Below are 87,011 nucleotides of genomic sequence, written 5' to 3' on the forward strand. Positions count from 1 at the left end.
CTTCTGGAGTGAAAAATATGCCAAACGAGCAAAAGCAGAGCGTGAAGCTGCACTGGCAAAAAATCCAGGAAATTATACAAGAGCCATATCTTATGGTGCTGCAAAATACGTCAAAAAAGTTGACTATGATAAAGAAACCGGAAAAATCCTTACCGCCTCTTCTGTTCTGGACATTGATGAAGAAAAAATCCGAGGGGAGGAAGCACTGGATGGTTACTATATGCTCTTAACCAGCGAAATGGAGACATCTGACGACGAGATTATCGATATGTACCGAGGTTTATGGAAAATTGAAGAATCTTTTAAAGTAACCAAAAGTGAACTGGAAGCCAGACCCGTGTATGTCTGGCAAAAAGAACATATCGAAGCACATTTCCTTACCTGTTTTGTAGCTTTGACAATCGCAAGAATACTGGAAAATAAACTGGAGAGAAAATACAGCATCGGAACCATTTTGGAATCTCTGTCAAAAGCCGAATGTAGTTTAATCCAGCAAAACTACTATCTATTTGATTATTACGATGAAGTTCTAAAAGATATCGGAAGAGTTACAGATATTGATTTTGGGAAACGTATCCGTACTCTGGGAGAAATAAAAAAAGTTTTAGCAAAGACCAAAAAGTAGAAAAAACGCCATGAAAATCTGACAAAGCCGAAAAACCGCCAAGCCCTGTATTTACTGGGTTTGACGGGTGTTTTATATCCATTTAGCTGCAAAAGTCAGGATATATGCCTGGTTGTCAAGGGGAAATATCTGTAGTTAGTCCCTACTATACCAAAAACAAGACTGTTCAAAGTTATTCAACAAAATGAATCCTTGTTTCATCAAAACGATTCTGCTGTTCTCGTATTTCTGCCGGATACCCCAGTGCAAACAGAGAAAATACTTCCAGATTTTTCGGAAGATTCAGTATTTCATGAACCAGGTTCATTCTGTCCTGCATCGGTGCAATCCCAATCCACACACCGCCAAGTCCCAGTGCATCCGTTTCCAGCCAGATATTTTCCTGGGCAATAGCCATATCAATCTGAGCCATATCCTGTACAACCAGACCTTTCGTGCGATACACCGGTACAATGACAACCGGGGCTTCTGCTGCACATCCGGAATATGGGGTTGCCTTTGACAATTCCTGTATTTTCTCTTTGTCTGTCACTACATAAAATTCCCATGGCTGCTGATTACATGCACTCAGTGCCTGCATTCCCGCCTTCAATATCTGTATGATTTTTTCTTTCTCTACTGCCTTATCCTCATATTTTCTGATACGCACCCTGTGAAAAACATTCTCCATATTATTTTGCTCCTTCTGTATACATTTTTGAACTTCTAGTTGTATCATACGATATATTTTTTATAAAAACAATCCAGAAATTTGTGCAGTTAATAGACGCTTTATGTTTCCGCGCAATTTTGCGTTGATACTTTCCTTCCAATAACGTATAATTCGGAGACAGCTGGAAAAGCAACCGGCTATTATATTATAAAAACATACGATTGGAGGGCATTGATATATGGAAGAAAACCAAACTCTAAACAGACCATAATAGAACTGCATTGTATAAAGATTTCCTTCGTAAAACGAAACTTCTTTATACAACGCAGCCTTTCCTTTAACTTTGAATCGTATGTAATTTTTCAAACAGGCTCCAACACTTTTATTTAACCGGAACCAGGAATTCCTTCAACAAAGCATAATCCTCTGCATCATAGCATACGATCTCATAGGATTCTATGTCCGGGTTGCTGAATACTCTGGTAAGCCCAATATACTGTGTCAGCTTGGAGGCAAGATTTAACACGTCTTTCACGTCTGTAATCAGTTCCACTCTTCCATGGCATTTCTCAAGTGCTCTGAAAAAGCCGTCAATGTTCTGTATTGATTTTACACGCATGGTTTTCACTCTTTTGAATTTCTTTTTTTCTTCGACATTAGAGCATGTTTACAAAGTACTTCACTGCTTCTTTTCATGCATCTTGTCAATGATATTATTTTAACACTATTTAAAATATTTTTTGCAATTCTATTTTTGTCATCATAGTTTCTATTTGGGAAACTATAATGATCTCACCCCTTCACAGCACCAACCGTAATTCCTTTTACCAGGAATTTCTGGAAAAACGGATATGCAATCAGAATTGGCAAAACTCCCAGAAATGCAATTGCCATACGCACTGATGTAGAAGGAATCTGTGCCATTACGCTGACACCAGACGCGGAAGTCTGTTTGATCATATCAATATTTCTCATAATCTTTGTTAACAATACCTGAATGCTGTAAAGGCTGTCGTCTGACAGATAATACAGACCATTCATCCAGTCATTCCAATATCCGAGACCAACCAGAAGTGCAACAGTTGCAATAATTGGTTTCGCCATAGGAAGTACACATTTCACAAGAATTGTCCCTTCACGCGCCCCATCGATTTTTGCAGCTTCGATAATTTCCATAGGGATACTGGATGTAAAATATGTTCTCATCATAATTACATTGTAAGCATTCAGTAAAAGATTGGGAATCAGCAATGCCCATATTGTGTTCTGAATATGGAAATTTCTTGTCCACATAATATAGGAGGGAATCAGACCACCATTAAACAGCATTGTGAAAAAGAGATAAAAAGCAAATATATTTCTGCCCGGAAGATCTTTTCTGGATAACGGATATGACATCAAAATTGTCATGATCAGATTAAGAACCGTTCCCACAACCGTAACACCAATAGAAACGCTGTATGCTTTTAACAGTGCACCAGTGCTGGAAAATAAATATTTGTATGCAGAAAGATCAAACTCTTTCGGCCAAAAAGTATAACCATATACTGACAGTGCCGATTCAGAACTGAATGACGCGGAAATCATCAAAAGAAACGGAGCCACACAGCATATTGTCAGCAATGCAAGAATTAAATTGGCAAAAAACTGGAATATTTTTTCGTTTTTATACATAGGTGCCTCCTTTTAAAACAACGCGCTTTCCGGATCGACTTTCTTTACGATCAGATTCGCTGTAATAACAAGTATAAATCCGACTACAGATTGATATACTCCTGCTGCTGCAGACATTCCAATGTTATTTGTCTGCATCAAACCACGATATACATAAGTATCAATTGTATTTGTCACATCAAGAAGTGTTCCGGAATTCATCGGAATCTGGTAAAACAGACCAAAGTCAGAATACATGATTCTTCCCACACTCATCAGTGTCAGAATTACAATCGTCGGTTTAATCGCAGGCAAAGTGATATGTAGGATCTGCTGCCATCTTCCTGCCCCGTCAACTCTTGCTGCTTCATAGTAAGTCTTATCAATTGCAATAATCATTGCATAGTACATAATACTGTTGTACCCGATATTTTTCCATAAATTAACGATTACCAGTATCACAGGCCAGTATTTCGGCTCATTGTACCAGGAAATTTTGTTCATTCCCAATTTTGCAAGAATCTGTGTATTAATATAGCCGTTTCCTTCACTGAGGAATGCAAATACCAGATAACTGACAATTACCATCGAAACCAGATACGGAATCAGAATACAGGTCTGATATATTTTTTTCGAAATCTTTGATCTTATTTCGCAAAGAAGGATTGCTACCGCAATTGCACACACAGTTCCTAAGACAATAAAAATAAGATTATAGCCAATTGTATTTCTCATAATGATCCATGCGTCTTTGCTGGCAAAAAGAAATTTGAAGTTTTTCAGTCCGATAAATGGGCTTCCATAAATTCCTTTCTGGAAATTATACTGACGAAATGCCAGTGACACGCCAGGCAGCGGCACATAATTATTAATAAAAATATATATGCAAGCCGGAAGCATCATCAGATACAAAGGCCAATAGCGTCTGATTTTTCTCATTTTACTTTTCATGAACAAACCTCCTCGTTTTTCTATTCAAACACATGCACTGCTAAGTGCATTTAAAAAGGACAGGACGAAACCGGCCTGTCCTTTTTATTCCCTTTACTTATTTCTGTTTTGCCAGATATTCATCCAGCTGTCTCTGTGCCTCTTCATGAATGGTTCTAAGACCAGCAGCTTCCAGTTCTTCAATGAATTCCGGAATTGCTTCTTCAGGATCTAATGCGCCCCACTGTAAAGGAGTTTCATACTTCTGCTTTACGTTATTACATGCAGTAATTTCGTTCATAATTGTAGAAGTATCCAGAACAAAACCAAGAGAAGTTGCACGTGCTGCACTATCATTGAACTCTTCAAGTTCCTGACGGACAGCTGGATCTTTTCCTTCGAATACTGGAAGAATATTTAAGTTCGGCCATGCCCACTCATATGTAGTATAAGTGTCTTTCACACCATCCGGAATCTTTACAACAGATCCTTCTTCTACCCATTCATAATTAACGCCTTCAATACCATATGCAGCCATTGTAGCTACTTCCTTATCGGAATAAAGCAGGTTCCACAATTCCATTGCTTTTTCCGGATATTCACAGCCTGCAGGAATACACCAGATACCTTTATTACGCTCTGTATCTTTAAGAGGCTCTACAAACTGGGCTGAAACAAATTCATGTCCATTGCCTTTTGAGAAATCTGCTTCTTTACCAGGAATCAGGTTTTCATAATCAGCAAATCCAACTGTGCTCATCGGACTGTTATCTGTGGAAGTAGCAGCATCTGGCATCAGAAGTCCTTCCTGGTTCCACTGGTACATATAATTACAGAAATCCTTCCATTCCTGTGTCTCATACTGGCTTGTGATAGTGGTATCACTTGGATCAAATCCATTTTCAAGTACAACTAGTCCATTATAAATATCATCAATGTGGAAGGTTTTCTGCATTCCGCCACCAACCCATGATGGAACAAGCGGATATAAATCCGGATAATTCTCTTTTACTTTTACAAGTACATCATGAAAATCGTCCATTCCTTTGATATCATCTGCATTGATTCCCAACTCATCCAGAATATCTTTTCTCATCATGACACCTGAAGCTCTTGCTTTGTCTCCATTGCTTGGAAGGAAATACATCTGGTCATCGAAATACAATGCTTTGGTATCTTCTTCTTTTACCATGGCAGCTGCGTCTGGTGCATATTCTGTATACAGATCATCCAGCGGAAGAAGCATTCCAGAGGATACCAGTCCGCTACGGTCAAGATTATGTGCACACACCAGGTCAAGTTTTTCGCCACTTGTCATTGCAAGATTCAGTTTTTCCGTATCAATTGTCTGATAGATTTCTACTTCTGCTCCAATTTTCTCTCTGGTGATTTCGCTAAGAGCCTCAGATACTTTTTCGCACTCTTCTGTTGAGCCTTCGCCAAACACCCAGATTTTAAGTTTTACAACATCATCATCTGCTTTTACTGCTACTGCCGGTGTAAATGCAGAGCATGTCATTAGTGCTGCAAGAACTGCTGCCATCATCTTTTTTCTTTTCATTTTTTCCTCTCTTCTGCACAGAAATAGATTTTATGTTCGCAGGCTTCCATGCATTGTCTGTGCTCATATGCTTTTGCCTCTTTCTGTTCTTTATTTTATCGCCCTGCCATATTTAAATCTATCAAAGAAGCATCCAGTATTGTTCTGTTTACGTTTACTTATTTTTTATTGATTATTTTTTGTTCTTTTTCCGCACATTTTTGTTCTTTTTCCGTTCTACGCGTTCCGTTCCGAGGATGGTGTCGTACCCATAACCTTTTTATAAACTTTACTGAAATGAGAAAAATTGTCATAACCAACTTTAGCTGCGATCAGACTGACAGGCAAAGATGTGGTAATCAACAGATTTTTTGCAGCCTTCATTTTGGTTAATGTAATATACTCCTTCAAAGGCATTCCTTTTTCTTTGTGAAACAGTCTCGAAATATAGTCCGGGCTTAGATAGACAGCTTTTGCAATCTGTGCACACTGTAAAGGAGAGTCCAGATTTTCACGGATATATTTTTCGATTATAGCCAGGCTGTTATCGGATGTTTCAGTTTCTGAACATGCCGAAACAAAAAAAGAAGTAATTTTTTTCAAATAAGCCGCAGCTGATTCCAGTGTAACAGCACTGCTGATTCCAGCCACATCTTCAAAAGCCGGTAAGGAATGTGCCGGAAGTTCCAGTTTCCGCGCGGCACTGTAAGCGCAGTGATAATAATTTTTGCAAAATTCAACCAGAGTATCGTGATTCAGTTTATTATTTATGTTTAAGGATTGAAGATACAACAATGCTTCCTGCTCTGCTTTGCCCGCCTGATTGCCAGAAAGATACATTTCGAATTGCGACAATAACTCCGGTTCACAGTATGTAATAGTTTGTGGAACACTTGCCGAATCAGAAAAAAAGATACCAGAACTTTGACAGATATTATTTTTCCTTTCTTCCTGCAAAGCGGCAGCTGTCCTGGACAACTCGCTTACCTGGAAAGAGGGACGTGTATAAAACGCGCAGGAACAGGAAAATTGCCTGGTAATTCTGGAATAGATCATATTTAACCGAGCATAATACACGTCTGCATCCATTAACTTATTTTCCAGGCTGTAAATAAGTATTCCAATAGACGTTTTATCTGGAAAATAAGACAATATCTGATGTTGAAACGGAGAGAAAAAATCTCTGAATATTTCTTCTGTACTTTGGCGCCATTCTTCAAAAGCTACTGGAAAGGAATGCCATTGTTGTATCTGAACCCACAAGAGATAAACGTCTGAACCAGCTGAAACCGGAATCTTCATTTCCTGAAGAAAGTGAAGCACCTGGTCAAGATCCGTTTCCTTTCCCATAAACCAGTCATTTAAAAGACCTTTCAACAAAGCATTTTTCTGGGGTAAAGCTGCTTTTCCAAAATTCAGCCAGGTCTGCTGCTGTTCTTTTTCCTGAATTCTTTTTATGCTCCGTTTAATAGCAGATTCAATGTCTTCATATCTTGCCGGCTGAAGAATATAATCAAAGCTTTCTAATTGAATTGCTTCCTGCGCATAGAAAAAATCAGCATGGGAAGTCAGAAAAATACATTCAAACTGGTAATGATTCTCCCTGCACCAGCGAAGAAGGGATAATCCACTTTCCTTTGGCATCTCAATATCTGTTAACAGAATATCAATAGGGTGGGAAAGAATAATTTCCCTGGCTTCGGATGCATTTAACGCCGTATAAACATTATGTACCAAAAGAGCACTCCAATTCAGACCTGATTTTAATGAAGAGAGTACACTTGGCTGATCATCTACTAATAAAATATTCATGATTCTATCTTCCTTTCCCGAAAAGGTATCAGAAGTTCCACACATCCCTGGTTTTCTATGTTATAAAATGCCAGAGTGCTTTGATTTTCGTAAATCATCTTCATGCGATAATATATGTTATAAATTCCTACATTGTAGTCTTTATACAAAAAATCATGTTCTTCCAGATGGTTCAGTGTATTCAGAGCCTCTAAAGGAAAACCTCCGCAATTGTCTGAAATTGTAATATTCAGATAATCCTGCTGCTCTATAGATACATGAGCAGTCTTCAATTGTATCTTAATATGAGATCGATCCTGACAATGCTTGATACTATTTTCTACAAAAGTAAGAATTGACAGAGGAGGAACCAAAACATCTGTTGTATCTGCCGAGATATCAATTCCAAGCTCCGGCCAACAAGAAAAATATAGCTGTTGCAATTTAATATAGCTGGATACAGAGTGAATTTCTTCTTCCAGACTGACCAGTTCAATGTTATTTCGAAAGATATAACGGAAATATTCTGAAAGAGCCAGAATGCTTTCCTGGATCTCGCCGTATTGTTTCTTTTCTGCCATGCCATACAGGCTTTTCAGACAGTTGAGATAAAAATGAGGACGGATCTGCAACTGAAGATACTGCAGCTGTGCCTGCTTTAAATCCAGTTTCTTTTCATATGCTTCCAGTTTTAAATCATTGATTTTAGTCAACATTTCATTAAAGGCCTGACCAAAGCGCTGCAGTTCCAGCAGATCATAATTGTCATTTACACGCAGCGATAAGTTTCCGTTTCCAACTTTTTGCATAGTTTCCATAAGCGTATTAATTGGATAAATCAATTTTCTGTACAGATACATTCCGATCAGGGATATTGAAAAAAGCAATGCGATCATACAAGAAATCAATACTTTCTGGAATAAATTCATATGTGACCAGATTCCCTTGTATGGAAAAATGCAGCAAAGCTGTAGATTATATTCTCCCACTGGTGAACTGATAAACTGATATGTTTTTTTATCAAGGGTTATTTTTCTGACAGGATTATCTTCATATGGAAATAGCAGTTTCCTGGTGACAAATTCTGAGGTATAAGGTGTTCCTTCCAAAGATGCATAAAAAAGATGCATATCCGAATCAGACATACCCGCGAACAATGAGAAATTATCCAGAGACGGATCCACCATAACAGCACAAATAGTAGTGTCATACCCGATCATCCGGATCAGTACCACCCGGTCTGAAAGCATAAATGGAATCCAGCGATTGCGTTCTTCTGACAGATGAATCGGCTGCATAAAGTAATCCTTGAGCAGTTTCTGGTCTTCATAGGAATAATGTTGCTGGAAGGAAGGATAATAACAATTATCACTTTTTTCTTTGCTGTACAGAAAAAATCCTCCAAGGCAGGAATCCTGCGTCAGAATCGGACGCAGGATCTGTAAGATTGTATAGGCATTCTGGTACTTTTCCAGTTGCGTGTTACTATAATGGAACGAATGAAAAGGAGAGCCGGGTACAACAAGATTATTAAGCTGAGTTTCCGATCGTTTCAAAACTTCTTCCATATGAGTTGTAACCTGCGACAGCTGGATTTCCGTATCTGACTGATCCGCATGAATCTGCCTGCTGATAGTATAGCAGGTCAGCACAAGAAGCAGGATAAGAGCCGGGATAGATACAGAAAGAAAAGAAATATTGAGAATCTGTTTAATTGTCTTCGGATTTTGTTTCATAATAATCTCCTCCTTTCCGGTTCCCACTTTTTCTTTCGTGAGGATTCCAAATTATGGGGTTACCTTGCTGGTCATATCCAGAAGATGGCTGACTGCATTCTCAAGCTCTCTGCGAGTCACACGCTTTTCCTGTACCCCCTTTAATATCTGGGCAATTACAGGAGGGCCTCCTGGCATGACAATATCGTTTCCAGCAGCAACAGCATCTGCTCCGTCTGTTACAATATCCATATCCCCCCAGTCGGTTACCACAGCTCCCTCAAATCCCCATTCTTCACGAAGAATATGGGTGCACAGATCTTTATTTGCTCCTGCAAAAATACCATTTATCTTATTAAAAGATGTCATAATACACGCAACCTTAGCATCACGAACCAGCATCTCAAAGGGCTTTAAATAAATTTCCCGGGCTGTGCGCTCTGTCAGGATCGAATCTACTGCATCATAATTTTTTCTGCTGCTTCCCCTGCGGAATGTTTCCTGCTCATTTACTGCAAAATGCTTCGGACATACCAGCACCGGATGATTCTCCTGTACACCCTTGGTTATCTCACAGGCACATATTCCAGTTAAATAAGGATCTTCTGAAAAATATTCAAAATTTCTTCCGCAAAGAGGATTCCTGTGTAAGTTTACAGCTGGTGCAAGCCATATATCCACTTGCTTTCTCTCGCATTCTTCCCCTATAGCATTTCCAAATTCATACCAGAGTTTTTTGTCAAATGCGCAGGCGATCAGCATTTCCGTTGGCCATGCTGTCTCTCCGATTCCAGCTGGTCCGTCTTTATAAAAAACAGACTTGATACCCTTTTCCTCAATCGCAGGAGAAACATATCCGGCATATCCAACCGGATGGCTGTTCGTGGTCAGAGGTGTCCCGTTTTCATCTAAAATTGTAGAAGGTTTACTCAGATCTCCTGCTGCTGCAAAAGGAATTCCAGGTCCGTATCCCACACAAAGGGCAGCCAGTTCTTCTATGGAAAATCCAGAAAAATTTCTTGTTTGCACTTTACAGTTATGTACTTCTGCTGCTTTTTTCTGTTGATTTCCTTTTTTAACTGTATCTACTCTCTCTGTTCTCTCTATTACGTCCGCTATTTTCGTCGTTCCATCAGGTTTTTTATCCTTTGTTAAAAATTTAAGCTTTCCACAGTTACAGGATGCTAACATCAGGCAATTCTCACATTGCTCCAGAACATAATCCTGTTCTGTTTGCATAAATTTTCCACAGACCGTATTTCTGGAAGAGTTTCCCACACGCAGTGCATACTCCCCTTTTTCCAGCACCCATGCGGCTCGCTCTTCTTCATATACCGCCAGTTCTTTCCATGGAATTGTAATGCTAAGCACTTCCTCTTCACCAGGAGCCAGCTGAGAGGTTTTTTCAAAACCTCCCAGAGCCTGCATCGGATGCTCACATCCTTCCTGATCCATTTTTGACCAATAGACCTGGGCTACTTCTTTTCCCGGCACAGCTCCTGTATTTTTCACACGGACAACAACTTTTATACCGTCTTTTTTCTTTTGGGTACCTGTTTCTGTAATTTCAAATGTCGTGTATGATAATCCGTATCCAAACGGGAATAACACATTTTTCTGAAAAGTATCAAAATACCGGTAACCTGCATAAATGTTCTCCCAGTAAACCGTTACAGGACTTTTCTCAAATCCCCTGCTGCCATTTTCCTCTGCGGATAATCCATAATCCTCATACGTCATGATCTGATCCGGATGTTCCTTATCCCATGAAAAATGTGCAGATGAAGGATAGTCGTTATAATCTTCTGCAATAGTCACTGTCATTTTTCCAGATGGGTTCACTTTTCCAGAAAGAATTCTGCCCAGGGCAACCGCACCTCTTTCCCCGGGAATTCCAAGAAACAATACACTTTTGATGCTGTCATACTTTTTCAGCCATGCCAGATCGATCAGACCATTTACATTTAATATAACCACAACTTTGGTAAACTGACTGCATACTATGTCTACCAGTTTTTCTTCTTCCCTTGTCAGGTAATAGTCTTCTGTCAAATGCCGGTCACATTCCTCACCACCGGAATTTCTTCCCAGAACGATCACTGCGGTATCTGTTTTTTCCGCTGCCTGTTGAAGCAGATACTCTGGCACTTCATATTCTTTAAGCGGAGCACGGTACTTTCCAAATATTTCATACATGATTCCACAGTTCATAGCCTCATTTACTTTCGTCCAGTCAAAAGTATCCTCTTCAGAAACCTTTTCCTCTTTCAGCTTATATGTGTAGAATCCCTTTAATAAAGCTTCCGGAATAATACTGTTTTTTTCACACTCGTCAAGAATCGTAGGACAGCCGGCAATATGAGCCCCACCTGAACCGTTTCCGGAATACAGCATTCCAATCTGTGCTCTTCCGAAGAATGCCACATCTTTCTGTCCGACAAATGGAAGAAGATTATCTTCGTTTTTTAGCAGTACCACAGATTCTTCTACTATTTTTTCTGCAACTTTTTTTTGATTCATTCTCTCTATTGCTCCTTACTGGTTACTGCTGTGAAATTTTCACTTCGACCTCATGCATCTTTCCATCTCTGAAATCTGGCAATACAGATTCCAGGCACGGCTTTCCATCTACAAAAAGACTTCCTTTTCCGTTCTCCACATGCTGTGGATTTTGAATCACAATGTGATAATCGGCTCCTCTGAAATGTCTTGTCATCTCTGCATTTTCCCATTCTGCCGGAAAACAAGGAACAATTTTTAAGCCTTCATAATCCCTCTTCACACCCATGATTCCTTCGTATATTCCCATCAGGCACCAGACAGATGTTCCTGTAGTCCAGGACTGATAAGACTTTCCGTAATATCCTGGATGTGTAGAGTAGCAATTGGTAAAGACATAAGGTTCAGCACCGGAACGTGAAGAAGGATTTTTCTCACTGTCAGGCATTATTTTCTTTAATGTCTGCAATGCTTTTGATGCTCTTCCCACCTTACAATCCATCAGAATCTTAAATCCTGTTGCGTGACAATAAACACCGCCATTTTCAAACAATCCGGGAAGCATTCCTGACATTCTTCCTACATGGGCATCGTAAATCTGGTAAGGCGGATCGTTCAATGGAAATCCAAAATCCCGCTCCATTTCATCAACGGACCGAAGCAGTTCTGGCAGCTTTTCATCATCTGCTACATCTGCCAACACAGCCCAGGTCTGGGCATTCAAATAGATTTTACTGCCTTTACTGTCCTTGGTACCTATATCTCCTTTTCTACTCAAAGCTCTAGCATACCAGTTTCCATTCCATGCCGCCTGATTGATACTGCATTTCATTTTTTTGTACTCTTCTTCCAGGAACTGTGCATATGTATGATCACCTGCATATTCCATCAGATTTTTCAGTTCCCGAAGTGCCAGACAGAACTGATGGGAAAGCATCACAGATTCTGCCTCTTCATCATCTGTAACATTCAGTGCGTCGTTCCAGTCTGCGAAAAATATTTTAACCAGACCGTTTTCACCTTTATCTGCAATCAGTCGGTCAACGGCTGCTTTCACATGCTCCAGCACTGTGGCTTCCCCACCATCCTGCCAGGCTGTCTTTTTTTCCAGCAATGCCAGATTACCAGTTTCTTTGATCAGTTCACATACTGCCCAGATGATCCAGAATGGCTGATCTGAGTAACGGGTATCATCATAAGGATACCAGGTCAGTACCGCATGCCCATCACGGAACTGATGTCTCAGACACTCTATAATCTCTTCTTCTGCTTTTTCCTGTCTGTAGTTCAAAAGTCCGACTGCGATCTGCAGATTATCCCGGACTCCTTTTTTCCCGACAATACAAAAATCAGCCTGCTTTTTCACCCAGTTATTCATAATATGGTTTATTTTTTCATCCGGTGTCTTAATTGACAGAGAACTGATTTTTTCATAATTGTATGCTGCTGCTTTTTCAAATTCCTGCTGTACTTTTTCCGGGTTTGATCCGTACTGTTCTACTACTTCAATCGCCTTTTCACATGACTGGCTGATTCCGAACAGCACATGAATTTCTTTTTTCTCACCTGGCTGTAACTGAATTTTATGCTGAAGCACTCCTCCAAGGATAAAAAGTGCAGCTTCTGAATTCGTGCAGTCTCTTCCCTGTACCACTACATCTGGCCGCTGAAATAACGCACATGCAGATGCATCCGGCATTGTTAAGGTCGATAACGAGCCACAAAATTTCGTCAAATCTCCATCATAAGCATATACTGGTTCCGTAGAAGCCAGAAATCCGTGATAATACTCATGTGGGGCAAACGGATGTGCGGAATCACAGTAAATTCCATTTAATTCTGACTGAAAACCAGTATTCATACAACGGTACATTTCGTAGTATCTTGGATAAGAAAATCCTTCCAGCGAAAAGCTGACAGCCGAAAACATACTGAGATTGCGTTCCTGTTCTCCCTTATTACAAAGCGTCACTGTCCACATTTCATAAAGTCCCTTTTGGGGAACAAAAATTCTCCAGGAACCTTCTATTCCATCTTTTTCTGATCGTATTTCTGAATAACTGATGTTGTGTGTACAGCTGTAATTTTCAACTTCCGCATTTAATGGTCCTTTTCCAATGTTCCAGCAGCTTCCACTTTCATCATCTCTTAAATATATATATCTGGCATCATTTTGATTAATCATGCACATATCTGCTTTTTCGCTGAGGAAATAGCTCCGGCCATGACCGGTCTGGGAAATCTGGGCGCAATAACGGTCTTCATTCCACAAATAATTATACCAGTGTCTTGGCGTTGCCGGATCTAGTATCTGACAGCTGTTTCCTTCATCCGTAAACTGATACAGATCAGTGTTTTCCAGCATTTCTACTGATGTCTTCATAGCAATTTCTCCTCGTATTTCTTATCTTTTTACAGTGAGATGATACTGAATTCCTGGAATCGTGCCATTTACCGCAAACTGTATCTCCCCATTTTCCTCTATTCCTTCAAGCTGTGCGATTACTTCTCCAACCGGACTTAGTACCTCAAGCTTGGCTTCTTTTGCCTGTACATAAATACAGCCTTCCAGTGTTTCTGCAAACAGCTTTCCTTTAAATTCTACAGCTGTAAATTCATATGGTATTCCGGGTATTTTCTGTCCAGGATAATATCCGGTTTCATCCATCCCGGTTTCTCCCATTGCAGTAAGAATATATTCCTGCGCCTGATCAAGATTGTTTTCTTCTTTTGCGATCAAAGCCAACGTGATCCGTTTGTTTTCTGCTTTTACCTTTACCATATCAGATAACGAAATCAATTCTTTCGGTGCTCCGCTGTAATATCCACAATAAGGAGTCTGAACCGCATAGCAGGCATTTTCCGGATCAAATATAATTTCCCCGGTCTCAGATATTAATTTTCCATCAACATAACCAGTTTCCTTTGGAATTACATTCCACTCCTTCATCGCCTGATCCATGATGCGTGCAAAATTTCTGTAATCTCCCTCTCCTGCAATCTTTGCAATATCATCAAACACAAGCGCCTGCTCCCCAAGATGAACGCCCTGCTCAATCAGCTTCGTTCCCTTAGCTGCTCTTTCCAGCCGGTTTTTATCTTCATATCTTCTTCCAATATCCCGGTATTTTGACCACGCATAATAAACACTGTGTTTTGCCTCAGATAATCTGGCTCCGTTTAAAAATCCTGCATTTACTGCAATATCTCCATTTCCCTGGTAGGTGTCACCAGAATCCAGAAATACGTTGCGCATTGCTGTTACATATGGAAAAAACATAGTCGGCATAGCATGAAACTCAGGCAGTGTTTTCAGATCGTTCTGGGTATACACTACATCGATGCAATGCTTTGCTTCAGCTACCAGACCTTTCAGAAACATCGACGCCATAAATCCCCACTGGCAGATCACAGCCGGATCATTATACACATCAAAGATATTCCGGATTTCATCTGCCGGCTGGTCATCCCAGTTCTCTGAGGTATGATGATTGTAAAGAATCAATCCATCCCAGTCATTTAGGCATGCATAGGCAACTGTCTGAACAAGTGCAGTGGAATGGAACATATGCTCACCATATTCGTTCCATTCGCTTAACATAAAAGGCTTTCCTTTTACGATTGCTACAGATGCCAGACTCAACAGGGTAGTTGCCATGGAACCAACGCCCCTCTGCCAGGTCAGAGGATTGGTGGATACATATTCTACCGGTCCATTTACCATATAAGTATTGTTCATATCAGGCAATAAAAGCGGATGATTGAAATAGCTGTTGTTTTCCATCAGATCTCCATCTGTATGTCCATACACATCAGCCGCCCCTGCGATCAGATTACTTGTAACGATCGGAACCTTAACTCCCAAAGAAATAAGATAATCCTTCATATCCCGGTAAAATTTCCGGTTCATATAAATACCAAACTCCATAAAATCTGCATATCTGGCCGGACTTTCTTCTGTATCCCAAGAACCATTAGGATCGTTAACCGGCTGATAAAAACCGCCTGCAATACCACGTACCGTTCCTGCTGCCGGATCTTCCTCTTCTCCTAGCGCACAGCAGCCTTCACAAGTCCATGCTTCTGCAAGTCTTTTTCTTGTATGATATTTCATTAACAGAAAATGGTTGAAACGAGACTGCACTTCATCCCTGTATGGCTTCATCTGCTCATCGGCATCAGCTCCCATGGCCCATTTGATTGCAGAATCCTCGTTGTTGATCTGAACTGTCACAACAGCCGGATCATCTGCAAGTGAGAGTCCTGTATAGGGATTTACATGACAAAGCAGCTCTTTTGCATATTCCTTCTGCAGCTCTATCATGCGCGCATTATAAATGGCATAACGTTTAATACAGGACGGTGCTCCCCCTGGATAATCCATTTCGTCACCTGGCTGAAATTCTCTTGCAACAATCAGGTCAACATGCAGATAAATTCCTTTTTCTTTTAATTTCGCAATAAAGTAATCAAAACGGTCCAGCCCTTCTGGATTGAATTTCCTGCTGTTTCCGTCTGCATAATCCAGAAGTGGGTTATTTACACAGCTGCTCCAGCTTCCAGGTTGCTCACCTACAGGCGCATCTGCTGCATGAAGACGAATCAGGTTTACTCCCATGCTTGCAAAACGCTCTGCCATTTTTTTCGCAGTTTCATGATCAGGCGTATTGGAACGTGCTGCCACATTAAAGCCAAGAAAACGGGCTCTTTTTCCATCTTCGAAATACAGATGTCCGTTTCTTGTCTCCACAAATCCGTGTTTTCCGGCAGGTGCGTCTAAAAGGTGAGAGTAATCCAGAATTCCCTTATTAGGTTCTGCTTTATGTATTCTTAAGTGTTGTCTCATGTTCTGTCTGCCTCCCTGTAAGCTTTTGCATAGAATCCCCTGTCTGTTCCTTCCAACCAGCCGTCTTCTGTAACCTTATACTCATCTTTCAAGCGAATATCCTGGGATGAACTTCCCACTTCCACAAGAAATGTTCCTTTTTCCACTTTCCACTGCATATTCATGTCCAAAAATGCCATCTGACTAGCCTTTACTTCGAATATAACTGTCTGCTTTTCTCCTGGCTCTAAAGTGATTCGCTTAAATCCTGCCAATTCTTTTACCGGTCTTGCCATACTTGCATAAAGATCTCTCAAATACAGCTGTACCACTTCATCGCCGACCCTGCTGCCCACGTTCTCTACATCCACTCTGATCTCAATTGTTTCAAAAGGGCCAATTTCCTTTTTGGAAAGTTTCAGGTCGGAATAGGAAAACTGTGTATAGGAAAGTCCGTGGCCGAAACAATATCTTGGTGTGTGTGGCAAATCCACATAATTGGCAAATCCGATGCTTCCAACCTGATCCCAGCAGGAATTGTACTGATGATTGTAATAAACAGGAATCTGTCCTGCATGATAAGCAGTTGTAACAGGCATTTTACCTCCTGGGTTATATTCTCCAAGCAATACGCTTACAACAGCCTCTGCTCCGGTTTCTGCCGGGCTCCATGCCTCCAGGATTCCATCCAGATACTTATCCGCAATATCACTTGAGATCGGTCTTCCGTCAAAATGTACTCCGACCATTGGCTTGCCAAATGCAGCTGCACGTTTTATAAATTCGTCCTGTCCTTTTGGCAGATTAATATTGCTTCCATCTACACCTTCTCCCATAGAAGACATGGAGCAGGTTCCGTGTTTGCCTCCTAATGTAAGGATTACCAGATCTGCCTCTTTTATCTTTTCCAAGGCTTCCTCAAAATGGGATTCATCTTCTCCTGCAATATAATAACCATAAGAATAGCTTACCTCTACATCTGGCAGCTTTTCCCGCAGTTCTTCTAAAAGGCTTCTGCAATCCGGCTTCTGCCTTCTCAGGATCTGATCAAACTCCTCTGTTTCATCTGACTGGATATTCGTTCCTGGAACTGTTTTGATTTCCTCTGGTTTTGCAACTTTTACCCCACTGACTCCTGCAATGGAATTCGCTATGGCATAAGTGGATTCCATCATGCACATATGGGTATATCCACCAAAAAACTTTCTTGCACAGTCTGCATGAGGACCGATTACTGCTATTTTTTTTACGTCGGAGCCAATTGGCAATACTCCGTTATTCTTCAGAAGGACCAGCGATTCTTTCGCGGACTGCAGGGATACTTCTCTGTCTGTCTTCTGGGAAAATACACCTTTTAACTCCTCTCCCTGCAAAGAAAACGGATGTTCAAATAAGCCCATACGGAACTTTGCAGTCAGCACACGCAATACAGCCCGGTTAAGTGCACTGATATCGGCTTTTCCAGTCCGGAACTTTTCCAGAAACTTCTCTCCAAATCCACTTGGATTCGGAAGTTCCATATCCATTCCGGCTTTCAGGCAAAGCAGTCCGGCATCTTCCAGCGTCTCTCCAACATGCTGGGAGCCATGGGTATTACCAACTGCACCATAGTCACTGATGCAAAGTCCCTGAAATCCCATTTCATCTCTAAGAAGCTTTGTCAGAAGTCCATAAGATGCAGATACCGGTTCCCCATTCACAGTGCAGTAACAAGGCATGATTCCCAGAAGGTCAGACTCCTGGATTGCAGCCTGAAATGGTTTTCCATAAATTTCTTCCAGAAGTCTTGGCGGTGTATCACTGACAGCTCCGTGGATTCCTCCATTGGAATTATGGAAAGCCAGAAAATGTTTGGCAACACTTTCTGTTTTTCTTCCTGCTGTTTCCTTTTTCTGTATTCCTTTTGTATATGCAGCTCCCATTGCAGAAGCAAGGGCCGGATCTTCCCCATAGGTTTCTCCCTGGCGTCCCATACGGGAATCTCTGGAGATATCCAGAACAGGCGCTAATATGTGGGTAATTCCGCAGGCAGCTTCCTGCCGGCTTACAATTTCTGCGATCTTTTCTTCCACTTCCGGATCAAATCCGGCACCACGTCCGATACCTGCCGGAAAGCTGGTGGAATCCTGAATAAATGGGCCGCATAAGCCTTCCATGTGAAAAATTGCAGGAATGTGATGTTCACTGTTTTCCATTACAATTTCCTGGACTTTTTTCTGCCACGCCGCAACTTCTTCCAATGTCTCCATCCGCCGCATTTCCAATGTGCTTACTTCTCCAATACCATGCGGTACTCTTTTTGAAATTCCGTCAAAATCTTTATATTCTTCGTCAAAAGGAAAAACACCGGTCAGCTGTGCTGCTTTTTCTTCCAGACTCATTTCTTCCAGCAGTGCCTTAGCTCTTTTCTCAGGTGCCAGTGATGCGTTTAAGTATTCTTTACTCATGCTTGTTCTCCATTATCACATATTCATATTTACCGTAGTCTGCTTCATGACAGCTGCCATCTGGCAGTAAAATTTCTGCATGGGCATTCGCCGGGATTTCTACTTTTATTCTGCAGTTTTCTCCCTCATACTCCCAGGAAGATTTAATTTTTCCAAAAGGTGAATCGTAAGATGCTTTCACATATCCAATCTGCCTGTCAGGATAGGGCTGAATCCTGATTTTTCCTTTTTCCACCCGTATTCCGGCAACACGATCCATCAGCCAGCCGGCAAAAGTTCCGAAAGAATAGTGATTCATGGAATCTTTCGGTTCTCTTCCTGCTTCCATACCTTTCCAGTTTTCCCAGACTGTAGTTGCATCATACTTCAGCTGATACAGCCACCCCGGATATGTGTCCTGAAGCATAAGCTTCCATGCCGTATCTCCATGACCATAATCAGTCAGCACATGAAGCAGTTCATATGTGCTTAAAAATCCGGTATTCAGATGAAATCCGTTTTTCACGATCATTTCATTCAGCTCATCACAGGCAATCTTTTTTTCTTCCTCTGAAAGCATGTCAAACATGATCGCGTGAACATAATCGCACTGTCTTTTCTGCTTCATATGTCCATTTTCCATACAAACTTCCCGGTAGGCCAGTTTGGTAAACTTTCTCATTTCACTATAGAATTCTGCTTCTTTCTGGTATCCAAGAGCTTTTGCCATTTCTGAGGCGATATAGCAGCCGTAAGATAAATGTGAAGTGCAGACTTCCGGTGCACCATGTTCATAAATATCTCTCAGGTAAGTTCCACCTGGATCTTCTGTGTTTATAAATCCGTTCCAGTCCGGTTCGATCCATTCTCCCCAATGCCAGCCTGTATCCAGCAGATAAGAACTATACTTTTCGTTTTTCCCTTTTTTTCTTCCAGGATTGTCCTTTTTTGCACGTTCCAGACAATAAGCCAACCATTCCTTTACTTTTTCATAATTTTCTGCAAGTATTTCTGGATTATTGTAACGAAGATACATTCTCCATGGAATCAGATCTATGGCATCACTCCATCCAGCCGCACCGTCAAACAAATGTCCCTGTGATGCCGGAGCTGTCTGGCTGATACAACCACCTTCCAGTTGTACTTCCCTTAATTCACTTAAAAATTTCCGATATACCGGATAGCATTCCATCAGGTACATTCCTGTGTTTACAAATACCTGGGCATCGCCTGTGAAGCCGGTTCTCTCCCTTGTAGGACAATCAGTAGGAATTTCAAGGAAATTCCCTTTCATGCTCCACACTGCATTTGAAAACAGCTGATTGATTCCCGGATGTCCACATTCAAATTTTCCTGTCTGTGGCATATCTGAATAAACAGCAATTGCGGTAAAATTCTTTTCTGTCACTTTTACATCTGTTATAGCCTTAATATAGCGGAAACCAAATATGGATTTTTCCGGCTTATACTCATTCCAGCCTTCTTTACAAATGTATTTTACACATTGCTCTACCCGGTGCTCTGGTGCCTGGAAATTTTCCTGCGTAAAATTGCCATTCTGATCCAGACACTCTCCATGATAAAGCGTAATGCACTGTCCTGCCTGTGCATAAAATCCAAACTTCACGTAACCAGCTATGTTCTGACCAAAATCAATAACAACCTCTCCATTAGGTGTATGAATCTGCTTGCCTGTATAGTTTTCTTTTTCAACTACATCAAAGCTATTGGAACAAACCAGGTTTTCATAGCCGAATTGTTTTTCTGTTACCGGATGCCATTCACAGATGTTTTCTTTTCTTGCATCATAACACTCGCCCTGCATCAGATCATTTAACCCAAGCGGTCCCTCCTGGGATGCACTCCAGCTTTTATCACTTATCAGAACTGTTTTTCTATCAATTTCCAGCTGACACAGAATTGCCAGATCTATCCCAAAGCTATTTCGTACTCCACCGTATCCAGTATCGCCTCGCCACCAGCCATCTCCAACTGTAACAAGAATTTCATTTTTTCCGACGTTTAAAAGCCCACTCACATCGTATGTCTGATATTGAAGTCTGGCATTATACTGACTTGTACCAGGGGCAAGAATAAAATCACTGGCTTTTTTCCCATTTATATACGCATTATAAATACCATGGGCAGTTATATAGAGTCTGGCATTTCCGGAATTCTCTACCAGAAATTCTTTTTTCAGATAACTGGCAGGCTGTCTTTCCTCTGGTTCATGAAAAAGTTCCGGATCAATCCATTCTGCCACCCAGTCTTTTTCATCCAGAAGTCCTATTTCAAAGCTGCTTTTTTCGCTCCATTCTCCACAGATATCCTTTTCATCCCATAAACGGACTTTCCAGGTCACCTGACTGCGGCTTTTTAATTTTCCTTGATATTTATGATCCATTACAGAAGATCTGACTTTTCCAGTGTCATATATCTCCTGACCATCCACACTGGCTTTTACCTGATAGGCCGTCTGTGTCTTTGCTTCTTGTACTTTCCATAACAATTTTGGTGAAACAATATCTATAGTTGGATTACCTGTTAAGTATTCAATTTTCAAATCCGTTGCTTTTATCATTATGACTCCTCAGTGTAGGTATTGCTTTTTGCTATGATCCGTAAAATTCTTTCTGCACATCCACGTAATTCTTCCAGTGTAATCGGATATTTTACAGTTCCCTCTTCTGCATCAACAGATGCAAGTATTTCCTCTACGTCCTCTTTGCTTCCCGGCATAAGCAGGTCATTTCCTGCCTTGATGCAGGCTGCCGCGTTGGAAGGTCCATATAAAGGCATTCTGCCTTCCAGATCCGGTTTGGGCTCTGCGGTAGTACCCCAGTCAGTCATAATCAGCCCTTCAAAGCCCCACTCCTGACGTGCAGCTTTTGTTAAAAGATCTACCGAATTCGCAGTATGAATTCCATTCAACATATTGTAAGATGACATCAAGGCCAACGGCTGTGCTTTTCTGATTGCGATTTCAAATCCTTTCAAGTAAATTTCACGCAGAGTGCGTTCTGTCACGTGACTATTATTGTATGCCCTGTTATCTTCCAGATTGTTACATGCGAAATGTTTAATTGTAGTACCAGCTCCAGGGTGAGACTGAACGCCTTGGGTCTCAGCAGCTGCACAAATACCGGAAATAAGCGGATCTTCAGAATAATATTCGAAGTTTCTTCCACACAAAGGATTTCTCTGGATATTCATTCCCGGTGCCAGCCAAAGCATGATTCCAAATTCTTTCATTTCGGAACCGACAATATCTCCTGCTTCGTAAAGAGCCTCTTTATCCTAGGTCTGTGCCAGCAAAGTTGCTGTAGGAATTCCAGTGCAATACTGATAATAAGTAACTTCCTTCTCTTTCAAAGGCCGATTATCCTGTTTCATAAAAATATCCATAAAATCATTTCCAAGGGCTGGTTTCTGCCAAGTCACATTCTGACCGTCATCCACTGTAAAGATTGGTGACAACCGCAAACCAGCAGGTCCGTCAGCCAGAATAATATTATGTATATTTCTGCTTTTAATAAGACTTGAAGTCGTTTCTCCTGCAGCTCCAGGGCAGGCTCTGCTTGCCGCCCCTATTGTCGAAGTTTCTTCTTCACCGCCTCTTGCTGTTCCAACACATAATGCAGTCAGTTCTTCTTTTGTTAACTGCTGTACCAGATCGTACAGACTGCATTTTCCAGAGAGCACATCTTCCATTCTGTAGATTTGAGATGCTTGAATTTCCGTTTTCTTGTCAGGAACCTGTTCTGATTTTTTTATTTGTTTTTCCAGACAATTGTCATTTTTCTTTTTTGTCAGAAAACTTTCTACAAACAAATCTGGAGCATTCTTGATTTCTTTTTCTTCTTCCGGATATGAATAAAACAGCGTTTTATCCCCATGGATGCATTCCATTTCACAATCCAGCGGCAATAATTTTTCCAGTTTCTGATAGATACATTCTTTTTCCAGGTGAATAACTCCGGTCACCTTTGTTGCTCTGGAATGTTCTCCTACACGGATAATATAGCTGCCTTTCTCCCAGATCCACGCTTCCTGTTTCTCATCATAAGAAGCCATCCGGCTTACCGGAAAGGAAATCGTCATATTCTCACTCTCACCAGGCTGTAGGCATTTTGTTTTTGCATAAGCTGCCAGTTCCTGATAAGGCTTTTCCAGCCGTCCATCCGGTTCTGATATATAAATCTGCACTACTTCCCTTCCAGAATATTCTTTTCCTGCATTCGTAACCTGTACATTTAATACGATTTCAGAATTTTTAAGTAAAATATCCTTTGTTTCAACCCAAAATGTAGTATAAGATTTTCCATATCCAAATGGATATGCCGGAACTTTTCCAAAAGAATCAAACCAACGGTACCCCACATAAATTCCTTCTGTATAATATTCATCATCCCGGTTTCCGTTCCTATATCCAAATGTATCTGCATTGGGATAATCTTCATATTCTTTTGCCCAGGTCGCTGCCAGATGTCCACAGGGATTTACTTTTCCACTCAAAACATCTGCAAGTGCATCTCCCCCTGAGCTGCCAGCCTGTCCCATCAGAACAACAGCTGAAATATTGGACAGCTCATGGAAAAAGGAAGTATCAATCACGCCGCCAATGTTCAGTACAACAATAACGTGACTGTAATGGCTGCACAGAGTAGTCAAAAACTCTTTCTCTTCCTGATGCAGCTGATAGTCACCAGGCTCATTTCTTCTGTCTGCACCTTCACCGGAATTTCTTGCAAGTACATAAATTGCAATATCCTGGTCTGCCTTGGAAAAATCATTTTCTTCTGTAGGAATCGTCAAAGGGTTCCGATGGGCAAACATCGCCCAGAATGCCAGTTCCGGAGAATCGGCATATTTTTGCTGCATTTTTTCCTTATAAGCTTCTTTCTTCTGCACTGCCGCAGCATCGTATCTGTCCAGCCACGCTTTCGTGGTAATGACAGCACCTGCGTGCTCCAGCCCTTGTTCTACAGAACTGACTTCTCTTGCATTCACTTCTCCTGAGCCAGTTCCACCTGAGACGGTATGTCTGGCACCATTTCCAAACAAAGCGATTTTTGCTTCTTTTAACTTGAGCGGCAGAATACCGTTATTCTCCAGCAAAACCATTCCTTCTGCTGCAATCAGGCGACTTCTGTTTCTGTTTTCGATTTCGCGTCGGCTTACATCCGGCGAAACTGCTGCGTAAATTTTTTTCATGCCCAACACTCCAGATTCTAATTGTAAATTATGGATTTATACTTTACGACTGATGCTATGCTAATTGGTGTTTGTTACCAGTGAACAGTAACTGCTGTTTTACTGCTCAGTGCTTTTCTGGCTGCGTCTTCTCGCCAGTTCTTCATGAATCGCCGGAAGCTTTTCTTCCAGATCAAAGAACCGGAACAATACAAATAATCCAAGATTGATAATCAGTGGAAGATAGTTTGAAAATGCATAAATTGCATATCTCATAGAAGTAGTTGCCACTTCCAGATCCGGATTGTAAGCGCCCAATGCCAGACAAGCTGTAAGGATTACAGAACCTACACCGGAACCGATCTTGGTTCCAATTCCAATTGCACCTGATGAAACACCTACCATTTTGTTGTAGTATGTATATTCGTTGTAATCGATAACCATAGCCAGAAGAACTCCGTACAGACACATCAGCGGAATCTGAACAAAGCTTCCGATTACACTGACTGCAATATATACCTTAAAATTAGTCGGGATAATACAACGAATTAAAGCAGTAAATGCAGCTCCCAGTACACCGAAATCAATTGTTTTACGAACTCCCAGTTTTGCAATAATCGGTTTCGACACGACAAAACCAACAAGAGTGGCAAAAAATCCCAGGGCTCCAGCAAGTGCTACCAGATTATCATTTCCGAAAATCCATTTACAGTAATAAGTACCAGATGTAGCAGCAATTGAATTTGTGATCTGTGTGATCAGATTAAAAAGTATTAAAATAACCCAATATTTATTTTTAAACAACATTGGAATAGATTTCTTTAACGGAATTGCTTCTTCCTCATCCTGACTATCATTTTCACTAACTTCATCTACAAGTTTCGCTTTGCGACCGTTCATATAACAGATAGAAAGCATTAACAGAACCAGAAGCGCCATAATAAAACCATATTTTATCCATGCATTCTGATTGCCGCCCAGGGCATTTGTAATCGGAATTGTAAGAATCGCGATTACCATTCCAGAGCCATATGCACCAACAGCCCTGCATACACCCATACTTTCACGTTCGCTCTGGCTGTTTGTTCTGACAACCATAACAGCAGACATTGGAGTTCCCATCAGGGTTCCGCATACTGCTGACAAAAGAATGTTTGTCACACATGCATATATCAGTGCAGGAATCTGTCCTGCCTTAATTGGTACGCAGAACAGTAATGCTGCCAGAATGGAATATGGAACCATCATTCTTAAAATCCAACGATAGTATTTTCTATTTCCACCTTTGGAGTGATCGATTATATTTCCAAACCACAGATCCGTCACTGCATCTACAATCTTTGCGATCAGCATTACAATACCAATGCCGCCAACAGCCAAACCCACCTTATCCGTATAGAAATAAGTAAGCTGGCCAATCAGATTGGCTACCAGATTCATGCCAAACTGCCCTGACATATCTGCAAGATAATCACGTTTGCGCATCATTTTCTGCACACCATTTCGGTCAACTCCCAGACCGCGTTTTTCTTTTCTCATGTTTTCTTCTCCTTTTTGTATCTAATACTTTTATAGCTACCAGGGATCAGTAACTTTTTATACCTCAACTTTATCATTCTTAGTTTTTTCTGTATTGTAATTTAAGGTTTTATATTGTAAAATTCAACATATAATTTCAGATTTTTAACATTAACAAGCCCCCAAAAATACTGTCAAATATAGATTTAGAAAAACTTGAGGAGATGCTTTCATATGAATTATGTATCTTTTTGCAAAATGTATTTTTCTGTTACCCATATTCCAGTCAGTCTTATGAAAAAGAACGAAGCCATTTATTCTTCTATTGGTGAAGTATGTTCCGTAAAGGCTGCGCGTTATTGGGAAATGGCACCGATTGATGACACCCCTAATTTTTACCGATATTCACCAGATATTGAATATGGAGTTGTCCATATCCTTGGAACCGATTACGCAATTGTTCTCGGACCAGCTTTTAGTGTTCCGGTTACTTCTGAAATTATCAGAACTTATATGCATGAAAATGCCATTGCATTGGAATACCAAGAGGCAGTCGCAGAATTTCTCTGTACTATCCCGCGAATTACTTACCAGCAATTTTCCAGACATCTCGCATTAATTCACCTATGTCTGAATCAAAAAGAAATAAGTGTCCAGGATCTTTTTCAACAGGACAATGAGCACGTGAGAAAACGTGAAGAACAGAACGTCAACGAAATTGCCAATAATATCGAGAATAATAATTTACACGACTCCTACTATTTTGAGCAGGAATTATATCAAGCAGTAAAAGAAGGAAACCCTGTCAAACTAGATCATTTTTTGAACACAAACAAGTTTCAATCCATAGAGGGAAAAATGGCCAACACGCCTTTGCGCCATGCCAAAAATCTATTTATCGCGACAACAACAAAAGTGGGAATGCTTGGTGCCATTCCAGGCGGTCTGGATATCGAAAAGACCTATCAGCTTATGGATCTATATATTCAGGAATGCGAACGACTGCAGACGATCAGTGATGTAAAATCCCTCCAGTATTCCATGATACAGGATTTCTGCCACCATACAGCTAATACTCATATTCCAGAAGGAATTTCCTCTGAAATATACAACTGTATGAGCTACATCCGCTGCCACACCAACGAAAATCTAAGTATTGAAGATATCGCAAAACAGATTCATCGCAGCAGTTCCTACACCATGAAGCATTTTAAAGAAGAACTTGGAATTAATATAGGGGCATACATTGTCCGCTGTAAGCTGGAAGATGCCAAGGGACTGTTGACTTATAGTGATAAAAGCCTGACTGAGATTTCGAACTATCTTTGTTTTTCCAGCCAGTCTTATTTTCAGAATGTTTTTAAGAAAAAATATGGGCTGACACCTTTACAGTATAGAAAAAAGACACAACATATATAAAAAATTTTTCACCATCTTAGAAATTAATGATAATTTTTTTCAGCTAGTTTATCATTTTCGTAACGTCACGAAAATGTCTCAAACTACATAATAACCTATAAAATATAAAAAGGCTGCTTCTTATAAAGATATCCCTTAGTCAAATTGGATTTCTTTATTTTCAAACAGCCTTTTAATAAATTGTGAACTTCCAGAAATTTTACAACTAAATCCAGCCTATATCCATTCATCGGCATTCCGAATCAAGTCAATGATTTCATCCAATGAACGCTCACTTTCCACGTATACATCATACAACGCCTGTTTTGCCCTCTCGATTTTCCGTTCCGGGTGTCGTTCATCCAGCAGTGTGGAAAGCTCCTCAGCAAGAACACTATATTCCTTATGTTTTTTAATTACTTTTTCCTGAAGTCTTTCTATTTTTCTGTCCAGAGCTTCTATGTGTTTCCTTTCTTCCTGCTCCTGTTTTTCCATGTCATTCTTCCTCTCTACTGTCGGTATCCGTTTTTCCTTGTATAAAACTGAGGATCTCCTCATAGCTTTTTTCGCTTCCTGTAATAGCTTTTAAAATTTCTTCATTCAAAATCGCTTTTTTCTTTTTATGCAGGTCTTCCAGTTCCGCTGTCAGGCGGTCATTCTGTTCACGGTTCCGGCTGATTGCCCTCTCTGTTTTTGCTATTTTCTGTTCAAGTGTTTCCCTGTTCATGTTTCTTGCCATCACTGTACTCCCTTCAAGATTCTGCTGATATTTTCTGCACGGTATTTCACATAATTCCAATCCATGTCAAAAGCACTTAAGATCACTTTCTGGGTTTTGGTTACTGCATGATCAAGCCGGTACACCTTATCCAGCTGGCGTGTCATCTCGATCTTTTCCAGTTCCACGATTTCATAGGCACCTGTTGCTGCCAGGTAAAAGACATATCCGGCATATCCAAATCCACATAGCACCAGATAAATGGTCCATAGTACAAACCCGGTGGATTTTTCCGCCATTCCAAATGTACATCCGCAATATAAAATAACCAGGCAGATCAAAACAGTGTTCACAATCCGTTTCTGAAAAAGCCAGGAATCCTTTCATACCCGATCTGGATTTTTTCCAGGTTCTCATACAACTGCTGCCATCCTTTCTTTTGCTTCAAGTCCGCCTTCCTCTCTGATACAGCTAATCACAAGCTGTTTCTTTTTGTACAGGGAAACTAAAATGCGTAAATACTCCTGGCTGACCTGTTCTAAAATCTCCTCTTTTTGTTTTTCTGCTACCGGAACCTTTTGAGTTTCTTTTTGTAGGCTGCATAAATGATCGGAAATGGTTCCATTTTTCACGATCTGGGTAAAGACCTTGTGTTCTTCATAAGAAAATGTAGGCTTTTGAAATGCACGAAGGGCAAACTTTATTCCTTTTCCCATGGCCAGGCTGTCGGTAAAGTTTCGCATCCGGTCAGAAAAAGAATAACAGATTGGCTTCAGTACTGCCCTTTGAAAAAGGAAAAACAGTGCTTCTTCTTTTGTCTCTCCCTCGCATCTGGCTACCAAGCCGCGCCGTACCAGACGGTTTAAGCAAAAACGAAAATCCTCTTCATCCGCCCATTCCATCGCCTTTTCTTTTCCAAGGGCAATACATAAAAGCCGGTACATCTGGGAGTGTACATTTGCCTCTTCGCATACCGACCAGGTAAGGGCGGCCCAAATCATGGTCTCCATCTCAGAGAGTACCTTTTCCTGCTCCCCAACCCGTACCACAAACCTTCCGGAGTCTTCTTCCACCCGGTTTCCCACTGCTGTATAAAAAATCATTTAAAGTTCCTCCTTAAAACAGCTTCATCACTTCCAGAAGTTTTGGAACCACATAGCCAAGAAAAAGGGCTGCCAGCAGACACATTCCCGTATTTGGCTTTCGAAGGTTCCTGACCTCCTGGTTTTTGGTTCCGATAATCCGCACCCTGCCAGGAACATTCCACCGGAGCTTTCGGTAAAAATGGATAAAATCCTCATGGTCAAACCCAAAAGATCGGACACAGAAGATATTTCGCTTTTGCTCTTCATCATCCAATAGAAAAAAGCTCTCCCGTTCCTGATCCGTTTCTCTTAACACAACATAAAACTCCGGGATTCCACGACGGCTCCCTTCCACGATCTTGTCTATTTCCGGATAAAAAATACGGCAGGACTCATATCTTCCATTTTTCTCCGGCTGGCAGACGGCAAGGCTATCTGGTTCCAGTTCCATATAACAGTATTCCGATTCCATGATTCGTCTGCTGATGCCGGCAGTCTGCCGCAAAAGAAATATGATACTAAGAGCCAGTGCCACACACAAATAGGCAAGATCCCAGGCCCTTATTCGAAAGATGAAAAAATAAAGCGCGATTCCCTCCAAAAAGCTGCCAAGTCCAATCAGAACTGAAAACCACTCTTTTAGATCCATTAAATGGTAAACTTCATCTTCTTTTGCCTGCAAACGCACCTGATACCTCCTTTCTTTCATGCAGCAAACTTATTTTCCTCATAGGAAACCGTTTCGATTTTTATTTTGTTTTGTTCCATAAGTTTTTTGCATTCCCGAATGGTTTCTTCACATCGAAAATAAGAAAATTTTCCGATATGCATTTCTGTTTCTGAAAGGCAGAGCCGGTTCTGCAGCCAGATATAAAGCCCATGTTTGGTCATAACCCCTGCGTTTATCACTTCGTTTAACGCCCGGTGTGCTTCGATCCGCTTGTGGCGAAGATTCCCATCTGCCAAGGTTCCCATAGGACTCAGGCTCTTTTTGTGAACTCCTATGTAGGAATCACATGCTGGATACCCGCCACAGACATACAGATAATTTTCCGGATCCAGGTTCCTCTCCCCATACACGTACATTGCAGGGCGGAGTACTGCCTGCCGTCCACAATAAGGACAATACAGTCTGTTGTCCTGTTTTTTCTTTTTTCTCATGTTGCACCAGCTCCTTTCCTGTTTGAGCCGATTGTAGAAAAATCGCTTTTTCTGTGTCAATAGGATTTCATTACTTTTTTAAACTTTTTCAGACACAGCGTTTGATTAGTCGTGTAATAATTCCCTCTGCCACCTCATAATTGTCATTGATACGCGTCACCACCAGCCCGATCTTGTCTCCTTTGGATGGAAGGGTGGTCATGTTGCAACTATGTGCCACTGCATTAACTCCGATATCCAGGCGCATAAAAAAAATAGGTTCCTTTATAAACTTCTGTAATGATACCTGTATACTTGCCCTGACGGTGGCATTTCCGCAAATTGTCCTTGTTGGTATTGGCCGTCGGGCTTTTGGCATCCACTTCCACGCGAATCTGGTCTACCGAATCCGCTTCCACCTTGTTTACCATAACAAGGACCAGATCTCCCACCTGGAATTTTTCTCCGGCATCCCCCATCCATTCCCAGGCCATATCCCTTGCGCGGACGGAAACTTCCACGCCAAACACTTCCAGGCGGACTGCCTTTGGTGCAACCGCAATGACTCTTGCCTCCACGATCCTGCCCGGATACAAAAGAGGCTTTTCCCCTGTTTCCCCAAAGTAGAATGTTTGTCTTTTCCGGAGCATGGCATCTTTTCTGGAAGCCACCACGCTGCGGCTTTTGGCATCCAGATCCTTGATGATAAAATCAATGTCACAGCCAAGCATGTTGTTGGCAATCCGGACCTGGCGGTTTAAGGTATCTGCGTTTTCCCGACCATCCCCGCTTAAGTTAATCATCATTTCATTCATGGGGATGATGATACGGAAACCGTTGTAATAGGTAACCGCAACCATCCAACCGCTTTCCAGCTTTTCAATGCCGCCAAGCTGCCCGGTCAGAACCTTTCTGGTACGATGTGCATTTAACAGTTGGTGCCATCTGGCATCTTCCTGCTCTTCCATGCTTTCCACCTGTGCATCCACATCAATGGTAAGCACCCCTTCGTAAGCGGCCCGGGGTATTTCTTTTTCTGTGGCTTCCTCTGCAAGTGCTCTTTTTGTGTTATCCATGTAAACCCTCCTATTAGTAATACGATTAAAAAGGCACAAAAATAGCAGCCTGTGCGTAACAAGCTGCTAATTGTGCCTTCTTTTTACAAATACCATTCTATAATGGATGGAATCGGAAGTCAATGTTATAGAGGTTGCAATAAAGTCGCATTTTGGTCGTAAATTGCATTCTCCTTCATTATTTAACACGCGTCGGTTTCATTTCCAGATTTCTTCACTTCTGTAGAATTGTATCCTGTCTGTTTTTTGATGTCCGAATCTTTTATTCCTCTTCTTCCATCACAAATTTAAACACCAGCTGCTCCTTATTTTTATTTTCTTTCAGAAGTGATTTCCGAATTCCGGTTGTATCTGCGAAGGTTCCCCCATAAGCATCCACCTTAATCCATTTTCCATTTGCCTTTATTTCATTCCACTGATGCGTCCAGCTTCCTGCATTCACATGTCTTACCGGAATACCTGCTGCCTCACAGAGTAATTTGTATGCCCTTGCATAGCCGGAACAGGCCGCCTTTTTCAAAATTAATGCCGCATAAGCTTCATTTCCGTAATTCTTTTTATAAGCTTCTGTAGACTGATTAAGTTGCCAGCAACAATGCTCAGTCAGATACTGAAATAGAACAAAGGCACGTTCTTTCGTATTCAGATTGGAAATTACATATTTCTTTACAATTTTCCTTGCTTCCTTTTTCGCTAGATTTAATCTCTGAGCATTACTTGGTTCCTTCACTGTAACTTTGCATTTCAAAGTTTGTTTTCCAACCTTTGCATAAATCACTGTCGTTCCTTTCTTTTTCCCTTTTATCTTCCCAGAAGAAGAAACAGACGCGACCGCCTTTTTGGAACTACTCCATTTTACTTTCTTTTTGCTGCCAGTTACTTTTAATGTTTCCGTACAACCTTTATATACGGTAACTTTTGTTTTGTTAAGTTTTAGCTTTGCCGCCTGAACATTGACGGTTCCCATACTGATGCTAAGTAACAATACTGCCAGGATCCATCCCCATAAGATTCTTCTTTTCTTTTGCTGTAACTGTTTTTCTTTCATTGGTAACCCTCCATTTTTTGATTATCCTCTGGTTTCTACTGCGAGTGTAGCAAGTTGGTTCTTTTAGTTTCAATAGGATTTTGGAAAAAAATAAACTTTTTAATAGAAAAAGAGTACGAAAAGGAATTTCCAAAAGGGAACTCACTTTTTGTACTCTTTCTGCAAATTTTATTTTATAATATTTCAAATTTTGAAGCAATTTCTTTTTTGTAGAAATAAGAATGCAATTTTAACACATATCACTTCCAGAATAATCTCTATTTATTCCAGAAATTTTATGATTCCTTGGATACAGTTTGTATTCCAAATAGCTTCCATACAAGCTTTACTCGTTTCTTAACAAGCTTTCGAAATATATGCCACGCTCATGATGGCAAGCAGTATCGATAAAAGAAAATTTCGCAAAATATCTCCAGCGTGGTACTGATACGGCAATACAATCTGGAAGCAAATACAATCCCTTGCATTAGATAATTCTGTTTCTTTGACACCCAGCACCCTTTTTTCTTTATAAAATTCATCTTCAACTCCTCTTTAAATGAATTTAACATTAAATATTCGTGCAAAGTATTGTTTTCTTCGTGCAAATGACATATACTATAATTGCCAGCAGAAAGGAGCTGATCGTATGGCTGGAAATACTACAAACATCAGTATCCGCATGGACGCAGATTTGAAAGCGCAGGCGGACGCACTGTTTACTGAACTTGGCATGAACCTGACTACGGCATTTAACATCTTTGTGCGCCAGTCGCTTCGTGAAGGCGGCATTCCCTTTGAGGTAAGGCTAGAACAGCCGAACAAAGAAACGGTTGCTGCCATGCTGGAAGCGGAAAGGATTGCAAAAGACCCGTCTGTAAAGGGCTACAATGACCTTGACGAGTTGTTTGCTGATCTAAAAAGATGAAAGAAACAAAATATACCGTCAAGTACACCACATGTTTCAAAAAAGACTATAAACGAGCCATAAAGCGTGGCTTGAAGATCGAGCTGCTGGAGCAGGTCGTGACATTGCTGGCGATGGGCGAACAGTTGCCGGATAAGAACCGTGACCATGACCTGTCAGGCGATTGGGCAGGTCATCGGGAATGTCATATTCTTCCGGACTGGTTGCTTGTCTACCGCATTGAGGATGATGTTCTGGTGCTGACGCTGGCTCGCACCGGCACACACAGCGACTTGTTCGGGAAATAAACAGTCTGCCGCTGTATGGGGAGACCTGTACAGCGGTTTTTATGTATGCAAAGGAAGTCATCTTTGAGGTTGATACCATCACTTGCATTGTTATCACAGTTGATGTTGGGGTCTGCATCATAGAGAATATGAATAATTTTCCCATCATATATCCAGTTATCAGAGATTTTGTCATAGGAAATTCCAAATGTTGTATAGGAATCAAGGCTATTATCACAATAACTTGGATCACCCAATTCAAAGCTTCGTGATCAGCACCCACGTTGACAAAAATCATATTCACAATCATATCATCTTTAACGCCGCAAGCTTTGTTGATCATCACAAGTATGTTTCCAATAAGCGGAGTTACCATAAACTCTGCAGAATCAGTAATCGTATCTGCCATGAAAATGGACTTGCCACCAGTATGCCAACCGGAGAAAAAAGTAAAAGCTATAAACTCTTGTTGATGTTCCTTTAGATATGGAAGAGCCTCCTCAATGGTCATGCCATCAATTCCTGGCGCTCCCTTGTTTGCCTTGACTCTCTTATACGCTCTGTTAAAGTTGTCTTTATACAGTATCGCTTCCAAAAGTCTCGGCTGTGCACTGTCTCTTTCTTTCCATATCCGATTGAATGACCTAGACGCTTTTGCATACCCTTCGTGTTCCGCACTATCTCTCTGCGAACAGTCATTGTTTTCAATGTTTTCTGCCATAGACGGTCATTCCTCCTTTCTCGGTCATACTTAAGATTCCTACTGATTCGGTCCTTCACCTCTCGGCTACTATGACCTCTGCTGACTTCTGTGCGTTCAGCATTGCTTTATGCAATGGTTACCTCTTTCAAGGCGTACCGCACAGACCTCCCTAGGTACCACACGTTTCTTCCTCTCCATCCGTCTGCCTCATTTATCATGCATGATTCCGTGTAGTTATTGGGCTTCGATTTGATATGCAACCTTACCCTCATGCATAACCTCATATAAGGTTTCTGTCCGTCAGACCAGAGATTTGCCCATGAGTTAGTATGTTCCTCACATCCAGCTTCCTTCAGATTCCATCTCACGATGGACACCCTTGCTTTCGGCTATATCCTTCCCACTACCGGGAGGATTCGGGACTTTAACCCGTTAGAAACGTGCGCCGCTAGGCGCACATATGAAAAGAAGCTCGTATCAGCTATTGACCGATACGAGCTTCTCCGTTTATTCTCTGTTTCCGGTAATAAAGTAGTCGCAATACTCTCCGCCATTCGCCAGCGTCTGTTTTCTGTGCAGCACGCCGTGCTGAAGCGTGATCATCACTTCATCAAGTTCGCAGAACAACGGCATGAGTTCGGAAACACTGAGTTTCTCCGTGTAAATGCAAATCGGGCAGCGGGTAATGCGGTAGTAACAGGCACCCTCATACGGCTGCCCGACAAAATCCACCTTGAAGGAGGTCGGGTATTTCGCTTCCTTTTCGGGCGTGTACCATTTGGCGTATTTGACAACGCTCTTTTTGTTCTCCGCCTTGCCCTTGTCGGTATTCAAGTCGGTCTTTGCAAAATACCACTTGATATGATAGAGTGAGCGGCGCATCATTTCCTGCACGACCGTTGGCGGAATTTTCTTTTCGCTTGCCACATAGGGCGCAACGAAGGCAAGGGCGAACAACTCGTTGTATGCCATAGGGTTATCGTCACCGATGTCGTCTGCTTTCTCGACAAGCTCACGATAGACCTTTTTGCTCTTTTTCATAATGTCGGCGGCATATTCCCTGCCGTACTTCTCTGCCAGAACCTTTTTCATCGGGCTTTTGAACATCCAGAAATAAAAGCCGTTGTATTTCATATCACTTTTCCTCCCGTGATTTATTTACAGGCTTAAGAAACGTAGCCTAGCCGCCGAAGTGATAGACCATCGTCGCGTCCATATATAGCCCGGCAGTCTTGCGGTCGGTACATTCCGCCATGCTCCGGCGGTAGCTGTCAAACTGTGCGGAGATCAGCTTTCCATGATGCCGCGCCGATTACTTTCTTCCCACCAGCAATGTTGAGCCGCAAAGCATCAGGCGTCCGGCTTCCTTCGGCGTCATAAAGCTGCCGTCGGTCGTGTCGATCAGCTCTACGCGCTCATAGCCCATATCCCTGAGCTTTTGGACAAACTCCTGCATATCGCCGTATCTGCGAGGCGACATCAGGTCATGGATGGCAAACGTTCCGCCCTTTTTCAGCACGCGCAGCGTTTCCAGCAGAAGCGCCTGCTTGTCCTTCCCCGTGATATTGTGATAGACATAGTTGCTGGTCACTGCGTCGAAGCTCTCGTCGGGGAAATCCAGCTTCACGGCGTTTCCACGCCGGAACGAAACGTTTTTCACGCCCTCCGCAGCGGCGTTTTTTTCGCACAGCGGCAGGCTGAAGGAGGCATATTCCTTGCCCCAGCGGTCAATGCCGACCATTTTCCCCTGGGGATTGCGCTTTGCGCAGGCAATGGTCAGCGCACCGCTGGGTGTACTTTGCACAAACGACAAAGGCAATGCCGAACACCACTCCCAGCGCGACGCGCAGCTTTCCGCTCACACCGATGCCGAATACGCCGAAAACGAGCAGCAGCGCAAGGGACAGCACCGTTCCCGCGATAAGCGAAACCAGCATTCCCTTGGGAATTCAGTTTTTGTAGTCAGGCTTCATATTCAAGACTCCTTTTTAATTGAGTGTGACTTCTCTCATAAACCGCAGCCGCGATGCACCAGATCATGATAGCACTGTTCGTGCTGCTCTGGCTCATCACGGACATCCATGTAGCCACCGGCATCTGCATTGCCTGCGCAATATCCGGTACTGCAGCCAGCAGAAGGTTCCATGTGACCGGATGGAAAGCAAGCATCCACCTTGGATAGCGCGTTTTTCCGGCAAGCAGCATCACAAAATGGATACCAAAAACCAATAGCATCGGAACATACATGGGGAGGATCGCGGGGAGCATATCGTCCTGATAGGCCGTAACCGCCGCAAGCGCGGCCTCCGCTCTGATACGCGGCCCCAGATAGGTGGTAAACCATGCCATGGTGGCCACCCATGTATGGATGGTCAGAGCGATCGCAACGGTGAATATCCCGCACAGAAACTGGATGGTTCTGGTCTTTCTATATTTTTCGTCGATGTCCGCATTCAGTGCTTTTACCACAAAGTAATAGAGAAAGCCCCCAATCGCTCCCAGTCCAACGGTAAGCACGGGCCTCCACAGCCCATAAGAGCCAGACAGATAACAGGCTCTGTTGAAAAGGCCGGTGTCGGTTTTCTGAAGCGGAACGCACCCCAGCAGCCAGTCCCCGGCAGCCATCAATCCACATCCGATCGCGCCAAGAATGCACCAGCGGATGAACTGTTTTGTTTCTTTCGTCTTCATTTTCTTCATTCCTGCGCCCCTATTTTATGATCTTCATGCAAAAGTCGCAGCGGTCGTCCCCGCGCCCCAACGTCATGCTTCTCTCCCAAATCAGCTTCGGATGCAGCCCGGCGTAGCTGATGTCGTCACTGTCGCAAAAGCAGCGGCACAGCTCCAGGTAGCCGTATTCTGCGCAGGTGTCGTGATAGGGACATTTCACCATATCCACACGCCATATACCGTTGCCGACCTGCAACTCCTTTGGGTCAAAGCCCGCCGCCGGGCCGAAGACGCTCCGCGTGGATTTGACGAAAACGCTGGGAACAAGGCGGTAAAGCCCCGGTATGAGCAGCAGGGTGGCAAGCTGTTTGTGACTCGTTCTCGCCAACCGCTCCACATAGCCGTGAACGATTTGCAGCGCCTCTTCTTTCGGCATGACCCGCTGCAAGGTTTCGTAGGCCGCAATACCCGGTAAGATCTGCCGCTTGAGGTGGTATTGCTTCTCCTTGCTTGCATCTGCATTTTCAGCCAGCAGCGCATTCAACCGTGTATCAAAAAAGGCCTTCAGCTCCTTGGCGTGCGAGGAAAAGCGCTGTGCCGCAGTCTCCCGAAAATCACGGGAGAGATAGGTTTCCTTCATCGTCCGGCCTCCGTCTCAGGCTTCACGAAGCCCTTCTTTTTATACCCGCAGTCGCAGTATGGGCCGCCGGAGGCGAGAGTGTACTGCCGCACGAAGTCGGTCACGCCGCCCGCTTCGCTCATGGTGTAGTCCAGGCGGCACAGCGCCGGAGTGAGGTCATATAGCCCCAGCTTTTTCATCAGCACACAGATGCCGCATTTGGTGAAGCGTCCCTCGTATCCGCTGCCGTCGGGGTATTCGTAAAACTCCATATTCCATGAATACGGGTTGCGGTCGGCGGCTTTCAAGGCTGCGGTCGCCTTCATGCCGGAAATGTCCTTTTCGGCAAATTTGCTCTTTCCGCTCTTGCGGCAGAACCATTTCATCGGCTTTGTCATCATGGATTTTGCGTAATACTCCGTCAGCCACTCCACATCCGGACGCTCCGGCATGGAGAGAACGAACGCGCCGATCATTGCGCAGTTGACGATGTTCATCTTGAAGCGATCCGCTTTTTCAAACTCCGGCAGGTCTGCGATGATTGCTTTGTATTTCGGCTTTGCATTTTTCGTGATCGCTTTTGCCGTATCGGTATCGTAGCCGAGCACCTCTGTCAGCTGCTTTTGGAATGAGCCTGCAAACAGCGCCCACATTCCCATGGGCATACCTATGTATTTCATTGCACTGTCTCCTTACATTCTCCGCATTTTGCCTTCTCCCGCAGCAAAACCAGCCCCAATACCAAAACCAGCAGGTGTCCGGCGGATTCCGTGCCGTGATCGATCTGATCCAGCGGCCACGGCAGAAGCGTGAAGAGATTTCCCACAATCCCCGTAAAAACGATGGGGTTGCAGAAGGATGCCAATATCCGCTGTGCTGTGTTTTTCAGCGGGAGCATCCTTTTCCAGATCATAACGAGCATCACGACGGAAAGAAGTACATCACACAGGATATATGCTGCCAGCAGCGGCGCGGTGTTGCAGTAAAAAACCTTATTGGCGATCTCTGCTGCCGCCTGCATATCGCCGTATTTCTCAAAGGTAAACTTGAAGATCAGCGCCATGTTCGTAAACATAGCATGGACATAGCCCCAGCAGACCGTGCCGGTGAGATAGGCGATATGAAACAGCTTGACCCACTTCTGCTGCTTTGGTTGGGTGAGGTGCCGCTTCAGGAGCTTCCACATCTGGTGAAAACCGATGTAATAGAGTGCCGTTCCGAGAACACCGCAGATAATGCTGACCACCATGCGCCATGTGGCCATATTGAGATAGGCGACTTTGACCATCAGTCCGATGGATTCCGTGCTTTGGGTTTTCCCGGTCGCCGCAAACAAAAAGTCGCCGATCACATAGAGCAAGCACCCGATCATGCCCGCAATAAGCGCTCGTTTTTCTTTACTCGATTTCATTTCCTGCCTCCAAATCCGATCTTCACGATCTGCATTTTCATCATGCCGTCGCCGACCTTTGCGAGAAAACGGAAAAAGCCGCTGACGGATGGGTCGCGGAGATCGTTGTAGCCCAGCATATAGCCCCGACTCGTGACCTGCAAACGGCTGTCCCACAGGGAAAGCTCGCTTTTTGCGTTCGAAACCGCAAAATACGCGCCCACATCCTGGATCTTCGCGCTCTTGAGCCATGTCTTGGCGATCATCTTCACCGCCGTCCGATTTGCAGCGTCAAACACCAGCACGCTGTCCGGAAAAGCGTCTGCCATTTGCTGTACCAGCGTCTTGACCTGCTCGGTCAAAAAATAGTAGAACACGCCGGAGGCAAAGAATACCGCACCGTTTGAAGAGTCAATTTTTCTAAGCCATTCGGTATTGTTCAAATCGCAGGGGATATTTTCTTCACGCTCCCCGGCGGGCAGCAGCTCATTGCGCACGGCGATCACATCCGGGAAGTCCAGATTATAAATCTTGCAACTGCCGTTGTCGCAGCTTCTCCCTGTGCTGTCCAGTCCGCAGCCCAGATTGACCACCGCCGCATTGGGGTGAGATTTCAGATAATCCCGCACCTCAAAAGCAAGGTCATTCTGCCGCATGGCCACCTCCAGTGAACCGAAACGCTGCATCAGGCTGCGGGATTTTTTCTCCGCCTCTGAAAAGTCGTAGTCGATCTCGTCAATCAGGCGAACCGCTGTTTCGTCCCGGTAAAGATTCGGGTATAGTTCTGAGCAGACCTTCCGCGCATACAGCGGAATGATCAGCGTCTCCTGTACGGTGTTTTTCTCGATTTTATATTTCATATAGGTATCTCCTTCAGTGAATAAATACCGACATAATCGCCGCCAGTGCTGCCGAAATGACCGCCATACCAACTGTGCCGAACAGCCACTTTTTGCCCTTATCCTTGGCTGTAATGTAGGGTTTCAGGTCTTCCGTTCCCGGAATTTCCCATGCGTTCGTATGTCCTACCCAATAGCCGTCAACCCAAAATCGGTCTATGAGATTCATAACGGACAGTATGACCAGCAGCTGCCAAAAGCCCTGAACGAAGCCCTTTGCGCCGTTGAGCGCATAGACACACACCAGCACATAGGCGATGTAACCGGGAACGCAGACAGCTTTGAAAATCAAAGCATTTCGCTTAATTTTCGCGTGTGTTGTAAGTCCCAGCGTTACGCACCGCTCCTGCACCTCCGGGCTGTAAAGATGCACCATGCCCACCGCGCCCTTGCGGATACCCACGGCACAGATGATAATCAGCAGAACCCCCAGCCCCAGACCTTCCAAAACCGTTTGTAAAAGCATTACTTGTTCCTCCTGTATCCTTTTTCGTCCCGGTATTCGGGATGCTCCTTTAAATATGGATCCTTGTTGCCGCAGATGGTATAATCACATCGGCAGCCGTCCACGCAGGTAGTCGTCCGCACCAGTCTTGCATGGAGCAGCTCCATAGACGCAAAGTCCACATTACACAGGGCGGGCATAATATCCGTAAGACCGTGCTTGATAGCAAACTCCGCTGCCGGGCACGCCGTAAATTCATAATAAATAGGCTTGTCGGTTTCATAAGGCGCAACCGCCATCTCGTAATCGTGCCATTTGTCGCAGCCGCTTTTCGAACGAACAAACGCCTTGTACATCAGCTTCCTCCAGAACGGCTTGTTGCAGTCCACAAATTTCAGCCTGCGGAAGATCGGCAGGATCAGATTTTCCTCCATCTCTTCGATTTCACGGAACGAAGTAACTGCTTTGCAGACCACATAATAGCTCATGATGGCGATGCAGTCGTAGGTGCCGCCTACGCCGTTGTGGAAGTTCTTTTTGCCGCCCAAGTCGGTGCGCCAGTCGGAGAGAAAGACCGCGTACTGCCGCTGTACCTGTTCCCATATCGCCTCCCGCTCTGCTTCCGGGTAGTGCAGGGCGATCTTCGCCCGTATCTCTTTCTTGCAAGGCTTTGAATACAGCACATGGCTTTTGCGGTCGAATAGAAGCTCGTTGTCCTTCATCTGATTGCCTCCCTCCTTGTTCTTTCTTGCGTGCATGAGACCATCTCAGATTTAACCCGCTTTTCGGCAGACAAACCATGCCATGCTTTTCAGGTTTCCCATGTCCACATCCGTATACATTCCATCCAGCCGTGCTTTCAGACTGGAAACCGTCTCATAGGGCGGTGTGAAAAACCCTGCCTTTTCATAAGCATGCCGGACAAACCAATCCGTCCGCTTGTGCTCGCCCATCACATAAAAGCAGCCGCAGAATGTCCCGCCGGGTCTCAAAACCCGGAATACCTCCCGATAGGCGGCCCCTTTGTCCGGGAAAGCGTGAAAGCCGTTCAACGACAAAACGATGTCAAAGGTGTCGTCTGCATAGGGGAGTGCTCCCACATCTCCCTGCCGGAAGGTTACATTTTTCAGGTGCAGGCAGTCAGCCTTTTCCCGTGCCTGCCTCATCATATCGGGCGAATAATCGAGACAGGTAATGTCCGCTTCCGGCATAGTCCGATAAACCGGCATGGTCAGAATCCCTGTTCCCACCGGCACTTCCAGCAGCTTGCCGGAGAAATGCTCCGGAATACCGGACATTGCCTTTTCCAGATGGGCGTCGTTTTTCGCCTTGTTCATTGCCCACACCAAGCGGCACACCGCTTTCCCGCTCAGAGTAGAGCAGGTGATCATGCCGTCATAAAAACTGTTTCCGCCCGTCATTCGGTACGCACCGCGAATAGCTTCTTTTCGTTCCATGGTTCTTCCTCCGTGTTTCAATCATCACACGACCGTTTCCGATCTCATTTTTTCAAAATGTCCACGATTTTCGCGAAGTCCTCCTTTGCCTCCTTGAAGATCGGCAGCATACAGTAGCAATGCACCATCTTCGGGCGGGCGGACACCGTATAGGGGACATTTGCCCGTTTGCAGGCTTCCTCAAAGTCCGGCAAAGCACCGTAGAGCACCTCGTCGGCAGAATAGAAGAAGTGAATATCGCCTACGCCGGTAAAATCTCCCCGAGAGCCAGAGAGCATATAGTCCGGCACATTCTCACAGCCGTGCCGCATGAACTTCTCCACCGTCACCATGAAGGCATAGTCGATGGAAACATCTCTTTCGTTCAATGCCTTCATCCGCGATTTTTCGCCATCGTTCCACGGCACTTCGCCGGGGGATACGGCGACGATGTGCCTCGGCTGCGGCAGCGGTTCGGGCTGCGCGTTGTTGTGCGCCGCAATGCCCAGTGCCAGCGCACCGCCGGAGGAAAAGCCGCAGGTACTGACGTTCCCGCCGCCGTACAGTGTAATCATTTTTCGATAACATTCGTACACCATCGCGTATGTTTCAGTAATGCAGTGTTCCATGCAGAGCGGGTAAAACGGAAACCACACATCACAGCCGGTCTCGCGGCAGAGCTTGCGCATCACAGGCAGGTCGCCCTTATCGGGGCCGATCACCATGCCGCCGCCAAAGAAATAGAGAATCGCGCGCTCGGACGGCTTCGGATGCTCTCGCACGATCAGGCAGGGAAAGCCGTTTACCGCAATCGTTTCATAATATACCTTGCGGTCGGTGGGCGTAAAAACGCCACGATGCCGGTTCTGCTTTTCAATTTCCTTTCGCAGTGCATCCTCCGGCAAGGCGAACGCCTTTTTCGCGCCGGAGAGCTTGTATACGCTGCGTAAGATAGATGCAAAGATACTCATGATTTAGCCCCCTCATTTCCGTGCCGTGATGCACAGCCAGCTTTTCTTTTTGTGTATCTGCACATCGTGAAAGCCCGCCTGCTCCAGATACGCCTTCAGCTCGGCGTCCTTGTAGATGGTCATGCCGCCGATGATCTCCGTCCACTTCTTGTCCTTGTCCGTATCGCCGTTGCTTTCGTTGCAAATGAGTAATTTCCCGCCGGGCTTCAGCACCCGGTAAACCTCCCGGAAGCACTGCGGCAGATCGGGCCAGAAATAGACGGTTTCAAAGGCTGTGACCGCATCGAACCAGTCCTTTGCGAAAATGATACGCTCCACGCTGCCCTGCCACACCACGCAGCGCCCCTCCTGAATTGCGGCTCGGTTGAGGCTTCGAGCCTTCTCCACACTGACGGGAGAATAGTCAATGCCCTTGACAATACCCTGTGGGTATTTTTTCAGCAGCCTTTTCATGTTCGCCCCGCCGCCGCAGCCGCAGTCCAGCACCTTGGCGTCCGGCGCAACATTCAGAAATTGAAGTCCCCACTGGGCCACAGGACTGTGACCCAGGTTCATCATGGCAACCATGATTTTCCCGCCAAGCCCCACAGGCTTTCTGGTGTTCTCAAAAAATGACATCTTATCACACCTCCGATTTCACACATTCCGCATAGGTCAGCGGGAAGGACGCCTTTAGAACAGCGCTTTTCCGCACCGCCCAGCCGTTTTGCCGTAGGAAACGCAGGTATTCCTTGCTCGTCCACTTGCTGTGGAGAGGGAAGCCTGCCATCCTCATAAAAAATGCCCTGACCATGCCGGAAAAAGAGTTTCCGGCATGGGTGAAGGTCGGCGCAATCAACACGCCGTCATCCTTCAGAACCCGCTTGATTTCTTGCAGGGCTTTCTCCGGCTGCGGCACGATGTGCAGTGCGTTTGACACGATCACCACATCAAAAGATTCATCCGCATAGGGCAGGCGGAACATATCCTGCACGGAAAAGTGCAGCTTCGCCGAGTGATTGTCCCGCTTGGCTTCCGCAATCATTTCCGCAGAAGCGTCCGTCGCCTCGATGTGTGCCGCCGCGTTTACGATATGTTTTGCGATTAGCCCCGTGCCGGTCGCCAGATCCAACACCGTTTTTGCTTTCACCACCGGCCGGATGTGCGCATACATCTCCTCATACGCTGCCAGATCCTTTCGCATAAAGCGGTCGTACCGACCGGCATTTTTGTCCCAGAAGTTCTTGTGTTCCAGCATCGCTATCATTCCTTTCGATGTTAGATTTGCCTAACCGATACGCACAGTCGCGTAGTTAGAGAGTACTAACCGTCGTATTTCGGAAAAGCCGCATCTCTGCGGCCTTCCGCTTATTTAAATAACTCCCTGCAAGCGCCGTACACCAGCGTTTCCAGCACCTGCGGGTACAGTTCTCCAATCTGCTCCTTGTGGGAAACAGTCAAGATCAGTCCCCGTACCGTGGCGGCAGCCAAAGAGATGCCGCGATTCGGCGCAAGGTCATATTTCTCCAAAAGTAGACGAATGTGCGTCTCGTCATCGTGGTAATGGACATTTTTGATGTCCTCCGGCAGTCTCTGCAAAAGCAGCTTCGCATCGTTTTCAATGAAAACCATGTCGCCGGTATCGGACAGCCGCCGGCAGACGGCAAGAACCGCCTTTGCCGCACGCTCCGACGGCGGCAAGCCGTTTGTTTCGCTCAGTGCATGGTCAGCCACTCCGTAAAGATCGGAGTGAACGTTCTCCAAAACCGCGAAGAAAAGCATTTCCTTGGATTCGTAGAATTTATAGAACGAGCCCTTTGAAATGCCGACCGCCTTCGTCAGCTGCTCTACGGAGGTTTTCTTCATCCCCAGCGTGACAGCACAATGTCTCGTTTCCTTCAGCAACGCCTTGCGGAGCTGCTCAGTTTCGTAATCGGTAAAAGCCAAGGTCGCACCCTCCCTGAAATATGACCATTTCGGTTCTTCTGGTCATATTATACCGCGCTTCTTTCTGGTTTGCAAGAGGTGCGGAGAAAAAAACGCTAATCAAAAGGGGGTGCAGTGTTACAGAAAGAGACGCTGGAATTCTGGTAACCGGTAATCGCTGTTGCCGCGGTAAAAGAAACTATATCGTAAATAGGGTAGAGGGAAAATAAATATTTTCGCCCCTCCCATTGAACCGTACGTACGGGTCTCGTATACGGCTCTACAATTTATATTCCAACTTTAACTAAGTAATAGGATAAGGGATTGAGCAGACCAGCTCCATCTTTTATCCTGTTTTCAAGTAAATCCTTGCTGATAATGAAATTCACCACGTTCATTCCGCTTCTTTTGTACCAACCCAGTCTCGAATTTGAAGCTTTAAATATTTCTTTATTGCTAAATCTGTTCTTATGTTTCCAGTTCAGATAGCTTAGATTCCGATAAATGGTTTTGGGTCTCTTCCATTGCTTCATGACAATTACTCTGATTTTATGTCTCAGCCATTCCCCGAGTTCTTTCACAAACTGTTTCATCTTTCCAATTCTGAAATAATTTATCCACCCTCGTACAATCTCGTTTACCCTTTTAATTGTAACTGCAAGTGGTCTCGCTACTGCTTTTCCTCTTTTCAGATATTCGCTCAGCTTCTTTTTCAGTTTCTTTTTCTTTTCATTGGTCGGTCTGACTTTCCATTCTGAACCATTCTATAGTATCGTAAAAATTTGTCTTTTAATACATACTTATCATTCCGAAATACAACCGTGACAGGCTTATCAAAATGTCCACGTTCTTTATAATATTCAATCATAGAATCAATTTTCTTTTCTGCTGGCCTATTCTTTTTAAAACATGGTGGAACTTCAATTTGATTTATAGGAATGCTTCTTATCCCATCAAAGTATTCTGGTTGTGTCGTTGTGATTTTTCTGTGCTTTTCATTTTCACTATTTCTAAGATAAATCTCTGCATTCTTTATATCCATTTCAATTTCATGCTTTTCTGATTCAGATAATTTCTCTGTAGCCGCAATATAAAAAGCACATTTTTCATCTTGCACACACCTTTTTCCTACATTTTCAACACAGTTAATATTATAGCACTTATTTTTCTTCTCTTTGTATATACAGGATATCTGAAGTAATAGATTGCTTGATTGTTGTCCTGTTCAAGTTCATTCAACACTTGCCAAAATGTCGTAGCAAATGCTGAAGAAAGCTGTCGAATCAAAAAGGGGCGTGGACAGTGCTTTGACTATCCACGCCCCTTTATCGGGCAAGAGTATTCGATTATGTAGACCTCCTTCTTGGGGAGGATGCTAAAAAGGATAATTTCCTCATAGGCGGCCATCTTTTACTCTTTTATTAGCTGTCTGTAACTGTTCTGTTCAAACATTGGAGAGATTTTCAGCAAGCATCATAAGGGCCAAAAAACTCTTTTTACTAACAGCATGTTCCATACGGCAGGCATCATCCATAGCGGTTTTTTCACCCACACCGAGGCTCGTCAATAAATCGCAAAAGATATTGTTACGAGTACACTCATCTGATTCATTTTCATTGACTCCCTTTGTCATACCTGTCTGCATTGTTTTCTGATTCCCGAAGCTCTATCGATGTACCGTCTGTGCTTCAGCCAAACGATAGAACAATCCCTTTTGATTCAGAAGTTCCTCCGGCGTTCCCGTCTCTGCGACGCGGCCCTGTTCCAGGACAACAACCTTATCGACGTTTGCAATCGTCCGCATACGGTGCGCAATAACCAGTACAGTTTTCCCCTGCAGCAACACGGACAGTGCCTGCTGAACCAAGTTCTCATTCTCCGCATCCATGGAAGCTGTGGCTTCGTCCAAAATAACTACCGGCGCATCCTTCAGGATCGCCCGGGCGATAGAGATACGCTGCCGCTCGCCTCCTGAAAGGGCGCAGCCATTCTCACCGATATTGCTGTAATAGCCGCCAGGCAGACGGGAAACAAACTCCTCGCACTGAGCTGCCCTGGCTGCCGCCAGCACTTCCTCATCTGTCGCCCCCGCCCGACCAAGGCGGATGTTCTCCATAACGGAATCGTCAAAAAGGGTCACATCCTGAAAGACGATGGCATAATTCTTAAACAGCGTTTCCGGCTCCACAGTCGTCACGTCCACGCCACCCAGCAGTACCTGACCGGTATCTGCATCCCAGAACCGGGCTGCCAGACGGGAAACAGTAGACTTTCCGCTGCCGGAAGGGCCTACAAGCGCAGTGATCTGCTCCTGTTTCGCTACAAAGGAAATCCCATTGAGTACAAGCTCATCATTGTACGAAAAAGAAACATCCTTAAACTCAATGTCGTACCCATTGTTCTTACAAACAGGCTGACCAGTCTGCTCCACTGTCGCTTCCATCTTCTTCGTCCGCTCAATGCTGACAAATGCAGAAAACAGTTCCGCCATCAGCATAAAGCAGGAACCAAAGGGTTCATAAACACGGCCTGCTACCAACAGATAAAGAATAAACATATTGACGGACAGCATATTTTGAGCTACCAACAGACCTCCAACCAGCAGAACTGCCACCAGCCCAAAGCGTACTGTCAGCTGCGCCAACGTCACAGCAGTACCTGGAGCCAGCTCATTACGAAACGCACACTTTACCACATAATCCAGTTTTTTCTCAACTCCATCCAGGTATTCCTGTTCCAGACCGGCGGAGCGAAGCTCCTGTATGGTATCCAGATATTCCTGCACCCCATCATAAGCGGCACGGTGAGCGTCATAATTGCGGCTTTCCGCTTTTGTCTGGGCCTTTCTGGCCGCTATCAAAATAAGCGTAGCTACCGGTACCGGCAGAACAATGCACAGCCCCATGCGCCAATCCATGATCAAAAGCCCCACGGACACAATCACAAACATAATGACTGTTCCAAAGAGACTGGGAACCGCATTGGAAAAAATTCTTTCCAGTTTAGAGCAGTCACCCATCATGGTTGTTGTCAGATCAGACAGATCACGCTGACCGAAAAATGCCAGTGGGAGCCGCCGCAGCTTTTCCGCCAGGGTAATTCTCCGGTTAGCGCTTTCTTCATAAGCCACTTTATAAGTCAGGTTATACTGAACCCATTGGGTTATGAAAATCAAAAGTAAGAGAACCGCCGCCATCAGAACTATCACTCCTGGCTGCATTGTCAGTCCAGTCTCCCCGCAGAGCCTGTTCAGAAGTCCCATGGTCACTAGCATCAAGAGGGAAATGGGAGCCATGATGCACAAATGTCCTATCGTAGTTGCCACAATCCCGTACTTTAATTCCCGTTCCCCCTGATCGCTTAATGCGAATAATTTCTTCAGCATGGTTTCACCTCCTCTTTCCGGTCAATCTTCCAGGCGATTGCCTGATTGTAATCTGCCCACATATGGGCATACTCGCCATTCTTACCAAGCAGTTCCTGATGCGTTCCCTGTTCTACCAGACGCCCTGCTTTCATTACCAGGATCTGATCCGCATCCTGAATGGTGGACAGCCGGTGCGCAATCATAATGACTGTTTTTCCCTTTGTCAGTTCCTTCAGGGCTGCCTGAATCTGTACCTCATTTTCCGGGTCGGCAAATGCCGTGACTTCATCCAGAATGATGACCGGTGCGTCCTTCAGAATTGCTCTGGCAATAGCCACCCGCTGTACTTCTCCTCCGGAAAGATAGACGCCTTTCCCACCCACGATGCTGTCAATGCCCTCCGGCAGCTTTGCCAGAATATCATCACACTGTGCCAGACGGGCTGCCCGCAGGATATCTTCCCGGCTGGCATTTTTGCAGCCGCCGCGGATATTTTCCTCCAGTGTTGTTTTCAGTAATTTGGGATTCTGGAAGACAAAAGCAATCTTTCCCATGACTTCCTGTCGGGAAATCTCAGAAAGTTCCACGCCGCCCAGCGTAATGCGCCCCTCCTGCACATCATAAAAGCGGGGGACCAGGGTCCCGATGGTGGTCTTGCCGGAGCCGGAATGTCCCACCAGTGCCGTAACGGTTCCGGCTTTTGCTGTAAAACTGACATCTGAAACCGCAGGCTGTTCGCCTGTGGGATAGGTAAAGGTCACATGCTCAAAGCAAATGTCGCTGCCCTGTGCCATTTGCGGCTCCTGTGCCTCTGACTGCTCTCTGGCAAGCAGAATTGTGTCAATCCGCCGCATAGATTCCATAGCCTGCATCTTATAGTTGCTCATGTACATGATCTTGTTGAGAACAGATGCGCATGCAGGTGCAAAAATCAGATAAAACAGGAAATTCTCTATAAAGGCAGTCAAATCTCCCGCCGAAGTCATGCCGATGAGTGCGGCAGGGATCAGCACAAGAAAAGCGGCATTGACCACAGTATTGAAGCCCACATATCCGGGCTTGCAGGCCATAGTAAAGGCCAGTGCGTCATCCCGATAAGCATTGATCGCTTCCTTGAAGCGCCGTATCGAATGTACCGACTGTCCAAATACCTTGATCACGGAGATTCCCCGGACATACTCCACCGCCTCGTGGTTCATTTCCTCCTGAGCGTCCTGATAGCGCTTCATGAAATTCATGGTTTTTTCGCCCATCATTGTCATCTGGCAGGCAAAGCTTGCAAGCATCAGAACGATCAGCGGAAGGCCAATGCGCCAGTCCATAGCCAGCATCAGCACAAGGCTGGCAACCGTCGTGACCTGAGCGCTCACCAGATCCGGCAGCTGATGGGCAAGGTAAGTCTCCATTTGGGCGCTGTTTTCATCAATGATTTTTCTTAGCTTACCGCTGGGATTTTCCTCAAAATACCCCATTGGCATCCTGGACAAATGACGGAGCGCTGCCATTTTTAAATTCTTTTCTGTATGAAAAGCTGCGGTATGGGAGCACATAAGTGCCGCAAAATTAATGATCAGCCCGGCCAGTTCCAGCGCCAATGCCCACACACCCCACTGCACCAGGGACGAGATAACAAAACCTCCTCCGGTCAGTCCGGTTAAAAGCGCACGGGCCGCAAAATAAACACACACAAACGGTCCCAGAAGGAACAAGGCGCTGATGCCGGACAACAACTGCGCAGCGCCCAGTAGGGGACGATGCCGTCCTGTAAACTCTAGCAGGCGCGGAATACCGGTTTTCTGCGGCTTCTTTGTCTGCGCATCCTCTCCAAATACCTTCTTCATATAAATCACTCCTCTCTCATCAAGCGGTATAAATTTCTTTACTTCCCCTGCGTGGATATGCAGAATATGGGTCGCACAGCGCAAGATCAGCTCCGGATCATGTGTCACGATCAGGGTACTGGCTGCCTGTTTATTGGCTGCACGGATCAGCTCCGCTGTCCGCAGCAGATTTTCTCCATCCTGACCGCTGGTCGGCTCATCATAAAGCATCAGTTTTCGCTTCATGCAAAGAGCTGTTCCCAGAGAAAGCCTTTGTTGCTGACCTCCGGAGAGGGAGCCAGGGTGACGGTTCTCCATACCATTTAAGCCCAGCGTTGTCAAAACCTCTTTGCCCTTTTCTTCTGACAGTGCCGGATTATTCAAGGTCAATTCACCCAATACCGTATCGCTGAACAGTTGATGTCCTGCCTCCTGCATGACCAGGTAGACCTGCTCCGGCAGCTTTTTATGTGCGATCTTCTTGCCGTCGATCCGTACTGTACCCGTATGCTTCAAAAGACCTGCCAAGCAAAGACTGAAAGTGGATTTCCCGGCACCGTTTTCTCCGATCACCGCTACGATTGCCCCTGACGGTATTTCTAAATGCGGCACATTCAGTACCTGGCGCATCTGGCGGCTAAACTGAAGCCCATCTATTTCCAGCCCGGTACTCTTTTGTTTTATCAGCCCCATATCGGGCCTCAGTTCATAAAGCTGCTCCTGCTTTACTGCCCTGAGTCCCAACGCTTTGCGCTTCTCCAGCGAAAGATCTGCCGCTGCTTCCGGCGTAAATTCCTGCCTGATCCGGCCATCCTCCAGCAGCACATAACGGTCAGCGATTCCCTCCAGATACCACAGCCGATGCTCTGAAATCAGCACAGTTCTTCCTTCATCTTTCATCATGCGGATCAACTTCTGCAGTTTTCGGATGCTCTCCATATCCAGATTAGAAGAAGGCTCATCCATAACGATGACCGACGGTAAAGCCGCATAAACGGAGCCACAGGCGATCTGCTGTTTCTCGCCGCCTGACAGTTCAAAAATATTCCGGTCCATCAGCTCCTGCAGGTTCAGACGATAGGACACCTCCTCCAGACGCTTCTTCATCTGCGGGCGGGGGACATTCTGATTTTCCAGATTAAAAGCCATCTCTCCGGTCGTATCCAGATGGAAAAACTGGGTACGGGGATTCTGGAAGACACTTCCCACAATCCGGGACGTTTGGGACAACGGTGTCTGCTGCATTTCCTGTCCGCCTACAAGGACATTCCCCTCCAGTTTCCCGGCATAAAAATGAGGGATAAGACCGTTTACCAGGCGAAGCATGGTCGTCTTCCCACATCCGCTTTTCCCACAAAGTACCACACATTCTCCGCGTGATGCCTGAAAGCTTACATCAGACAGCACCTGCATTTCATTTGCTTCCCCATTCTGATAAGAAAAGGAAACATGATTCAGTTTGATCAAAACATCTCCTCCCTTCCTCAGAAACAAAGATTCCAGAACAGCAGTCCGGCAGAGACAGCTATTATACACCAATCCAGAGCCTTCATCTGAACCTCCGCATAACTGGTTCGCGGCATATTTTTGTCAAACCCCCGCGCCATAACAGCAGCTGACATCTCATCCACGATAACCGAGCACTGCAGCAAAAAGGGAACCAGCATATATTCCATCATCTGCAGCGGACGACGAAGAACATTTTTCCATGTCAGCGCCATCCCTCTTAACCGGAGCGCCTGATTCACCATCTGCCATTCTTCCTGGATAGTCGGGACAAAACGGAGCATCACCGCCAGAGGAATGATGACCTCGTTTGGCAGATGCATCTGAGTAAATGCACTGATATATTCCCCAATCCTAGAAGTCTGTGTCACAATATAAAAGGCTGCAAACATCGGTAAAATAAACCGGCAGAAATGACATGCCAGCATGATGATATTCTGCAGTATCCCTGACAATCGCGGTGCTAGAAACAGATCGCATAAAAACATAACTGCAAAGATAAGACCGGTATAAAAAGCCCTCTTCCATTTCTGGCACAGAAGCGTTATCCCCACACACAGGGCAAGAAGGACAAATTCCTGCGGATGTGTCAGCCCGGAAAATGCCGAAAGGCAGGCGGCAATAAATACCGCCAGCTTACTTCTCGGATCCAAAAGACCACTGGAAATCTTTTCGCGGTTCACGCTGTAATACCGGCTTTCACAAAATGTTTTTTCAGGATCTTTCTTCCAAACAGACCGCCAAGTAATCCGCCCACCAAAGCCAAAGCAATCAGCACAAGAACAATCCAGCTGGGCGTCAGCTTATCCAGCGTTGCGATATATTCTTCTCCATAGTACCCTGCACAACTTTCTAAGAAGGCGTCCTTTGCCAGAATAAGGGCAAAGAAGGGACCCATAGAAGTCAGGTTGAACACACAGTAGCTGACTGCCAGAGCACCTGCAGATTTGCGTCTTTTTGCGGTAATGAGTTCAGCGATTAATCCCCATACAACTGCAAAAATCAGCGGATAAATGGTTGCCATGGACGTAATCAGCCCCACCAAGATCGCCAGCACCAGGATCGCACCGGTGCGCGGCACCTTGGTGGCATACAGCATATACACAGTTCCCAGTATGATGCCGGCAATCAACGGCGTTGCCAGAAAGAGGATTGGAACAATGGTCAGGACTGAAGACAACACCGTGAGCAGCACTAAATAAATTGCGCCAAAGGCGCCTGCGGTAATTAAATCCTTTGTTGTAAGTTTTGTTTTCATATGTATTTCTTTCCTTTCTGTATTTTGAGTTAGTCTATGCTAACTTAAACATATTACCATGTGAAAGATCCTTTTGCCACTCCGAAAAGCCATGCCTTCTGCAAAATGCTCCAAAAAGCCAAAAAATGACACCTCCATCCGGAAGGTGTCACTATGATTTTCTTCTACTTTTTTTCCTTTCGATAGGCACTTGGTCTGCAGCCTATCACCGCATGGAATGCCTCTGAAAATTTGCTTGGATTCTGATAACCCATTTCCAGCGCAATTTCGCTGATTTTTTTATCTGACTGGCGCAAAAGCTGTGCCGCCCGATGCATTTTGTAACTACGCAAATATGCGTAAGGTGATTCGCCATAAATTTGCCTGAATCCATCTTTTAACTGTGTCAGACTTAAATTGTGCTCCAATGCCAGTTCCTTCAGATTGGTCCGGTGTTCCATATCCTGTACCAGATGCTCCCTGACATGCTTGATCCGCTCCACAGTCACTCCCGAAATATAGTCCTGGTTCTCCTCAAAAAGAGTTTGTCTGAATTGGAAATGATAAAGGAGCTCCAAAATCTTCAGTCGCAAAAAGGGCAGAGACGGACGATCCAGATGTGTATACAGTTCCTGATATACATGCTCTATTTCCGCATTGCGGCGAAATACCGGGGATCTTGATTCAAGAGAATATTTCTCTGTGATTGCCTCCGCACTGATTTGAAAGGCCTGAAGCTCCGGTACATCCTTCATGACCTCCGGAAACAAAATAATAGTGGACCCATAAAAGTAGTTCAAGGGGAAGGAAGACGCGATTGGCGGGTGCATCTGGCTGTTCAGGGTAATATCGCCTTCTCCCAAATAGAGATAATTCCGGCTGTCAAACGCACATTCAAACCGCCCCTTCCGGCAATGATTGATCCCGATTACATTCTGCTTTTCACCGCTTCGGAAACAGCTCTCAGAAGAAAAATCTACAACCATGAGCTGTACTCCCGGAAAAATGTCATACAGCCACATATCGGCGGTGCCATCCTTTACCTGAAAATCCACATAGGTCACAAAGGATTCCTTCCCCGGTATTTTTTTGTCCTGTCTTAAATAATTCAATTTCTCCATGGCTGACGCATCTCCTATGACAAAGCTGAATGGCAGTTTATATCTATCCTATTTTCTCAGTATTACCAGCTTGTTAGAAAGGTTTTTAACAGGCTGTATCCATCCCAGCAACTTATAGACAGGATACAGTTCCTTCATCCCTTCGACCAAACTCACATCCTCGATCCATGTAAGCCCCGACACTATGCTCTCCAGTTCCTTACCGCTTTTCAGGCCCCAGGTAAAGCGAGCCTGTCCATTATCCAGCCGGTAGACCCGTGTATCCAGGCCACAGGCGATATTAACAACAGTTGCATCCGGATGTTCCTCTAAAAAGGCACCCACCATCTGATCCAACAGAATGGTGCGGGCAATCACACCGCTGCTCATGGCAGCATCCTTCTCCGCCTTGGAAAAGTCATAGTCCAGCTGCTTCACGATCTCTATAGCCTTCGCATCATAAAATTTATGTTCCTTCTTCTGAGAATGGGCCGCCCGGGCAAACAGAGTCTGCAGCATGGTTTCCGGGACACCATGAATCTTTACTTTTTCCATATCTGTCATGTATGAGTGCCCCCTTATGGTTAGCTAAAACTAATCATAGTTTACAACACCAACCTGGAAAAGTCAATTTGTATTCCTTGTGTAGCTAGGGCCATGATGGATCACACCATGAATGGAGGTTCAGCCGTGGCCTTTTTCTGTTTTTCTTTGCGGATACAGCCATTTTTCCACCTTCTAATTGTAGTATTAGTAGAGGGAGAAATAGAAGGTAGGGTTTCGATAGCAAGCGAGTACCCGCTTGCGATTTTTCGGATTTTCAGGTCCATTGCCCGAAAATGAAAAATGCTTGTTGGTATAATCCCAAACCCTTGCGGGATATGTACCCTTTCCATAGCTGCTACAAATTCACTGACTGTTGTGGATTCAATCAAATAGTATCCCATGATGAACCCTGGTAACATATGTGTGTAAATGCCAATAGCTGCACCCAAGACAAAATTCCATGTTCCAGTTAACAATGGCAATACCGTCAGCTCTAACGCAAATAAGACAGCATACATCGCGGAGAATTTCAGAACGCTTTTCCATCGTTTCGATAAGAGCAGCAAGCACATAGGGAACGCCATCAGGCAGGGCCGTATAACAGTCATAATTCCGCCTGTTCCTCCTGCCACCATAATGGTACTGACGGTAACAGTAAGAAAAATTTTAGTGCGTGGGTCTATTGGGATGATTGCCTTTTTTTCAAAAGGTAATCCTGTGGTTTCTGCCATCATACAATGCCTGCTTTTTCAAAATGTTTCTTCAATACGGCCTTACCAAGTAATGCACCCAGGATGCCGCCGAGGAATGTAACAACAAACAGAACTGGGAACATCCAACCAGGCGTATAAGACATCAGCGTATCGACATACTCCTGCCCATAACTGCTGACAAGAGAATCAAAGAACTCGGTACGGGTCAGAAACATCCGGCTCACAAAACCCATAATCCACAGGGAAAATACACCGTTACCCAACAGGGTGAATTTCCAGCTTTTATATTTGCCAGATTTCATAATAAGGTCAGCCGCAACACCGAAAACAATACCGAAAATTAAAACCAAGACGCCGCTGCCGATCAGCATATTCAGCAATCCAAGGATAATGCCAGACAGTGTTACCATGCCAAACTTTTTTACCTTTGTAAGATACAGCATAAAAGGGATGCCGCAAATAATCGGGCAAACCAGCCCAAGCAGGGGAATGAAAATTGGTATATATCCCAACATCATACCTGCAAAGAACAAAACAAAGTAGATGGCTGTGAAGATACCAACATTGATTAGGTCTTTTGCCTGTAACTTATTCTTTTCCATAGGTATTCCTCCAAAGGTTAGCACAATCTAACCCATTCTGTAAAAATTTGTGCAGAACGATTCTGCACATCTATACTATACAAGAATCAGAACATCAGCGCCACTCTGAACGGTTCAAAATCGCTCCAAATGGTTTTGGGTTTTATCTAAGCTCGACATTCCCCAATATCTGTTCTTAAATAATGTTGTCATTCCATACCCTAAACTTCATAATATTCACCTTCAATTAATCTCTTCTTACTTGCCACAATAATACTCCATTAAATCAAAACATTTTTCTATTATCTAGACATCGGATATTTTTTTATTATGCCGCAAACATTTCCTTTCTACGCTCCACATCAGTTTCTTTGTTTTTTAGTTTTCATTTTGTTTCCCGCTTTCCTGCTCGTTTTATAATCTATCCGATCAAAGGCTCTTCTTGTCTTTTTTCTCCTTCCGCCAGCCTGAACATAAAAAAAGACACCAAAAAACAATTCTTTGCTTTTGATGTCATTTCTGTCTTTTCAGGCTGGCGCCTGAACCAATATTACAGAAGCCCGAACGGACTTCTTCGGTGCGTTTTGCACAATCTGTTTTCAAATCCCGGACCACTCCGGGATTTGAAATTTCTTATTCAGAATATTTCCTGAATGAAACTGTTTACACATTTATCATAGCACCAGATTTTGTTTGCGTCAACATTTCAAGCACAATATATAGATAATATCTGTTAATTAGATGCAAATTTCTGTGCTAAATAATTCATTCAAGTTATGCTGTATCATTGCTCTGTTTTTCAACCGAAGCTTTCAATTTCTGAAAAGCCTCTTCGCTGATTGCATGTTCTATCCGACAGGCATCCCTTTCTGCGGTTTCCCGATCAACCCCGACAGCTACAAGCTGCTCCGTAAAGAACTGATGGCGTTCATAAATTTTCTCAGCAACCTCCCGCCCGTCTTCGGTCAGATGGAAATATCCATCTTCATCCACGGTCAGAAAACCGCCATTCTTTAACACGCCTACTGCATGGCTGATACTCGGTTTACTGAATCCCATGTGCCGGGCAAGATCAACGGAACGAACCATGACTTTTTTCTTTTGCAATACAAGGACTGCTTCTAAATAGTCCTCGCCCGACGCATAAATCTTCATTTCTGCCTCCCTTACTGTGCCAGTTTCCAGCCGATAGCCTCCTGTCTTGCGGATACGAAATCCGCATACAGGCCCTTCTGCTGGATCAGCTCTGCATGAGTGCCGCTCTGGACGATATGGGAATCATCCAATACCAATATCTGATCCGCGCCCCGGACGGTTTTCAGGCGGTGGGCGATCATAATAATGGTCTTGTCGTGCGTCAATTCCGCAATCGCCCGCTGCAATTCTTCTTCATTTTCCGGGTCAACGCTGCTTGTGGCTTCATCCAGAATGATAATCGGGGCGTTTTTCAGTATGGCACGGGCAATAGAAATGCGCTGCTTCTCACCGCCGGACAGGGTTCCGCCGCCCTCCCCGATCAACGTATCATACCCATCGGGCAGGGCGGAAATAAATTCATGGCAGCAAGCCTTTTTCGCCGCCTCTATGACCTGTTCGTGCGTGGCGTCCGGACAGCCGAATTTGATGTTGTTCTCAATAGAATCGGCAAACAGATACACGTTCTGGAATACCATGCTGATATTCTTCATCAGGCTGTCCAGCTTGAAATCCCGCACATCTTTGCCGCCAACCGTAATCCTCCCGGCGTCTACATCCCAAAACCGGGCAATTAAGTTGCACATAGTCGTCTTGCCAGAACCGGACGGGCCGACAATGGCAGTGGTCGTTCCGGCAGGGATCGTAAAGCTGACATGATCCAGAATTTTTCGGTCTGCGTGGCCCAGACCACCTTCTCTGTCTGCTCCGCAGCCATTCACCTTGTAGGAAAAGTCCACGTTATCAAATACGATTTCCGAGGATGCCGGAACCACATCCGCCCCCTTTTCATTCATGACCGGCGTATCGTCAATAGAGTTTGCCGTATCCATAGAAGCCGCCAGCATTTGCAGCAGGGAGGCCATGTTTCCGGCGTTTTCCAGATCATTGAACACCATAAAGGAAGCGACCACCAAAATCACGCCATAGGCCAATGACAGGGAAGCGTTCAGCCAGAAGTAAATGGAGGCCAGGGGCAGCAAAACACTGAACACCCGGACAACAACCTGTTTCAGGGCATCATAGGGGACACTGGCTTTTGTCAATTTCAGATTGTCCCGGCAGCTTGCCTTGATTGCGCTGTCAATGGACTGTGTGCTGTCCTTCTCCATACCGAAGGCTTTCACGATCCCCATCCCCTGGATATACTCCAGGACGGATTCCACAAGGCTTTCCTGTGTATGCTGCCGTACTCCGCTTAAGCACGCAGATTTACGGAGCGCAAGCTCCGCCGCTACAAGATAAAGCAGGACGCCAATAGCGGCAATCAGACCGATCCTCCAGTCAAAAACCAGCAGGACGATGACAAGCGCCACCGAATTGAAAAATCCGCCCAACACAGATACCAGCACACGCGCCGCCGAATTTTCCACATCCCCTAACGTGGTGGTAACGATAGCGGTAATGTTCCCGATACTGTTCTTGTTAAAATATCCCATCGGAATGTAACGTAGCCGGTCTCCGATATGGATACGCTTTTCCGCTACCATACAGTAGCCGGTTTCCGTCTGCTCCATCGTGGAGAAATAGGTCGTGATGATCCTTCCAACCAGGGAAACAGCCATGATGCCCAAAGAAATCCAGATAAACCGTCTGTCCCGGTTATCGGATACCAGCGCCTCCACCACGATAAAGAGGGCGGCAAACTGTAAAGCTGCAAACAGGCCGGAGAGGAACGCAAACAGCAGGGATTTTTTCAGCAGTCCCTCTTTGCTGCCAGCAAACGCAATAATTTTTTTCAATGTTCCATACATTTGACAACACCCCCTTACATCTGATCCTTTGCGCCGATATGCGCCTGCCACATATCCCGGTAAAGGGGACAGGTTTCCAGTAACTTATCATGCGTTCCCTGGGCATGGATAGTTCCGTCCTTCACAACCACGATATTATCTGTATTGATGATGGTAGACAGCCGGTGGGCAATCACGATCAGCGTCTTGCCTGCCGTCAGGGCGGAGATTGCTTTCTGCACGACTGCCTCATTCTCCGGGTCAATGTAGGCGGTCGCCTCGTCCAAAATCACCACCGGTGCGCCTTTCAGCATGGCGCGTGCAATAGCGATCCTCTGACGTTCACCGCCGGAAAGATGGGAACCGGCGCTGCCGACAACGGTATCATACCCTTGATCCAGCTTACGGATAAAGGTGTCACAGCCACTTTGTTTTGCTGCCTGCTCCACCTCCGCATCTGTGGCGTCCGGCCTGCCCATGCGGATATTTTCCCGGATGCTGCGGTTAAACAGGTAATTATCCTGCGATACATAGGAAATCTGGGCGGCAATTTCAGACAGCGGTATCTCCTTCAGTTCATGGCCGCCCAGGGTAATACTGCCAGACGTAACATCCCAATACCCAGCGATCAGCTTCGCCACGGTAGATTTGCCGGAACCGGACGGTCCTACAAGGGCGGTCATGGTTCCCGGCTGGATGGAAAGGCTCACATCATGCAACACTTCGTTTTCCCCATCATAGGAAAAGGAAACATGGTCGAGTCCGATACTGGTATCTGCCAGATTTACCGGCGTATCTTTATGATCCAGTTCTTCCGCGTTCAATAGCTGGCTGATTTCCTCCACATTGGTTCCCAGTACAGCCAGGTCATCCGTAAAGGTAAAGACGGACATGATCGGCCCCACAAGCCCCAGGGAGAAAATCACAATGGAGAGGAACGCAGATAATTCCAGGCTGCCGGACAGCCAGAAGGCAAACCCACAAGGCAGCACACAGATCAGCACTGAGGGAAGGATCGCATTGTAGGCACTCATGGTTTTCTGGTTTTCCCGCATCCATTCCACATAGTAATTCGCATTGTAATTCACGGCGTCCGAATATTTCTTGTATGAACCGGCCGACTGGCTGAACGCCTTGACAACTTCAATCCCGCCGATATATTCCACAATGGCGTTCGCCATATCTTTCCCGGCTTTGACCGCGCCCTCCCATTTCTTTGGGTAACTCATCATACCGACAGACATTACGGCAAGACCGACTACCAGCGTAACAAGGGACAACAGCGCCATGCGCCAGTCCATAATGAAAAGATACACGACAATTACCACCGGAACCAGGATGTTTGCGGTCATCTCCGGGATGAGATGTGCAAACGTGGATTCCATCCCTTCCACCCGGTCAACAATCGTTGTTTTATACTGACCGGACGGAGTATCCAGGATCGTCCCCATCGGAACGCGGGCCAGTTTTCCTGTCAGCCTCCACCGGATATCCCGCAGCGTGTAATAGGCCGCTGTATGGGAAATAGTCGTTGACAGACTGGAAAACAGCACTTTCCCTAGGTAGCCGCAAAGTGCGACCATGCAACCTGTCACATAACGGGAAAAATCCTGCTCCCCGTCCAACATCATTGTGACGATATGCGCCACAATGAAATAAGGCACCATCTGACAGGCAACGCCCAAAACCGCAAGGACGACGCTGCCGATGAATTTCCCGTGATACGGTTTGCCCCAGCCCAATAAAACACTTATTGGCGACGCTTTCTTTTCTTCCTTCATTTTTCAGATACCCCCTTTATGAAGTATTCTCTTATTTTTCTGAGGCCATCTTCATCCATTCCGTACTGGTCAATAATCGAACCATCCTCAAGATGAATGATGTCCGTACAGCAATCTAAAATCAGTTCCAGGTCATGGGTAATGACATACACAGTGATTCCGGCATCCTTGACCTGCCGTAATACATTTGCAACCTCTTTCATATGCCTGTAATCAAGGCCGCTGGTCGGTTCATCAAAAAACAGGATCGAGCGTTTTGAAGCGATTACCGAAGCAATCGCAACCCTTTGTTTCTGGCCTCCGGACAGGGACATGGGATGCCTTTCCTTAAAATCCAGTAAATCTAACCGACTTAGGATTTCTTCTGCCCGCTTCTGGTTTGCTTCCTCCATACTGATCAGCACTTCATCAAGGACCGACTCGGTGAAAAGCTGATGATTTACCTCCTGCATGACCATATAGCAGGTATTCAGCCGGTCTTTCGGACGGTATTTCTTTCCGTTCCAGACAATCTCCCCACAGCGCTTCTCCAAGCCGCAGAAACAGCGTGAAAAAGTGGATTTCCCGGCGCCGTTATTCCCGATAATTCCAACGATCCGGTTCGTAGGGATTTCACAATCCATGATATGTAAGGTTTCCGGTTCGTTTTTATAGGCAAAGTGGAAATTACGAAGCGCAAGGGCGGTCTTTTCCTGCTGCGGTAAAACCGGAGGCAGGAGACGCTCCAAAGCAAACGTGCGCAGTCCCATATCGGAACGCTGCTGCTCCGTGAGCTGCTCAAATTCTGCCGCAGAATAATCATGACTCACCTGCCCGTCTGCCAGATAGATAAACCGATCCGCTAGACCGCGAAGATAATAAAGCCGATGTTCCGATACAATGATTGTTTTCCCCTGCGATTTCCAAAACGCAAGAATCTTTCTCAAATCAAGGATGGAAGCCGTATCCAGGTTAGATGAGGGTTCGTCCATAACGAGAACATCCGGTTCCATAATGGATACCCCGGCACAGGCAATCTTTTGTTTCTCCCCGCCAGATAAGTGGAAGATATTACGGTCCATCAGCTTCTCCAGCCGGAAGTCCCGAACCGTTTTTGCCAGCCGTTCCCGGATGTCTTTTTCTGGCTGTCCAAGATTTTCGCAGCCAAATGTAATTTCACTGGTGGTATCCACATTGAAAAACTGGGACCGGGGGTTTTGAAACACGCTGCCCACAACTGCAGCTGTATCGTAAAGGGGCTGTTCGGAAACCTTGGCTCCATTTACCCATACTTCTCCCGTCATCTTTCCCTCATAATAATGGGGGATCAGTCCATTAATCAGGCGGGTGACCGTAGTTTTTCCACACCCACTTTCACCGCAAAGGACAACAAACTGACCATCCTCTATATTTAGATCAATATCCCGAACACCGCCGGTATTTTCATTCTCTTCTCCATAAGAAAATGAAATATGGTCAATCTTTATCATAAGCTCACCCCCTTAAAAAGAAAAATACTGTCCCAGCAAAAACAGAGCGAAACATAAAGCACAGAGCAGGATCGCAATCATGTCCTGAACATGAAAACCAATCTGACATACGTTAGTCCGTTTGACCGGAGCGCCAAGCCCCCGCGTCAGTGCAGCGGCGGAAAGTTCATCTCCGATTTTCACAACAGACACCATCAGCGGTACAAGACGGTATTCCACCATCAAAAATGGATTTTTCCCTCCAAACCGGATACCCCTCATTTTCATTGCATCACTGATCGCCTGGTATTCTTCGCTGATCGTAGGGAAAAAACGAAAAATAACAGACAAAGGGATGACGATTTTCTCTGTCAGGTGCATACGTTCCATCGAACCGATAAACTCACTGACTGAGGTGGAGGAAAGCAGCCAGGCCCCCGTCATAATACCAGGGGCAAACCGCGTCATAATGGATGTCATCGCCAAAACCACAAAGGACAGCAGATTGCTTAATGTCGTCAGCGCTATGCGTTCCAGTGCAAAGCAGGCGAGATATAAAAGCAGGTATTTGCCTGCCGTTTTGAAGCGGCGTTCCGACAGGATCAGCACAAAGGGGATTAGGCTTAACACAGGTTTTACAAAATTCATAATCCCTTCGTTGCTGGTGCTGAACATCAATGTAGTAACCGTCAACAGCAAAATCAACTTCGTACGCGGGTCGAGCCGGATTCCTTTCCTTTTGTCCGTTGTGGCGGAAAAGGATACCCCCTCCATTATGCGATGCCCGCTTTCGCAAAATGTTTTTTCAGAAGCGTTTTTCCAAGCAGTCCGCCCAAAATGGCAAAGACAAAAATCCCGGCAACCACAAGGATAATGCTCCACATCGGCATAACCGCCATTACCCGGTCGGCATATTCCTCCCCGAAGCTGGCGGCAAAGCTGGCCCAGGAGTCCTCGACCATAAAATACATCGGAATATATGTACCTACCATCCACAGGCTAAATACAGCATAACCAAGGATGCTTTTCTTTGCACTTTTATAGTCGCCGGATTTCAAAATGAGATCCCCAAGCAGGCCGAAAATCAGTCCCATAGGAACACCCCAAAATCCCATGCCGGTAAGTCCCATCAGCAGGCCGCTCAAAACACCCATGATTGTAACCATGCCGAATTTCTTAACCCTTGTGAGGAACAGCATGAAAGGGATACCGGTAATCAGCGACCACAGACTTCCGAGAACAGGAAGAAAGATCGGGACAAACCCAATCGGAATGGCGACACAGCAGCCAATGACAAAGTAAAGAACCGTGAACAGACCAAGGTTAATGAGGTCTTTTGCTTGTAACTTGTTATTCATGATGAATACCTCCACATTCGTTTTCCAGTTAGCATCTTCTAACCTTTTATAGGATAGCATAGTACCGGCTGATTCTCTACAACCAATCATCTTTTTAGCTCCAAACAGCACCGAGTTTTTCTGTTGACTGACTTTGACTGTGATTTTATAATAGAAGTGCAAGGCTCAAACAGAGCGGTTAACAGACCAAATGACAGGAGTTAGAAAATGAAGATAGATGAAATTATCAAGAAAAGCATTGAAATTCCAGGTATATCTATAAAACGGGGCGAATTTAGCGCAGAACTCATTCTAAAGGAGAGAGACGGGAAAGGTTCCATGACTTTTTTTCCTCTGTTCCCAGGAGTTACATTGGCTTATATTTTTGTGAATTCTCCCGCCTGGACAGCCCCAGACTTTCACGATAATGGCTCCATGGAAACAGGACCATTGCTCTTAAATTACTGTGTAACAGGACGATGCGAACTCATCCTGAATAACGGGAACTTTGTGTATGTGAAAGATGGGGAGATATCCTTAACCGAACGATTCGCCAGACATCAATACGTTTATCCCCGCCGAATCTATGAAGGAATTGAGTTTTTTGTGGATATGGATACCGTAAATGCTCAAAGCTCCTGGGTAGAGGCTGAATTTGATATTGATTTCCACAGACTCAGAGATCTTTACTGCCCGGATGGGGGTACTTATATTGCGTCGGTTACTACTGAGATAGAAGAAGTCTTAAAAAAGCTGTGGTCATTACTGGATATTTCTGTTCCGCTGGCAATCCCACAAATGAAAATCTATACCCTTGCCCTGTTTTCACTGCTTCAAAATCTGAAAGAAATACCACCTTCCCAAGCCTGCACATTCTTCACAGAAACACAGGTAGACATTGCAAAACGTGTGGAAAAAATCATCACTTCTGATCTGCGCCAACACCATCCCGCGTGGGAACTGGCTGCACAGTTTTCCGTCAGTGAAACCAGCCTGAAGAACTACTTTCGGGGAGTTTATGGTCAAAATATATCAATTTATTTACGTGAAGTTCGTATGCAACGAGCTGCTGAATTACTCACTACTACAAACTTATCTGTATCGGAAATTGCAGAACAAGTTGGTTATTTGAATCAAAGCAAGTTTTCTTCGGCATTTAAGAAGCAGTTCAACGCTTCGCCATTAGAATTTAAGCGCCGCAAAAATTTAGAGAGAAATACTTCCAACTGACGGGTTCTAACATTTTTCACAATAAATAGTTTTATTAGAAACTCATGACAAATGAAGTCAGAGTCATTTCTTATATTATAGGAAGTGACTCTGATTATTATAATTTACACCACTTTACAACTTTTTCATAAAAAAATATCGCACAGGGCTTTCTGATGTATAATGAATTTGCTGAAAACATTACAAAGGAAAGTGACCCTGTACGACAAAAGCATTATACAACGAAAAAACTCTGATTGGTAGACTTCATCAATATTTTTTGATTTATTTTGAAACTTTTTCTGTTCCGACAGCAGATACCTTATTTTTGCTGATATTATCCATACTGGCCTTAGAATCCGCACATTCCATCCGGTTTCTATATCAGCATTTTTTATCCAGAATAACGGAGAAATCACTGAATGTATTTTATTATGCGTGTTCCTATGCAAAGGTTGATTATTCCAGATTTATGAATACTACTGTCAGGATTGTTTTGAAGCTGATACCGGATTCATTGCAGACGCAGCCTGTATTTCTGTGCGTGGATGATACGATGGTATCTAAATTTGGCACAAAATTTGAAAATGTTTCAAAACTGTTTGACCATGCCGCACACAACGGTTCCAACTATCTGAATGGACACTGCTTTGTGAGTGTCATGCTCTGCGTACCTGTCTGGAATGGGGATAAAGTATATTATCTTTCCGTTCCTCTTGGCTATCGTATATGGCAGAAAAAAGAGTCTAAACTGGAACTGGCAGCCTCCATGATCCGGCAGGTTATGCCTGAATTTCACAGCAAAGATCATGTCATCATCCTTTGTGACAGCTGGTATACAAAACAGAACCTGATATCCATCGTTGATGAATATCCGAATCTGGATCTGATTGGCAGTGCAAGGATTGATTCTGTCATGTATGATCTTGCACCTGCACGGACCGGTCATCGGGGATGTCCTGCCAAACATGGAAAACGTCTTTCTGTTGAAACAGAGTTTGCGTTTTCCAATGAAAAGACCGGTGATTATTATACCGGTGTCCGCCGGGTTCTCACTAAGATCTTCGGCAACAAGGAAGTCCTTGCCTATGTCACTTCCACAGAAAAAGAACATGGTACAAAACGACTGTTTTTCAGTACCATTTTCCCGGAAGATCTGCAGATTTTCTGTGCATGGCAGGAAAAAGCACCATTGAATCAGACCGGAAGTGACCGTATGAAATACATTCCACTGTTGCTATATTCGTTTCGCTGGAATATTGAAACAAGCTACTATGAACAGAAAACGTTCTGGTCTTTTTGTAACTATATGGTGAGAAGCTGCAAAGGGATTGAAATGCTGGTCAAATCTGATTAACATCAGTTACTGCGCCATGAAGATTCTACCCTATCAGAACGAACGTGGCGATAAAAATACCTGTCTGGAATTTCATCCTACAAATTCCAAACAGGTATCGTATGTTTTATCTCTTATTATTCTTTAGACTCCATATCATATCCGCCAATCATCAGATCAATGCCACAATTCCCCCGACAATCACTGCCAGCGGCAGACTCATTACCAGACTGAGGAAGAACCACTTCCAGTGGAATGCATAATCATGATACGCTTCTGTCATATCCTCTGTTCCCGGAATCACCCACCATGTTCCATGACAGAACCAGATACTGTCGATCACCAGTGCATCAAACAATGAAAATGCGTTAAAAAATATATAAGACTGTATGAATCCTGCCCCAAATGTATACTGCTTATTCACTCCACAGGTAATCACAATACTCAACACGATCATTCCAATCAGTCCAATAACTTTGTTCCTTTTCGCATTTGCATTCATCTCTTCCTGTGTTGTAATTCCTCTCTCAATTGCACGTTTCTGAATTGCCGGCGGATAATTATAAAGCTGCTTCCTTGCCCCCTGCACTTTGAACAACCCCAGCATGAAAACCGAATATACCAGACTATAAACAATTGCTTCTACTACTATCTTTGCTGCCATCTTATTCACTTCTCCCTTCCTTACTTCTCTTTACTTTTCATCCTGTATAACCATATAGTTGTATATACATTCGAATATCATATCGACATTCGTCTCAAACACCTCATCAATGAAAGTATCTCTGTTCTGTGCCATGCTGTAAATGGTTTTGAAAAAATTAATGATAATCCGGATATCAAGGTCCGGGCGGATACCATCTATACAGGCCAGATACTGCTGCACTTCCAGTTCATCGTGTTCCTTGCTGAACAATCCGTCTTTTGTCCTGTGCGATTTTAACCATACCCAGTCATCCAGCGTAAATTCCATTAAAATATTATTTTCTTTCCGGAATGATTCCCGGAAAATCCGGACTGCCTGTTCCAGAGTAAGTTTTCCATAAGATTTCACTCCTGAAATCATCTGCTCCTTCCAGACTTTCTCCTGTTCTTCGATCAAGGCTGACACATATGTTTCCTTTGATTCAAAGAAATGATAAAAGGTTCCTGTTGCAATCTCTGCTCTTTCTGCAATCAGGGATACTTTCATCTTCTTCAATCCTACTTCACGGATCAGATCATAGCCAATCGTAAGCAGACTGTTTCGAATTACTTTTCGCTGTTCTTCTGTAAAATTGGCCGGCATTTTATTCCCCCTATCATATACGCCAGTGAATATTTTATTATTTTATTCACTGCAATAAATATACCACTGGAAAGAACTCCAGACAAGTATTACTATATTTTATGAGAAAAATTATCTTTTTCCTATACATGGTAGAGTAGGCGGATGAAATTTTCATCCGCCCCTCATCAAACCGTGCATGAGGTTCTCCCTCACACGGCTTTCCGACATTCTTCTTTCTACAGCATTACGTCATGCTCTAGCCATTTTCTTTAATCCTTTTTCATAAATGCTATTTCTTACAAATCCCACCTTTGACATACGATTACGTCTCTGGTGTTTCTTGTTATACCATCTTGTAAAAGTGCAAATAATGTACCAGTCTAGAGCCTGCATCCACTTTTCGTTTCTCTTGGTCGAATAATAATTCTTCCATCCTGTGATTTTCGGATTCAGATTCTTTATTAAATCCTCTTCCTTTGCAACTAGCAGACTTCGTCTATTTACATTCCTCTTGACTTCGGCTTTCATTTTCTTCATGGCTTTTCTGTTTGGGTACTGATACGTTTCCTTGTACAGTTGTCCTTTGCGTGTTTCCGTTGTCATTCTTCTGTGGTGCATTCCGAGAAAGTCAAATCCCTCTTTTCCGTCCCACATGCTGACTATCTTTGTTTTCACTGGATGTAGCTTTAAATCCAGTTTTACCATGATATACTGCAATAAATTCAGTGCGTGATTTGCACTTTTCTTATTCTTGCAAATGATTACCGTATAACTGTTATATTTTGTTATCAAATTCTCTGTAAACCCTTGAAAACACTGGATTTGTCGCAGGTGAGCTTTCCCTTATTGTTTCCCTTGTGTTATATCTTCCCATATAAGTTTACGAACTCTGATAAGGGAAAATACAAGGGCAAGAAAATTATATAAAACAGTATAACACAAAATAAAAGTGACATGGTGAACTGATTGAAATGCTTCTGATTTTTGAAACTGATGATTGAGCGATAAGGAGATAAGATACGATGAGAACAATATTTGCAGAATACAATCCACAGTGCAACAGTATTGATGTTTATACCAGTGCAGGCTATATGCTTCGCATTGACTGTTGGGAAGCAGAAAAGAATTTAAGAACCACACCCGGATCAGATTGTGCTTTGACGTTTCTTGCAATTGATGAACCATTAGAATATGCAAGGTTATATCTTGATGGAAATTTGCAGATGTGGGTAGATGCAGAAGATTCTTTAGAACTTTAATAGTTAAAAGGCATAGGGTAGATATTCGTAGCAGCAGACATTGTAGGAATATGTATAAACTGGCATGTATGCGGTGCTGTGGGAAAGAATCTGTCCTTATCTGCCTGATAGAGCGAGTCGGTGGCAGTCTTATCCGCTCATCTATGAGCCGTTTTTCATCCTCCGTGACATAAAAATTCATCTAGATATTCCGTTTTCGGTTCGCCATGCACTGTCTCCGTTCTTCATAAGAGTTTGGGATTATCCTAACAAGCATTCTTCATTTTCGGGCAAGAAACCTGAAAATACGAAAAATCGCAAGCGTGTATTCGCTTGCTGTGCTTTCCATCGAAGCCTTACCTTCTATTTTCTATCTACTAAATACTACAATCTGGAAAATGGTAAAATGGCTGTATCCGAAAAGGAAAATAGAAAAATGCCACGACTGAACCTCCGTTATAGAGTGATCTGTCGTGGCATTGCATTGTGAATTTATTTTTGCTGAGCCATTTTCCGATACTCAATGGGCAGGAGTCCCGTACTCTTACGAAACAATTCCGCAAACCGGCTAGAAGTAGAGTAGCCGATCATTTCCGCAATCTGTCCTATCGTGAAATCCGTATCGATCAGCAAATGCTCTGCCTGGCTCATGCGGCGCTGTTGAATATACTCTGTGATCGTGCAGCCTTGCAGCTGCTTAAAAGATGTTTTCAGCTTAGTGGTTCCCATACAGGCGATTTTTGCAAGCCGTTCTAATGGAATATCAAAAGCATAGTGGTCATTGAGATAAGCAATCACATTTTTCAGTTGCGCCACATCCTGCTCGGACAAACGCTTCTCTTTACGGGACAGAATTTTTTTCTGTTCTTCCACCACAAGGGATACGGCCTCGGCCACTTTCGCTTCATAAAATAGTCCTGCGGCAATCCCATCCCCACGGTAGACCTTTACCTCATGGAGCAGCTTTGCCATAGCCGGGAAGTCTGTGGTCTGATCAACCTGCCGGAAAGCTGCAAGTGGGCTAATATAGTCCCCCGGATATTGTTTTTGCAAATAATCCTCATAGTATGCAGGCATGACTTCGATACCAATAGACCGGATGGGGATTTTTTTATGGATGATTGCCTTGTATGGCTTATAGCCACCAATAAAGGCTTTGATACATCCGGCAGACATCCTCCGGTAGGGATTTAATTCTTCGCCGGAGATGGATTCATACTGAGTAATACTCAGAGCTTCCGGCAAATGAAATTCCATGAAGAAATCCTCATGGAAATAAAAATCATGGATTTTAATGTCGTACAGGTCTTTCTTCGCATATACCCAGTAAAAGCCTTCTCCAAATTCAGGCGATAACTGCCAGCATTGTCCGGCAGAATTGAAGTGGTTATTGCTATCTACCGGGATAAAATGGTTATCTGTTAAAAGCGGCTCATAGTAATCCGCAATAATGTTATTGTTCAAATGACGGCCTCCTTTGCAACGATTGGACGGAGTATTGCAATGAAAAGACGAATGTGCCTGTAATGTATTGCAGCCCGCCCGTAAAGTTAGTATGATATAGACCGCGGTTAGTGACGACTAATCATAATATAACAGATTTCAGACGGTAGGTCAACCGTTCTTGAAAGCAGGAGGAAAAAATATGAGTAATCAAGTAAATGCAAAGGCAGGATTGTCTGTCAAGGACTTAGTAACAACGGGAATTTTTACTGCGCTTCTGTTCGTATTCATCATGGTAGGAGGCGTCTTTTTTGCTACCAACCCGGTGCTGACCTTTTTCATGCCCGCCGGGAGCGCTTTGCTTGCAGGACCAATTTATCTGCTGATGATCGCAAAAGTACATAAACGCTGGAGCGTCACGATCATGGGCGTTATCATGGCCATCATCTGGTTTGTCACTGGTATGCACTGGGCGTTTGCGTTGGGCTATCTCATTATGGCTGTCGTAGCTGATTTTGTTGCCGGTACAAAGCAGTACAAAAGCAAGAAGATCAACAGTCTGTCCTATATCCTTTTCTCCCTGGGCGGAACAGGGTCGTACCTTGTTTTCTTCGCTGATCCCCAGGGGTGGGCGCAGACCATGTTGGGAAATGGAACTGAGCAAAGCTATATCGACACCATGCAGACGACCGCAAATGCAGGAATCTTTATCGCAATGTTTGTCGCTCTCCTTGTAACAGCTTCTATCAGTGCATTTGTGGGTTGCAAAATGTTGAAGAAGCAGTTCGAAAAAGCGGGTATTACAGCATGATGGGTAACACCGTACAGAAAGGGCTTTGGCTTGACCCGCGGGCCAAGCTCTTTCTTATTTTGATGTGTGTACTGAGTTCCATGTTCGCACCTTCTCTTACCTATCAGTTTGCGCTTGTCCTGCTGATTGCTGTATTAGGAGTGCTTTGTGGAAAGTGGAAATATGCCGTAAAAGGGGTATGCTTTTATGCGGTAGTCTGTGTACTGACAGTCTGGATCATGGCGGCTATGACGGGGACGCTGCGAACCATGTTTGTTGCGTTCCTTGGGCTATTTCACAAGGTTTACGCCTGCGGGATGCTGGCAGGGATAGTCTTGTCTACAACAAAGGTCAGCGAATTTTTATCCGCCATGAACCGAATCCATGCCCCGAAAAAATTTGTCATCACATTTGCGGTCATGCTGCGCTATATTCCAACCGTCCAGGAGGACTGGCATTTTATCAAGGACGCCATGCGGATGCGGGATGTATCGCCCTCCCTGGGCGGATTCCTTTCCCATCCGGGAATGACAGTAGAGTGTATTTATGTTCCGTTGCTGATGATGGCCTCCAAGGCAGCGGACGAGCTTTCTATCGCTTCTGTTACCCGCGGGATTGAGAATCCCAATCACCGGACCTGTCTTGTCCAGATAAAATGCGGGATTGCAGACTGGACGGCGATGTTGATTGCGGTTGCTTTCTTTATTTTTGAATTATGTAAGCGGGGAGGTGTGATCGGGTGATTGAGTTTGAAAATGTATCATTTTCTTATGAGGGACAGAAGCATGACAGTCTGCATGGAATCAGCCTGAAAATTGCAGACGGGGAATGTGTCTTGTTCTGTGGCCGCAGCGGGTGCGGAAAAACAACGGTCACAAGGCTGGTAAACGGTTTGATCCCACAATTTTACCAGGGAGAACTTCAGGGGCGCGTGCTAGTGGACGGACAGGAAATCAGTGACCTACCCATGTATCAGATCGCTGCAAAGGTGGGGTCTGTGTTTCAAAATCCCCGGACACAGTTTTTCAATGTGGATACGGACAGTGAGATTGCCTTTGGAATTGAAAATGAAGCCAGGCCGGTAAAGGAACTGGAGGAACGGGTAGAACAGACAACAAAAGATTTGCATATTGAAAAGCTACGGAACCGAAATATTTTTGAACTGTCGGGCGGGGAAAAACAGAAAATCGCGTTTGCGTCGGTCTATGCCATGAACCCGGAAATCTATTTGCTGGACGAACCATCCTCAAATCTGGACATGGCTTCCATCCAGGAATTGAAAGAACATCTGCGGCTGATAAAGAGCCAGGGCAAAACCATTTTGATTGCGGAACACAGGCTCTATTATCTGATGGAGCTGGCAGACCACATTGTTTATCTGGAAGATGGGGAAATAGCAAGGATTTTTACGCCAGAGGAATTTCTCCGTTTGACGGAAAACGAACGGGAACACATGGGGCTGCGGGCAGTTGACCTGACAAGGGTTCTTCCTCCAGCCACCCATCCTACGGTTCTTCCTCCTACATTAGCAATCCGTGATGTTAAGCTGCGTTATAAAAAGAGGACGATTCTACACCAAATTGCTCTTTCTGTCGCAAAGGGAGAAGTCATTGGGGTTGTCGGTCATAATGGAGCCGGAAAAACCACGTTTTCCCGTGCTCTGTGCGGGCTTCATAAAGACTGTGAAGGTGAGTTCCTTTGGAATGGTCAGCCGCTAGAACACAAGTTGAGGCTGAAACGCTCTTATATGGTGATGCAGGATGTGAACTATGAATTGTTTGCAGAAAGTGTGGAGGCAGAATGTTCCTTCGGAATTCGAAACCCGGATCAGGATTTAGTAGAAACAACCATGGCGGAACTGGGGCTTACAACCTACCGGGAACGCCATCCCAACACGCTTTCCGGTGGACAGAAGCAACGGGTGGCTGTGGCAGTCAGCATGATCTGTGGAAAAGATTTGCTGGTGTTCGACGAGCCCACCAGCGGACTGGACTTTGACAGCATGGCGCAGGTGGCGGGATTGATCAAACGGTTATCCGAACAGGGAAAAATCATTTTTATTGTCACCCATGATTTTGAATTTGTCTGCCGTACCTGCTCACGTGTCTTGCATTTTGATGAAGGGGAAATGCCGGATGACATCCCTGTTGTGATGGATTTCCTCCCAAAGATCCGGGAACTGTTCTCTGTTTCAGGGGGAAAGGAGATGTGAAGTGATGAAACAGAAAAAGGAAAACAGGATTACATTGCTGCTTCAATGGGCTGGTGAGCAGAAAATCTGGCTGCTACTGGCAATTCTGCTGGCTATGGCAAGCGGCCTATGCATCATTGTTCCGTATATTGGGATTTACCGTGAGATGGATGCCGCTTTCCAGCATATCTGCACAAACGAGCTTGTCGTACAGACGATCATGATGATTGCCGTTTCTGTGGTTCTGCGCTTTGTTTTATTTGGGTGTTCCGGCGTGGCTGCTCATAAAGGTGCTTACGGCGCTTTGTTCAAGGTACGCTGCATGGTAGCGGAGCATCTGGCAAAAGTTCCTCTTGGTACGCTGAATGAGAGGCGGACCGGGGATATCAAAACAGTACTGAATGAAGATATTGAAAAATTAGAGTTGTTCCTGGCTCATAACCTTCCAGACCTTGTGTGCTATATGGTAGGGCCGGTAGCGATTTTTATCTATTTAATGACAGTAAATATCCCATTGGCACTGGTTTCCCTGTTGCCGTTGATTCTGGCCGTTGTGGTAATGGGGGTTATGTTTCGGAATACGGACGATTTGATGAACCGGGCGAACCGATCTATTACAACGCTCAATTCCGTTATGATCGAGTATATCAGCGGTATGAAACTGATTAAAGCGTACAACATGGGGAGCAAGTCGTTCCAGAAATTTTCCGGCGCGATCCAGGAGGAAAACGCCATGTGGAATGAAACCTCCCGGAGAATGGGACCTCCTTACGCAACTTTTGTGGTTCTGATCGAATGTGGGATGCTGCTGATGGTTCCCTTGGGCGGAATGTTCTTCCTGAAGGGCTCCCTGGCGGCCAGTGCTTTTTTGCTGTTCGTCTATGTCGGCTCCATGTATCTGACAGAGATTCGGCCTTTGCAGGAGTTGGGGACAAACTTTGCGAATGTCCTGGGCGCCATTACCAAAACAAAAGAAATATTGGATGTTCCTGTTTATGAAGGCGGAAAGGACTTCCCGAAAAACCATGAGATTGAACTTAAGAATGTACGTTTTTCCTACGATGGGAAAACGGATGTCCTGCAAGGCGTCAACCTCAAGATCAGGGATGGGGAGCGCATGGCACTTGTGGGACAGTCCGGCGCGGGCAAGAGTACCGTGATTGAACTGATCTCCCGGTTTTATGATGTGCAGGAGGGGGAGGTGTTGATTGGCGGTATCAATGTGAATGAACTGAACTACGATACCATTCTGAAGAATATTGCCATTGTATTTCAAAAGACATTCCTTACCCGTGACAGTGTCCTGGAAAACATCCGCATGGGTTCAGACGCCAGCCTGGAGGAAGTACGGGCTGCCGCCAGGGAGGCGCAGATTGATGACTTCATCATGTCACTGCCAGATGGTTATGACACAAAGGTAGGCAGCTTCGGCTCCCGTTTCTCTGGTGGAGAAAAACAGCGGATCGCCATTGCAAGGGCAATCCTGAAAAATGCCCCCATCCTGATTCTGGACGAAGCGACAAGCGCCTCTGACCCGGAAAATCAGATGGAAATTGATAAGGCCATCCAGAACCTCTGTAAAGGCAGGACGGTCATTGTGGTAGCGCACAGGCTGAGTGCCCTGAAAATGTGCGACCGTGTGGCTGTGGTAGAGAACCATACAATTACCAATGTCGGCACCCATGAGGAAGTACGGAAAGAGAACGCTTACTATCAGAAAGCATGGGAGGACTACGAAACAGCTCGGGGAATTACTTATCAACTGGAAGGAGGCGGGCAGAATGAATCCGAATAACGTATGGAAGAAGAACAGGGAGTTTTATATTGGCGTTGCCGGGACGGTTCTGGAGGGGTTGCTCTCTGGCAGTTTGTTCATGCTGCTTTATTCCGTCATGCGGTTTTTATGGGATGGTCAGTTTGACATGAATCGTATACTGGTACTAACGGGTATTATCGCTGTCATCTTCCTGTTCCGCATTTTGATATACAGCTATGGCTATACCAAAGCACAGATCGGCGGTGCCAGAGTCAGTAAAAATATCCGCCTGTTTATGGGCGACCATCTCAAGCGTATCCCGCTTTCCCGGTTTACGAGGGGGCAGACTGGCGATTATATTAATACAATTACCAGTGATGTAAATAATTATGAAAAAATTCTGACGCATAAGATTGGGGACATTGCAAAGAATTTTGCCTTGTCGCTGATGCTGATCGTTTTTGTGATGACGATTTACTTTCCTGCCGGATTGATTCTACTGACTGCTGACTTGCTTTTGATTCCCGGATTATGGCTTTCCTTCCGGCAGGTAGCGAAATATGGAAAAGAGAAGAACGATATTTGTGCGGAGAATGTCAGCAGCATTGTGGAGTATGTATCCGGTATCCAAACTTTCCGGGCCTATGGCGTTGGCGGTCTGAAAAACAAAACCGTGATCCATGCCATGCAGGAGTTTAGCAGGATCAGCTTTGTGTATGAAGCAAAGGTTCTCCCGATTGGTGCGGGATTCGGTATTTTGAGCTGGCTGTCCTGTCCGGTTGTGATCTGGACGGTCTATGGCCCCTGGGCAGCCGGAACTTTAGATACCGTGTCCTATCTTTTGATTTGTATGCTACCTTTGTTCTGTGCAAAGCTGGCAAATTCCATTTTTGTAGACCTCACCAGCTATAAGAATCTGATGATCTCGAAAAATAAAATCATGGCTGTGATGAAGGAACCGGAAGAAACCGGCAGCATGAAGTCGTTGCAGGCAGCCTCCCATGAGATTGTATTTGACCATGTGGACTTTTCTTATGTTCCCGGGGAACCGGTGTTAAAACAGGCTTCCTTTACTGTGCCGAATCAGAAGCTGACCGCCATTGTGGGGGATTCCGGCTCCGGCAAGTCTACCATACTGAACCTGATTGCAAAATACTATGAAGTATCTGGCGGCACGATTTCCATAGGGGGCAGACCGATCAATCATGTAGCTGCGGAACGGGTATTAGACCAGATTTCTATGGTGGATCAGGATGTGTTCCTGTTTGATGATACAGTGCGGGAGAATATCCGCTATGCCCGCCCGGATGCTACGGACGCAGAAATTAAAGCGGCCTGCCGGGAGGCAAACTGTGACGGCTTTATCCGCAAGATGGAGAAAGGTTATGATACGCCGATTGGGGAAAATGGTAATCTCCTGTCTGGCGGTGAACGTCAGCGCCTTTCCATAGCACGTGCCATTTTGAAAAACAGCCCAATCCTGCTGCTTGACGAGGCAACGGCCTCCCTAGACATTGAGAATGAACTGGCGGTAAAACAGGCGATTGCAAACCTGCTGAAAGAGAAAAAAACCGTGGTGATGATCGCACATACCCTGTCCATCGTAAAAAATGCCGATCAGATTCTGGTGGTTTCCGATGGTCGGATCACCGAAGCTGGTACGCACAAAGAATTGTTAGCAAAGGACGGAAAGTACGCTGCCATGTGGAATGCAGAACAGCAGTTTTCGCATTTTCGATATGAACAGGTTCACAAATCTTGATGCTAACGGAAATATTCGCTGGAATAAAATAGAGTAAGCGATGAATAACCACCCGTGTACGACTTCCAGGAGACCTCAGATAGGAAGGTCCCCTCGATTTTCCGGCAGTATTTTTTCTGTATCTGTTATTCCTGAACAATTTTCCTTTATGAATTCACTCCACGGCATCAGCTGTTTTATCCCCAAATAGGAGTAAAACCTTGCTCGATGGCAGGCGGCGGCGTGTCAAAAAATATATGGAATTGTTTTAGAACCGCCCCGGAGGGGACAGGTCAGCCCTTGACCTGTTCCACCTCCGGGATGGGTTTGAGATTGAAGTGAATTTCGATAGAAATGTGTCGTGTCTTATCGCTGTCGATGTGTTCATGGACAACGATTTCTTTAATCAGGCGGTTTAAGGTGGCGGCGTCCAACTCCGTGATGTCGGCATATTCCTGAATGGCGTCCACCCATTGTTTGGCGTCCATCGCCAGCCGCATTTCATCAGCCAGCTTCTTGCGCCCCTGTGCAACCCGTTCTTTCAGTTCGGCCTGTTCCTTCTGCGTCTTGTCCAGCATGAGATTGAAGTTGGCTTCGCTGATCCGCCCGGCAACCATATCCTCATAGAGCCGCAGCACCATCTTTTCCAGTACCTCAATCCGTTCCTCGTCTTTTGTCAGGGAACGCTCCAACGCTTCCCGCTGGCCTTTCTGCTCGGCTTCACAGGTGTTGGTCAGTTTCCCGGCAATGGCTTCCCCATCGGTCAGGGCAGCCTTGGCGCACTCCCGGATTTTGTTCAGGACAAGGTGGTAAAGGGTATCGTATTCCACCCGGTGCTGGGTGCAATGGTTCTTGCCGAACGCACCATAGGTCTTACAGGCGTAAATCTGCTGCGGGTGCTTGGCGTGGGTGGTGCGGATGGTCAGTGACTTGCCGCACTCGCCGCACTTGATAAGCCCGGCAAACAGGCTGGTTTCCCCGTCTTGCCGGGGGCGCTGGCGGGATTTCAGCTTGTCCTGCACGATGGCAAAACTTTTGCTGTCAATCAACGGCTCGTGCCGTTCCTCCACCACAATCCAGTCCTGCGGCTTCTTCTCGCCAATGGTGCCGATTTTGAAGCGGTAGTCTTTCTTTTGGGAAGCTATCGCCCCAGTATAAACGGGATTCATCAGGATGTCCTTTATCACGGAGAAGTCCCACATATACCGCCCGTTTTCCGGGTCTTTCTTCTCCCATTTGGTGCGGACATTGCGGAAGCCCCGTTCCCGGTTCCACCATGTAGGGCAAGGCACCTTCTGTTCTTCCAGCCTGCGCCGGATGAAGTTGGGGCCGTGTCCTTCCAGCGCCCAAAGGAAGATTTGCCGGACAATGGGGGCGGTTTCCTCGTCCACCAGCAGGTGGTTTTTGTCCTCCGGGTCTTTCCGATACCCAAAGGGAGCCACACAGCCGGTAAACTGGCCTTGCTGGGCTTTCAGAAGATACGAGGAATGTACCTTCTTGGAAATATCCTTGCTGTACATCTCGTTCAGGATGTTCTTGAACGGCGCAATGTCGTTGTTGTCCCGCATGGTGTCGATACCGTCATTCATGGCGATATAGCGGACGCCGTGCCTGGGGAAGAAGTCTTCGATCAGTGTGCCGGTCTGCAAGTAATTTCGACCCAACCTTGATAAATCTTTTGTTATCACAAGATTTATCTGCCTGCGCTCGATGGCCTTTAACATCCGTTTCAGGTCGGGGCGCTCCATGTTCAGCCCCGTGTAGCCATCGTCCTGATAGACTGCCACAACCTCCCATCCCTGCTTTTCGCAGTAGCTTTCCAGCATATCCCGCTGGTTGGCAATACTGGCGCTCTCCCCGTCAAGGTCATCGTCTTTGGAAAGCCTGCAATAGATGGCCGCCCGGAAGCTGCCCGCCAGAATTGCGTCCATGCCTGTGTATTCGTATCCGTTCATCATAACCGTTTACCCGCACAATCCAGACGGAACACGGTTTTTCTGAACCTCGTCTTTATTATATCCTAAATCTTGTGTTTTCGCAAGATTATCCTTGCCGGTATTCTGCCCATATTTTTGGGCAATCAGGCTCACAAAGACATCCGCTGCGTCCAGCTCGCCGTCAAAAACTGTGGTAACATGAATCTCTGTTTTCGTTTTTGCCATAGGCAGTTATCCTCCATAATAGAATAGCCAGACAAGGAGAAGGTCGGCAACGAAGTCCGGCAACGGGCTTCAAAAAACCTCAAAACCATCTCTGTCTGGCGGTTTGGTTACAATTTATATTTTCTTTTATTTTTCTGTTGCTTTGGTTGCTGATAGGGGAAAAAGCCCGCAGTTACGGGGCTTTCCCCGGCAACCAGCCCGGCAACGGGAGTGCAACAAAGTCGGCAACGGGGCGGGATTTTCAGAAAGGAAGCTCCATCTGCTCTGTGACCTCCACAAATCCCTCCGGGATTTTTTCGGCTCCGTTGCTGGTATCCGTTGCCGGGGCTTCACGCTCCCAGCCTTTCTGCCTGCCGTATTCGGGGAACATCCGGGGATTGGAAAAGTAGTGCCAGCCTGTGACACAGTGGTTCATAATGTCGTTGACCTCCCGGATTTCCCATTGCTTCGGCTCGTCAAAGGGGTGGTTGAGGGCTTCCCTGAAAAGCTGCTTGGAACACACCATGCTGCCGGTATAGCGGTCAAGGTAGGCTTGGATCATCCCGGCCTTGGTGTCCTCCGGCATAAAATCCCGCTGGTGCTCTTTGAGATAACGCGCCATTTCGGGGCTGAAAGACAGCTTAAAATCCCCGCTGCGGTAAATGGTCATGGCTTCCGCCCATAGCTGCTCCATGTAGGCTCTGGAAGCGGCTTCATCGTCCAAAATATGAACTTCCGCCTGTTCCGGGTACACCATGACTGGCAGAAAGCGCCGGTTGCCGGAACGGTCAAGGGGCAGGAAGTCCAGGGCGTTGGAAGTTCCTCCGAACACGCATTGCCGCAGTCTGTCCTCCGGGTGGGTTTCGTATGGGATTTTATAGACCTCCTTCTGTCGGCTCAAAAAAGACTTGATTTCCTCAATGCTCTTGGCGTTTGCGGTGGCGATCATCTCCGACATCTCGATAATCCAATGGCCTTGCAGCTTGCGGTACACATTGTCATCGTCCAGCTTGCGAAGGTCATCGGAAAACCACTCGTCTTTCACGGCCAGCAGCCGGAAAAAGGTGGATTTTCCGGCTCCCTGACCGCCCACCAGACAGAGCATGACCTCAAACTTGCAGCCGGGATGAAATGCCCGGTGGATGGCTCCCAGCAGGAACAGCCGCAGGGCTTCATAGGTGTACTGGTCGCTGTCGGCTCCTAAAAAGTGGTGCAGACAGGTACGGATACGCTCGGTTCCGTCCCAGGTCAGGCCGTTCAGGTAGTCCCGGATGGGGTGATAGCCGTTTTCGTTGGCAACGATCCCGATGGCGGCGGCAATCTTCTTTTCGCTGGTCAGTCCATAAGTTTCTTCCAGATACAGGAGCAGATAATTCATATCCGTGTCCGTGATGGCGGTGCCGGTACGGTGGTATCCGATGGGCTTGATGATGTCGGTGCGCTCGGTCAGCAGATTTTTGGCGATTGCCCCGGAAAGCAGCGGGTCATTCTGAAAGACGGTCAGGCAGTTGCGGATACTGTTGCGGACGCCGCCTTTCTCGGTGCTTTCCAGCATGGCTTTGACTTCCTCAACGCTCCGGGGTGGCGGTGCTTCTTGCATGGTCTGTTCTGCGGCCTGCCGTATCTCCGGCGGCAAGCTCTGCCATTCGTCTTTCAAGATTGCTCACTTCCTTTCCACAGTCGATGATAAAGGCTGCCCGTTCCTCCATATCCGGGGAGAGCAGCACATCCAGCAGATAGTCCACATAGTCCTGCTTTTGCAGGGCTTCCACAAACAGCGGGTGGAAATCCTCGTCTGGTGTCTTGGGGGCATAGTCCCGTTTCCAGCGGCGCAGCAGGTTTCGGTAATCGCACAGCACCCGGAAGCAGTAACGCTCCATACGGCGGAACCGCTGTTCCGGGGTTTCCTGCGGTGGTTTCCTGTGGCTGGACGGCTCCTTGTCCTCATAGGGGATGGAAAACGCCTGTGCCAGTATAAGGGCGGCTTCCTTTGGGCTGACAGCTTCCAGACGGGAAACAAAGTCGATCACATCCCCGTCTGCCTGACAGCCGAAACAGTGAAAGCGCCGGTCAACCTTCATGCTTGGGTTTTTGTCGGCATGGAAGGGACAGACGCACATCCCGTTTCGTCCCACCCGGATTCCGAAATGCTCGGCAGCCTGCCGGGTGGTAACAAACTGCTTGACAGCTTCAAATACATTCAACTAAATCCTCCTGAAAATAAGAAAAGCGCCTGTCATTCTCGAAAAGAAAATGGCAAGCGCCTGTTAAAGTTCCATATCCTGTTTTTTCTCTGTGCGGGATTGCTGGCGTTTCTCGGCCTGTTCCTCCCGGATACGCTGTGCCCGGCCTTTGACTGCCTGCTGGATGGATGGTTTCTTGCCCGGCTCGGCGGTCTGGCGGTACTGCTCGGACGGAAGCACCTGATTGAGCCAGTGGCGCACATCCCGGAGAATCTTCACATCCTCCTGCACCGCTGACAGGCGTTCCTTATACTCGGCCACCTCTCCGGCAAGCTGCGTCCGTTCCTCATTCAGCTTTTTGGTGCTGTACTTGGTTCCCTCCAAATGCACCTTGAAATAGCGGACAGCGGCATTGTAGGCGTCCAGCTCGTCCCGATGGGCGGCTGCAAACTGTTCCTTTGGTTTCTTAAACCGAATAGCGGCATATTCCGCATGAACCGGCTTGTGGGCTTCAAAGTTGGCGATATGGGAAAGCATGGTGTCGACCTCCTTCATGCGTTTTTCCTTCGGCTTCATCTCTGCCCGGATGGAAACGGCCTGTCCGCTGACGGTATCCAGATAGGCGTCCAAACTCTCCACGGTGGACAGCTCCTTTTCCCGCAGATAGCGGATGGCGACCATAACCTTGTTGAAGTCGTTCACAGTGCCTTTGAGCTGGCCTTTGCTCGTCCAGCCGGTGCGCTCCTCCCGGCGCAAATCCAGATATTGGCCCAGCAGCTCCGGCAGGGTGGGTTCCTTCGCTTCCTGCAAGGCTTCCAGCAGGGTGGCCTTTTTCTCCTTCAGGTCTGCAATCCAGCCTTTCAGGTGGCGCACCATCTGACGGATCGACTGCATGAGCCGGTTGGCGGCGGTAATGTCCCGGTTCAAGTTGCCGATGTTGGTCTGTATCCCTCTTTTCTCCATCTGGCTGACCGCTGGCCCCATGTGGACAGTGGGGATTTTATCAAGCCCCTGTCGCTCATAGGAACGAAGGTCAAGGCGCTCCGGGCGGTCATTGGCTTCCAGATAGCGGTTTGCCGTAGCCGCCCAGCCTTGCCGCCATATCTCGCCGTACTTCTGGTCGTTCCAGTCCACGGTGTCCTCCTTGTGGCTTTTCCAGTTCCCGGACGGGAGCCGGATACGCTCGCCGTTCTCGTCAAGGTCATAAACCTTCCGGCTCTTGGGAAGCCATTTCCCGGTTTCGTCCATTGCCCGGATGGTCAGCAGGATGTGGGCATGGGGATTCCCGTCCCCCTTGTCGTGAATGGCAAAATCGGCAATCATGCCTTTGGAAACAAAAAACTCCCGGCAATAGTCCCGGATCAGGCCGGCGTGCTGTGACCGGGGGATTTCCCTCGGTATGGCAAGTACGATCCTTCGGGCAAGCTGGGAGTTCCATTGTTTTTCTACGGCTTCGGCGGCGTTCCACAAGGTGTTGCGGTCTGCGTACTCCGGCGGGGCGTGGGGCGGCAGCATGATTTCTGTGTGGACGATCCCTCGTTTCTCTGCATAGTATTTCTGCTTCTGGTCGTACTCGGAAAACAACCGTTCGCCGCTCTGATAAGCTGCGGCGGCTACGGCTGACTGGCGGTTGCTGCGCTGAACGATTTTTATATCATGGTGGGGACAGAGCATAACGGCTTCCTCCTTCCTGTGGGTGATTGGATGGGGTGGTGGTTTGCCACCTCATTTTGGGCAAAAGAAAAGCAGGAAACCGTTTCTGATTTCCTGCTCGGTGGTGCCGCCAGTGGACGGCGGGTATTCATTTTTCGGTGGTTTATCAGTCAGACAAAGTGAAAGTTTTCCAGTTAATCAAGCCGAAAGTCATCCATTCCTTTTTCGTATAGCAGCCGTATCTTGAACCGCTTTCGGAAGCCAATCAGCATTTGCATAATCCAAGGGAATTACCAACTCTTGGATTTTATCTTCCTTGGTCGGCCTTTTTATGTCTTTCGGCAAATAATCCAGTCCGACTTCTCGCAAGCTCATAACACTATTGTGAATCCATCCGACCGCCTGTCCATCACAGTACAGGCAATAGCAGCCAAACATCTTTTTCACTTCTACATTCAAGCCTTTAAGATGATCCATCCACTCTCGGACTATATTTTCTAATTCATAAGCCATTCGAACACCTCCACAAAAAGGAATTGAACAAAATCGCTGCGCGATGGCCTGCCAAGGCTGTGGCATAGCGATTTTCTGTTTTCTATAATAAAAAACAGTGGAAAGCAAGTCCTAAAAGTAGTATTGTTAAATCACCACAAAATAACAATCAAACAGGATCGACCTTCCCACTGCCTATGAAAAGAATACCACCCTTCCGCTTGGTTGGCAAGCGGTTTTATGACCAAAATGCACCTCCATATAAAGCAGTGTTCCGGATAACTACTGATTTTATATGGAGGATTTTATTATGTATGAAAAATATTTAGAACAGCTTGAGGAAGCCGGAAAAATCCGTAACCTCAAAGAGCGTTCCATCAACTGCTATAAAAACTATGTTTCTTACTTTCTGAAATATCAGAATAAGAATCCCAAAGAACTTACCTGTCAGGATGTCAGGGCTTTTTGCTTGCAAAAAAAGAGGAAGGACTGAAAGCCACAACTCTGAATCTTTACAATTCTGCCATCCGTTTTTTCTATCGAAATGTCCTGCATATCCTTTGGGATGACATTACAGTTCCACGTATGATCCTAGAACATAAGCTTCCGACCGTACTGACTGTTGATGAAATAGACCGTCTATTAGAAGCTGTTGATGATATCAAATATAGAGCCATGTTTGCAACGATGTATTCTTCCGGGATGCGGGTTTCTGAAGTGATCCACCTTCATTATGATGATATTTCCCGTTCAAATATGCAGATCCATGTCCGAGATACGAAGAACAGGATGGATCGCTATACAATTCTTTCTAAACGGTGTCTGGATATCCTTACGCAATACTGGTTTGAGAAAGGACGTCCCCGTGGGATCCTGTTTCCTAATAAATTTACTGGTAATTACCTGACAGTCAGTACACTGGAGCAAGTGATGCGACGGGCAGTATCCGATGCTGAACTTCCAAAGAAAGCAACTCCACACTGTCTCCGTCATAGCTTTGCAACTCATCTGATGGAGCAGGGAGTAGAACGGCAGAATATTCAGGCACTGCTTGGACACCGTGACCCAAAATCCACGGAAGTTTATCTTCATGTCAGCAACAAATCCCTCATGGGAATCCAAAGTCCCTTTGACAGGAAAGAAGGTGCTGATTATGAATAAGCCCACCGTCCAGGATATTTTCCGGTGTTTTTATTCGGCATACCTTGAAAAGTATTCTCCTTCTCCGGAACAGGCAAAAGTTGCCCGGAACATCTTGAACTGCAAAACCGGAGCCTATGGTGCAAACGTCAGTGTATGTGAAGACTGTGGTGCTGTTCAGATTCACTATAATTCCTGCCGCAACCGTTGTTGTCCCATGTGTCAGGCTGTTCCAAAGGAAATGTGGATGGATGCCCGCAAAGAGGATGTGCTTGATGCACCCTACTTCCACTTGGTATTTACAGTTCCTGACATTCTGAATCCAATCATTTACAATAATCAGAAACTGTTATATGACACCCTGTATCATGCAGCTTCTGCTACAATCAGTGAACTGACTGCTGACCCAAAGCACCTTGGTGCTGCTGTCGGCTATATCTGCATCCTGCATACATGGGGATCTGAAATGAACTTTCATCCCCATATCCATACAATACTGCTCGGCGGTGGTCTGACATCCAAAAACGAATGGAAAGACAACGGTACTGAGTTTTTTCTTCCTATATGGGCTATCTCCAAAGTCTTTCGTGGAAAATATATGGATGAGTTGAAAAATCTCTGGAATACGAATCAACTTAAGTTTCATGGAACTGCCGAAAAATACAGTAACCATTATGTGTTCAAAGAACTGATTGATTTCTGTTATGATGCGGAATGGATTCCTTATTGTAAGAAAACTTTTAACGGCGCACAGTCTGTGATTGACTACCTTGGAAAGTATACCCATAGGATTGCCATCAGCAATCACCGCATCATCTGTATGGACGATGAAAACGTTACTTTTTCTGTAAAGGATTACCGGAACAAAGGACAATGGAAAGAACTGACTCTTTCCGGTGTTGAATTTATACGACGGTTTCTGATGCACGTACCGCCAAAACGTTTTGTCAGGATTCGGCATTACGGACTTCTTTGTTCCCGTAGCAAACACAAGAAACTGACTTTATGCCGGAATCTCCTTGGATGCCAAAAGTATCTCTCGAAGCTTCGAGGTAAGGAGATACCAGAAATATTAAAACAGCTTTATGAGATAAACATTTGTGTGTGTAAATCCTGTGGCGGGCATCTTGGAAAACCACAGCTTCGAATACCACAAAGAGGTTAAAAGCTTATTCTTTCATACATTTTCTAAAGCCTCAAAGCTTGAGGTTTTGTTGTCGTACCTATTTATCTGAAAATACTTGATTTCTGTAGCTTCTGCACAGAAAATCCTGTATAATCACAGGTAAGTACAAAAGATTGAAAGTCCATAGGTAATGACTACCCGGACGCTCACTTTGTTCAATGAGGTCAAATCGAAAATGGTGTAAACGAAGGGGCAGTTCACTGGAATGTCAAAACTGCTTTTTCGTTTACTCCATCATCGATTCTAACCTAAAGAATTTGTCACTGACTTCATTATATTTCATTTATCCGGAAATGTATAGCTGGATTTTGTAAAACTTGTCGGACGGGAACATCTTGCAGTGCAAGGTGTTTCCGGGCGGCAAGTCCACAAAAGGGTAGCTGGCGCAGCCAGCGCAGGGGAAGCATAGCGTCCCCTGTGATGATTGGAAGCAACCGCAAGTGTGCTGGAAATCATCCGCTTTCCGCAGGAAGCCCCCGGCAGGGCGCAACGCACCGGCTCGACCGGTGTATAGTTGCGCCCTTACTCCGTAAGGGATTCCCCGGCTACCCGCCCTTTCACGCTTTCTGCAACTATTTCCTTCATGCCACTTTGAGAAAATGCCTGTTTCAGAATGTCCATCACATCCTCGTCTGTCAGCACTTCCGGCCTTAAAAGGAAACTTTCCAGCATAGCTCCTCTGGTACAGAGCCGGTGCGTCCGTTCCTTCCGGGTAAGCTGCTTCACCTGGTGTTCCAGTATTTTTTCTTCATGCTGCGCCCGCCGCAGTCTGGCTTCGCCTTTGGCAATCTCCTGATTCAGCTTTTCCAGCTTCTCATTTATCATGGCAGCCCTCCTTTGGGAAGCAGCGTGTAAATGCGGTTTGGTTCTCCCACACCCCGGCGCACCCGCAGGATAAGCCCGATGTCCTCCAATTCTTTCAGGGAACGCTTCACAGTGACGGGGCTGCGGGAGAGGGCTGCCGCTAATTCCATGATAGGAAAACGGACAAACAAAATGCCGTTGCTATCCTCTATCCCTGCCGTAAGGGTGGTGTTCAGCAGACGGGCATACATGACTTTTGCTGTGCTGCTGATCGGCAGCCGAAGCATTGCGGCGGGTAGCGGCATACAAGGCGGCAGAACCGTGTCTGCGCTCATAAATTCAAATTCCATTTAACTGATTTTCTCCTTTCGCTTGGCTCGTTTTGACAGGTAATGGGGGCAGTCTATCACGACAGCCCGGAAACTCTGCTTGCACTTATGCTGGCACTTCCGGCACAGGTCGTTGTAGGCCACACGCCCCCGGTCATTGAGGAAGAAGGAAAGCTCCAACTTCCGTTTCTTGCTCATTCTCGGCATAGTGCCTCCTATCATAGAAAATCCGCCCATTTCAGCCGTAACAACGGGAACAGGCGGATAAAGGTTTTTGGTGTCATGTTTCGGGGCGATTTTCAAGGAAAATACGGCCATAGAGCCGCTTTGAAATGCCCCATAGTATTACGGACGGGGCAGACTACACCCCGCCGATTTGTCGTGTTTGGGTAGCGTTTTGGTATCAGTTCTGCCGGGTTGTCCTGCTGTCGTTCCTGCCCCTGAATCTCACAGCGGCGTTTCGTTCCCGTTGGTACGCTCGCTGCGGTCAAGGTTCCTCCATTTCCTTGCCGCAGGTCGTTGCGCTACATCGCCGGGGAGCATATCCCATCAGGCCGGTCATTCGATTGGAAATAATCCATCGATGAACTGACTTAATCATAGCTCATTTTTGAACCCTTTCCCGTATGTCCATAAAATAGGAAAACCGCCCCAAAATCGAAAAATTCCACGATTTCGGAACGGTATATGGTATAATAAGGAATAACAGCGGCAGCCAGCCGCAGGAAGGAGCGATGTGTTTATGAAAACCCGCATTTCCGTACAGGAACGCCTGAAAGATTTACGGGTGGAACGGGGCTTGAATCTGGAAGAACTGGCACAGGAAACCGGCATTTCAAAATCAGCCCTCGGCAGTTATGAAAACGACAACGACGAATACAAGGAAATTAACCACGGCAGCCTGTTGAAGCTGGCAGACTTCTATCAGGTGTCGGTTGACTATCTGCTCGGCCTTACCAATAATCGGAGATATGAAAACACCCCGATAGAAGAATTACATTTGAGTGATGAAGTCGTGGAACTGCTGAAAAGTGAACGCTTCAATAACCGGCTGCTGTGTGAGATTATCTCCCATGAAAAATTTAAGGAATTGCTGGCAGACGCAGAAATCTATGTGGACGGGATAGCAACCATGCACTTCCATGACACAAACAGCTCACTGGCTGCTTTACGGGCTATGGTACTGGAAGAACACCCCGAAGCTGCGGCAGACCGGGCAATCAAAGTGTTGGAAGCCTGTCAGATAGAGGAAGAAGATTTTTTCTGCCATGTGACGCACAAAACATGGGACGTCATTCTCCATGATATACGCAAGGCGCACGAAAATGACAGCGAAAGTGCGCCGGATACCACGCCTGCCGATGAACTTATACGGGAAGTACAAAAGGCCATGCAATCTCCGGGGGACAGGGTTCAGCAATTCACGGAGATATTCTGCAAGGCGTTCCGGCTCAAATACAAGCGGCTCTCACAAGAGGAACGAAGCCTTTTGAAAAAGCTGTTCAAGAAATCCCCGCTGATAAAACAGTCTGGTATGAACTTCCGGCGCAGGCCGTGGAAATAAAAACAGCCGTTGTAGGATTTTGATATGATACCTCTAAAGTAGACAGATTAAATATAAAAATCTGTTACTTTGGAGGTATTTTTCATGCCAAAATCAAAACATTCACCTGAGTTTAGAGCTAAAGTATCGCAGGAATATC

The 87,011-nt window shown here is 45.5% G+C and carries 83 protein-coding genes and 2 pseudogenes; 16 read left to right on the forward strand and 69 right to left on the reverse strand.

What is annotated here, in order from left to right; translation table 11 throughout:
• Window positions 1-625: IS1634 family transposase (locus LIZ66_RS09820; RefSeq protein ID WP_226838041.1), on the forward strand; the 625-nt coding region annotated here is incomplete at its 5' end.
• 172 nt (window positions 626-797) lie between these two features.
• Here the strand turns inward: LIZ66_RS09820 and LIZ66_RS09825 are convergent.
• From LIZ66_RS09825 to LIZ66_RS09895, 15 genes and pseudogenes are all read right to left on the reverse strand, one after another.
• Window positions 798-1,295 (reverse strand): nitroreductase family protein, encoded by a 498-nt coding sequence (locus tag LIZ66_RS09825; protein ID WP_117854227.1) that lies wholly within the window; start codon window positions 1,293-1,295, stop codon window positions 798-800.
• 364 nt (window positions 1,296-1,659) lie between these two features.
• Entirely contained in the window at window positions 1,660-1,896 is a 237-nt protein-coding gene (locus tag LIZ66_RS09830; RefSeq protein ID WP_117854228.1) for a polya polymerase, read from the reverse strand.
• Window positions 1,897-2,069: 173 nt separating this feature from the next.
• On the reverse strand, window positions 2,070-2,951 hold the full coding sequence (locus tag LIZ66_RS09835; protein WP_117854229.1) for a carbohydrate ABC transporter permease: 882 nt from the start codon (window positions 2,949-2,951) through the stop codon (window positions 2,070-2,072).
• 12 nt (window positions 2,952-2,963) lie between these two features.
• Window positions 2,964-3,881 carry an ABC transporter permease gene (locus LIZ66_RS09840; RefSeq protein ID WP_118582788.1) on the reverse strand — a complete coding sequence of 306 codons (918 nt, stop codon included), beginning with the start codon at window positions 3,879-3,881 and terminating at the stop codon, window positions 2,964-2,966.
• A gap of 97 nt (window positions 3,882-3,978) precedes the next feature.
• Complete coding sequence (locus LIZ66_RS09845; protein WP_117854231.1) at window positions 3,979-5,421, reverse strand: ABC transporter substrate-binding protein; 1,443 nt, start codon at window positions 5,419-5,421, stop codon at window positions 3,979-3,981.
• 216 nt (window positions 5,422-5,637) lie between these two features.
• A complete protein-coding gene (locus tag LIZ66_RS09850) occupies window positions 5,638-7,212 on the reverse strand; it encodes a response regulator transcription factor (protein WP_173767633.1) in 1,575 nt (524 codons plus the stop codon).
• Window positions 7,209-8,927, reverse strand: coding sequence for a sensor histidine kinase (locus LIZ66_RS09855; protein WP_195991747.1), 1,719 nt, complete (start codon window positions 8,925-8,927; stop codon window positions 7,209-7,211). Before LIZ66_RS09855 ends, LIZ66_RS09850 begins: the two co-directional genes overlap by 4 nt.
• 51 nt (window positions 8,928-8,978) lie before the next feature.
• Complete coding sequence (locus tag LIZ66_RS09860; protein ID WP_117854234.1) at window positions 8,979-11,426, reverse strand: glycoside hydrolase family 3 protein; 2,448 nt, start codon at window positions 11,424-11,426, stop codon at window positions 8,979-8,981.
• Window positions 11,427-11,448: 22 nt separating this feature from the next.
• A complete protein-coding gene (locus LIZ66_RS09865; protein WP_226838043.1) occupies window positions 11,449-13,788 on the reverse strand; it encodes a GH36-type glycosyl hydrolase domain-containing protein in 2,340 nt (779 codons plus the stop codon).
• 21 nt (window positions 13,789-13,809) lie between these two features.
• Window positions 13,810-16,251: a hypothetical protein gene (locus LIZ66_RS09870; protein ID WP_195991751.1), complete on the reverse strand. Its 2,442-nt coding sequence runs from the start codon at window positions 16,249-16,251 to the stop codon at window positions 13,810-13,812.
• On the reverse strand, window positions 16,248-18,677 hold the full coding sequence (locus tag LIZ66_RS09875) for a glycoside hydrolase family 3 N-terminal domain-containing protein (RefSeq protein ID WP_195991753.1): 2,430 nt from the start codon (window positions 18,675-18,677) through the stop codon (window positions 16,248-16,250). The genes LIZ66_RS09870 and LIZ66_RS09875 overlap by 4 nt, the downstream gene beginning before the upstream one ends.
• Window positions 18,670-21,237 (reverse strand): family 78 glycoside hydrolase catalytic domain, encoded by a 2,568-nt coding sequence (locus LIZ66_RS09880; protein WP_226838044.1) that lies wholly within the window; start codon window positions 21,235-21,237, stop codon window positions 18,670-18,672. The genes LIZ66_RS09875 and LIZ66_RS09880 overlap by 8 nt, the downstream gene beginning before the upstream one ends.
• A pseudogene (locus LIZ66_RS09885) lies at window positions 21,237-21,935 on the reverse strand (glycoside hydrolase family 3 protein); the annotation flags it as partial. The pseudogene LIZ66_RS09885 and the gene LIZ66_RS09880, both read right to left, overlap by 1 nt.
• An 18-nt stretch (window positions 21,936-21,953) precedes the next feature.
• Window positions 21,954-23,870 (reverse strand): glycoside hydrolase family 3 C-terminal domain-containing protein, encoded by a 1,917-nt coding sequence (locus tag LIZ66_RS09890; protein WP_226838045.1) that lies wholly within the window; start codon window positions 23,868-23,870, stop codon window positions 21,954-21,956.
• Window positions 23,871-23,969: 99 nt separating this feature from the next.
• Complete coding sequence (locus LIZ66_RS09895; protein ID WP_226838046.1) at window positions 23,970-25,388, reverse strand: MFS transporter; 1,419 nt, start codon at window positions 25,386-25,388, stop codon at window positions 23,970-23,972.
• 213 nt (window positions 25,389-25,601) lie between these two features.
• On the opposite strand from LIZ66_RS09895, the gene LIZ66_RS09900 reads away from it, so the two are divergent.
• Entirely contained in the window at window positions 25,602-26,786 is a 1,185-nt protein-coding gene (locus LIZ66_RS09900) for a helix-turn-helix domain-containing protein (RefSeq protein ID WP_195991759.1), read from the forward strand.
• A 216-nt stretch (window positions 26,787-27,002) separates the two neighbouring features.
• On the opposite strand, the gene LIZ66_RS09905 is transcribed toward LIZ66_RS09900, so the two are convergent.
• The 9 genes from LIZ66_RS09905 to LIZ66_RS09940 form a co-directional block, all read right to left on the reverse strand.
• On the reverse strand, window positions 27,003-27,260 hold the full coding sequence (locus LIZ66_RS09905) for a hypothetical protein (protein WP_117854241.1): 258 nt from the start codon (window positions 27,258-27,260) through the stop codon (window positions 27,003-27,005).
• Window position 27,261: 1 nt separating this feature from the next.
• A complete protein-coding gene (locus LIZ66_RS09910; protein ID WP_227200774.1) occupies window positions 27,262-27,504 on the reverse strand; it encodes a hypothetical protein in 243 nt (80 codons plus the stop codon).
• Window positions 27,504-27,737: a hypothetical protein gene (locus LIZ66_RS09915; RefSeq protein WP_420360641.1), complete on the reverse strand. Its 234-nt coding sequence runs from the start codon at window positions 27,735-27,737 to the stop codon at window positions 27,504-27,506. Before LIZ66_RS09915 ends, LIZ66_RS09910 begins: the two co-directional genes overlap by 1 nt.
• 159 nt (window positions 27,738-27,896) lie before the next feature.
• Entirely contained in the window at window positions 27,897-28,586 is a 690-nt protein-coding gene (locus tag LIZ66_RS09920) for a hypothetical protein (protein ID WP_117854244.1), read from the reverse strand.
• A gap of 13 nt (window positions 28,587-28,599) precedes the next feature.
• Window positions 28,600-29,250, reverse strand: a complete 651-nt coding sequence (locus LIZ66_RS09925) for a hypothetical protein (RefSeq protein ID WP_147343029.1) — start codon at window positions 29,248-29,250, stop codon at window positions 28,600-28,602.
• A 23-nt stretch (window positions 29,251-29,273) separates the two neighbouring features.
• Entirely contained in the window at window positions 29,274-29,729 is a 456-nt protein-coding gene (locus tag LIZ66_RS09930) for a zinc-finger-containing protein (RefSeq protein WP_117854246.1), read from the reverse strand.
• 88 nt (window positions 29,730-29,817) lie between these two features.
• Window positions 29,818-29,949, reverse strand: a complete 132-nt coding sequence (locus LIZ66_RS20345; RefSeq protein WP_301331857.1) for a hypothetical protein — start codon at window positions 29,947-29,949, stop codon at window positions 29,818-29,820.
• 4 nt (window positions 29,950-29,953) lie between these two features.
• The gene (locus LIZ66_RS09935; protein ID WP_306797082.1) at window positions 29,954-30,784 is read right to left on the reverse strand and encodes a S1 RNA-binding domain-containing protein; all 831 of its coding nucleotides are present in this window, start codon (window positions 30,782-30,784) and stop codon (window positions 29,954-29,956) included.
• 262 nt (window positions 30,785-31,046) lie between these two features.
• A complete protein-coding gene (locus LIZ66_RS09940; RefSeq protein ID WP_117854247.1) occupies window positions 31,047-31,832 on the reverse strand; it encodes a transglutaminase-like domain-containing protein in 786 nt (261 codons plus the stop codon).
• Window positions 31,833-32,460: 628 nt separating this feature from the next.
• On the opposite strand from LIZ66_RS09940, the gene LIZ66_RS09945 reads away from it, so the two are divergent.
• Both LIZ66_RS09945 and LIZ66_RS09950 read left to right on the forward strand, forming a co-directional pair.
• A complete protein-coding gene (locus LIZ66_RS09945) occupies window positions 32,461-32,739 on the forward strand; it encodes a type II toxin-antitoxin system RelB/DinJ family antitoxin (RefSeq protein ID WP_005924829.1) in 279 nt (92 codons plus the stop codon).
• The gene (locus LIZ66_RS09950) at window positions 32,736-33,026 is read left to right on the forward strand and encodes a type II toxin-antitoxin system YafQ family toxin (protein WP_117854248.1); all 291 of its coding nucleotides are present in this window, start codon (window positions 32,736-32,738) and stop codon (window positions 33,024-33,026) included. The genes LIZ66_RS09945 and LIZ66_RS09950 overlap by 4 nt, the downstream gene beginning before the upstream one ends.
• A 442-nt stretch (window positions 33,027-33,468) precedes the next feature.
• Here the strand turns inward: LIZ66_RS09950 and LIZ66_RS19340 are convergent.
• From LIZ66_RS19340 to LIZ66_RS10115, 32 genes and pseudogenes are all read right to left on the reverse strand, one after another.
• Window positions 33,469-33,726, reverse strand: a pseudogene (locus tag LIZ66_RS19340) (group II intron reverse transcriptase/maturase); the annotation flags it as partial.
• 489 nt (window positions 33,727-34,215) lie between these two features.
• Window positions 34,216-34,842: an L-2-amino-thiazoline-4-carboxylic acid hydrolase gene (locus LIZ66_RS09965; protein ID WP_117854249.1), complete on the reverse strand. Its 627-nt coding sequence runs from the start codon at window positions 34,840-34,842 to the stop codon at window positions 34,216-34,218.
• A 178-nt stretch (window positions 34,843-35,020) separates the two neighbouring features.
• Complete coding sequence (locus LIZ66_RS09970; RefSeq protein ID WP_187566315.1) at window positions 35,021-35,527, reverse strand: class I SAM-dependent methyltransferase; 507 nt, start codon at window positions 35,525-35,527, stop codon at window positions 35,021-35,023.
• Window positions 35,528-35,670: 143 nt separating this feature from the next.
• A complete protein-coding gene (locus LIZ66_RS09975; protein WP_226837912.1) occupies window positions 35,671-36,408 on the reverse strand; it encodes a DUF6796 family protein in 738 nt (245 codons plus the stop codon).
• Window positions 36,409-36,418: 10 nt separating this feature from the next.
• Window positions 36,419-37,018, reverse strand: a complete 600-nt coding sequence (locus LIZ66_RS09980; RefSeq protein WP_226837913.1) for an L-2-amino-thiazoline-4-carboxylic acid hydrolase — start codon at window positions 37,016-37,018, stop codon at window positions 36,419-36,421.
• Window positions 37,015-37,677: an L-2-amino-thiazoline-4-carboxylic acid hydrolase gene (locus tag LIZ66_RS09985; protein ID WP_117854252.1), complete on the reverse strand. Its 663-nt coding sequence runs from the start codon at window positions 37,675-37,677 to the stop codon at window positions 37,015-37,017. Before LIZ66_RS09985 ends, LIZ66_RS09980 begins: the two co-directional genes overlap by 4 nt.
• Window positions 37,674-38,408, reverse strand: a complete 735-nt coding sequence (locus LIZ66_RS09990) for a DUF6796 family protein (RefSeq protein ID WP_226837914.1) — start codon at window positions 38,406-38,408, stop codon at window positions 37,674-37,676. The genes LIZ66_RS09985 and LIZ66_RS09990 overlap by 4 nt, the downstream gene beginning before the upstream one ends.
• Window positions 38,405-39,247 (reverse strand): class I SAM-dependent methyltransferase, encoded by an 843-nt coding sequence (locus LIZ66_RS09995; protein ID WP_195991765.1) that lies wholly within the window; start codon window positions 39,245-39,247, stop codon window positions 38,405-38,407. Before LIZ66_RS09995 ends, LIZ66_RS09990 begins: the two co-directional genes overlap by 4 nt.
• Before the next feature lie 13 nt (window positions 39,248-39,260).
• Window positions 39,261-39,752 carry a hypothetical protein gene (locus LIZ66_RS10000; RefSeq protein WP_187566320.1) on the reverse strand — a complete coding sequence of 164 codons (492 nt, stop codon included), beginning with the start codon at window positions 39,750-39,752 and terminating at the stop codon, window positions 39,261-39,263.
• Window positions 39,752-40,453, reverse strand: a complete 702-nt coding sequence (locus LIZ66_RS10005; RefSeq protein WP_195991767.1) for an L-2-amino-thiazoline-4-carboxylic acid hydrolase — start codon at window positions 40,451-40,453, stop codon at window positions 39,752-39,754. The genes LIZ66_RS10000 and LIZ66_RS10005 overlap by 1 nt, the downstream gene beginning before the upstream one ends.
• Before the next feature lie 51 nt (window positions 40,454-40,504).
• Window positions 40,505-41,188 (reverse strand): class I SAM-dependent methyltransferase, encoded by a 684-nt coding sequence (locus LIZ66_RS10010; RefSeq protein WP_187566322.1) that lies wholly within the window; start codon window positions 41,186-41,188, stop codon window positions 40,505-40,507.
• Between the two features lie 44 nt (window positions 41,189-41,232).
• Window positions 41,233-42,138 carry an alpha/beta hydrolase gene (locus LIZ66_RS10015; protein ID WP_187566323.1) on the reverse strand — a complete coding sequence of 302 codons (906 nt, stop codon included), beginning with the start codon at window positions 42,136-42,138 and terminating at the stop codon, window positions 41,233-41,235.
• A gap of 12 nt (window positions 42,139-42,150) precedes the next feature.
• Complete coding sequence (locus LIZ66_RS10020) at window positions 42,151-42,756, reverse strand: class I SAM-dependent methyltransferase (protein WP_195991769.1); 606 nt, start codon at window positions 42,754-42,756, stop codon at window positions 42,151-42,153.
• 4 nt (window positions 42,757-42,760) lie between these two features.
• Window positions 42,761-43,375 carry a class I SAM-dependent methyltransferase gene (locus LIZ66_RS10025; RefSeq protein ID WP_187566325.1) on the reverse strand — a complete coding sequence of 205 codons (615 nt, stop codon included), beginning with the start codon at window positions 43,373-43,375 and terminating at the stop codon, window positions 42,761-42,763.
• Between the two features lie 110 nt (window positions 43,376-43,485).
• Window positions 43,486-44,064 carry a TetR/AcrR family transcriptional regulator gene (locus LIZ66_RS10030; protein WP_187566326.1) on the reverse strand — a complete coding sequence of 193 codons (579 nt, stop codon included), beginning with the start codon at window positions 44,062-44,064 and terminating at the stop codon, window positions 43,486-43,488.
• Window positions 44,065-44,330: 266 nt separating this feature from the next.
• Window positions 44,331-44,759, reverse strand: coding sequence for a group II intron maturase-specific domain-containing protein (locus LIZ66_RS10035; RefSeq protein WP_226837927.1), 429 nt, complete (start codon window positions 44,757-44,759; stop codon window positions 44,331-44,333).
• Window positions 44,756-45,160 (reverse strand): hypothetical protein, encoded by a 405-nt coding sequence (locus LIZ66_RS10040; protein ID WP_021926392.1) that lies wholly within the window; start codon window positions 45,158-45,160, stop codon window positions 44,756-44,758. Before LIZ66_RS10040 ends, LIZ66_RS10035 begins: the two co-directional genes overlap by 4 nt.
• 327 nt (window positions 45,161-45,487) lie before the next feature.
• Window positions 45,488-45,688, reverse strand: coding sequence for an iron dependent repressor, metal binding and dimerization domain protein (locus LIZ66_RS10045; protein ID WP_187566327.1), 201 nt, complete (start codon window positions 45,686-45,688; stop codon window positions 45,488-45,490).
• A 21-nt stretch (window positions 45,689-45,709) separates the two neighbouring features.
• Entirely contained in the window at window positions 45,710-47,428 is a 1,719-nt protein-coding gene (locus LIZ66_RS10050; RefSeq protein WP_195991771.1) for an ABC transporter ATP-binding protein, read from the reverse strand.
• Window positions 47,422-50,697, reverse strand: coding sequence for an energy-coupling factor transporter ATPase (locus LIZ66_RS10055; protein ID WP_195991772.1), 3,276 nt, complete (start codon window positions 50,695-50,697; stop codon window positions 47,422-47,424). The genes LIZ66_RS10050 and LIZ66_RS10055 overlap by 7 nt, the downstream gene beginning before the upstream one ends.
• A 17-nt stretch (window positions 50,698-50,714) precedes the next feature.
• Complete coding sequence (locus LIZ66_RS10060; protein ID WP_195991774.1) at window positions 50,715-51,419, reverse strand: energy-coupling factor transporter transmembrane component T; 705 nt, start codon at window positions 51,417-51,419, stop codon at window positions 50,715-50,717.
• Complete coding sequence (locus LIZ66_RS10065; RefSeq protein ID WP_021926387.1) at window positions 51,416-51,994, reverse strand: MptD family putative ECF transporter S component; 579 nt, start codon at window positions 51,992-51,994, stop codon at window positions 51,416-51,418. Before LIZ66_RS10065 ends, LIZ66_RS10060 begins: the two co-directional genes overlap by 4 nt.
• Before the next feature lie 164 nt (window positions 51,995-52,158).
• Window positions 52,159-53,094, reverse strand: a complete 936-nt coding sequence (locus LIZ66_RS10070; RefSeq protein ID WP_195991776.1) for a helix-turn-helix domain-containing protein — start codon at window positions 53,092-53,094, stop codon at window positions 52,159-52,161.
• A 48-nt stretch (window positions 53,095-53,142) separates the two neighbouring features.
• Window positions 53,143-53,637, reverse strand: coding sequence for a class I SAM-dependent methyltransferase (locus LIZ66_RS10075; protein ID WP_226837915.1), 495 nt, complete (start codon window positions 53,635-53,637; stop codon window positions 53,143-53,145).
• A gap of 101 nt (window positions 53,638-53,738) precedes the next feature.
• Window positions 53,739-54,353: an energy-coupling factor transporter transmembrane component T gene (locus tag LIZ66_RS10080; protein ID WP_195991778.1), complete on the reverse strand. Its 615-nt coding sequence runs from the start codon at window positions 54,351-54,353 to the stop codon at window positions 53,739-53,741.
• A complete protein-coding gene (locus LIZ66_RS10085) occupies window positions 54,350-54,934 on the reverse strand; it encodes an MptD family putative ECF transporter S component (protein WP_187566336.1) in 585 nt (194 codons plus the stop codon). Before LIZ66_RS10085 ends, LIZ66_RS10080 begins: the two co-directional genes overlap by 4 nt.
• Before the next feature lie 753 nt (window positions 54,935-55,687).
• Window positions 55,688-56,068 carry a metal-dependent transcriptional regulator gene (locus LIZ66_RS10090; RefSeq protein ID WP_195991780.1) on the reverse strand — a complete coding sequence of 127 codons (381 nt, stop codon included), beginning with the start codon at window positions 56,066-56,068 and terminating at the stop codon, window positions 55,688-55,690.
• Between the two features lie 11 nt (window positions 56,069-56,079).
• Complete coding sequence (locus tag LIZ66_RS10095) at window positions 56,080-57,861, reverse strand: ABC transporter ATP-binding protein (RefSeq protein WP_195991782.1); 1,782 nt, start codon at window positions 57,859-57,861, stop codon at window positions 56,080-56,082.
• A gap of 14 nt (window positions 57,862-57,875) precedes the next feature.
• Complete coding sequence (locus tag LIZ66_RS10100; RefSeq protein ID WP_330663589.1) at window positions 57,876-59,582, reverse strand: ABC transporter ATP-binding protein; 1,707 nt, start codon at window positions 59,580-59,582, stop codon at window positions 57,876-57,878.
• A gap of 35 nt (window positions 59,583-59,617) precedes the next feature.
• Entirely contained in the window at window positions 59,618-61,090 is a 1,473-nt protein-coding gene (locus tag LIZ66_RS10105) for an ABC transporter ATP-binding protein (protein WP_195991785.1), read from the reverse strand.
• Between the two features lie 12 nt (window positions 61,091-61,102).
• Window positions 61,103-61,843 carry an energy-coupling factor transporter transmembrane component T gene (locus LIZ66_RS10110; protein WP_118331633.1) on the reverse strand — a complete coding sequence of 247 codons (741 nt, stop codon included), beginning with the start codon at window positions 61,841-61,843 and terminating at the stop codon, window positions 61,103-61,105.
• Window positions 61,843-62,427, reverse strand: a complete 585-nt coding sequence (locus LIZ66_RS10115; protein ID WP_019161220.1) for an MptD family putative ECF transporter S component — start codon at window positions 62,425-62,427, stop codon at window positions 61,843-61,845. The genes LIZ66_RS10110 and LIZ66_RS10115 overlap by 1 nt, the downstream gene beginning before the upstream one ends.
• 207 nt (window positions 62,428-62,634) lie before the next feature.
• Here LIZ66_RS10115 and LIZ66_RS10120 point away from each other — a divergent pair, with 207 nt between their 5' ends.
• A complete protein-coding gene (locus LIZ66_RS10120; protein WP_195991786.1) occupies window positions 62,635-63,636 on the forward strand; it encodes a helix-turn-helix domain-containing protein in 1,002 nt (333 codons plus the stop codon).
• Between the two features lie 259 nt (window positions 63,637-63,895).
• Window positions 63,896-64,972 carry an IS701 family transposase gene (locus LIZ66_RS10125; RefSeq protein ID WP_456298628.1) on the forward strand — a complete coding sequence of 359 codons (1,077 nt, stop codon included), beginning with the start codon at window positions 63,896-63,898 and terminating at the stop codon, window positions 64,970-64,972.
• A 151-nt stretch (window positions 64,973-65,123) separates the two neighbouring features.
• On the opposite strand, the gene LIZ66_RS10130 is transcribed toward LIZ66_RS10125, so the two are convergent.
• From LIZ66_RS10130 to LIZ66_RS10140, 3 genes are all read right to left on the reverse strand, one after another.
• Window positions 65,124-65,615, reverse strand: a complete 492-nt coding sequence (locus LIZ66_RS10130; protein WP_226837917.1) for a hypothetical protein — start codon at window positions 65,613-65,615, stop codon at window positions 65,124-65,126.
• Window positions 65,616-65,645: 30 nt separating this feature from the next.
• Window positions 65,646-66,239, reverse strand: coding sequence for a TetR/AcrR family transcriptional regulator (locus tag LIZ66_RS10135; RefSeq protein WP_148462656.1), 594 nt, complete (start codon window positions 66,237-66,239; stop codon window positions 65,646-65,648).
• A gap of 231 nt (window positions 66,240-66,470) precedes the next feature.
• Window positions 66,471-66,926 carry a group II intron maturase-specific domain-containing protein gene (locus LIZ66_RS10140; protein ID WP_226837918.1) on the reverse strand — a complete coding sequence of 152 codons (456 nt, stop codon included), beginning with the start codon at window positions 66,924-66,926 and terminating at the stop codon, window positions 66,471-66,473.
• Window positions 66,927-67,243: 317 nt separating this feature from the next.
• Between LIZ66_RS10140 and LIZ66_RS10145 the strand changes: the two genes are divergently transcribed.
• A complete protein-coding gene (locus LIZ66_RS10145) occupies window positions 67,244-67,480 on the forward strand; it encodes a DUF6061 family protein (RefSeq protein ID WP_187566254.1) in 237 nt (78 codons plus the stop codon).
• Between the two features lie 471 nt (window positions 67,481-67,951).
• Here LIZ66_RS10145 and LIZ66_RS10150 read toward each other — a convergent pair whose 3' ends face one another.
• On the reverse strand, window positions 67,952-68,923 hold the full coding sequence (locus LIZ66_RS10150; RefSeq protein WP_226837919.1) for a helix-turn-helix transcriptional regulator: 972 nt from the start codon (window positions 68,921-68,923) through the stop codon (window positions 67,952-67,954).
• Window positions 68,924-69,104: 181 nt separating this feature from the next.
• Here LIZ66_RS10150 and LIZ66_RS10155 point away from each other — a divergent pair, with 181 nt between their 5' ends.
• The 5 genes from LIZ66_RS10155 to LIZ66_RS10175 are packed head-to-tail and all read left to right on the forward strand — an operon-like array spanning window position 69,105 to window position 75,401.
• A complete protein-coding gene (locus LIZ66_RS10155) occupies window positions 69,105-69,713 on the forward strand; it encodes an MptD family putative ECF transporter S component (protein WP_226837920.1) in 609 nt (202 codons plus the stop codon).
• Window positions 69,710-70,435, forward strand: coding sequence for an energy-coupling factor transporter transmembrane component T (locus LIZ66_RS10160; RefSeq protein WP_226837921.1), 726 nt, complete (start codon window positions 69,710-69,712; stop codon window positions 70,433-70,435). Before LIZ66_RS10155 ends, LIZ66_RS10160 begins: the two co-directional genes overlap by 4 nt.
• Window positions 70,432-71,904 (forward strand): ABC transporter ATP-binding protein, encoded by a 1,473-nt coding sequence (locus LIZ66_RS10165; protein WP_226837922.1) that lies wholly within the window; start codon window positions 70,432-70,434, stop codon window positions 71,902-71,904. The genes LIZ66_RS10160 and LIZ66_RS10165 overlap by 4 nt, the downstream gene beginning before the upstream one ends.
• Before the next feature lie 4 nt (window positions 71,905-71,908).
• The gene (locus LIZ66_RS10170; RefSeq protein WP_226837923.1) at window positions 71,909-73,678 is read left to right on the forward strand and encodes an ABC transporter ATP-binding protein; all 1,770 of its coding nucleotides are present in this window, start codon (window positions 71,909-71,911) and stop codon (window positions 73,676-73,678) included.
• The gene (locus tag LIZ66_RS10175) at window positions 73,665-75,401 is read left to right on the forward strand and encodes an ABC transporter ATP-binding protein (RefSeq protein WP_195991789.1); all 1,737 of its coding nucleotides are present in this window, start codon (window positions 73,665-73,667) and stop codon (window positions 75,399-75,401) included. Before LIZ66_RS10170 ends, LIZ66_RS10175 begins: the two co-directional genes overlap by 14 nt.
• Window positions 75,402-75,673: 272 nt before the next feature.
• On the opposite strand, the gene LIZ66_RS10180 is transcribed toward LIZ66_RS10175, so the two are convergent.
• The 6 genes from LIZ66_RS10180 to LIZ66_RS10205 all read right to left on the reverse strand — a co-directional run bounded on the left by LIZ66_RS10180 (window position 75,674) and on the right by LIZ66_RS10205 (window position 81,870).
• Entirely contained in the window at window positions 75,674-77,338 is a 1,665-nt protein-coding gene (locus LIZ66_RS10180) for a recombinase family protein (RefSeq protein WP_161213474.1), read from the reverse strand.
• 6 nt (window positions 77,339-77,344) lie between these two features.
• The gene (locus LIZ66_RS10185) at window positions 77,345-77,542 is read right to left on the reverse strand and encodes a hypothetical protein (RefSeq protein ID WP_015544974.1); all 198 of its coding nucleotides are present in this window, start codon (window positions 77,540-77,542) and stop codon (window positions 77,345-77,347) included.
• 241 nt (window positions 77,543-77,783) lie between these two features.
• Complete coding sequence (locus LIZ66_RS10190) at window positions 77,784-79,121, reverse strand: virulence-associated E family protein (RefSeq protein WP_173793987.1); 1,338 nt, start codon at window positions 79,119-79,121, stop codon at window positions 77,784-77,786.
• Window positions 79,090-79,725, reverse strand: a complete 636-nt coding sequence (locus LIZ66_RS10195) for a CHC2 zinc finger domain-containing protein (RefSeq protein ID WP_161213473.1) — start codon at window positions 79,723-79,725, stop codon at window positions 79,090-79,092. The genes LIZ66_RS10190 and LIZ66_RS10195 overlap by 32 nt, the downstream gene beginning before the upstream one ends.
• A 63-nt stretch (window positions 79,726-79,788) precedes the next feature.
• Complete coding sequence (gene mobQ, locus LIZ66_RS10200) at window positions 79,789-81,378, reverse strand: MobQ family relaxase (RefSeq protein ID WP_161213472.1); 1,590 nt, start codon at window positions 81,376-81,378, stop codon at window positions 79,789-79,791.
• A 189-nt stretch (window positions 81,379-81,567) separates the two neighbouring features.
• Window positions 81,568-81,870, reverse strand: coding sequence for a TfoX/Sxy family protein (locus tag LIZ66_RS10205; protein ID WP_161213471.1), 303 nt, complete (start codon window positions 81,868-81,870; stop codon window positions 81,568-81,570).
• 289 nt (window positions 81,871-82,159) lie between these two features.
• Here LIZ66_RS10205 and LIZ66_RS20350 point away from each other — a divergent pair, with 289 nt between their 5' ends.
• The 3 genes from LIZ66_RS20350 to LIZ66_RS10215 are packed head-to-tail and all read left to right on the forward strand — an operon-like array spanning window position 82,160 to window position 84,154.
• Window positions 82,160-82,342: a phage integrase N-terminal SAM-like domain-containing protein gene (locus tag LIZ66_RS20350; protein ID WP_330663590.1), complete on the forward strand. Its 183-nt coding sequence runs from the start codon at window positions 82,160-82,162 to the stop codon at window positions 82,340-82,342.
• Window positions 82,315-83,010: a tyrosine-type recombinase/integrase gene (locus tag LIZ66_RS10210; RefSeq protein ID WP_330663591.1), complete on the forward strand. Its 696-nt coding sequence runs from the start codon at window positions 82,315-82,317 to the stop codon at window positions 83,008-83,010. Before LIZ66_RS20350 ends, LIZ66_RS10210 begins: the two co-directional genes overlap by 28 nt.
• Window positions 83,003-84,154 carry an IS91 family transposase gene (locus LIZ66_RS10215; protein ID WP_227200775.1) on the forward strand — a complete coding sequence of 384 codons (1,152 nt, stop codon included), beginning with the start codon at window positions 83,003-83,005 and terminating at the stop codon, window positions 84,152-84,154. Before LIZ66_RS10210 ends, LIZ66_RS10215 begins: the two co-directional genes overlap by 8 nt.
• 543 nt (window positions 84,155-84,697) lie before the next feature.
• Here LIZ66_RS10215 and LIZ66_RS10220 read toward each other — a convergent pair.
• Genes LIZ66_RS10220 through LIZ66_RS10230 form a run of 3 tightly spaced genes read right to left on the reverse strand, consistent with a single transcriptional unit; the run spans window position 84,698 to window position 85,515 of the window.
• Window positions 84,698-85,000: a DUF3847 domain-containing protein gene (locus LIZ66_RS10220; protein ID WP_006859273.1), complete on the reverse strand. Its 303-nt coding sequence runs from the start codon at window positions 84,998-85,000 to the stop codon at window positions 84,698-84,700.
• Window positions 84,997-85,329: a hypothetical protein gene (locus LIZ66_RS10225; protein WP_006859272.1), complete on the reverse strand. Its 333-nt coding sequence runs from the start codon at window positions 85,327-85,329 to the stop codon at window positions 84,997-84,999. Before LIZ66_RS10225 ends, LIZ66_RS10220 begins: the two co-directional genes overlap by 4 nt.
• A complete protein-coding gene (locus tag LIZ66_RS10230; RefSeq protein WP_033118356.1) occupies window positions 85,330-85,515 on the reverse strand; it encodes a hypothetical protein in 186 nt (61 codons plus the stop codon).
• A gap of 535 nt (window positions 85,516-86,050) precedes the next feature.
• Here LIZ66_RS10230 and LIZ66_RS10235 point away from each other — a divergent pair.
• Window positions 86,051-86,872: a helix-turn-helix domain-containing protein gene (locus LIZ66_RS10235; protein WP_006859270.1), complete on the forward strand. Its 822-nt coding sequence runs from the start codon at window positions 86,051-86,053 to the stop codon at window positions 86,870-86,872.
• Window positions 86,873-87,011 lie beyond the last annotated feature (139 nt).

Source organism: Blautia faecis, assembly GCF_020554845.1.
Classification (GTDB): Bacteria; Bacillota; Clostridia; order Lachnospirales; family Lachnospiraceae; genus Blautia_A; species Blautia_A faecis.

Excerpts from the sequence above, each read along its gene's own strand:
- LIZ66_RS09825 (WP_117854227.1), bottom strand. The coding sequence starts at position 1,295 with ATGGAGAATGTTTTTCACAGGGTGCGTATCAGAAAATATGAGGATAAG.
- LIZ66_RS09830 (WP_117854228.1), bottom strand. The coding sequence starts at position 1,896 with ATGCGTGTAAAATCAATACAGAACATTGACGGCTTTTTCAGAGCACTT.
- LIZ66_RS09835 (WP_117854229.1), bottom strand. The coding sequence starts at position 2,951 with ATGTATAAAAACGAAAAAATATTCCAGTTTTTTGCCAATTTAATTCTT.
- LIZ66_RS09840 (WP_118582788.1), bottom strand. The coding sequence starts at position 3,881 with ATGAAAAGTAAAATGAGAAAAATCAGACGCTATTGGCCTTTGTATCTG.
- LIZ66_RS09845 (WP_117854231.1), bottom strand. The coding sequence starts at position 5,421 with ATGAAAAGAAAAAAGATGATGGCAGCAGTTCTTGCAGCACTAATGACA.
- LIZ66_RS09850 (WP_173767633.1), bottom strand. The coding sequence starts at position 7,212 with ATGAATATTTTATTAGTAGATGATCAGCCAAGTGTACTCTCTTCATTA.
- LIZ66_RS09855 (WP_195991747.1), bottom strand. The coding sequence starts at position 8,927 with ATGAAACAAAATCCGAAGACAATTAAACAGATTCTCAATATTTCTTTT.
- LIZ66_RS09860 (WP_117854234.1), bottom strand. The coding sequence starts at position 11,426 with ATGAATCAAAAAAAAGTTGCAGAAAAAATAGTAGAAGAATCTGTGGTA.
- LIZ66_RS09865 (WP_226838043.1), bottom strand. The coding sequence starts at position 13,788 with ATGAAGACATCAGTAGAAATGCTGGAAAACACTGATCTGTATCAGTTT.
- LIZ66_RS09870 (WP_195991751.1), bottom strand. The coding sequence starts at position 16,251 with ATGAGACAACACTTAAGAATACATAAAGCAGAACCTAATAAGGGAATT.
- LIZ66_RS09875 (WP_195991753.1), bottom strand. The coding sequence starts at position 18,677 with ATGAGTAAAGAATACTTAAACGCATCACTGGCACCTGAGAAAAGAGCT.
- LIZ66_RS09880 (WP_226838044.1), bottom strand. The coding sequence starts at position 21,237 with ATGATAAAAGCAACGGATTTGAAAATTGAATACTTAACAGGTAATCCA.
- LIZ66_RS09890 (WP_226838045.1), bottom strand. The coding sequence starts at position 23,870 with ATGAAAAAAATTTACGCAGCAGTTTCGCCGGATGTAAGCCGACGCGAA.
- LIZ66_RS09895 (WP_226838046.1), bottom strand. The coding sequence starts at position 25,388 with ATGAGAAAAGAAAAACGCGGTCTGGGAGTTGACCGAAATGGTGTGCAG.
- LIZ66_RS09900 (WP_195991759.1), top strand. The coding sequence starts at position 25,602 with ATGAATTATGTATCTTTTTGCAAAATGTATTTTTCTGTTACCCATATT.
- LIZ66_RS09905 (WP_117854241.1), bottom strand. The coding sequence starts at position 27,260 with ATGGAAAAACAGGAGCAGGAAGAAAGGAAACACATAGAAGCTCTGGAC.
- LIZ66_RS09910 (WP_227200774.1), bottom strand. The coding sequence starts at position 27,504 with ATGGCAAGAAACATGAACAGGGAAACACTTGAACAGAAAATAGCAAAA.
- LIZ66_RS09920 (WP_117854244.1), bottom strand. The coding sequence starts at position 28,586 with ATGATTTTTTATACAGCAGTGGGAAACCGGGTGGAAGAAGACTCCGGA.
- LIZ66_RS09930 (WP_117854246.1), bottom strand. The coding sequence starts at position 29,729 with ATGAGAAAAAAGAAAAAACAGGACAACAGACTGTATTGTCCTTATTGT.
- LIZ66_RS09935 (WP_306797082.1), bottom strand. The coding sequence starts at position 30,784 with ATGGATAACACAAAAAGAGCACTTGCAGAGGAAGCCACAGAAAAAGAA.
- LIZ66_RS09940 (WP_117854247.1), bottom strand. The coding sequence starts at position 31,832 with ATGAAAGAAAAACAGTTACAGCAAAAGAAAAGAAGAATCTTATGGGGA.
- LIZ66_RS09945 (WP_005924829.1), top strand. The coding sequence starts at position 32,461 with ATGGCTGGAAATACTACAAACATCAGTATCCGCATGGACGCAGATTTG.
- LIZ66_RS09950 (WP_117854248.1), top strand. The coding sequence starts at position 32,736 with ATGAAAGAAACAAAATATACCGTCAAGTACACCACATGTTTCAAAAAA.
- LIZ66_RS09965 (WP_117854249.1), bottom strand. The coding sequence starts at position 34,842 with ATGAAATACAACGGCTTTTATTTCTGGATGTTCAAAAGCCCGATGAAA.
- LIZ66_RS09975 (WP_226837912.1), bottom strand. The coding sequence starts at position 36,408 with ATGAAGAAAATGAAGACGAAAGAAACAAAACAGTTCATCCGCTGGTGC.
- LIZ66_RS09980 (WP_226837913.1), bottom strand. The coding sequence starts at position 37,018 with ATGAAGGAAACCTATCTCTCCCGTGATTTTCGGGAGACTGCGGCACAG.
- LIZ66_RS09985 (WP_117854252.1), bottom strand. The coding sequence starts at position 37,677 with ATGAAATACATAGGTATGCCCATGGGAATGTGGGCGCTGTTTGCAGGC.
- LIZ66_RS09990 (WP_226837914.1), bottom strand. The coding sequence starts at position 38,408 with ATGAAATCGAGTAAAGAAAAACGAGCGCTTATTGCGGGCATGATCGGG.
- LIZ66_RS09995 (WP_195991765.1), bottom strand. The coding sequence starts at position 39,247 with ATGAAATATAAAATCGAGAAAAACACCGTACAGGAGACGCTGATCATT.
- LIZ66_RS10000 (WP_187566320.1), bottom strand. The coding sequence starts at position 39,752 with ATGCTTTTACAAACGGTTTTGGAAGGTCTGGGGCTGGGGGTTCTGCTG.
- LIZ66_RS10005 (WP_195991767.1), bottom strand. The coding sequence starts at position 40,453 with ATGAAGGACAACGAGCTTCTATTCGACCGCAAAAGCCATGTGCTGTAT.
- LIZ66_RS10010 (WP_187566322.1), bottom strand. The coding sequence starts at position 41,188 with ATGGAACGAAAAGAAGCTATTCGCGGTGCGTACCGAATGACGGGCGGA.
- LIZ66_RS10015 (WP_187566323.1), bottom strand. The coding sequence starts at position 42,138 with ATGAGTATCTTTGCATCTATCTTACGCAGCGTATACAAGCTCTCCGGC.
- LIZ66_RS10020 (WP_195991769.1), bottom strand. The coding sequence starts at position 42,756 with ATGTCATTTTTTGAGAACACCAGAAAGCCTGTGGGGCTTGGCGGGAAA.
- LIZ66_RS10025 (WP_187566325.1), bottom strand. The coding sequence starts at position 43,375 with ATGCTGGAACACAAGAACTTCTGGGACAAAAATGCCGGTCGGTACGAC.
- LIZ66_RS10045 (WP_187566327.1), bottom strand. The coding sequence starts at position 45,688 with ATGCAGACAGGTATGACAAAGGGAGTCAATGAAAATGAATCAGATGAG.
- LIZ66_RS10050 (WP_195991771.1), bottom strand. The coding sequence starts at position 47,428 with ATGCTGAAGAAATTATTCGCATTAAGCGATCAGGGGGAACGGGAATTA.
- LIZ66_RS10065 (WP_021926387.1), bottom strand. The coding sequence starts at position 51,994 with ATGAAAACAAAACTTACAACAAAGGATTTAATTACCGCAGGCGCCTTT.
- LIZ66_RS10070 (WP_195991776.1), bottom strand. The coding sequence starts at position 53,094 with ATGGAGAAATTGAATTATTTAAGACAGGACAAAAAAATACCGGGGAAG.
- LIZ66_RS10075 (WP_226837915.1), bottom strand. The coding sequence starts at position 53,637 with ATGACAGATATGGAAAAAGTAAAGATTCATGGTGTCCCGGAAACCATG.
- LIZ66_RS10080 (WP_195991778.1), bottom strand. The coding sequence starts at position 54,353 with ATGATGGCAGAAACCACAGGATTACCTTTTGAAAAAAAGGCAATCATC.
- LIZ66_RS10085 (WP_187566336.1), bottom strand. The coding sequence starts at position 54,934 with ATGGAAAAGAATAAGTTACAGGCAAAAGACCTAATCAATGTTGGTATC.
- LIZ66_RS10090 (WP_195991780.1), bottom strand. The coding sequence starts at position 56,068 with ATGAAGATTTATGCGTCGGGCGAGGACTATTTAGAAGCAGTCCTTGTA.
- LIZ66_RS10095 (WP_195991782.1), bottom strand. The coding sequence starts at position 57,861 with ATGTATGGAACATTGAAAAAAATTATTGCGTTTGCTGGCAGCAAAGAG.
- LIZ66_RS10105 (WP_195991785.1), bottom strand. The coding sequence starts at position 61,090 with ATGATAAAGATTGACCATATTTCATTTTCTTATGGAGAAGAGAATGAA.
- LIZ66_RS10110 (WP_118331633.1), bottom strand. The coding sequence starts at position 61,843 with ATGGAGGGGGTATCCTTTTCCGCCACAACGGACAAAAGGAAAGGAATC.
- LIZ66_RS10115 (WP_019161220.1), bottom strand. The coding sequence starts at position 62,427 with ATGAATAACAAGTTACAAGCAAAAGACCTCATTAACCTTGGTCTGTTC.
- LIZ66_RS10120 (WP_195991786.1), top strand. The coding sequence starts at position 62,635 with ATGAAGATAGATGAAATTATCAAGAAAAGCATTGAAATTCCAGGTATA.
- LIZ66_RS10130 (WP_226837917.1), bottom strand. The coding sequence starts at position 65,615 with ATGGCAGCAAAGATAGTAGTAGAAGCAATTGTTTATAGTCTGGTATAT.
- LIZ66_RS10135 (WP_148462656.1), bottom strand. The coding sequence starts at position 66,239 with ATGCCGGCCAATTTTACAGAAGAACAGCGAAAAGTAATTCGAAACAGT.
- LIZ66_RS10140 (WP_226837918.1), bottom strand. The coding sequence starts at position 66,926 with ATGGTAAAACTGGATTTAAAGCTACATCCAGTGAAAACAAAGATAGTC.
- LIZ66_RS10145 (WP_187566254.1), top strand. The coding sequence starts at position 67,244 with ATGAGAACAATATTTGCAGAATACAATCCACAGTGCAACAGTATTGAT.
- LIZ66_RS10155 (WP_226837920.1), top strand. The coding sequence starts at position 69,105 with ATGAGTAATCAAGTAAATGCAAAGGCAGGATTGTCTGTCAAGGACTTA.
- LIZ66_RS10160 (WP_226837921.1), top strand. The coding sequence starts at position 69,710 with ATGATGGGTAACACCGTACAGAAAGGGCTTTGGCTTGACCCGCGGGCC.
- LIZ66_RS10170 (WP_226837923.1), top strand. The coding sequence starts at position 71,909 with ATGAAACAGAAAAAGGAAAACAGGATTACATTGCTGCTTCAATGGGCT.
- LIZ66_RS10175 (WP_195991789.1), top strand. The coding sequence starts at position 73,665 with ATGAATCCGAATAACGTATGGAAGAAGAACAGGGAGTTTTATATTGGC.
- LIZ66_RS10180 (WP_161213474.1), bottom strand. The coding sequence starts at position 77,338 with ATGATGAACGGATACGAATACACAGGCATGGACGCAATTCTGGCGGGC.
- LIZ66_RS10185 (WP_015544974.1), bottom strand. The coding sequence starts at position 77,542 with ATGGCAAAAACGAAAACAGAGATTCATGTTACCACAGTTTTTGACGGC.
- LIZ66_RS10190 (WP_173793987.1), bottom strand. The coding sequence starts at position 79,121 with ATGCAAGAAGCACCGCCACCCCGGAGCGTTGAGGAAGTCAAAGCCATG.
- mobQ (WP_161213472.1), bottom strand. The coding sequence starts at position 81,378 with ATGCTCTGTCCCCACCATGATATAAAAATCGTTCAGCGCAGCAACCGC.
- LIZ66_RS10205 (WP_161213471.1), bottom strand. The coding sequence starts at position 81,870 with ATGGCTTATGAATTAGAAAATATAGTCCGAGAGTGGATGGATCATCTT.
- LIZ66_RS20350 (WP_330663590.1), top strand. The coding sequence starts at position 82,160 with ATGTATGAAAAATATTTAGAACAGCTTGAGGAAGCCGGAAAAATCCGT.
- LIZ66_RS10215 (WP_227200775.1), top strand. The coding sequence starts at position 83,003 with ATGAATAAGCCCACCGTCCAGGATATTTTCCGGTGTTTTTATTCGGCA.
- LIZ66_RS10220 (WP_006859273.1), bottom strand. The coding sequence starts at position 85,000 with ATGATAAATGAGAAGCTGGAAAAGCTGAATCAGGAGATTGCCAAAGGC.
- LIZ66_RS10225 (WP_006859272.1), bottom strand. The coding sequence starts at position 85,329 with ATGGAATTTGAATTTATGAGCGCAGACACGGTTCTGCCGCCTTGTATG.
- LIZ66_RS10230 (WP_033118356.1), bottom strand. The coding sequence starts at position 85,515 with ATGCCGAGAATGAGCAAGAAACGGAAGTTGGAGCTTTCCTTCTTCCTC.
- LIZ66_RS10235 (WP_006859270.1), top strand. The coding sequence starts at position 86,051 with ATGAAAACCCGCATTTCCGTACAGGAACGCCTGAAAGATTTACGGGTG.